Annotated in this window: 101 protein-coding genes and 19 pseudogenes (2 of these 120 cut by a window edge); 73 read left to right on the plus strand and 47 right to left on the minus strand. The window is 59.6% G+C overall.

All coding sequences use genetic code 11. The features are described 5' to 3' along the window. From L0Z65_RS01645 to L0Z65_RS01670, 6 genes and pseudogenes are all read right to left on the minus strand, one after another. Positions 1-555, minus strand: the start of a protein-coding gene (locus tag L0Z65_RS01645) for an ATP-binding protein (RefSeq protein WP_405110175.1). Its footprint begins 789 nt before the window's first position; only the first 555 of its 1344 coding nucleotides appear in the window; the start codon lies at positions 553-555; the stop codon falls past the left edge of the window. Then, a complete protein-coding gene (locus tag L0Z65_RS01650) occupies positions 536-1195 on the minus strand; it encodes a response regulator transcription factor (RefSeq protein ID WP_405110178.1) in 660 nt (219 codons plus the stop codon). The genes L0Z65_RS01645 and L0Z65_RS01650 overlap by 20 nt, the downstream gene beginning before the upstream one ends. 115 nt (positions 1196-1310) lie before the next feature. Further along, a complete protein-coding gene (locus tag L0Z65_RS01655; protein WP_405110181.1) occupies positions 1311-1883 on the minus strand; it encodes a DedA family protein in 573 nt (190 codons plus the stop codon). Further along, a complete protein-coding gene (locus tag L0Z65_RS01660; protein WP_405110184.1) occupies positions 1880-2284 on the minus strand; it encodes a hypothetical protein in 405 nt (134 codons plus the stop codon). The genes L0Z65_RS01655 and L0Z65_RS01660 overlap by 4 nt, the downstream gene beginning before the upstream one ends. After that, the gene (locus tag L0Z65_RS01665) at positions 2268-2567 is read right to left on the minus strand and encodes a hypothetical protein (RefSeq protein WP_405110187.1); all 300 of its coding nucleotides are present in this window, start codon (positions 2565-2567) and stop codon (positions 2268-2270) included. Before L0Z65_RS01665 ends, L0Z65_RS01660 begins: the two co-directional genes overlap by 17 nt. A 152-nt stretch (positions 2568-2719) precedes the next feature. Beyond that, positions 2720-3040, minus strand: a pseudogene (locus tag L0Z65_RS01670) (transposase); the annotation flags it as partial. 571 nt (positions 3041-3611) lie between these two features. On the opposite strand from L0Z65_RS01670, the pseudogene L0Z65_RS01675 reads away from it, so the two are divergent. The 10 genes and pseudogenes from L0Z65_RS01675 (at position 3612) to L0Z65_RS01720 (ending at position 13228) form a co-directional block, all read left to right on the plus strand. Continuing rightward, positions 3612-4777, plus strand: a pseudogene (locus L0Z65_RS01675) (IS3 family transposase). Between the two features lie 276 nt (positions 4778-5053). Next, positions 5054-6067: a TonB-dependent receptor plug domain-containing protein gene (locus L0Z65_RS01680; RefSeq protein WP_405110190.1), complete on the plus strand. Its 1014-nt coding sequence runs from the start codon at positions 5054-5056 to the stop codon at positions 6065-6067. Further along, positions 6030-7055: a TonB-dependent receptor domain-containing protein gene (locus tag L0Z65_RS01685; protein WP_405110193.1), complete on the plus strand. Its 1026-nt coding sequence runs from the start codon at positions 6030-6032 to the stop codon at positions 7053-7055. The genes L0Z65_RS01680 and L0Z65_RS01685 overlap by 38 nt, the downstream gene beginning before the upstream one ends. A gap of 149 nt (positions 7056-7204) precedes the next feature. Continuing rightward, complete coding sequence (locus L0Z65_RS01690) at positions 7205-8065, plus strand: ABC transporter substrate-binding protein (protein ID WP_405110196.1); 861 nt, start codon at positions 7205-7207, stop codon at positions 8063-8065. Continuing rightward, positions 8065-9120 carry a FecCD family ABC transporter permease gene (locus L0Z65_RS01695; RefSeq protein ID WP_405110199.1) on the plus strand — a complete coding sequence of 352 codons (1056 nt, stop codon included), beginning with the start codon at positions 8065-8067 and terminating at the stop codon, positions 9118-9120. The genes L0Z65_RS01690 and L0Z65_RS01695 overlap by 1 nt, the downstream gene beginning before the upstream one ends. A 6-nt stretch (positions 9121-9126) precedes the next feature. Continuing rightward, positions 9127-9879, plus strand: a complete 753-nt coding sequence (locus L0Z65_RS01700) for a heme ABC transporter ATP-binding protein (RefSeq protein WP_096871994.1) — start codon at positions 9127-9129, stop codon at positions 9877-9879. A gap of 121 nt (positions 9880-10000) precedes the next feature. Continuing rightward, positions 10001-10816, plus strand: a complete 816-nt coding sequence (locus tag L0Z65_RS01705; RefSeq protein ID WP_405110203.1) for a siderophore-interacting protein — start codon at positions 10001-10003, stop codon at positions 10814-10816. Beyond that, positions 10800-11060 carry an SIP domain-containing protein gene (locus tag L0Z65_RS01710; protein ID WP_405110206.1) on the plus strand — a complete coding sequence of 87 codons (261 nt, stop codon included), beginning with the start codon at positions 10800-10802 and terminating at the stop codon, positions 11058-11060. The genes L0Z65_RS01705 and L0Z65_RS01710 overlap by 17 nt, the downstream gene beginning before the upstream one ends. A 39-nt stretch (positions 11061-11099) precedes the next feature. Continuing rightward, complete coding sequence (locus L0Z65_RS01715) at positions 11100-11810, plus strand: O-methyltransferase (protein WP_202820930.1); 711 nt, start codon at positions 11100-11102, stop codon at positions 11808-11810. 283 nt (positions 11811-12093) lie between these two features. Beyond that, positions 12094-13228: pseudogene (locus tag L0Z65_RS01720) on the plus strand (IS3 family transposase). Between the two features lie 233 nt (positions 13229-13461). On the opposite strand, the gene L0Z65_RS01725 reads toward L0Z65_RS01720, so the two are convergent. Together L0Z65_RS01725 and L0Z65_RS01730 are read right to left on the minus strand one after the other, a co-directional pair. Continuing rightward, entirely contained in the window at positions 13462-16506 is a 3045-nt protein-coding gene (locus L0Z65_RS01725) for an efflux RND transporter permease subunit (protein WP_405110209.1), read from the minus strand. Then, complete coding sequence (locus L0Z65_RS01730; RefSeq protein WP_158524835.1) at positions 16503-17621, minus strand: efflux RND transporter periplasmic adaptor subunit; 1119 nt, start codon at positions 17619-17621, stop codon at positions 16503-16505. The genes L0Z65_RS01725 and L0Z65_RS01730 overlap by 4 nt, the downstream gene beginning before the upstream one ends. Before the next feature lie 32 nt (positions 17622-17653). On the opposite strand from L0Z65_RS01730, the gene L0Z65_RS01735 reads away from it, so the two are divergent. The 7 genes and pseudogenes from L0Z65_RS01735 (at position 17654) to L0Z65_RS01765 (ending at position 24859) form a co-directional block, all read left to right on the plus strand. Continuing rightward, positions 17654-18895, plus strand: coding sequence for a sensor histidine kinase (locus L0Z65_RS01735; RefSeq protein WP_405110213.1), 1242 nt, complete (start codon positions 17654-17656; stop codon positions 18893-18895). Then, positions 18892-19560 (plus strand): LytTR family DNA-binding domain-containing protein, encoded by a 669-nt coding sequence (locus L0Z65_RS01740; RefSeq protein ID WP_096871983.1) that lies wholly within the window; start codon positions 18892-18894, stop codon positions 19558-19560. The genes L0Z65_RS01735 and L0Z65_RS01740 overlap by 4 nt, the downstream gene beginning before the upstream one ends. Positions 19561-19625: 65 nt before the next feature. Then, a pseudogene (locus L0Z65_RS01745) lies at positions 19626-20403 on the plus strand (IS5 family transposase). Positions 20404-20868: 465 nt separating this feature from the next. Continuing rightward, positions 20869-21998 (plus strand): annotated as a pseudogene (locus L0Z65_RS01750) (IS3 family transposase). A 136-nt stretch (positions 21999-22134) separates the two neighbouring features. Then, entirely contained in the window at positions 22135-23211 is a 1077-nt protein-coding gene (locus L0Z65_RS01755; RefSeq protein ID WP_405110217.1) for a Hint domain-containing protein, read from the plus strand. 247 nt (positions 23212-23458) lie between these two features. Next, positions 23459-24079 (plus strand): 30S ribosomal protein S4, encoded by a 621-nt coding sequence (gene rpsD, locus L0Z65_RS01760; RefSeq protein ID WP_014875431.1) that lies wholly within the window; start codon positions 23459-23461, stop codon positions 24077-24079. A 207-nt stretch (positions 24080-24286) separates the two neighbouring features. Then, complete coding sequence (locus tag L0Z65_RS01765; RefSeq protein ID WP_082035080.1) at positions 24287-24859, plus strand: PA14 domain-containing protein; 573 nt, start codon at positions 24287-24289, stop codon at positions 24857-24859. Between the two features lie 42 nt (positions 24860-24901). Here L0Z65_RS01765 and L0Z65_RS01770 read toward each other — a convergent pair whose 3' ends face one another. Then, the gene (locus tag L0Z65_RS01770) at positions 24902-25363 is read right to left on the minus strand and encodes an Lrp/AsnC family transcriptional regulator (RefSeq protein ID WP_014875429.1); all 462 of its coding nucleotides are present in this window, start codon (positions 25361-25363) and stop codon (positions 24902-24904) included. A 156-nt stretch (positions 25364-25519) separates the two neighbouring features. Between L0Z65_RS01770 and hisC the strand changes: the two genes are divergently transcribed. Genes hisC through L0Z65_RS01785 form a run of 3 tightly spaced genes read left to right on the plus strand, consistent with a single transcriptional unit; the run spans position 25520 to position 28382 of the window. Further along, positions 25520-26605 carry a histidinol-phosphate transaminase gene (gene hisC, locus L0Z65_RS01775; RefSeq protein ID WP_405110223.1) on the plus strand — a complete coding sequence of 362 codons (1086 nt, stop codon included), beginning with the start codon at positions 25520-25522 and terminating at the stop codon, positions 26603-26605. After that, positions 26602-27522, plus strand: a complete 921-nt coding sequence (locus L0Z65_RS01780; protein WP_405110226.1) for a prephenate/arogenate dehydrogenase family protein — start codon at positions 26602-26604, stop codon at positions 27520-27522. The genes hisC and L0Z65_RS01780 overlap by 4 nt, the downstream gene beginning before the upstream one ends. After that, positions 27519-28382: an extensin family protein gene (locus L0Z65_RS01785; protein WP_096871974.1), complete on the plus strand. Its 864-nt coding sequence runs from the start codon at positions 27519-27521 to the stop codon at positions 28380-28382. The genes L0Z65_RS01780 and L0Z65_RS01785 overlap by 4 nt, the downstream gene beginning before the upstream one ends. Here the strand turns inward: L0Z65_RS01785 and L0Z65_RS01790 are convergent. Then, positions 28379-28507, minus strand: a complete 129-nt coding sequence (locus L0Z65_RS01790) for a DUF2125 domain-containing protein (protein ID WP_405110230.1) — start codon at positions 28505-28507, stop codon at positions 28379-28381. The genes L0Z65_RS01785 and L0Z65_RS01790 overlap by 4 nt on opposite strands. A gap of 4 nt (positions 28508-28511) precedes the next feature. Then, a complete protein-coding gene (locus L0Z65_RS01795) occupies positions 28512-29381 on the minus strand; it encodes a DUF2125 domain-containing protein (protein ID WP_405110233.1) in 870 nt (289 codons plus the stop codon). 67 nt (positions 29382-29448) lie between these two features. Between L0Z65_RS01795 and L0Z65_RS01800 the strand changes: the two genes are divergently transcribed. The 3 genes from L0Z65_RS01800 (at position 29449) to L0Z65_RS01810 (ending at position 33210) form a co-directional block, all read left to right on the plus strand. Beyond that, positions 29449-29979, plus strand: coding sequence for a gamma-glutamylcyclotransferase (locus tag L0Z65_RS01800; protein WP_024096351.1), 531 nt, complete (start codon positions 29449-29451; stop codon positions 29977-29979). Positions 29980-30057: 78 nt separating this feature from the next. Further along, entirely contained in the window at positions 30058-31239 is a 1182-nt protein-coding gene (locus tag L0Z65_RS01805) for a biopolymer transporter ExbB (protein WP_405110237.1), read from the plus strand. Positions 31240-31242: 3 nt separating this feature from the next. After that, on the plus strand, positions 31243-33210 hold the full coding sequence (locus L0Z65_RS01810; RefSeq protein ID WP_405110240.1) for a peptidoglycan -binding protein: 1968 nt from the start codon (positions 31243-31245) through the stop codon (positions 33208-33210). 10 nt (positions 33211-33220) lie between these two features. Here L0Z65_RS01810 and L0Z65_RS01815 read toward each other — a convergent pair whose 3' ends face one another. The 5 genes and pseudogenes from L0Z65_RS01815 to gloB form a co-directional block, all read right to left on the minus strand. Next, the gene (locus tag L0Z65_RS01815) at positions 33221-33391 is read right to left on the minus strand and encodes a hypothetical protein (protein WP_405110243.1); all 171 of its coding nucleotides are present in this window, start codon (positions 33389-33391) and stop codon (positions 33221-33223) included. After that, complete coding sequence (locus L0Z65_RS01820) at positions 33388-33804, minus strand: DUF2087 domain-containing protein (protein WP_405110246.1); 417 nt, start codon at positions 33802-33804, stop codon at positions 33388-33390. The genes L0Z65_RS01815 and L0Z65_RS01820 overlap by 4 nt, the downstream gene beginning before the upstream one ends. A 187-nt stretch (positions 33805-33991) precedes the next feature. Next, positions 33992-34958 (minus strand): annotated as a pseudogene (locus tag L0Z65_RS01825) (M23 family metallopeptidase). A 4-nt stretch (positions 34959-34962) separates the two neighbouring features. Then, positions 34963-37286, minus strand: a pseudogene (gene clpA, locus L0Z65_RS01830) (ATP-dependent Clp protease ATP-binding subunit ClpA). A gap of 182 nt (positions 37287-37468) precedes the next feature. Next, on the minus strand, positions 37469-38242 hold the full coding sequence (gloB, locus tag L0Z65_RS01835) for a hydroxyacylglutathione hydrolase (protein ID WP_405110249.1): 774 nt from the start codon (positions 38240-38242) through the stop codon (positions 37469-37471). Between the two features lie 65 nt (positions 38243-38307). Here gloB and L0Z65_RS01840 point away from each other — a divergent pair, with 65 nt between their 5' ends. From L0Z65_RS01840 to L0Z65_RS01870, 7 genes and pseudogenes are all read left to right on the plus strand, one after another. Continuing rightward, positions 38308-39054, plus strand: coding sequence for a class I SAM-dependent methyltransferase (locus L0Z65_RS01840; RefSeq protein ID WP_040180261.1), 747 nt, complete (start codon positions 38308-38310; stop codon positions 39052-39054). 553 nt (positions 39055-39607) lie between these two features. Beyond that, positions 39608-40168: a F0F1 ATP synthase subunit delta gene (locus tag L0Z65_RS01845; RefSeq protein ID WP_040173895.1), complete on the plus strand. Its 561-nt coding sequence runs from the start codon at positions 39608-39610 to the stop codon at positions 40166-40168. Then, the gene (atpA, locus tag L0Z65_RS01850; protein WP_096871960.1) at positions 40169-41707 is read left to right on the plus strand and encodes a F0F1 ATP synthase subunit alpha; all 1539 of its coding nucleotides are present in this window, start codon (positions 40169-40171) and stop codon (positions 41705-41707) included. A 14-nt stretch (positions 41708-41721) separates the two neighbouring features. Then, the gene (locus tag L0Z65_RS01855; protein WP_014875414.1) at positions 41722-42603 is read left to right on the plus strand and encodes a F0F1 ATP synthase subunit gamma; all 882 of its coding nucleotides are present in this window, start codon (positions 41722-41724) and stop codon (positions 42601-42603) included. A gap of 20 nt (positions 42604-42623) precedes the next feature. Then, positions 42624-44049 (plus strand): annotated as a pseudogene (gene atpD, locus L0Z65_RS01860) (F0F1 ATP synthase subunit beta). A gap of 11 nt (positions 44050-44060) precedes the next feature. Further along, positions 44061-44474 carry a F0F1 ATP synthase subunit epsilon gene (locus L0Z65_RS01865; protein ID WP_024096363.1) on the plus strand — a complete coding sequence of 138 codons (414 nt, stop codon included), beginning with the start codon at positions 44061-44063 and terminating at the stop codon, positions 44472-44474. Positions 44475-44605: 131 nt separating this feature from the next. Further along, a complete protein-coding gene (locus L0Z65_RS01870) occupies positions 44606-44956 on the plus strand; it encodes an H-type lectin domain-containing protein (RefSeq protein WP_040173901.1) in 351 nt (116 codons plus the stop codon). Positions 44957-44962: 6 nt separating this feature from the next. Here L0Z65_RS01870 and L0Z65_RS01875 read toward each other — a convergent pair whose 3' ends face one another. Then, positions 44963-45340 carry a GFA family protein gene (locus tag L0Z65_RS01875; protein ID WP_405110256.1) on the minus strand — a complete coding sequence of 126 codons (378 nt, stop codon included), beginning with the start codon at positions 45338-45340 and terminating at the stop codon, positions 44963-44965. Positions 45341-45479: 139 nt separating this feature from the next. Beyond that, positions 45480-46501, minus strand: a pseudogene (locus L0Z65_RS01880) (ribose-phosphate pyrophosphokinase). A gap of 215 nt (positions 46502-46716) precedes the next feature. Here L0Z65_RS01880 and L0Z65_RS01885 point away from each other — a divergent pair. After that, the gene (locus L0Z65_RS01885; RefSeq protein WP_405110259.1) at positions 46717-47580 is read left to right on the plus strand and encodes an alpha/beta fold hydrolase; all 864 of its coding nucleotides are present in this window, start codon (positions 46717-46719) and stop codon (positions 47578-47580) included. A gap of 105 nt (positions 47581-47685) precedes the next feature. Here the strand turns inward: L0Z65_RS01885 and L0Z65_RS01890 are convergent, their stop codons facing one another. Continuing rightward, on the minus strand, positions 47686-48120 hold the full coding sequence (locus tag L0Z65_RS01890; protein ID WP_040173905.1) for a hypothetical protein: 435 nt from the start codon (positions 48118-48120) through the stop codon (positions 47686-47688). 91 nt (positions 48121-48211) lie between these two features. On the opposite strand from L0Z65_RS01890, the gene L0Z65_RS01895 reads away from it, so the two are divergent. Next, positions 48212-49087, plus strand: a complete 876-nt coding sequence (locus tag L0Z65_RS01895; protein WP_405110263.1) for a LysR family transcriptional regulator — start codon at positions 48212-48214, stop codon at positions 49085-49087. A gap of 36 nt (positions 49088-49123) precedes the next feature. Here the strand turns inward: L0Z65_RS01895 and L0Z65_RS01900 are convergent, their stop codons facing one another. The 5 genes and pseudogenes from L0Z65_RS01900 to L0Z65_RS01920 form a co-directional block, all read right to left on the minus strand. Then, positions 49124-50104, minus strand: a complete 981-nt coding sequence (locus L0Z65_RS01900) for a threonine aldolase family protein (RefSeq protein WP_405110266.1) — start codon at positions 50102-50104, stop codon at positions 49124-49126. Beyond that, entirely contained in the window at positions 50105-50575 is a 471-nt protein-coding gene (locus tag L0Z65_RS01905) for a YcgN family cysteine cluster protein (RefSeq protein ID WP_040173908.1), read from the minus strand. Continuing rightward, complete coding sequence (locus L0Z65_RS01910; protein WP_040173909.1) at positions 50572-51504, minus strand: bifunctional riboflavin kinase/FAD synthetase; 933 nt, start codon at positions 51502-51504, stop codon at positions 50572-50574. Before L0Z65_RS01910 ends, L0Z65_RS01905 begins: the two co-directional genes overlap by 4 nt. A gap of 81 nt (positions 51505-51585) precedes the next feature. Then, entirely contained in the window at positions 51586-52029 is a 444-nt protein-coding gene (locus L0Z65_RS01915; RefSeq protein ID WP_405110271.1) for a MaoC family dehydratase, read from the minus strand. A gap of 143 nt (positions 52030-52172) precedes the next feature. Then, positions 52173-53051: pseudogene (locus L0Z65_RS01920) on the minus strand (TIGR01459 family HAD-type hydrolase). Between the two features lie 139 nt (positions 53052-53190). On the opposite strand from L0Z65_RS01920, the gene L0Z65_RS01925 reads away from it, so the two are divergent. Then, positions 53191-54801, plus strand: a complete 1611-nt coding sequence (locus tag L0Z65_RS01925) for a methyl-accepting chemotaxis protein (protein ID WP_405110274.1) — start codon at positions 53191-53193, stop codon at positions 54799-54801. A 22-nt stretch (positions 54802-54823) separates the two neighbouring features. Then, entirely contained in the window at positions 54824-55162 is a 339-nt protein-coding gene (locus L0Z65_RS01930; RefSeq protein ID WP_405110277.1) for a hypothetical protein, read from the plus strand. Positions 55163-55854: 692 nt separating this feature from the next. Here L0Z65_RS01930 and L0Z65_RS01935 read toward each other — a convergent pair. Then, positions 55855-56775 carry a manganese-dependent inorganic pyrophosphatase gene (locus L0Z65_RS01935; protein WP_102896554.1) on the minus strand — a complete coding sequence of 307 codons (921 nt, stop codon included), beginning with the start codon at positions 56773-56775 and terminating at the stop codon, positions 55855-55857. A gap of 200 nt (positions 56776-56975) precedes the next feature. Between L0Z65_RS01935 and L0Z65_RS01940 the strand changes: the two genes are divergently transcribed. From L0Z65_RS01940 to L0Z65_RS01970, 7 genes are all read left to right on the plus strand, one after another. After that, positions 56976-57686, plus strand: a complete 711-nt coding sequence (locus tag L0Z65_RS01940) for a DUF2161 domain-containing phosphodiesterase (RefSeq protein WP_405110280.1) — start codon at positions 56976-56978, stop codon at positions 57684-57686. Between the two features lie 169 nt (positions 57687-57855). Beyond that, on the plus strand, positions 57856-58143 hold the full coding sequence (locus L0Z65_RS01945; RefSeq protein ID WP_027234856.1) for a co-chaperone GroES: 288 nt from the start codon (positions 57856-57858) through the stop codon (positions 58141-58143). A 75-nt stretch (positions 58144-58218) separates the two neighbouring features. Continuing rightward, positions 58219-59871, plus strand: a complete 1653-nt coding sequence (gene groL / locus L0Z65_RS01950; RefSeq protein WP_096871939.1) for a chaperonin GroEL — start codon at positions 58219-58221, stop codon at positions 59869-59871. A 196-nt stretch (positions 59872-60067) separates the two neighbouring features. Beyond that, entirely contained in the window at positions 60068-61015 is a 948-nt protein-coding gene (locus tag L0Z65_RS01955; protein WP_405110285.1) for an HNH endonuclease, read from the plus strand. A gap of 94 nt (positions 61016-61109) precedes the next feature. Beyond that, entirely contained in the window at positions 61110-61991 is an 882-nt protein-coding gene (locus L0Z65_RS01960) for a DMT family transporter (RefSeq protein WP_405110288.1), read from the plus strand. Positions 61992-62093: 102 nt separating this feature from the next. Continuing rightward, positions 62094-62915, plus strand: coding sequence for an esterase/lipase family protein (locus L0Z65_RS01965; protein WP_405110291.1), 822 nt, complete (start codon positions 62094-62096; stop codon positions 62913-62915). Further along, entirely contained in the window at positions 62912-64060 is a 1149-nt protein-coding gene (locus L0Z65_RS01970; protein ID WP_102896560.1) for an alpha-D-ribose 1-methylphosphonate 5-triphosphate diphosphatase, read from the plus strand. The genes L0Z65_RS01965 and L0Z65_RS01970 overlap by 4 nt, the downstream gene beginning before the upstream one ends. 179 nt (positions 64061-64239) lie before the next feature. Here the strand turns inward: L0Z65_RS01970 and L0Z65_RS01975 are convergent, their stop codons facing one another. The 3 genes from L0Z65_RS01975 to L0Z65_RS01985 form a co-directional block, all read right to left on the minus strand. Next, complete coding sequence (locus tag L0Z65_RS01975) at positions 64240-65328, minus strand: 5-(carboxyamino)imidazole ribonucleotide synthase (protein WP_102896561.1); 1089 nt, start codon at positions 65326-65328, stop codon at positions 64240-64242. Then, a complete protein-coding gene (purE, locus tag L0Z65_RS01980) occupies positions 65321-65821 on the minus strand; it encodes a 5-(carboxyamino)imidazole ribonucleotide mutase (RefSeq protein ID WP_405110294.1) in 501 nt (166 codons plus the stop codon). Before purE ends, L0Z65_RS01975 begins: the two co-directional genes overlap by 8 nt. Before the next feature lie 129 nt (positions 65822-65950). After that, a complete protein-coding gene (locus L0Z65_RS01985; RefSeq protein ID WP_014875389.1) occupies positions 65951-66175 on the minus strand; it encodes a YdcH family protein in 225 nt (74 codons plus the stop codon). A 178-nt stretch (positions 66176-66353) separates the two neighbouring features. Here L0Z65_RS01985 and L0Z65_RS01990 point away from each other — a divergent pair, with 178 nt between their 5' ends. The 4 genes from L0Z65_RS01990 (at position 66354) to L0Z65_RS02005 (ending at position 69007) form a co-directional block, all read left to right on the plus strand. After that, on the plus strand, positions 66354-66767 hold the full coding sequence (locus tag L0Z65_RS01990) for an Hsp20 family protein (RefSeq protein WP_024096385.1): 414 nt from the start codon (positions 66354-66356) through the stop codon (positions 66765-66767). Positions 66768-66772: 5 nt separating this feature from the next. Further along, a complete protein-coding gene (locus tag L0Z65_RS01995; RefSeq protein WP_014875387.1) occupies positions 66773-66997 on the plus strand; it encodes a DUF1150 family protein in 225 nt (74 codons plus the stop codon). A gap of 249 nt (positions 66998-67246) precedes the next feature. Then, positions 67247-68128 carry a PhzF family phenazine biosynthesis protein gene (locus L0Z65_RS02000; RefSeq protein ID WP_405110299.1) on the plus strand — a complete coding sequence of 294 codons (882 nt, stop codon included), beginning with the start codon at positions 67247-67249 and terminating at the stop codon, positions 68126-68128. Between the two features lie 18 nt (positions 68129-68146). Beyond that, positions 68147-69007, plus strand: coding sequence for a hypothetical protein (locus L0Z65_RS02005; RefSeq protein WP_405110302.1), 861 nt, complete (start codon positions 68147-68149; stop codon positions 69005-69007). Between the two features lie 72 nt (positions 69008-69079). Here L0Z65_RS02005 and L0Z65_RS02010 read toward each other — a convergent pair. The 3 genes and pseudogenes from L0Z65_RS02010 to trxB form a co-directional block, all read right to left on the minus strand. Then, positions 69080-71156 (minus strand): annotated as a pseudogene (locus L0Z65_RS02010) (bifunctional sulfate adenylyltransferase/adenylylsulfate kinase). A 184-nt stretch (positions 71157-71340) separates the two neighbouring features. Next, positions 71341-71676, minus strand: coding sequence for a ribonuclease E inhibitor RraB (locus L0Z65_RS02015; protein WP_405110305.1), 336 nt, complete (start codon positions 71674-71676; stop codon positions 71341-71343). A 5-nt stretch (positions 71677-71681) separates the two neighbouring features. Further along, positions 71682-72623 carry a thioredoxin-disulfide reductase gene (gene trxB / locus L0Z65_RS02020; protein ID WP_405110308.1) on the minus strand — a complete coding sequence of 314 codons (942 nt, stop codon included), beginning with the start codon at positions 72621-72623 and terminating at the stop codon, positions 71682-71684. A gap of 242 nt (positions 72624-72865) precedes the next feature. On the opposite strand from trxB, the gene L0Z65_RS02025 reads away from it, so the two are divergent. Then, positions 72866-73366, plus strand: a complete 501-nt coding sequence (locus L0Z65_RS02025) for an Lrp/AsnC family transcriptional regulator (RefSeq protein WP_024096392.1) — start codon at positions 72866-72868, stop codon at positions 73364-73366. A 97-nt stretch (positions 73367-73463) separates the two neighbouring features. Here L0Z65_RS02025 and L0Z65_RS02030 read toward each other — a convergent pair whose 3' ends face one another. The 5 genes and pseudogenes from L0Z65_RS02030 to lgt all read right to left on the minus strand — a co-directional run bounded on the left by L0Z65_RS02030 (position 73464) and on the right by lgt (position 77581). Then, positions 73464-74240 carry a Hint domain-containing protein gene (locus L0Z65_RS02030; protein ID WP_405110311.1) on the minus strand — a complete coding sequence of 259 codons (777 nt, stop codon included), beginning with the start codon at positions 74238-74240 and terminating at the stop codon, positions 73464-73466. A 251-nt stretch (positions 74241-74491) separates the two neighbouring features. After that, positions 74492-74644 carry a hypothetical protein gene (locus L0Z65_RS02035; protein WP_405110314.1) on the minus strand — a complete coding sequence of 51 codons (153 nt, stop codon included), beginning with the start codon at positions 74642-74644 and terminating at the stop codon, positions 74492-74494. Positions 74645-74849: 205 nt separating this feature from the next. Next, entirely contained in the window at positions 74850-75617 is a 768-nt protein-coding gene (gene pgeF / locus L0Z65_RS02040) for a peptidoglycan editing factor PgeF (RefSeq protein ID WP_405110317.1), read from the minus strand. After that, positions 75614-76682 (minus strand): annotated as a pseudogene (locus tag L0Z65_RS02045) (class I SAM-dependent methyltransferase). The gene pgeF and the pseudogene L0Z65_RS02045 overlap by 4 nt, the downstream one beginning before the upstream one ends. Next, on the minus strand, positions 76679-77581 hold the full coding sequence (lgt, locus tag L0Z65_RS02050) for a prolipoprotein diacylglyceryl transferase (RefSeq protein ID WP_405110320.1): 903 nt from the start codon (positions 77579-77581) through the stop codon (positions 76679-76681). The pseudogene L0Z65_RS02045 and the gene lgt overlap by 4 nt, the downstream one beginning before the upstream one ends. Before the next feature lie 96 nt (positions 77582-77677). On the opposite strand from lgt, the gene L0Z65_RS02055 reads away from it, so the two are divergent. The 5 genes from L0Z65_RS02055 (at position 77678) to L0Z65_RS02075 (ending at position 80972) form a co-directional block, all read left to right on the plus strand. Beyond that, positions 77678-77926, plus strand: a complete 249-nt coding sequence (locus L0Z65_RS02055; protein ID WP_040180341.1) for an accessory factor UbiK family protein — start codon at positions 77678-77680, stop codon at positions 77924-77926. A 375-nt stretch (positions 77927-78301) separates the two neighbouring features. Beyond that, positions 78302-78802: a YbjN domain-containing protein gene (locus L0Z65_RS02060; protein WP_405110323.1), complete on the plus strand. Its 501-nt coding sequence runs from the start codon at positions 78302-78304 to the stop codon at positions 78800-78802. Between the two features lie 58 nt (positions 78803-78860). Beyond that, entirely contained in the window at positions 78861-79688 is an 828-nt protein-coding gene (gene proC / locus L0Z65_RS02065) for a pyrroline-5-carboxylate reductase (protein ID WP_405110326.1), read from the plus strand. After that, positions 79681-80019, plus strand: coding sequence for a tRNA-binding protein (locus tag L0Z65_RS02070; RefSeq protein WP_405110329.1), 339 nt, complete (start codon positions 79681-79683; stop codon positions 80017-80019). The genes proC and L0Z65_RS02070 overlap by 8 nt, the downstream gene beginning before the upstream one ends. A gap of 26 nt (positions 80020-80045) precedes the next feature. Next, positions 80046-80972 carry a 2-hydroxyacid dehydrogenase gene (locus L0Z65_RS02075; protein WP_405112429.1) on the plus strand — a complete coding sequence of 309 codons (927 nt, stop codon included), beginning with the start codon at positions 80046-80048 and terminating at the stop codon, positions 80970-80972. A gap of 61 nt (positions 80973-81033) precedes the next feature. On the opposite strand, the pseudogene L0Z65_RS02080 reads toward L0Z65_RS02075, so the two are convergent. Continuing rightward, positions 81034-81634, minus strand: a pseudogene (locus L0Z65_RS02080) (thymidine kinase). Positions 81635-82021: 387 nt separating this feature from the next. Between L0Z65_RS02080 and L0Z65_RS02085 the strand changes: the two are divergent. Both L0Z65_RS02085 and arsH read left to right on the plus strand, forming a co-directional pair. Further along, positions 82022-82483 carry a hypothetical protein gene (locus L0Z65_RS02085; protein WP_040173954.1) on the plus strand — a complete coding sequence of 154 codons (462 nt, stop codon included), beginning with the start codon at positions 82022-82024 and terminating at the stop codon, positions 82481-82483. A gap of 1 nt (position 82484) precedes the next feature. After that, on the plus strand, positions 82485-83234 hold the full coding sequence (arsH, locus tag L0Z65_RS02090; RefSeq protein WP_405110333.1) for an arsenical resistance protein ArsH: 750 nt from the start codon (positions 82485-82487) through the stop codon (positions 83232-83234). Between the two features lie 100 nt (positions 83235-83334). Here arsH and L0Z65_RS02095 read toward each other — a convergent pair whose 3' ends face one another. Further along, a complete protein-coding gene (locus tag L0Z65_RS02095) occupies positions 83335-84459 on the minus strand; it encodes a beta-ketoacyl-ACP synthase III (RefSeq protein WP_405110336.1) in 1125 nt (374 codons plus the stop codon). A gap of 211 nt (positions 84460-84670) precedes the next feature. On the opposite strand from L0Z65_RS02095, the gene L0Z65_RS02100 reads away from it, so the two are divergent. The 4 genes from L0Z65_RS02100 (at position 84671) to L0Z65_RS02115 (ending at position 90575) form a co-directional block, all read left to right on the plus strand. Continuing rightward, entirely contained in the window at positions 84671-85168 is a 498-nt protein-coding gene (locus L0Z65_RS02100; RefSeq protein WP_096873176.1) for a MarR family winged helix-turn-helix transcriptional regulator, read from the plus strand. Between the two features lie 3 nt (positions 85169-85171). Then, positions 85172-86215 carry an efflux RND transporter periplasmic adaptor subunit gene (locus L0Z65_RS02105; protein ID WP_096871904.1) on the plus strand — a complete coding sequence of 348 codons (1044 nt, stop codon included), beginning with the start codon at positions 85172-85174 and terminating at the stop codon, positions 86213-86215. 11 nt (positions 86216-86226) lie between these two features. Further along, positions 86227-89271 (plus strand): efflux RND transporter permease subunit, encoded by a 3045-nt coding sequence (locus L0Z65_RS02110; RefSeq protein ID WP_405110340.1) that lies wholly within the window; start codon positions 86227-86229, stop codon positions 89269-89271. Between the two features lie 590 nt (positions 89272-89861). Then, positions 89862-90575 carry a trypsin-like serine peptidase gene (locus L0Z65_RS02115; protein WP_405110343.1) on the plus strand — a complete coding sequence of 238 codons (714 nt, stop codon included), beginning with the start codon at positions 89862-89864 and terminating at the stop codon, positions 90573-90575. Between the two features lie 129 nt (positions 90576-90704). On the opposite strand, the pseudogene glyA reads toward L0Z65_RS02115, so the two are convergent. After that, positions 90705-92013, minus strand: a pseudogene (gene glyA, locus L0Z65_RS02120) (serine hydroxymethyltransferase). A 118-nt stretch (positions 92014-92131) separates the two neighbouring features. Here glyA and L0Z65_RS02125 point away from each other — a divergent pair. Then, positions 92132-93013, plus strand: coding sequence for a LysR family transcriptional regulator (locus L0Z65_RS02125; protein WP_405110346.1), 882 nt, complete (start codon positions 92132-92134; stop codon positions 93011-93013). Between the two features lie 81 nt (positions 93014-93094). Here L0Z65_RS02125 and carB read toward each other — a convergent pair. Next, a pseudogene (carB, locus tag L0Z65_RS02130) lies at positions 93095-96459 on the minus strand (carbamoyl-phosphate synthase large subunit). Positions 96460-96647: 188 nt separating this feature from the next. On the opposite strand from carB, the gene L0Z65_RS02135 reads away from it, so the two are divergent. From L0Z65_RS02135 to L0Z65_RS02155, 5 genes and pseudogenes are all read left to right on the plus strand, one after another. Then, positions 96648-97799, plus strand: coding sequence for an aminodeoxychorismate synthase component I (locus tag L0Z65_RS02135; protein ID WP_405110349.1), 1152 nt, complete (start codon positions 96648-96650; stop codon positions 97797-97799). Continuing rightward, complete coding sequence (locus tag L0Z65_RS02140) at positions 97742-98395, plus strand: aminotransferase class IV family protein (protein WP_405110352.1); 654 nt, start codon at positions 97742-97744, stop codon at positions 98393-98395. Before L0Z65_RS02135 ends, L0Z65_RS02140 begins: the two co-directional genes overlap by 58 nt. Before the next feature lie 168 nt (positions 98396-98563). Further along, positions 98564-100345 (plus strand): annotated as a pseudogene (gene aspS, locus L0Z65_RS02145) (aspartate--tRNA ligase). Between the two features lie 217 nt (positions 100346-100562). Further along, positions 100563-101960, plus strand: a complete 1398-nt coding sequence (locus L0Z65_RS02150; protein WP_405110355.1) for a DUF1800 domain-containing protein — start codon at positions 100563-100565, stop codon at positions 101958-101960. 13 nt (positions 101961-101973) lie between these two features. Further along, a pseudogene (locus tag L0Z65_RS02155) lies at positions 101974-103216 on the plus strand (DUF1501 domain-containing protein). 154 nt (positions 103217-103370) lie between these two features. Here L0Z65_RS02155 and L0Z65_RS02160 read toward each other — a convergent pair. Together L0Z65_RS02160 and L0Z65_RS02165 are read right to left on the minus strand one after the other, a co-directional pair. Beyond that, complete coding sequence (locus L0Z65_RS02160) at positions 103371-103511, minus strand: hypothetical protein (RefSeq protein WP_405110358.1); 141 nt, start codon at positions 103509-103511, stop codon at positions 103371-103373. A gap of 1 nt (position 103512) precedes the next feature. After that, positions 103513-104234, minus strand: a pseudogene (locus L0Z65_RS02165) (response regulator). A 222-nt stretch (positions 104235-104456) separates the two neighbouring features. Between L0Z65_RS02165 and mce the strand changes: the two are divergent. Both mce and L0Z65_RS02175 read left to right on the plus strand, forming a co-directional pair. After that, complete coding sequence (mce, locus tag L0Z65_RS02170) at positions 104457-104861, plus strand: methylmalonyl-CoA epimerase (RefSeq protein WP_014875354.1); 405 nt, start codon at positions 104457-104459, stop codon at positions 104859-104861. Between the two features lie 57 nt (positions 104862-104918). Further along, positions 104919-105194, plus strand: coding sequence for a DUF1467 family protein (locus tag L0Z65_RS02175; protein WP_014875353.1), 276 nt, complete (start codon positions 104919-104921; stop codon positions 105192-105194). Between the two features lie 91 nt (positions 105195-105285). Here the strand turns inward: L0Z65_RS02175 and L0Z65_RS02180 are convergent, their stop codons facing one another. Then, entirely contained in the window at positions 105286-105990 is a 705-nt protein-coding gene (locus L0Z65_RS02180) for an EI24 domain-containing protein (RefSeq protein WP_405110363.1), read from the minus strand. Beyond that, a pseudogene (locus L0Z65_RS02185) lies at positions 105987-106566 on the minus strand (nitroreductase family protein). The gene L0Z65_RS02180 and the pseudogene L0Z65_RS02185 overlap by 4 nt, the downstream one beginning before the upstream one ends. A 213-nt stretch (positions 106567-106779) precedes the next feature. On the opposite strand from L0Z65_RS02185, the gene L0Z65_RS02190 reads away from it, so the two are divergent. Further along, complete coding sequence (locus L0Z65_RS02190; protein WP_405110366.1) at positions 106780-107076, plus strand: DUF167 domain-containing protein; 297 nt, start codon at positions 106780-106782, stop codon at positions 107074-107076. A 64-nt stretch (positions 107077-107140) separates the two neighbouring features. Here the strand turns inward: L0Z65_RS02190 and L0Z65_RS02195 are convergent, their stop codons facing one another. Further along, a complete protein-coding gene (locus L0Z65_RS02195) occupies positions 107141-107389 on the minus strand; it encodes a hypothetical protein (RefSeq protein WP_040173979.1) in 249 nt (82 codons plus the stop codon). A gap of 167 nt (positions 107390-107556) precedes the next feature. Between L0Z65_RS02195 and L0Z65_RS02200 the strand changes: the two genes are divergently transcribed. The 4 genes from L0Z65_RS02200 (at position 107557) to L0Z65_RS02215 (ending at position 109472) form a co-directional block, all read left to right on the plus strand. Then, a complete protein-coding gene (locus L0Z65_RS02200; protein WP_096869186.1) occupies positions 107557-108282 on the plus strand; it encodes a M48 family metalloprotease in 726 nt (241 codons plus the stop codon). Positions 108283-108326: 44 nt separating this feature from the next. Continuing rightward, positions 108327-108665: a YigZ family protein gene (locus L0Z65_RS02205; protein ID WP_102898181.1), complete on the plus strand. Its 339-nt coding sequence runs from the start codon at positions 108327-108329 to the stop codon at positions 108663-108665. A gap of 162 nt (positions 108666-108827) precedes the next feature. Beyond that, positions 108828-109109, plus strand: coding sequence for a DUF6455 family protein (locus L0Z65_RS02210; RefSeq protein WP_052463921.1), 282 nt, complete (start codon positions 108828-108830; stop codon positions 109107-109109). Positions 109110-109205: 96 nt separating this feature from the next. Then, positions 109206-109472: a DUF6455 family protein gene (locus L0Z65_RS02215; protein ID WP_405110371.1), complete on the plus strand. Its 267-nt coding sequence runs from the start codon at positions 109206-109208 to the stop codon at positions 109470-109472. On the opposite strand, the gene L0Z65_RS02220 is transcribed toward L0Z65_RS02215, so the two are convergent. Further along, positions 109469-109858 (minus strand): thiol-disulfide oxidoreductase DCC family protein, encoded by a 390-nt coding sequence (locus L0Z65_RS02220; RefSeq protein ID WP_096871878.1) that lies wholly within the window; start codon positions 109856-109858, stop codon positions 109469-109471. The two genes, L0Z65_RS02215 and L0Z65_RS02220, sit on opposite strands and share 4 nt — an antisense overlap. Before the next feature lie 296 nt (positions 109859-110154). Between L0Z65_RS02220 and L0Z65_RS02225 the strand changes: the two genes are divergently transcribed. Together L0Z65_RS02225 and L0Z65_RS02230 are read left to right on the plus strand one after the other, a co-directional pair. After that, positions 110155-110970, plus strand: coding sequence for a hypothetical protein (locus L0Z65_RS02225; protein WP_405110374.1), 816 nt, complete (start codon positions 110155-110157; stop codon positions 110968-110970). A 1-nt stretch (position 110971) separates the two neighbouring features. Further along, on the plus strand, positions 110972-111508 hold the full coding sequence (locus L0Z65_RS02230; protein ID WP_405110377.1) for a hypothetical protein: 537 nt from the start codon (positions 110972-110974) through the stop codon (positions 111506-111508). A gap of 19 nt (positions 111509-111527) precedes the next feature. Here the strand turns inward: L0Z65_RS02230 and rimO are convergent, their stop codons facing one another. Then, complete coding sequence (gene rimO, locus L0Z65_RS02235; RefSeq protein ID WP_405110380.1) at positions 111528-112949, minus strand: 30S ribosomal protein S12 methylthiotransferase RimO; 1422 nt, start codon at positions 112947-112949, stop codon at positions 111528-111530. A gap of 411 nt (positions 112950-113360) precedes the next feature. Here rimO and L0Z65_RS02240 point away from each other — a divergent pair, with 411 nt between their 5' ends. Beyond that, positions 113361-113742, plus strand: partial view of an AsmA family protein gene (locus tag L0Z65_RS02240; RefSeq protein ID WP_405110383.1) — the beginning only. Its footprint extends 1571 nt past the window's final position; the window shows 382 of its 1953 coding nt (coding positions 1-382); it begins with the start codon at positions 113361-113363; its stop codon lies beyond the right edge, outside the window.

The raw sequence follows: 113742 nt of genomic DNA on the forward strand, positions 1-113742 counted from the left end.
TGACAAGGGCATCAACCCGATGCGCACTGCGTAAAGAACTGCAGCAACCGAGGCGGCGAAAACGAGAAGCAGCGGGATCAGGGCCGAAAGCACCACTTGCCAGACGATCTTGTCCGACTCCTCGCGCGGGCGGCCGATAACAAGTTCGCCCCCGGAGCTTAAATTGTAGCGCCGGACAAGCCAGATACCGCCGTGGCTGATAATCATGCTTTCGCCGATTTCCTGGCGCGAAAACGGTGGCAAATCCGGTTTGGAGTTAAACGTGGTCCTGCCTGCAGCATCACGAATGCGAATGACGAATTTGCCCTTATAGGCTTCGATGCTTTTGCGGATCATTTCTTCGGAACGTGGTCCGATCTGATCGCCTGCCATTGTGGTCGTTGCGATGGCCAGAATGTCGGTTTGTTCCTGCAGCAGATTCGAGACTTTGAGCCGGGCCGAAACGAACAAGGTTGTGGATGCCACAACAATCGCGATCGCCAGCAAAGGGATTACAAGCCACTGGATGCGCTGGCGAACGGACCGACCCCAAACTCTATTCCGCATCAACGACATAGCCAATTCCTCGGATGGTGCGGATCAGCCCAGGATCAATGCGCTTCCTGATCTGAGACACATAGACTTCGATGATATTGCTTTCCGGTCCTTCATCCCATCCGTAGAGTGTTTCTGCCAGTTCATCCTTTGAGATCACCCGGCCTGTGCGCTCCAGCAGGGCAACCAACACTTGGTAGGCTTGCGATGACAGTTCGACCGGTTCACCCTTATACCGCACGCTACGGGCGGCAGGGTCCACGCAAAGCTCCCCGTGGATCAAGTCCGGTTCAGACCTGCCGTGCGATCTGCGTATCCGCGCGCGAACCCTTGCATGAAGTTCCTCCATATCGAAGGGTTTGACCATGTAGTCGTCCGCGCCAAGGTCGAGCCCCTCTATCCTGTGCTTCACCGCGCTGCGGGCGGTCAGGATGATAACGGGTTCAGACCTGTGGTTCTTGCGCAGCCAGCGCAAAACGCTGATCCCGTCTTGCCCTGGCAACCCGAGGTCGAGAATGACAAGGTCAAATTCAGATGTGGCAAGCGCATCTTCAGCGTCCAGTCCATTTTTGACCCAATCGGCATGATATCCGCTGCCGTTCACCGAGGCATGTATCGCATCCCCGATCAAATCGTCGTCTTCAACCAAAAGGACACGCATGTCATTCTCAATTTTTTTGCAGATCTATGAGTTGCCTCTAAAGGCATGGGTTTGCATTTGGCACTAGGCGCGATTTGGGTCGCCTTTGCTGCCCTTCGCATGCTGGGCATAGCTATTATACAAAACAATAACGCCGACGACAGCCACCGTTCCGGCGACAATCATGCCAACTGATCCGGTGATCAGAGATGCGATTTGCGATATGTGCCCCGCAAATGTGAAACCCAATGTTGCGTAGCATATCGTCCAAACGACTCCGCTTAGCTAGTGCAGGCAGTGTGAAGTTCACCCATGAGTGCTTGAGCGCGCCGGAAAGACAACCGACATAGGGGCCAAGTGGACTAAGCGCCGTGCGGGTAAGGAAGATAGCAAACAGCCCCCGTCGATCAATCAGTGTCTGCGCACGTTCTATTACTTTGCTGGCCCTTTGTCTGCGCAACAGTTTTGCGATCAGCCGTGTCCCAAACCCACGTGATGCCCAATACAGAATTTGATCACCTACGGCAAATCCAACAAAGGCAAACCCGACGAGCTCTAGGAACAGGAAGTCACCGGCTGCGGCAAACCCTCCTGCGGTCATAACCATCAGCGAGGAGGGGATAGGGACTGCTAGGCAGGAGAGGGTAACCGACACGAATATGATCCAAGGGCCGTAGGTCGGGATGAGCGCAAGAAATGCATCAGTCACTGCCACATCCCTCCTCTCAGTTTCGCTTGTGTTTGTTCGATCAGAGCCTGGAACTCAGCGATTGTCAGCCCGCGCTCGCCCAAGTATTCGGACACCTTTCGCGGCAGCTCATCAATCGGTGTGTCGTCGGGATACCCAAGAGCTTCGATCATGTTTTCCTTCGGAACACCCCAGGACTGGGCAACGAGGCGCATCGACATCCAAGGTTCAACAGGCCGGTTCAGATTTCCGGGATCAGAAAAGAACATCAGCTCGCTGAAGAAGTTGAAGGCAAAGAGAGCAACCACAGCAACGGCGGCCGAAACGATGGCGCCCACGACCTTTTGCTCATTCCAGACAAATAGAATAAATTCACGTACTCCGGACATACCTGCTGCCCCGGATTTAAATTTGGCCATCATCGGGAAAATGCGCCTTAGCAATCCCTATGAAAGCATGCGACGCCGTGTCGTCGCTGTATTGATGAATGATTTTCGGAGGAAGGCTTGGCTCCTCTATTGTGCCGGTCAGGCAGGCCTTCACAGAAGGATCATCACAGGAAGACCATTGAAGGGTTTTCGACGTGCAGAATGCCGCTACCAATAACGAAAGCATTACCGCAAGAAATGCGAGAGGAAGTACCCGATTGGTCAGAATCCGAACAGTGAACTGTTTATCGCTGTCAGCTGAAGTAGATTTTGTCATTGTGCCGCCTCACAAACTGAACTCTTCAGGCGATAGACAACCCAGCTGAATCCAAGCTGAATCAGACTTCGTCTAGGGTGGGGCATCCTCACGGCATTGTTGCAGAACTCCTTCTTGAGGCCTGACTGTCCCTTTTCCCGCTGAGCTTACTGGATCTGGACGGCCGGTGCTTTCCGTCGGCGGCACAGCGTATCGAAATCAGCAACGGGCCAGTCCAGCCCGGCCAAGTGCAGAAGGCTGGCGACCATTCCGGCGGTCTGCCGGAGGGGAAGCTTGAACAGAACCTTGATCGACAGGTAGAACTGGATCGCCGCGTTCGAGAAGACCGGTGGGCGCCCAGGCTGTCCTTCGTGCGGCGCGAGCCAGGTCATCTCTTTATCCAGCCAGATCAGAAGCGAACCGCGCTTCCTGAGCGCATCGTTGTAGCCGGACCAATTCGTCGTGCGGTAGCGGGCAGGTGCGGGCTTACTCATCGGCCCTATCTAACTGCATGGAGTCGTGATGTGAATCCTTAGCAGTGAGAGTTCTGTAACAACGCCGCAGGGCTATCTCAACTTGACAGTCCGGATGCGGACAGGGATCAACCGGATTTGCCTGCGAAGCGGGAACTCCCTTTGCCACGGTCTCCGGCGCGAACGGCATCGGGCGGGAAGATCCAAGCTCACCGTTTCGATACTGCCGCCACCAGGTGGTCAAACGCGACGGGCAAATGCCATGCCGCCGCGTTGTGGCAGCCGCTTACAGGTGGTCGATAAAGCTCTCCTCCACGATGCGCAGTGTATCATCATCTGACCAACCCCGGCGGCGATCATCATCGGCAGTGGAAAGAATTTTGATTTAAGGGCGGTTATTGAAGTCGGACATAAGACCGGACTTACCATCGGATCAATCCCGGGGTCAGGCGGTCGCCGCCGGAGCCTTACGAGAAGAAAGCAAGTGGAAGCTCTCCGTCACCGACAATCTTCGTCAGTGTTAAAGACTTGGACCTGTCGCGGAATTGTGCCGCTCTTTTGAGCACGTATCGTGTCGCAAAGGAGAACAGACATGGCATCACGACCGAGCCCGGAGTTCCGCGCTGAAGCGGTTCGGGTCGCATTGACGAGCGGGCTTTCCCGCAAGCAAGTCGCCGCTGACTTCGGTGTTGGCTTTTCAACGCTGAGCCGGTGGATCCAGCAGGAACGCAAGAACCCCGAGAAGCCGGCAGTGCAATCCGACCTCGAGCGCGAGGCCGCAGAACTGCGCAGAGAGAACCGGCAGCTCCGGGAGGAGAGGGACGTTCTAAAAAAGGCAACGGTGTTCTTCGTGGAGAGATGCAAATGAGGTTTGCCTTCGTTGAAGAACACCGCACCGAAATCCCGGTGAACCGGCTCTGCGAGATTATGGATGTCAGCCCTCGAGGAAATCGAGCCTGGCGCAGTCGTCCGCTCAGCGACAGCTAGCGCAATGACATGGTGGTCCTGACCCACATTCGCGCGCAGTTCGCCCTGTCCCTGGGGAGCTATGGCCGTCCGCGGATGACCGAGGAGTTGAAGGAACTGGGCATCGATGTCGGCCATCGCCGTGTTGGCAGGCTGATGCGCGAGAACGGTATTTCCGTGAAGCGGAGCAAGAGGTTCAAGGCAACAACCGACAGCAGTCATAGCTTCAACATCGCGCCAAACCTGCTGGATCGTGACTTCTCGGCGGATCGCCCGAACCAGAAATGGGCGGGCGACATCAGCTATGTCTGGACACAGGAAGGCTGGCTCTATCTCGCACTCGCCATTGTCCTCGGACCAATGGCGGACAAAGGCTCGTTCCTTGACCTGCATTCCCGGCGTGTCGTCAGCTGGGCGGTGAGCAGCCGGATGAAGCGTGATCTGGCAATCCGGGCATTAAAGATGGCCATTGCTTTGCGGCAACCGCCCCAAGGATGCATCCATCACACGGATCGTGGAAGCCAGTATTGTTCTCACGTCTACCATAAGATCCTGCGTCAGCATGGCTTTGAGGTCTCGATGAGCGGGAAAGGCAACTGCTACGACAACGCAGCGGTCGAAACATTCTTCAAGACCATCAAGGCCGAGTTGATCTGGCGCCGTCCATGGCCGGCACGGGGGGCTGCGGAACTGGCAATCTTCGAATACATCAACGGCTTCTACAATCCGCGCCGTAAGCATTCAGCTCTCGGCTGGAAAAGTCCCTTGGCCTTCGAGGCGCAAGCTGCATAAGTGAGAAATCGGAGCGGTATCAAAGCGTGACAGGTCCAACTTGCGGTTTCCAACGAGTGGTCATTGGTCGACGTTTTTCGGCCGTTGGTCGATCCGACCTAGGAAACCTGACTAAAACACCTGATTTGGATCGAGCTCTGGGTGCGCGCCTCACGGCACCTCGAAAAGCTAGCCACCGTCACCACGTTTGCAAGCCAAAAAAAAGAAACTGAGTGTTAAGCCGTCGCAACCGCGGCTGCAGCATTCAATATACTGCTAGGCTGGCGGACAGACACAATGACTCTCTTTACTTCACGGCATGCGCTTATTCCACTTGCAAGCATCGTCTTGCATTTCCCCACACTGGTTTTCGCTGAGACTTCTGATGGCAACGCCAATGAGACCGGCTCCGGGGAAGTGTTTCAGCTCGATCCGATTCTCGTTACGGCGACTGGTTTTGAACAGCTGCTCTCTGATGCGCCTGCATCGGTTACAGTGATCGATCGTTCTGAAATTGAAAGCCGTCCAGGCGATTCCATCGTAGATTTGATCGGAGATTCCGTTGGTGTCTCCATTCAGCAGGAGGGCAAGCTGCTAGGTGGGGATATAACCATCCGGGGCTTGAGCGAAGATTACGTTGCTCTGCTGGTGGATGGTAAGCCCCTGGGCGCTTCTCAGAGTGCATACTATAACGGATGGGGCGCGGGTCAGCTGACCACGTTCTTGCCTCCCAATGCGATGATTGAACGAGTCGAAGTGATCCGCGGCCCCATGTCTTCTCTTTATGGGACCTCCGCAATGGGCGGCGTTGTGAATGTTATCACCAAGAAAACATCGGATGTGTGGACCGGTGAGGTGACACTTGGATACACGCTTCAGGAAAACAGCCAGAGCAGCGATGACAAGACACTGCAATACTATCTGACAGGGCCTTTGATTGCTGGGCGGCTGAATCTCTCCCTGTTCGGTGACACATCCGAGCGTGCCGAGGATCGCTATGTTGGCGGTTTCCCTGAGGGGAAACTGAACACTCATGGCGCAAGACTGAACTGGATTATGTCAGACCGCCAGGATCTGGCGTTCGAAATCGGCCGCTCGGATTTGGACTATGAGCTTACGTCTGTGACCAGCAGCCGCACGAACAGCTATGTGGATACAGAGCGGACGTATGGCGCGCTGACCCATACGTTTAAATGGGACAATGGGGCTGAAACGGTCAGCTATCTGTCCCACGAGCGCGTTGATATAGACAACGGCGCTTTGGATCCAGCTGTTGCTGCTTTGCAGCTCGGCGTATCTCTCCAGTTATGATGTGACGATCCTGAACAGCAAAACCACGGTCGGCTGGCAGGACCACAAGACAACATTCGGATTCGATTACAGGTATGAGGCGACCAGCCATGAGCGGGCCCGTTTCATTGGGTCGGTCAATACTGACCTGACGCGGTGGCAATTTGGTGTCTTTGCAGAAGATGATTGGGAAATCACTCCGGATCTGACACTCACGGCAGGATTGCGCTTTGATGAGAATGAGAATTACGGCAGCACGGTCACCCCGCGCCTCTATGCCGTGTATCGTCTTAATGACGCGGTAACGCTGCGAGGGGGATACAGCGCAGGCTTCCTGACCCCGGAGCTTAAGCAGGCAGATGGCAACATTGTTGAACAGTCTGGGCGCGGCGCTGCTTGGGATATCGGCAACACCAATCTGCAGCCGGAAGGAACAGACACTTTCGAAGTTGGGGTTGCCTATCAAAGTGCCGCAGGCTGGCAGGCGAGCGTAACTGCCTTCCACACAAAGTTTGACAACAAAATTGATCAGGAAGTTATCTGCGAAACACCTGTCGGTACTCCGGCTTCTTGCTCCTTTAATGGCCAAACAAGAGACTTTATTCGCCAATATGTGAATGTTGATAAAGCCGAGCTGCAGGGGATCGAGGCAACGCTTGATATCCCGTTGGGGAATTTTGATGTCCGTGCAAACTATACTTATTCGGATAGCGAATATCTGACGGGAGAAAATGCAGGCAATTCCTTTAATGAAGTGCCGGATCATCTCTTCAACCTGCGTCTTGGCTGGGCGCCAAACGAAAGAACAAATGTTTGGAGCAGCCTCACATATCGCAGTGAAGCAACATCGGAGTTGCTGGATTCGGCAGTAAGCCCGGCGCGCACCTTGGTTGATTTGGGTGTGAGCTACCAAGTGACAGATGCCGCGCGGTTGAATGCAACAGTTTACAATGTGTTTGATCGGGAAGTTCTGCAGTCCGTGGACGGAACGACCCTCGACGGGCGCTGAGCTGTTCGTCGGATTGACCACATCGTTCTGACAAAAACGCCTATATGACCAGCCACCGTTGAACGGTGGGTGGCTGGCGCCTGAGGACAAGATCATGAAAACCTGTATGAGAACGTTACTGACTTCTGTTTTGGTTGTTGCCGGGTCGATTGCAAATTCCGAAACGATTGATATCTCGGGCACACCGGCTTACCCGGATGTTTCGGCGGATACTGACCTGGCACAGAATACAGAAGCCAAGCGTGACATTGTCCTGCTGGATCTGGACTTGTTGGAAATCGCCGGCGCGCTGGGGGCATTCGACCGGATTATTGCCCGCCCACGGGCTCGGCGACCTGGAGGTGCCTGACACCATTCCTCATGTCTTTAAGGAACGCCCCGGTGTTGAGGGCATTATGGCCATGCGGCCAGCCGTCGTTATCGCCTCAAACCCCAGGTACAACCGGCTGCGGGAACAGTTAGAGCAATTGGGCGTCAAAACGCTGCTGATTGACCAAAGCAATCCTGCAAATGAGAAGGTGATGCACCTTGCCTCTGTATTGGACATGAAAGAGCAAGGCGAAAAGCTGAGCACGATGATCCTGTCGGATTATGAGGCGGTTGCAAGCAAACTGGAAGAAGGCGCGGTGCGCAAACTCATCCATGTTTCCCGCTATGGATCCGGTGGCAATTTCAGCGTCGGCGGTATGGAAACACCGGTAGACAATCTGATCAAGCGGGTGGGCGCAGAAAACCCTGCGGGTGCAATTGGGCTCAACCGCTATCGTCGCGCCACTCAGGAAGGCATTATTCAGATGCGCCCTGATGCGATTCTGTTTGCCTCGGTGGAAATTGATATTGTGGGCGACCTGAAAAATTTGTGGTCTGATTTTCCAGGTCTGACCTACACACCTGCAGGCAAGCACGAAAGGATTGTGCTGATGCGGAATATGCACGTACGGGCGGATGCTGCCTCGAGCGGCATTGCGACCACTGCGCTTTATGACGCTCTTCAGAAAATGTTTCCGTGATGGCAAAAGAACTTTCTCTGGATCTGTCGCGTAGGCGCACGTCATTCAAGGTTTCTGCAGCAGTGCTGGCGATTGCTGCACTGCTCCTTACCTTTCTTTTGTCGATTGGAATGGGGCCGTTGAACCTGTCCATGTCAGAAGTGCTCTCGGCTTTGGCGTCGCGTCTGACTGGTGCTGAACTGAATGAGATCGAAGAGCTGAACGCGGCAGTGGTTTGGGATCTGCGTCTGGCACGTGCCGTCACGGCGGTTATCATCGGCGCCTCTCTGGCTGCCTGCGGCGCTGCCATGCAGGGGCTTTTTGGTAACCCATTGGCAGATCCCGGCATTATCGGTGTCTCATCCGGCGCTTCGCTAGGGGCAATCCTGGTTATTGTGCTGGGGATTTCCTCATTAGGGGTCTGGACGCTGCCGTTTGGCGCCTTTGTCGCCGGGGTGATCACCACAATGGTGATCTATGCCTTTTCGCGGCCCGATGGCGACGGCGCGGACAGCTCCCGGCTTTTGCTGGTCGGGATCGCAATCAACTCGATCTGTGGGGCGATCAGCGGTCTGATGACGTACCTCGCCACAACGGACCAGCTGATGTCGATGACCTTTTGGTCAATGGGCTCGCTGTCCTCGGCGCGTTGGCTGACCGTGGGTATCACAATTGTGCCAGCTGTCGTTGGGCTCCTGTTCCTGCAGATCTGGGCAAAGCAGCTGGACCTTCTTGCACTGGGGGAACGTCAGGCCCGCCACCTGGGGGTGGATGTGATCACTCTTCGGCGCTGGCTGGTTGTGATCACTGCACTGCTGGTTGCATCGGCGGTTTCGTTCAGCGGCACCATTGGTTTCATTGGCTTGATTGTCCCGCATATTGTCCGGCTGACGATCGGCCCCATGCATCGCTATCTGCTGCCCTTGTCCGCATTGGGTGGAGCGCTGCTGCTGATGCTTGCAGACATTGCCGCCCGTACCCTGGATCCTCCTGGGGAAGTGCCAATCGGAGTTCTGATGGGGGCATTAGGTGGTCCTTTCTTCTTGTGGATGATCCAGCGCCGGAAAGGGCGATGAAAAGCAATGATTAAAATCGACTCTGTAAGCCTCGAAATCGGCGGGAAGACGCTGGTTGAGGATGTCAATCTGACCTGTCATCCTAGGACCGTGACAGCGCTTGTTGGTCCCAATGGCGCCGGGAAGTCCAGTTTGCTTTCCCTGATAGCGGGCGAGCGAAATGTGGAGCAGGGTGAAATCTGGCTGAATGGCAGGTCGATTGCGAAACTGTCCATTCGGGAGTTTGCCCAGGAACGTGCGATTTTCCCCCAAGGCTCCGAGATCCGTTTCAACTATCCGGTAAAGGAGATTGTCGCGATGTCTCGTGCTTTTCGCGACTTGCCCCCAGAAGAGGATGATGCCGTCATTTCCTGGGCGATGGATAAAACCGAGATTCAGCACCTGGCTGGCCGGAATGCACAAACCCTGTCCGGGGGCGAAAAAGCGCGCGCGACGTATTCCCGGGTCTTGGCGCAGGAAACAAAGGTGCTTCTGCTGGATGAGCCGATTTCGGCTTTGGATTTGCGTCACCAGGAGCGCGTTCTGCAGTCCGCGCGTGAACAGTCCTGCGCAGGAGCAACCGTTATCGCAGTTCTGCACGATCTGAATTTGGCGGCTGCCTATTCGGATCAGGTTGCCTTGATGCAGAACGGACGCCTTGTCTCGACTGGTGCCCCTTGGGATGTGCTGACGGAAGATAACATCTCGACCGTTTATCAGCAGGATGTCTGCGTTTTGAAACATCCTGTCCGTGAATGCCCCGTTGTACTGACCCGATGACGTACACAGGCCCCTGAATAAACCAACCGCAGCGGCAGAGATTTGGATCTGTGCCCGCATGAAAACCTAGCAAACCCGCACCTTCGTCTGATGACGGCGCTGAACAAAACATGAGATATCTATGACATATCAGGTCCCCCACGAACTCACCGACCATGCAACCATTTGCGGTTTGAATATGAATTTCCTGCGCGAAAGCTTTGAGGAACGGGCAAAAAAACCGCACCACAAAGTGACACACACGCCGGAGCATGGCCTCTCGGTGCGTATGAAAAGCGGTTACATGTATCTCAAGGAACAGAAGGACGCGATTGTCCTTACCGCAGCCTCTGACCGGCCCGACAAACTGTTCAAGCTGAAAGGCACGATCGGGAAGATCCTGAAAGAACTTCAGCCAGATACATTTCAGGAACTGCAATGGGCCAACGCCTCCGATGTTGGCGCAATGCCGCCCAATCTTCAGCTGACCAGAGTTCTGTCTGTGGAGCCTCTTGGCACTGCCTTTGTGCGGGTCCGGTTGCAGGTGCCAAATCTGTCTTTCATCGACGACACCAGCATTCATTTCGGCATTGCTTTGCCGCCGGAGACCGGCAATGCCCCTGAGTGGCCATATGTCAATGAAAACGGAAATGCAGTGTGGCCGAAAGGCGATAAGGCTTTTCACCGCCCGGTGTATACATCCCGGACGCTTTATCCTGAAGCCGGTGAAATGGATTTCGACGTCTTCCTGCATGAAAGCGGACGGATCTCAAAATGGATCAAGCAACTGCAACCCGGTGACCGTATGGCAATGATCGGACGCGGCAGCAACGGCGGCGGTCTGCTGGATAACAATAAGGTTTTGATGTTCGGGGATGAGACGGCCTTTCCGGCTATCGCCCATATCCTCGACAAACTCCCTGCTTGGCGCAGAGGGCACTGTGACTCTGGAAGCTGAAAACGGCGCGGACTGCGGTTATCCCATCGTGGCGCCAGAAGGCATTTCGATCAATTGGATCACACGCGGCAAAGACAAGCATCTTTCTGAATTCGCAAAAGAGCAATGCAGCGCAGCGCCTGATCACTTCCTGTGGTTTGCCGCCGAGCGCCAGGACGCGATGCGGATGAGAGAGTTCTTCCGGGCTCAGGGAAAGGATCCGCAAGACGCCTATGTGCGGGCCTATTGGAACCGGAACGGCTGAGGTCAGCGGGATTTCGGACCGGGTCACAGGCCAGCCAGTGTGCTGGTCTGTGACTGTGTTAATTGGACAGCGGAGATAGGAAAAACAATGGTCAAATTGAACGATGCAAAACTGTCAGCAGTGCTTGAACGGGAGCATGCGGCATCTTTGGAACAAAAGAAAAACCGGCGTGCAGCTTGGGAAGCAAGCGGACGTCCTGCGGGCATGAACCCGCAGAAAATGGACTTTCGCATATCTGACTTTCACCGGACGAACTATCTGTCCATCGGTCCCGCAGAAGGGCGGTTTATGTACGGGCAAATCCTGGCAAAAGGCGCCAAGGAGATTGTTGAGTTCGGAACCTCTTTCGGCATCTCCACTCTCTATCTTGCTGCTGCAGCTGCCGAAACGGGAGGTCGGGTGACCGGTTCAGAATTCCACCCCGAAAAAGCTGACCGTGCCCTGTCCAATTTGGTAGCGGCTGGCTTGGAAGCTGATATCAGGGTCGGGGATGCGCTGGAAACCCTGGCCGGTGAGGGACCAGAGATTGATTTCCTCTTTCTGGATGGCGCTGCAAATCTGTATGTGCCCGTTTTGGACCTGCTTGAGCCGCGTCTTCGTCCGGGTTCCGTGATTGTTGCCGACAATATCCCAGTTGCAAAAGACGAAGGGCATGTTCTGCTCGACGCTTTGCAAGATCGCCAGGAGGCCTATGTCACATCCATTGTCAGTTTCGGGCAGTCCGGGATGAGCTATTCCGTGCGCCTGTGACCACTGAGATGTGAAACTGCAAATCCGGTCCGAAATATCTTCCGGAAAACAGGTTTGGCGGCAAATGTGAATGGTCGCCAAACGACCGGAATTTCGGCTGATGACACTCTTACTCTGGTCGGGCAGACCTTTCTGCCAAGCTGACGTGCCTGCTCTGCCCCCCCCGCAAAATCCCTCACCATGAAATAGTGTCTGCCCTACCTGCTCTGCCCCCTGAAAACTCGATCGTTCGGAGATGGAGTTTTCCGCTAAGTTTCCCTGGCTGGGAGAGGAGCGGAATCGCATGAAAGCATCGAAGTTCACGGAGGCGCAGAAGGCCTTCATCCTGAAACGGGGCGAGCAAGGTACGCCGGTCGCGGAGATCTGCCGCAAGGCGGGGATCAGCCAGGCGACGTACTTCAACTGGAGGGGGTCTTCTGCCGGACGAGATGCGCCGGCTGAGAGCGCTGGAGGATGAGAACACCCGGCTGAAGAAGATCGTAGCCGATCTGACGCTGGACCGGGAAATGCTTCAGGATGTCATACGGCGAAAGCTCTGAAGCCTGACCGTTTGCGCGAGATCGTCACCGGGATGTGCGTCGACTGGGGCGTGTCGATCTGGAGGGCCTGTGGGGCCATCTGCTTCGACACCTCCACCTACCACTACAAGTCCCGGCGGACGGACCAGGCTGCCGTCGAGCGACGGATCAAGGAGATTGCAGAAACGCGTGTGCGCTATGGCTACAGGCGCGTCCACGTGCTTCTGAGACGGGAGGGATGGATCATCAATATCAAGAAGACCCGCAGTGTTTACAACGAGTTGGGCCTGCAGCTCAGGAACAAGCTCCCGAAGCGCAGGGTGAAGGCAAAGCTCAGAGAAGGCCGCCAGGAGGCCACTGGGCCGAACGATGTCTGGGCGATGCATTGCCCGAAAGGCGATTGCGCAGGCGCAATCTACCGGAAGGGACTTCGATCACGACCAGCTTGCCTTGGGTAAAAAACTCCGCATCCTGACCATCGTCGACACGCATTCGCGACTTTGCCCGGCGGCTGATCCGCGCTTCAGCTATCGAGGCGAATATGTCGTGCAAACGCTCGAGCAGGTCTGCGGGCGGATCGGCTATCCGAAAACGATCAGGGTCGATAACGGCAGCGAGTTCATTTCGCGGGATCTGGACCTTTGGGCTTACGCCAACCATGTCACGCTGGACTTCTCACGGCCCAGAAAACCCACGGACAACGGGTTCATCGAGGCATTTAACAGCAAGCTCCGCGCGGAATGCCTGAACGCCCATTGGTTCATGTGTCTTGCGGACGCCCGCGAAAAGCTGGAGGATTGGCGTAGACACTATAACGAGGACAGACCACACAGTGCGATCGGATACAACGTACCGATCGCCATGCACTATCCCGATGGCGTCACCAGCCCGTCATCGTGACAGAGCCGGAAAACTCCAGCTTCTGGCGGTCCAACGTTGGGGCTCAGAGCACCAACCCGCAGACTCTCGTCATGAGCGAGGGACCAGCGGGGGGCACGTCACCGCACCTGAGAGGCCTGAAACATGAGCGCACCCGATCACACGCTCACAAAGTCAGAAAATCCTTGCATCGAAGAGGGCATCCAATCATGCACGCCGATTCACAGCCTCCGGCAAACCCGGTGCGGTTCAGTTTAGTTGCGTTTAGGCTTTAGAAGCACATACAGGGATGGCGCAAGAAAAAGCGTGAAAAAGCTAGACAGGCCAAGGCCAACAAACACGGTCCACCCAATCGCGGCACGCGCTTCGGCGCCTGCGCCTGTTGACAGGATCAGAGGCAATGCTCCAAGCATCGTAGAGAGCAAAGTCATGACAATGGGTCTGAGCCGTGCAGCTGCTGCATTTTCGACTGACAGCCGCAGCTCTTTGCCCATTCGTTGTTCCTGATCAGCAAACTCAACCAGCAGAATGGCGTTTTTCGTCATTAGCCCAATCAGCAGGATGAGCCCGATTTGGGAGTAGATGTTCAGCGTCTGCCCCTGAACAATCATCGCACCCAAAGTGGCCGCCAATCCAAAGGGCACAGTCAGAAACACCACAAGCGGGCTCTTCAAGCTTTCGAATTGGGCTACGAGAACTAGGAAGACAATGACGCAGACGAAAGCATAAGACAGAAGAATATCACGGTTCGTTTCAATAAACCCCTGTGCTTCGCCGGTGAGTATATGGTCGATGTCCTGCGGCAGAACCTGCTCCGCAAGCTCTTGGAAGGCTACGATGGCATCGCTGAGCGGCAGATCCCCGATTTCAGCCTCGATTTCGATCGAGCGCCGCTGTCCTGCGCGATCCAGTTCTGACGCGACCCCCTGCTGTGTAATCCGCGTGACGCTGGATAGTGGAACCTGCGTGCCTGTCTCCGAAGAGATGTAGATGCCCTGCAGATCCATTGGATCTTGCAAAAACCCATTTGGGCCAGTCACGACAATTGGCACCGCCTGATCATCAATATTCAGATCAACCAGTTCTTCACCACCGACCAGAACGCGTAAGAGTATGCCCAGATCATCAAGAGACACGCCCAAATCTGCGGCGCTGGCTCGGTCGATTTCAAAGGAAATCTGCGGCTGTGTCGGATTATACGATATCTCCACATCTTCAAAGGGGCCTGCCTCCATTGCCTGGGCAAGTTCCAGTGAGGCTTGATGTATGAGGTCATAGCGCGGACCAGTCAGATACGCCTGAAATGCAGCTCTGCTGCCCCAGCCAAGTTCGAGACTGCCGCGGCTGAGCCCACGCGCTCTAAGGCTTTCTACGCTGCCCAGAGCAGGATTGAGTTCTGCCAGAATCTCCTGGTGGGATTGGCTTCTTTCTTGCCAAGGAACCAAGGTCACGGCAGAGGAAACGCGGTTTTTGTCGCGGCGGCCGACAATCGTGTAAACCGAAGCAATAACATCATTGTGCTTAGGATCCAGCAGGATATCTTCAATGCTATCAGCATGCTTCTGCATGTACTCAATGCCTACGCCATCAGGGCCGCGCGCCATGATTTCCAACTGCGAGCGATCCTCCGACGGTGCCAGCTCACTTTGGATTTGCGGAGAAATAAATCCGATAGCGCCCAGAAAGATCAGGCAGCCGCCGATCATCAGAATGGGGTGCGCCAGCGTTTTTCGCACCAAAACCATATAAGCCTGCTGTGCGGCGGCACCGGCACGATGAACCAGCCCTTTTTTCGGGTTCTGGACAGCCAGGTTCATGCGTGCAGCCATTGCGGGGACTAAGGTCAAAGCCACGAAGGATGAAATGCAGACCGAAACCGCGAGCACCAAGCCGAACTCGCGAAATAGACGGCCCGTGGAGGACGGTAAAAAGGAAATAGGAACAAAGACTGCGACCAAAACAGCGGTAGTGGCCAGAACTGCGAAAAATACCTGGCGTGTGCCAATGAGCGCTGACTGACGGCTGCTCTCGCCCAGAGCCTGGCGGCGCTGACAGTTTTCCAGCACAACAATCGCATCGTCTACTGTCAGGCCGGTGGCCAAGACAAGGGCTAGCAGGGTTATCAAATTGATCGAAAAACCGAAAAGCCAAAAGCTTGCGAGACTGCCGATCAAGGCTGCAGGAATGGCCAGGCTAGGGATGAGAGTTGGTCTCAGCTTGCCAAAGAAGAGCAGGATGGAGAGAACAACGATAAAAATCGTCAACAACAGGGTGATCACAACTTCAGATGTGGCACTATTGATGAAAACGGCCTGATCGGAAGTGATCGTGAATGTCAGGTCGGTGTAGCGATCATTGAGCGCCGCGACCAAATTATGAACGCCATCAGAAATCTCCACCGTGTTGGAATTGGCTTGACGCAAAATGCCCAGTCCGATTGCGGGTTCCCCATTCAGCCTCACGAAATTTTCCGCGGTTTCCGGTGAAAAATACGCTTGCGCCACATCGCCGACGCGCAACGCCTCGTTGATCTGGATCTGTTCAACCTGATCTTCGGTGATGGCAGACGCATCTGCGCGAACAAGCAGTTCTTGATCCTTTGAGAGATAGCTGCCCACAGGAATATCATAAGGCGCGTTGCGCAATGCATTCAGAACGTCAGATGCCGAAACTTGGAACCTGTTCAGCTGCAACGGATCAAGCTCGATTCGAAGCTGCCGGTTGCGAACTCCAAAAAGTTCGACACTTGCGATGCCGGGTATCGAGTAGAAGCGAGGCATGATGTCGTTTTCGATGCGGTCGCTGAGATCCATGACCGCAAACTGGTCGGCTACAACCGCAATCTGAACGATAGGTTCCGCGTCAGCATTTGTTTTGGTGATCGTCAGCTTCTCCACCCGCGAAGGCAGATTGGCTTCAACCTGACTGACCGCCTCGCGAACATCAGTAGCTGCCACATCCAGGTTCGTGCCGGGTTCGAACTCCAGCCAGACGCGGGTACTGCCTTCTTCACTGGAACCGCCGATCCGGCGGACACCGGAAACTCGGGCAACCGCGTCTTCCAGCGGGCTGGTTAACTCGGAATCAACCGTGCTGGGCGAGGCGCCGGGGTAATTGGCCCGCACCATCACAAAAGGCCGGTCGACATTTGGGAGTTCGCGGACGTCCAGCCCCATGAAGGCTGCAAAACCAGCCAAAACGATTAGAAGATTCATAACCATTGCAAGCAATGGCCGACGAATGGACAGTGCTGACAGGCCCCGATCGGAGTGCTGGCCTTGATCGGAATGCTGGGTCATTGTGTTGCCTCGCTTGTCGGCGCGGGCTGATCAGACTGGTTTTGCGGCACCGAAACCGGGTGGCCGTCCCGTACCTTATGCACACCGTCCGAGACAACGATGTCGCCGTCAGCCAGATCGCCATCTACCCAGACGTTCCCGTTGCGCCGCCGGATGACTGTTACTGCAGTCCGGCGCGCTTTGCCCTGCACAACTTTCAAGACATAGGCCTCTCTGCTGCCCCAGAGTATCGCAACCTCAGGAATGACGGGATAAACTTCGCCCTTAACGGTGAGTGTGACCATAAAACTCATGCCAGGTTTCATCCACGGCTTCGGATTTTCTATGGCTGCGCGGAGCCAATAGGTGCGGGCTTGCGGATCAATACCGGAGGAAATTGCAACAACCTTTGCTGTGTGGCTTGCATGGCTGGTCATTTGAGACATGGAAACGCTGCTTCCTGGTTGCAGCGATCCATCGGTATGCTCGGGCAGGGAGAAGTCCAACAACAACGAGGAAAGATCCTCTAGCTGCACGATATCCGTATCGGTTGTTACATGTGCTCCTGCACTCAGGTTCACAAGCCCAAGTGTGCCCGAAAATGGTGCCACCACGTAACGGCGCTCCAGCGCCAGCTCGGCCTCTTTCAGCGCAAAGCGTGCCTCGCTCAGCTGAAGAATTGCGTCATCATACTGAGCATCCGGTGCAACGCCCCGTGACTTCAGTTCGCCGATCCGTTCAAAAACCCGTTCGGCGACTTCGACATTTTCTCTAGCGGCCGCAAGTTTCAACTCTTCGCTCGCGGATTCGAGTTTTAGCAGCTGCTGCCCTTGCACGACAGTCTGGCCGGATGTCATGAAAACCTTTTCGACTCGCCCTTCTGAATCTGGTCTCAAGACGGCCGACCGGATGGCTCGGGTCACGGCAACTGCTTTATGTGTGGTGGTGTTTGGCGCCGAGGTCACGTTTTGCGTCGCAACTGGAACCTGTTGGTTCATACGGCTTGATTGTGCCGCTGCCGAATTGTGGATGTTGGCACTCAAGAAAATGAGGAACACCGCAGTCCAACGCCTTCCGCAGCCCAGACTTTTCCTGGGAGCTGCTTCCAGGTTTCCAGATTTCTTTGATATGCGCATTGTTTGTTTCCGGCTGAATGTAAGAGGGACACATGGAGGCGATGTCGATTGGTTCTCTACTTCTCCATCCCGGGAACACGCGCCAGACTTTTTCGGCGAAGGAACGCATCGTTGGACAAGTTTGCCTGCTTCGCTCATTCGTCGAGAGAAAGCCGCTGTTGGTCGGTTTTCTACGGCGTCAGCACCTGATACCGTTGTCAAATGACCTATTGGATGCATGGGTGGGCGGCCTGGACACGCGGGGCACTGGATTAGTGAAAAAAGTAACTTTCGGATTGCGATCGGATCTTGCAAGCTTCTTTGCTTTGGCCGCTGTTTTAGGGACACTTGCTGTCATTCCGAGCAATGCTGCCACAGACTCTCATGCATTTCTGACAGTAAATACGTTGTTGCGCGCCGTACTGGCAGCGTTTCTAATTTTTGTCATTCGACCCCGGTATCTGAAGACGGGAAGGTTGTGGCATTTTGTTTGGGCTACATTTTTTTCATTGCTCTTCTTTGCGATTGCTTCTGAACTCCTTGAGTTCATCTTCCTTCCGAATGAGGCAAAGAAATACGCGTTAAGTGTTGAGGGGCCATTCTGGACCTCTTTCAAAATTTGGATAATTGTTTTATCCATTTTTTCCGTCCTTGCATTTTCGGACAGTGCCGTGGAGCAAGGCCGAGTGGAAAAACTGAAACGGCTTGAAAAGACAGCTCAACTCACAGCATTGCGTCAACAAATAAATCCCCACACCCTACTCAATGGGCTAAACAATATTTACGCAATCTCCATCGCAAAAAGCCCATTGGCGGCGAAATCAATTTTGGACTTGTCTAACATTCTTCGATATTCGCTGTATGAAGCGGATGCAGATTGCATCTCCTTGGAGAGAGACATCGAAGTGCTGAAAATGTATATATCCTTTCAGGAGTTGGGGCTTGAGGACAGAATTGATGTGGATTTCGAAATCCTCGGGAGGGTGCAGGATTATAAAATTGCACCTCTCATATTGCTGCCAATTGTCGAAAACGCATTTAAGCATGGCGCCAACATTGACAACAGGGAAACGATCAAGCTTTTCTTTAAGCTGCGGGTAGAAGGTGGTTCGATTCTTTTTGAGAGTAGGAATCCGCGCGAAATTGTACAATGTGAACCTGTCTCTGGGGGAGTTGGAATGGACAACATTCGTTCTCGCTTGGAGCTTGCCTACAGAAATCGGTATGATTTGGAGATTGAACAAACCGACAGCGTCTATTGTCTTAGATTAGCCTTAGAAGGTGAGCCTCAATGACAATTAGTTGTATAATTTTGGAAGACCAGGCACCAGCAAGGCGCTTGCTTGAAGCGTTCTCTGAACGACATCCTGACCTTAATGTTGTTGGGGCCACTGCTCTACCATCGATTGGGCGGGAGATGCTCGAGGCCGAAAAAATAGACTTGATGTTTTTGGATTTGTCCCTACCACAGGCAGATGGATTTGAGTTCCTTTCTTCTCTGGCTTCTCCCCCCGTAACTATCGTTACAACAGCTTATCCTAGCCGCGCAGTGCAAGGGTTTGACTTGGGTGTAGCGGACTATTTGGTCAAGCCGATAACCTTTGACAGGTTTGGAATCGCGGTTTCCCGTGCGCAGGTATTTTTGAAAGAAAAGAAAGAGGAAAAATTAATTAAGATACCCTTGGGCGGTGGAAACTTTCAGAGGATTCGCGTTGGAAAAATTATTTTGCTTTGTGCAGACGGAGATTATGTCATTATTCGAACGGTTGGCGGAAAAACTCATGTGCCCGGCCCTCTTGGGGATTGGCAGAAGCTTCTTCCTGCAGAAAATTTCACGCGCGTCCATCGGAGCTTCATTGTTAATAAGCATTGGGTATCTAAGAAGATTGGACGAAAGCTGCTCGTTGATGGAGAAGAGGTTCCAATTGGTCGCACTTTCCTCAGGAGCATCGATTTCTGACCTAGGCCGTGTTGACAAAAGGGATTCACCGGCAGCGCTGAACGTGTTTCAAGCTGATGTCTGCGATGGAGACCAGCTTGGCACGAGACCTTATGTCGGACGAAGAATGGGTATTCTTTGAGCGTTTCATCCTTTCTGCCCGCGGCCCGAACGGACGCAAACCGGCCAACCACCGGCTTGTTCTTGATGGGATATTCTGGATTGCCCGGACCGGCGCGCCATGGCGCGATCTGCCGGAAGAGTTTGGCAAGTGGTCGAGCGTCTACCGCCAGTTCCGGCGCTGGACGCTGGCGGGGCTCTGGGAGGAGATCATGGACGCCCTGAACCGTGCCAGACGCCCTGCAAATGATCGACAGCACCGTGATCCGGGCCCATCATCAGGCAGCGGGTGCTAAAGGGGGGACTCCACGACAGGGTTTCGGGCTCTCTAGAGGTGGCTTCACGACCAAGGTCCACCTCCTCGTCAATGCGCATGGTCTGCCCATGAGGACAGAGGTCCCGCCGGGCCAGACATCCGACTATCTCGGTTTCGATCTGGTCATGGCCGACAACCTGCCCAGCCCCAGCGTGTTGCTGGCGGATCGTGGCTATGATGGCGACAGCATCAGGGCGAAGCTGAATGCGCGAAACGTCCTGCCCGTTATCCCAATGCGAGAACCCCGTAAGAAGCGTATCGGTGTCGACCGCTCGCTTTACCGCCTGCGCAACCTGGTCGAGCGCTGCTTCAACAAACTAAAGAATGCCCGCCCCGTGGCTACTCGCTACGACAAAACCATGGAAAGCTTTCTGGGCTTCATCGACATAACATCCGTCCGGCTTTGGCTCAGACAATTGTCAACATGACCTAGCGAGGCCGCAGAGAAAGTCCGCTGTGTTCCGCACCGCTGACGTTCGAAGGTGGTCGGCAGCTGCACCTGCGGCGAAGGTCAGCTCTTCTTATTGCGCCTGCGGCATGGATCGCCCGCAAAGTCGCAAGATCTGTCGACTTTGCAAAAGTCACTTCCCGCGCAAAGGTGCCGTTAGCTGTGCGCTATCATGGGTTTAGATGATTGCGGAGAGGGCAGGTAGGATACGGCGGTTGCTCGCTCCCGCAACCAATATTACCAAAACATAACAAATACTTACAGCCGCCTCCGGGCGGCTTCCTGCGTTTGGGACAAGCCGAGCTGAAAGCACTACGGATGTAAACAGAGCCAAGAGAGGCCCTATGCTGCACCAACACCAACCCGCAGCGCGTCCAGCTGAAGTGGTCCCAGCAAACTGGACAACGGGTTAAGGTATATCCCAAACCTTTGAAGGGATACGAGAATGGCGAAACGCCGGAAGTTTACGGACCAGTTCAAGGCGAAGGTGGCGCTGGAAGCGCTGCGTGGCGACAAGACGATCTAGGAGATCACGGCGCAGCATCAGGTACATCCGAACCAGGTCAGCACGTGGAAACGCCAAGCGGTCGAGGGGGTGGCTGATGTGTTTGCCCGTGGCGGTAAGCCAGAGGGGCCGACCGAGGCCGAGATCAAGGAACTCCATGCCAAGATCGGGAGGCTGGCCGTCGAGAACGATTTTTTGTCCGAAGGGCTAAAGCGGTGAGCCCGGAGAAGAAACGCGCGATGATCAAACGGGAACACCCTGAACTGAGCATCAGCCAGCAATGCAAGCTGGTCCGGCTCAGCCGGTCTGCGTTCTATAGCACGCCTGTCGGCATCGATGCTGACACTCTGGCGATGATGAAAGAGATCGATCGGGTGTTCACCGGATACCCGTTCTTCGGGTCGCGCCAGATCGCGGCCTATCTGCGAAGAGAAGGCACGGTCGTCGGGCGGCACCGCGTCAGGCGGCTGATGGCCAAGATGGGCCTGGAAGCGATCTACAAACGTCCCAGAACCAGCCAGCCGCATCCCCAGCATCCGGTCTATCCGTATCTGCTGAGAAAGATGCAGATCGACCGGCCGAACCAGGTCTGGTGCGCCGATATCACCTTTGTGCCACTGCGCAACGGCTTCCTGTATCTGGTGGCGATCATGGATTGGGCGTCGCGTAAGGTTCTGAGCTGGCGGCTCTCGAACATGATGCACGCCGACTTCTGCGTCGATGCCCTGAACGAGGCCATCGCCAAACACGGACCGCCCGAGATCATGAATACGGATCAAGGCAGTCAGGTCACCGGTTCGGCCTGGATCACGACGCTGGCCGAGGCGGGTGTGCGCATCTCGATGGACGGTCGAGGCCGCTATCTCGACAACATCTTCATCGAACGGTTGTGGCGGTCATTGAAGCAGGAGGCGATCTATCTCGAGGAGATCAGCGACGGCTTCCAGGCCAGACGTGCCGTTAAGAATTGGATGGCATTTTACAACGCCGAGCGACCCCATTCCGCGCTTGATCGGCAAACGCCCGACGACCCATATTGGTCCGGCTCGCAAGAGCAAAGAGCAGCGTGAAACCTAAAACCGATACACCTTAGCGAAGCTGCAAAACTGTCCGAAATACTGGGACCACTTCAATGCTTTTGCATCGGGCCCGGTTCTGTTAACGTTGGCTTAACAAAAAAAACGCCATAGGCAGGCAGTCGAGCATATGCACACAGGCTTTCGAGGCACCTACGTAATTTCGTGGGGGCAGACCGAGGTTGACGGTCTGCCGGGCGCGCCGGTATCCGCCGTCGCGACTGGGGCCAGTTGGCGGTGGGGCGGAGCGCCCTTGCGTGTTGACGGGCCGGGGAGCCTTCTGCAGTTGGAACCGAGCGATAGAGCGCGCGATTTGCGGCGCAGCGCGGCGCGCAGCGTGCGTCGATTGGTGGGGCTGGCGATAAATCCCAAGGCTGACGAAACGGGTTCGCAGGCTGCAGAGGCCGACGCCGGGACGGTGCTGCGGGACCGCCATTTTGTGGTCACGGACGGGCTGCGCAATTACACTGTCACCCTGATCGAGGTGGGGCGGGGGCAACGTCCGTTGTTGATGTTCGTGGATAGTCACCCTCCGCAGGATACTGATCTCTGGATTGTAGATGTGCGGCTTGAGGGCTGCGACCGGGCGAATGTGACGTCCCATACCGGGGTGATCTGTTTTACGCCCGGCACGATCTTGCGGACGCCCGCAGGCGGGGTGCCGGTCGAACATTTGCAGGAAGGGGATTGGATCCAGACCCGCGACAGTGGTGCCCAGCAAATCCAGTGGATCGGTGCGCGGCGGATGACGGGCGCGCGCCTGTTTGTGGCGCCTGAGCTGCGTCCGGTGCGGATCAGGGGCGGCGCGCTTGGCATGCAGCGGCCGGATGCGGATCTTCTGGTCTCCCCCAGCCACCGCATGTTGTTGCGCGGGCCGCATGTGCAAAGCCTGTTCAACACCTCCGAGGTGCTGGTTGCGGCGCGGGATCTGATCAACGGGCGCGATATTGCCGTTGATACCCAGTTGCGCGAGGTCACTTATATCCATCTGTTGCTGTCGGATCATCAGGTGCTTTGGGCAAATGGGGTGGAGACGGAGAGTTTCCATCCGGCCCAGGCCGCGCTGAGCGCGCTGCGCTGCGAAGACCGGGCGCGCCTGTTGCAGGTGCTGCCGGGTCTGGAGGTGGATCCGATGCGCTATGGCGATTTTGCGCGTCGCAATCTGAGCCAGCCGGAGGCGGCCATCCTGCGTCACGCTGCCGCCTGATCCATCGCGGATCTGAGGCGACGGATCCTTGGATATTGCCTCGTTTTTCGGCGCAGAGCATGGCGCCCGAAAAGCTGGTTGACTCTCTCCAGCCCTCGTCTATACACGCGGCTTCATTGGTGTTGGTGGCTCCCGCAAGGGAATGCCTGTCATGCCCGAAGCGCGCGAGTGCGTGCAACGCGGAGCAAGAGGACAACGCCCTTCGATGCAGCCATCTGGTTGCGATATACACTGAAGGAGATCAGCCGTGACCAAACGCACGTCTGCCAAGTACAAAATTGACCGCCGTATGGGCGAAAACATCTGGGGCCGTCCGAAGTCCCCGGTGAACCGTCGTGAATACGGCCCCGGCCAGCACGGTCAGCGCCGCAAGGGCAAGCTGTCCGATTTCGGTATCCAGCTGCGCGCCAAGCAGAAGCTGAAAGGCTACTACGGCGACCTGACCGAGAAGCAGTTCCGCCGCATCTACTCCGAAGCTGAGCGTGTAAAAGGCGACACCGGTGAGAACCTCATTGGTCTGCTGGAACGCCGCCTGGACGCGGTTGTTTACCGTGCCAAGTTTGTTGCAACCGTTTTTGCGGCTCGTCAGTTCGTGAACCACGGTCACGTGCTGGTCAACGGCAAGCGCGTGAACATCCCCTCCTACCGCGTAAAGGAAGGCGATGTGATCGAAGTTCGCGAGAAGTCCAAGCAAATGACCGCGCTGCTGGAAGCTGTTCAGCTGGCAGAGCGTGACGTGCCTGACTACGTTGAAGCCGACCACTCCAAAATGACCGCCACCTTCGTGCGCGCACCGGGCCTGTCCGACGTGCCGTACCCGGTTGTCATGGAACCGAACCTGGTCGTCGAATTCTACGCCAAGAACTAAGTCCTGTCCCAACCGGACAAGACAGAGAAGGGGCTGCCATCGGGCGGCCCCTTTTTTTCGTTTGAGGGCCATTGCTGCGGTTTCGGCTGTCCAACGGCCGCGCCGCCCGGCATGCACCGTTGGCATTAGCGATTGTCAGCGGCCCCCTCGCAGACCTATCCTGCCCCCAGAGGCCCGTTCAGAGGCCATGGAACAGGAAGGTAGACGATGAAGATGACCCGTATTCTGGGGTTGGCTGCGATGGCGGCTGTGACGGCAACATTGACATGGGCGGCCCCCCTGCGCCTGACACCGGCGGATCCGCAGCCCCGCGGGCTGAAGCCCGGCCTGTCGGTGCGCTATGCCTATCCCGATGATGTAAAAACGCTGCGCAGCGCCGCCAAGGCGCTGGAAGCCGGTGCAGAAGTTGGTCCACCGCTCAAAGGGCTGGACTATCGCGATACCAGCGTTGGGCAGAAGGCGCTGACCTCGAAACGCTCCGAGAATGTCGCGGCGGATATTCGCGGCTATGTGCGGTTTGATGCACCGGGCATCTATACCATTGATTTTCTGACCAATGACGGGATGCGCGCGGTGATCGGCGGCAAGGTTGTCGGCAAGTTTGATGGTCGCCAGACCTGTCAGGAGACCTTTGCCCAGAAGGTGGAAGTGCCCAAAGCGGGCTGGTATCCGCTGCAGGTGCTGTATTTCCAGCGGTTGAACACCTCTTGCCTGCATATGCGGATGGGGCCGGAAGGCAGCCGTGTCACCTGGATGCCGAACAAGGCCTTCGGCAGGTAACTGCGGGCGGCGATCATGATGCCGCGGGGGTGATGCCCGCCGCTACAATGGCAGCGGGCGTCCTTCAGCGATGGCTTCCATCGCGAAATATGAGGTGACGCTGTCCAGCTCGACCCCTTCGATCAGGCGCTGGTAGACTTTGTCGTAACTCGCCATATCTTCGGTCACCACCTTGAGCTGATAGTCGTAATCCCCGCCGATACGGTGGAAATCGACCACCTCGGGGATGGTCAGTACATGGCGGCGAAAGGTCTGCAGCCAGTCCGCGGAATGATGCCGTGTGCGCAGCATGACAAATACCACCAGATCCAGCCCCAGCTGTTTGCGGTCCAGCCGGGCGGTGGTGCCCTGCATCAGGCCGCTTTCCCCGAGGGTTTTCAGCCGCCGCCAGCAGGCGTTCTGAGACAGGCCGACTTGTTCCGCCAGATCGCGTTGAGAGAGGCTTGCGTCACGTTGCAGCGCGCGCAGTAGGGCAAGGTCGATGTGGTCCAGCTTATGCGTCATGGCGCCATCATAGGCAGGGGGCAAACGGGAGTTCAATCGCTCAGTGTTGCGGTGCTGCCCGGGAGCGGACACCTGCAACCGAAAGCGGGACGTCTTGCCGCTTTCCCATTGCGGTCAAGGTGGTTATTACGAAGCGGCATCTAAGGAGCATCTATCATGACCCACATCGCGCCGCAGCCTGGCATTCTGGATATCGCTCTCTATGAGGGTGGGGCTGCCCATGTGAAGGGGATGAGCAATGTGACCAAGCTCTCCTCCAATGAAAACCCGCTTGGGCCAAGCCCGAAAGCCATTGAGGCAATGCAGGCGGCGGTTTCCCAGATGCATCGATATCCAAGCTCGGATCACAGTGGCCTGCGGCAGGCCATCGGGGAGGTCTACGGCCTGCCGATGGAGCAGATCATCTGCGGCGCGGGCAGTGACGAGATCATCACCTTTCTCTGTCAGGCCTATGCGGGGCCGGGCGATGAGGTTTTGTTCACCGAGCATGGCTTCGCCATGTACCGCATCAGCGCGCTTGCTGCCGGGGCGACACCAGTTGAGGTGGCGGAGCGCGATCGTGTCACAGATGTTGACGCCTTGCTGGCAGGTTGCACGGAGCGCACGCGGCTGGTGTTCATCGCCAATCCGAACAACCCCACAGGCACTATGATCGGCACTGCTGATCTGGCGCGTCTGGCGGATGGTCTGCCCAAGGGTTCGATTCTGGTGCTTGATGGGGCCTATGCGGAATATGTCGAAGGGTATGACGCCGGTGCCGCGCTGGTGGCCAGCCGCGACAATGTTGTGATGACACGCACGTTCTCCAAGATCTACGGACTGGGCGGCGCGCGGGTTGGCTGGGGCTATGCGCCAAAGCCAATCATCGACGTGCTGAACCGGGTGCGGGGACCATTCAACCTCTCCTCTACGGCGCTGGCCGGGGCCGAAGCTGCGGTGCGCGATACCGACTATACGGAGCACTGCCGTAAGGAAAACGCCAAATGGCGGAGCTGGCTGGCGGAGGCGCTTGCGGAACTGGGCATCCCCTCTGATACTTCCTGCGCCAACTTCATTTTGGCGCGGTTTTCCAGCCCGGAAGAGGCCGACGCCTGTGACACATTCCTGCAGTCGCGCGGGCTGATCGTGCGCCGGGTTTCGGGGTATAAGCTGCCAGCAGCGCTGCGGATCACCGTTGGGGATGAGGCCGCCTGCAAAGCGCTGGTTAAGGCGATGAAAGCGTTCAAGGATGGCGCAGCATGAGCGCGCCGATCTACAGCCGCATCGCGCTGATCGGTCTTGGCCTGATCGCCTCCTCGATGGCGCATGCCATTCGCCGCGGCGGGCTGGCGGGCGAGATCACCGGCTATGCTCGCAGCGCCGAGACCCGCGAAACCGCACGTCGGATCAACCTGTGCGATCGTGTCTGCGATTCAGCTGCGGAGGCGGCGCAGGACGCTGATCTGGTTGTGCTCTGTGTGCCTGTTGGGGCGATGGATGCTGTGATGGCGGACATTGCGCCAGTGCTGAAACCCGGTGCCACGGTTTCCGACGTGGGGTCGGTCAAACGTCATGTGATTGACGTGGTGCAGCCGCATATCCCGGAGGGGGTGCATTTTGTGCCCGCGCACCCCTTGGCCGGGACGGAACATTCCGGGCCAGAGGCCGGGTTTGCCGAGCTTTATGACAATCGCTGGTGCCTGCTGGTGCCGGTGGAGGGCAGCGATCGTGCGCCGGTGGACCGCCTGCGGCAGCTTTGGGAGGGGATGGGCGCCAATGTTGATGAGATGGATGCCGATCACCATGATCTGGTTCTGGCTGTCACCTCCCACGCGCCGCATCTGATCGCCTATACGATGGTTGGGGTCGCCGACGATCTGCGCCGGGTGACCGACAGTGAGGTGATCAAATATTCGGCTGCGGGGTTCCGGGACTTTACCCGGATTGCGGCTTCCGATCCGACCATGTGGCGCGATGTCTTCCTGACCAACAAGGATGCGACGCTGGAAATATTGGGTCGCTTCACGGAGGAGTTATTTGCGCTGCAGCGGGCGATCCGCACCGGAGACGGCGAGCATCTGCACCAGTATTTCACCCGCACCCGCGCCATCCGCCGTGGCATTATTGAGGCGGGGCAGGATACTGCCGCACCAAACTTTGGCCGCGAGACCACATCATGAGACGCGGCTGGGCGGCGGGACTGCGGGCTCTCTCAATCGCAGCTGGGCTGACCGCCCTGATCGCTGCCAGCGCGGGGGCCACGGCAGCCAATGCACCGGAGCGTTCCCTACGGCCCACTGCGCGCCCCGATCTGGTGTCAGGCGCGACAGTGGCGGCTGCTGTGCTCCCTGTCACGGCAGAGCTGCGGCCTCAATCGCGCCCGCAGTCGGAGCAGGCTATCGCCCTGGCCGCGTTGAGCCTGCCGCTGATGCCCGCAGGGCCCGATGCCTCTCTGCGTCCGCATTTGCGCCCCGGTGATTTGGCGGAGAAGATCCTGTTTGGCAAACGCAAACGCCGCAAGACCTCTGTCTGCGGTGATATCGACATTCAGGGCAGTAAGGTTGGCACGGTGCCCGGTCGACTGAACGGTTGCGGGGCAAAGAATGCCGTGCGCGTGCGCTCGGTCGCGGGGGTGACGCTCAGCCAGCAGTCGGTGATGACGTGTGACACGGCACGCGCGCTCAAGAAATGGGTCGAGCGGGATGTGATCAAGGCCTTTGGCCGCCGTGACAAAGTGGTCTCCATGCGGGTGGCTGCGCATTATTCCTGCCGCACCCGCAACAACCGTCCGGGGGCCAAAATCTCCGAACACGGGCGCGGCAAGGCGATTGATATCTCAGGCTTTGTTCTGGAGAGCGGCAAGGTGATTACCGTGCTGAAAGGCTGGACCGCGCGTGCCACGCGCAAGGGGCTGCGCAAGATGTGGAAAGGCGCCTGTGGTCCATTTGGCACCGTGCTGGGGCCGCTGTCAGATCGCTACCATCTGGACCATTTTCATCTGGATGTGGCGCGCCATCGCGGCGGTCCTTACTGTCGTTAACGCAGGATCAGACGGGGCGCCGGGCCAATTGGCAGCGGCCCGAGGGCAACATAGCCGGATTTCAGCGTTAGCGGCAGATCAAGGTCCCGGTGATTTCCGCCAAGACCGGCGAAGACCTGCAGCACCTGTTCAATGCCCGCGCGAACGCCGGGCGGCAGGTTGCCGAGCGGTCTCTGCCATTTGCAGAATGTCTTGCCAGTTCTCGACCTGCAGCGCGAGGTTGCCCTCCGGCAGGCCGGTTTCATCAAGGCTGATATCCCCCGTGGCTTTGATCCGCATCGGTCCCCAGCGGGCTTCGGCGAGGTGGAGTGTGATATTGCGGGGTTGCGGGCGACGCAGTTCAATCGCGTTGCGGTCCCAGTGCGTGTCGAAGGTGACCGTCATCTCGGCAACGACCGTTTCCAGCCGTTCGGGCAGCCCCTCTGTGGAGGCCAGACGTTGGCGCAAGAGCGGAGGTGGCGTCAGGCCGATCCCTTCTGTGCGGATCTGGTAGCGGTTTGGCGTGTCGGTCTGAGCCATCTCCAGCACAAAGGCCTGCCCACCAAGGTCGGTGTTGTCCTCACTCCGTACCGTCCAGGGGCCAGCGGTGATGTGTAGTTGTTCCAGTTCTCGTGCGGATCCGGGGGCCAATTGCACATCTGCCTGCAGCCCGTCCGCCTGAAGGATCGCCGTCTTATCAAAATAGGACAGCCGCTGTGGTGTCTGCGGCAGATGCAGTGACAGGGTGCCGGGCCAGAGTGCCAGGCTGCGGATATCCAGCCAGTCGGCACGCCATGCGGTGCCGGTGCCGGGGTCGGCGAGGGTAGGGGTGGTGATCCGGTGATGATGATACAGCGGAAAGCCCGAGGTGCGCAGCGACCCGTAATCGGCCTGCCAGCCCTGACGCTGTTGTTCGGCAAACCAACCATCAAGCCCCTGACGCAGGCCCCAGCCCGCAACGGCCCAGTAAAGACTCCAGACGCAGGCGGCTATCAACAGCAGTTTTGTCCATCGGATCATCATTCGGCCTCTTTTCTGGACGTTGGATTTGATGTTTATAGACCGCGATCAAAAAAGGGCCAGCGTCATGACCATGTGGGTATTTGGATACGGATCTTTGTTGTGGAACCCGGGCTTTCCGGTGGCCCGCCGCGAAGTCGCGACGCTGCCGGGCTATGCCCGGTCATTCTGCATGAAATCCATCCATCATCGCGGCAGCGAGGAGAAGCCGGGGCTGGTTCTGGCATTGGACGCGATAGATGGCGCGGCCTGCACCGGGATCGCGCTGGCGGTTGAGGCGGGCCACGAGGAACAGACATTGCAGGAGCTGCGGGCGCGGGAGCTGATCTCCTCGGCCTATGTGGAGAAAGATCTGACCGTCCAGCTGGCCAGCGGGGGGGACGTGACCGCGGTCACCTATGTGATTGACCCGGACCACAATCAATATTGCGGCGGCATCAGTCTGGAAACTCAGGCGCGGATCATTGCGGAGGCGGTGGGCGGACGTGGCCCCAATACCGAATACCTCTTCAATACCGCGGAGCATCTGGCCGAGATCGGGTTGCGCGATGCCGATTTGGATTGGCTGTCGGCGCGTGTGCGGGATCTTGCATCATAAAGCCTTGGCTCTTTTGAGGTTTTGCCTATAGGCTCCGGTTCTGCAAGAGCACCAAAAAAGTGTCAGGAGCCACAGACCATGGCGCAGCCAGACCGCGAAAGCAGGCCGCAGTTTTCCCAACCGGTACGCCAGATCATCATGATGCTGATTGCCCTTGGGTTGTCAGGGTTCGGGGCCTTTGTGGCGCTGCCGCGGGTCCTGCCGGTGTTTGAGGCCAATCCCTGGCTCAACGGGTTTATCCTGCTGGTGTTTGTCTTTGGTGTGATGGCCTGTTTCTGGCAGGTGCTGCAGCTGATCGGTTCGGTGCGCTGGATCGAAGGGTTCGCCGCCGGTGTGACCAGTGACGATGATCGCCCGCCGTCGATGCTGGCGCCGCTGGCCTCTCTGCTGCGCTCACGCGGGGCGCGGATGCAGCTTAGGTCCTCGTCGACCCGCTCGATCCTGGATTCCGTTGCCACGCGGATCGATGAAGAGCGCGAAATTACGCGTTATATCGTGAACCTACTGATTTTCCTTGGCCTGTTGGGAACCTTCTACGGTCTGGCCACCACAGTGCCTGCGGTGGTTGACACCATCCGCAGCCTTGCCCCGCAGGAAGGGGAAGAGGGCATTGCGGTGTTCAATCGGCTGATGACCGGGCTTGAGGCGCAGCTGGGTGGCATGGGCGTTGCCTTTGCCTCATCATTGCTGGGGCTGGCAGGATCGCTGATTGTCGGCTTGCTGGAGCTGTTTGCAGGCCATGGTCAGAACCGGTTCTACCGCGAGCTTGAGGAATGGCTTTCCTCCTTCACGCGGGTCAGTTTCTCATCCGGCGAGGAGACAGGCGGTGGTGACAACAGCGCGCTTGCCGGGGTGCTGGACAGTATGACCGAGCAAATGGATGCGCTGCAGGCGATGTTTGTCCAATCCTCCGAAGGGCGCGCCGGGGTGGATCAGAAGCTGTCCGCGCTGGTTGATGCGATCACGGATATGAACCGGCGGCAGGATCAGTCCGAAGGCACCGCGCGCGCGCTTGAGCGGGTGGCTGTCGGGCAGGAGGCTTTAACCGAGCTGATGCGTGCTCAGGGGGATGTTGGGCTGGACGCCGAAAGCCGGATGCGGCTGCGCTCCATCGATGTGCAGATGCTGCGTATTCTTGAGGAAATCTCCGCCGGTCGTCAGGAAAGCCTGGCCGAGTTGCGCAAAGATATCGACCTCTTGGTCAAGGCCTTTGCCAGACCGCGTGGATTGGGCCGCAGCGCGCGCGGGTCCGAGGATTAAGCCATGGCCCTGTCACGTCGCACCGGACAGCGTTTTCAGGCCTCGATCTGGCCGGGATTCGTAGATGCGATGACCGGGTTGCTGCTGGTCCTGATGTTTCTCCTGACTATTTTCATGGTGGTCCAATTTGTCCTGCGGGAGACGATTTCCGGGCAGGAAAGCCAGCTGGATGAGCTGGCAGCGGAAGTCGGGGCGCTCGCTGATGCTCTCGGCCTCGAAGAGCGTGCGAACAGCCAATTGCAGGCGCGTCTTGGGGCGCTGTCGGCCACGCTTGGAACCACCCAGGGTGCGTTGGAAACTGCAGAAGCAGACCTTGCAGCTGCGCGAGGCGAGATCAGCGATTTTGAAGCGCAGGTCGCCCAGTTGCTGCTGCAACAGCAGGACGCCAACGCTACCATTCGTGATCTGACCGCAGAGCGCGCAGCGCTGCAGGCGGCACAGAGCGATCTGGAAGGGGAGCGGGATACGCTGGCGCAGGCTCTTGCGGCCAGTCGCGATGAAATTGATGCCCAGACAGAGGCTGCGCGTCTTGCCGCAGCCAAGCGGGAGGCGCTGGAAGCGCTTGTTGCCGACCTCGAAGGGCAGGCGTCTGAGGCAAGTGCAGCAGTCTCGCAATTGGAGACGGAGCTAACCGATGCCGAGGCGGCGCGTCTTGCCGAGGCGGCTGCCGCAGAGGCGCTGCGAAATCGCTTGAAGACGGCAGACGCAGAATTGACGGCGATGACACTGGCGCTGGAAGAACAGCGTCAGGCGGCTGAAGATACGCTGACATTGCTGGCGGCAGCGGAAACCGCCAAGGGGCAACTGGATGCGCAGCTGGCGGACGTCTTGGAGAAGCTAGACGTCGCGAAGGCCACTAACGCGGACCGTGACGCATTGGCCGAGCGCCTGACCCGCGTTCTGTCGCAGTTGGAAACCACGCAGACCAGTGCGGATGCACAGGTTGCCGCGCTGCAGGCAGAGCTGGAGCAGCTGCGCGAGAGCCGCGACGCGGCAACGTCTGAGCTGGAAAGCACGGCGACAGCACAGGCCGAGACGGAACAGCGTCTGCTGGAGGCCCTGTCTAAGCTGGAACAGGCCAATGCAGCAGCTGCTGACCGGGAGGTGCTGCAACAACGCCTGCTGGCGGCGCTGACTGAGGGCGAAGAGCGCGCCGCGGAAACCGCAGATCTGGCCAGCCTCGCCGAACAGCGCGCGGCCCTCTTGGCGCAGGCCCGCGAGAGCCTCAGCACGGAGCAGGCGGTTTCGGAGGAGGCGCAGCGACAGACGGCACTTCTCAACCAACAGGTTGCGGCGCTGCGAGAGCAGCTCGGCGGGTTGCAGGCGCTGTTGGATGACTACAAGGCCCGCGACGCCGCTCAATCGGTGCAGATGCAAAATCTCGGTCAGGATCTGAACGCCGCACTGGCGCGGGCCGCAGCGGAGGAACGTCGCCGCCGTCTGCTGGAAGAAAGTGAGCGCAAGCGACTGGAAGCCGAAGCAGAGCAGCTGAGCAGCAAGGCCCAGGATCTGGAGCAATACCGCTCGGAATTCTTTGGCCGCCTGCGGGATGTACTTGGCAATCAGGAGGGGGTGCGGATTGAGGGCGATCGCTTTGTCTTTGCCTCTGAGGTGTTGTTTGCGCCGGGGAGCGCGGATCTGTCACCGGCCGGGCGGGCCGAGATTGGCAAGGTCGCCGGTATCCTGCAGGCGGTTGCGGCCGCAATCCCGCCCGAGATTAACTGGATCATCCGTGTGGACGGTCACACGGATGATACGCCGCTTGGTATCCACCCGAAATTTGCCGACAACTGGGAGCTGAGCCAGGGCCGCGCCCTGTCGGTTGTACGCTATATGGTGCAGGCGCTGGGCATCCCGCCCGAGCGCCTGTCTGCCAATGGGTTTGGCGAGTATCAGCCGGTGAACCCTGCACAGACCGCAGCGGCCCGGGCGCAAAATCGCCGGATTGAGCTGAAGTTCACCGAACGCTGACGGGGCTATGTTATCGCCTTGGCGCTTTGCCCTCTGGTCCCGCAGTCGCGAGCGCTGAGCGTTGTTTTCGCCTCGCTGAAAGGCGGGATATCAGCGCCTTCGCCTCGGTCGGTGGTTCCTGCTCAATCCGCCTGTAGTTGCTGCCATCTCGCTGACGCGTCAGCAGACCGCAGGAAATCATGGTCCGGCGCAGGGTCGCGGGGTCCTGAACTCATGTTCTGCCAGCAGGATCCTGTTCACCTCCGTCTCGCTTAGCAACGTGTCAGGCGGGAACACCGCCCATAGACCAAAGAGCGCAAGCGTCTGTACCGCCCGGCGGGAAGGCCAGCGCAGCAGTCGTCCTGAAGCGTCAAATTGGGTGAGTGTGCGTTCAATCAGCCGGTGGTCGGCGGGGGCGGCCGTGTTGGCCTGCGCCAAACGTCCGGCAGCGGCCTGAACGGCGCGCTGGTGTTGCAGGTTCTGAAACCCGGCCGCGCGCGCCAGCATATTCATCAGCGTCAGGTGGGGCGGGCTGGCCTCCCCCAGTTGACGGGCCAGAGCGCGGGAGAAATGCGACAGGTCATCGACCTGTAAGGGAAGAGATTTGCGGGTCATATTGCATCCAATTGGCGCCCGTCCTGGTCGTTGGTCGCTGGCTTGACGACGCGGCGCCATGTGCAATGGAAACCGTTCGATTGGATGGCAGGTTTAGCTCTCCCATGCGGGAGCAGCGACGCCTCGGTGTCTGCCGACCGTGACCCTAGCCTAGCGGGTACGTCAGGCGAGGCCAAGAGGTTTTGGTCTAGTCCACCGTCATGTCCTGCTGGTGCTGATCAATGACCTCTCCGTCGCGCATCAGCGTCGCTGTGGCGATGTAGCGACCGGGGAACAGCCCGGCACCGCGGACCCTCTTGCCAGATGCGCGGAACAATTGCGCCTGGGTCTTCTCCAGCCGCTCTGTCTGCTCCAGGAAGGGGCCGCCAGGCCCGTCGATCCGCAGCATCAGCTGATCGCCACTGCGCGCCCCGAAGGCATAGGCCCAAAAGACCAACGCGCCTGATCCGGCGGGCAGGGGGGCCTGATCTGCGGTCCCGGCCTTGATCGCGGCGAACTTCGGGACATGATCGGCAAACCCACTGCCGAGAAACCCGCCAGCCTGATAGGTGATGTCGTCTGCCCAGAGCGGTTGACCGATATCAGATCCGCAACCCTGCTCCATGCGGGGGCCGAACGGATCAACCGTCTTGCCATCCTTGCGCACAGAGAGGTGCAGGTGCGGGAACTGGGTGTTGCCGGAAAGGCCGATCTCCCCCAGAGGGGTGCCTGCGGTCACCTTGTCGCCGGATTGCACAAGAATGGAGCCGCGTTTCATGTGGCAGTATTGGGTTTCCCAGCCGTCGCCATGGCGCAGCAGAACCCCGTTGCCGCATTCGCGCCCCTCTATGGCCGGATCGCCGGGGCCGGTGGAATAGCGGTCTTCCATCCCGTCGCGGCTGCCAACCACGGTGCCGTCTGCGGCAGCGAAAACGGTGACGCCAGCGTCCATGTCGCTGAGGTAGGGCAGGGCAATGTCAGTCCCTTTGTGCCCATCGTAGGTAAGCGGATTGCAGGTAAAATCCTGTGTCGCCTAGCCCCAAAGCGCGGTCGACATATTGCTGGATCTGGCAGCTGTCACCCAAGGTGCAGTCGACGGGCCAATCCAGAACAAGATCGCTCGCCGCGACGGGCGCGGCGAGCGATGAGATAAATGCCAAAGGCAGGAGCCGCATGGGGTTACTCAGCCGTCAGAAGGGGCGGCTTGTCTCCAGAGATGCGCGGTTTGGCTGGGCCTTCGATCCGGAGATCCAGTTTGCCATCCTTGATGCCGACCTTGACAAGACCACCTTTGGCGAGTTTGCCGAACAGCAGCTCCTCAGCCAGCGGCTTCTTGATGTGCTCCTGAATGACGCGGCCCAGGGGACGGGCACCCATCCGGTCATCATAGCCCTTGTCCGCCAACCATTCGGCGGCCTTGCGGGTCAGCTCGATCGAGACGTTACGATCCATCAGCTGGGCTTCCAACTGCAGAACGAATTTCTCGACAACCTGCAGGATCACATCCTTGGGCAGCGGTGCGAAGGAGATGACCGCGTCCAGACGGTTGCGGAATTCCGGCGTGAACGTCCGCTCAATCGCAGCGGTGTCCTCGCCCTCGCGCCGGTCACGGCCGAAGCCGATGGCAGCCTTCGCCTGCTCAGATGCGCTCGGCGTTGGAGGTCATGATCAGCACCACATTGCGGAAATTCACCGTGCGACCGTTGTGGTCGGTCAGCTGGCCATTGTCCATCACCTGCAACAGGATGTTGAAGACGTCCGGGTGGGCCTTCTCGATTTCATCAAGCAACAGTACACAATGGGGGTGCTGGTCGACGCCATCGGTCAACAGGCCACCCTGATCAAAGCCGACATAGCCCGGAGGCGCGCCGATCAAGCGGGAGACCGCGTGTTTCTCCATATATTCCGACATGTCGAACCGCAGCAGCTCCACACCAAGCGTATCTGCAAGCTGTTTGGCCACTTCTGTTTTGCCGACACCGGTGGGGCCCGCAAAGAGGTAGTTGCCAATGGGTTTTTCCGGCTCACGCAGGCCCGCCCGCGCCAGTTTGATGGCGCTGGACAGGGCATCAATTGCGGCGTCCTGACCAAACACCACCCGCTTCAGCGAGCGCTCCAGATCCTTCAGCACTTCGGCGTCGTCTTTGGAGACATTCTTCGGCGGGATGCGGGCGATCTTGGCGACAACGGCCTCGATCTCCTTGACGCCGATGGTCTTGCGGCGCTTGCTCTCCACCACCAGATGCTGGGCGGCGCTAGGCCTCATCAATGACATCGATGGCCTTGTCCGGCAGTTTGCGATCATTGATGTAGCGGGCCGACAGTTCGACCGCAGATTTGATCGCATCGCTGGTAAAGCGGATGCCGTGATGGTCCTCGAAATAGGGTTTCAGCCCCTTCAGGATCTCGATGGAATCTTCGACCGAAGGTTCATTCACGTCGATTTTCTGGAACCGGCGCGACAGGGCGCGGTCCTTCTCGAAATGCTGACGGAATTCCTTGTAGGTGGTGGATCCCATGGTGCGCAGCTTGCCGCCCTGAAGCGCGGGCTTCAGCAGGTTGGAGGCATCCATTGCCCCGCCGGAGGTCGCCCCGGCGCCGATCACAGTGTGAATCTCATCGATGAAAAGCACCGCGTCGGGGTGATCTTCCAGCTCGGTCACCACGGCTTTCAGGCGTTCCTCAAAGTCACCGCGATAGCGGGTGCCTGCCAGCAGCGCGCCCATGTCGAGCGAGTAGATGGTGGTTTCCGACAGGGCCTCAGGGGTTTCACCAGCGACAATCTTGCGCGCGAGACCTTCGGCGATGGCGGTTTTGCCAACGCCGGGATCGCCGACCAGAAGCGGATTGTTTTTGCGACGGCGGCACAGCACCTGAATACAGCGCTCAACCTCGTGGCTGCGCCCGATCAGAGGGTCAATGTCACCCTCGCGGGATTTTTCATTGAGATCGACGCAGTATTTCGCCAGCGCGCTCTCTTTCTTGTCGCCCTCGGTGGTGGGCTGGGGTTCATCCTCGACCTCCGGAGAGCCGGAGACTGGGCGGGATTCACCGAAGGCCGGATCCTTGGCCACGCCATGGGCGATGAAATTCACCGCATCATAGCGGGTCATGTCCTGATCCTGCAGGAAGTAGGCGGCGTCGCTCTCACGCTCGGCAAAGATGGCCACCAGAACATTGGCACCCGTGACCTCGGTCCGGCCGGAGCTTTGAACGTGGATGGCGGCGCGTTGGATCACGCGCTGAAAGGCAGCGGTTGGAACCGCTTCTGAGCCGTCGATATCAGTGACCAGATTGGCGAGATCCTCATCGACAAATTCGACAAGGGTCGCGCGCAACTCGGTGAGGTCCACGCTGCAGGCGCGCATGACGCGCGACGCCTCGGGCTCGTCCAGCAGGGCAAGCAGCAGGTGTTCCAGGGTTGCGAATTCGTGACGCCGTTCGTTTGCCAGCGCAAGCGCGGCGTGAATGGCCTGTTCCAAAGTGCTCGAGAATGAAGGCACGGGCGTGCTCCTCTTGGTCTTGGGTTGGCGGTGAGGCTGCGGGACGGATGCCTAGCCTTCCACAGTCCAACCATGTCCTGATAGTATTAGAGTTTGGTTGATACGTGCCCGGCTTCAAGTTCTTTCTTGCAATTTCTTGTCACATTTATCGTGACTGTGCCGTGAAAAGGCGCCTGGCGCGCTCAAAACTTGTCCTTTCGCGCCCGGATTTCCGCAAACACCTCGGCGGCTGAGGCTCCCGCCATGCCAATCGCCTGTTTGAGGCTGTCGAGATGCGCCCGCAGGAAAGGGTTGGTGTCCAGTTCGTCCTGCAACTGCGAGGGCACGGTTGGCAGATCGTCCGCGCGGGCGGCATCAATGGCTTTGCAGCGGCGTTGCAGCGCGGCGTTGTCCGGCTCGATTGTAAGTGCGAACCGGGCATTGGACTGGGTATACTCATGGCCGGAATAGACCGTTGTGTCTCCCGGTAGGGCTGCGAGTTTCTGCAGGCTCTGCCACATCTGTTCGGGGGAGCCCTCAAACAAGCGCCCAGATCCCAGCGCCATCAGGCTGTCTGCGGTGAACACCGCGGCGGCATTTGGGATGTGAAAGGCGATATGGCCGATCGTATGCCCGGAAACATCCAGCACGCGGACGTCCTCGCCAAGGCAGGTGAAGCTGTCGCCCTCTGCCACTGCCAGATCCAGATCGGGCAGACGGTGGGCGTCAGCCTTGGCACCGACGATTTGCGGATCATAGGCAGCTTGCAGCTCCGCAACGCCATCAATGTGATCCCAGTGGTGATGCGTGAGCAGGATCTGGTCCAGCCCCCATCCACGCCGGTCCAGTTCGGCGCGAATGGCTGCGGCTTCGGGCGCATCGACCAGTGCGGTGTGACCGGTTTCGGCATTGTGCAGCAAAAAGGCATAGTTGTCGGAGAGACAGGGCAGGGTAACGATGTCAAGGGGCATGGTCATTCGCTTCTCGATGGGTAAACTGACGGCGACTGGCCTCAGATTGGCCCAAGCAACGGACGCCCGCAATGCATCTTGATGTTCAGGATCTGAGGAATTTCTATTATCGCAGCACCCTGGGACGGGCGGCGCAGGCGTCAATCCGTGGGCGGCTGCTGGAGTTGTGGCCCGAAGCGGCGGGACAGACAGTTGCAGGCTTTGGCTTTGCCGCGCCGCTGCTGCGCCCTTATCTGGCCGAGGCGCGGCGGGTGATTGCACTGATGCCGGGACCGCAGGGGGTGATGCAGTGGCCTGCGGGACTGCCCAATGTCTCGGTGCTCTGCGAGGAGACCGCTTGGCCGATTGAAACCGGACATGTCGACCGGCTGGTATTGCTGCACGGGCTTGAGACCTCGGATCGGCCGTCGCATCTTCTGGAGGAATGCTGGCGGGTGCTTGGTCCCGGCGGGCGGGCCGTGTTTGTTGTGCCCAACCGTGCTGGCCTTTGGGCGCGGTCGGATGTGACACCGTTCGGGTTTGGGCGGCCCTATACGCTCAGTCAGGTGGAAAATCAGCTGCGCTTGCATCAGTTCACCGTCGAGCGGCATTCTGCGGCGCTCTACCTGCCGCCCAGCCAGCGCCGCTTCTGGCTGAAATCCGGCCCGTTGTTCGAGCGTATGGGGGACCGGTTACCGGCGATGCTGGGGGGCGGGGTGTTTTTGGTCGAAGTGAGCAAGCAGGTGCATTCCCAGCGTGGTGAGATGACCCGGCTGCGACCGCCCAGTCCGATCCGGGTGCTGGAAGGGTTGTCCAACCCGATGCCGGAACCGGCCTGAACCTGCGCGGTGTTTCAGACGTGAGCATCGAGGCGGGTTTCTGCTCCGTTTGACCAAGGGTCGCCAGCGCAGGACGCTGCGTCGCGAGCGCCCTGGGCTGGACAGGCGGCGCAAATTCGGGCGGTCTCAAATAGGCAGGTCTTAATCTTGGCACGGCGAAGGGCGTGACGTTACGGGAGCCGGCGCTGGGCAGTTGGCGGCTTGATTCCCCGCTGATGGTTCAAAATCGCGCTTTCAGCGCTCATTTTCGACGGTTTGGAGGTTTTTTCACCTGCAAGGCGCGTTTTTTACTGATTTGGAATCGCAAAATTGACCCCTAAAGTTGGTTTTTTTGACGCATGTTCTGTCGTTTCATCGGGTGTTATCGTCTAATCATTTGAAAACGCTTGGAACTTCCTTTTTCACCCTGCCGTCCAAGGCAGTTGATAGGTTGCCAACGCTCTGCTACATCCACGCTGATTTTGACGCCCCACCAAATTGTGGGGAGACCTCACGCCCCCGGACGCCGCCTGCACTAGGTCAGCCAACCGGGGCCAATATCGGAAGGGTGGACGTGTCCGAACCAGCTTCGATCTCCGCAGGCATTGCCGCGCGCTATGCCACCGCGATCTTTGAGATCGCCGAAGAGAGCAAGGCGCTTGATAGCCTTGAAACCAGCATCAATGACCTGTCTGCCGCTTTGGCGGATAGCGAAGATCTCCGCGACCTGATCACGTCACCCCTGGTGTCGCGTCAGGAGCAGGGGACAGCGATCACCGCGATTGCCAAGAAAATGGGCCTGGACCCGGTTCTGAGCAATGCGCTGACGCTGATGGCCGAAAAGCGGCGCCTGTTCGTGGTGCCTGCGCTGCTTGACGCTCTGCGCGCACGCCTGGCCGAAACCCGTGGTGAGATCACCGCCGATGTCACATCGGCCAAGGCGCTGACCAAGACCCAGAGCGAAAAACTGGCCAAGACTTTGGCCGAGCGCACTGGCAAAAAGGTCGTAATCAATGCAACCGTCGATGAAAGCATCATTGGCGGTCTTGTCGTTAAAGTGGGCTCGAAGATGATCGACAACTCGATCCGCTCCAAGCTCAACTCCCTACAGAACGCAATGAAAGAGGTCGGATAAATGGGTATCCAAGCAGCAGAGATTTCTGCGATCCTGAAAGACCAGATCAAGAATTTTGGTCAAGAAGCTGAGGTGGCAGAGATTGGCCGCGTGCTGTCCGTTGGTGACGGTATCGCCCGTGTGTACGGTCTCGACAATGTCCAGGCCGGCGAGATGGTCGAATTCCCCGGCGGCATCATGGGCATGGCGCTGAACCTCGAAGCCGACAACGTCGGTATCGTTATCTTCGGCTCCGACCGTGACATCAAAGAAGGTGACACCGTCAAGCGCACCAACTCCATCGTGGACGTTCCCGCTGGCCCCGAGCTGCTGGGTCGCGTTGTCGACGGTCTGGGCAACCCGCTGGACGGCAAGGGCCCGATCAACGCGGCAGAGCGCAAAGTTGCTGACGTAAAGGCGCCCGGCATTATCCCGCGTAAATCGGTCCACGAACCGATGGCAACCGGCCTCAAGTCCGTTGACGCGATGATCCCGATCGGCCGTGGCCAGCGAGAGCTGATCATTGGTGACCGTCAGACCGGTAAAACCGCCGTTGCTCTGGACGCGATCCTGAACCAGAAAGTCTACAACGACGCCGCTGGTGATGATGAATCCAAGAAACTGTACTGTGTTTATGTTGCTGTCGGCCAGAAGCGCTCGACCGTGGCCCAGCTGGTGAAGAAGCTGGAAGAAACCGGTGCGATGGAATATTCGATCGTGGTTGCTGCAACCGCGTCCGAACCGGCCCCGATGCAGTTCCTGGCCCCCTATGCCGCGACCGCAATGGCCGAATACTTCCGCGACAGCGGCAAGCACGCGCTGATCATCTATGATGACCTGTCCAAACAGGCTGTGGCCTATCGCCAGATGTCCCTGCTGCTGCGTCGCCCGCCGGGCCGTGAAGCTTATCCTGGTGACGTTTTCTACCTCCACTCCCGTCTGCTGGAACGTTCCGCGAAGCTGAACGAAGAATTCGGTGCAGGCTCGCTGACCGCGCTGCCCGTCATCGAAACCCAGGGCGGCGACGTGTCCGCGTTTATTCCGACCAACGTGATTTCCATCACCGACGGTCAGATCTTCCTGGAAACCGAACTGTTCTATCAGGGCATCCGTCCTGCTGTGAACACCGGTCTGTCTGTTTCGCGTGTGGGCTCCTCCGCTCAGACCAACGCGATGAAATCGGTTGCTGGTCCGGTGAAACTGGAACTGGCTCAGTACCGCGAAATGGCGGCCTTTGCGCAGTTTGGCTCCGATCTGGACGCCGCCACCCAGCAGCTGCTGAACCGTGGTGCGCGTCTGACCGAGCTGATGAAGCAGCCCCAGTATGCACCGCTGACCAACGCAGAGATCGTCTGTGTGATCTTCGCAGGCACCAACGGCTACCTCGACAAAGTCGACGTAAAAGAAGTTGGCCGCTACGAGGCTGGCCTGCTGGCGCATCTGCGCAGCAAGCATCAGGACCTGCTTGACTGGATCACCACCGAAGATCCGAAGATCAAGGGTGACGCAGCCGACAAGATCAAAGCAGCTCTGGACGCGTTCGCAGCTGACTTCGCTTAAGGGGGGATCAGGCGTTGCCTAACCTTAAAGACCTTAAAAACAGGATCGCGTCGGTCAAATCGACCCGCAAGATCACCAAGGCCATGCAGATGGTCGCGGCTGCAAAACTGCGCCGCGCCCAAGAGGCTGCCGAGGATGCGCGTCCCTATGCCGAACGGTTCAACGCCGTTATGGCCGGGCTGGCCGCATCTGTCGGTGGCAGCGATTCTGCACCCAAGCTGCTTGCCGGCACCGGTAGCGACCAGGTTCATCTCCTGGTCGTGCTGACCGCCGAACGCGGGCTTTGCGGGGGCTTCAATTCCAACATCGCCAAGCTGGCGCGGGCCAAGGCCCAGGCGCTGGTCGCGGCGGGCAAGACCGTCAAGATCCTGACGGTTGGCAAAAAAGGCCGGGACGCGATGAAACGCGACCTTGGTGACTATTTTGTCGGTCATGTGGATCTGAGCGAAGTCAAACGCCTTGGCTACGCCAATGCGCAGGACATCGCCAAGGATGTTCTGGCCCGCTTTGATGCCGGGGATTTCGACGTTGCCACGCTCTTCTACGCGAAGTTCGTGAACGTTGTGACCCAGGTGCCGACTGCCCAGCAGGTGATCCCGGCGTCCTTTGATGCCAAGGAAGACGACGCTGCGACCAGCTCTGCCGTCTACGACTACGAGCCCAGCGAAGAGGCCATTCTGGCCGACCTGCTGCCGCGCGGTGTCGCAACGCAGATCTTTGCAGCGCTGCTGGAAAATGGGGCCTCCGAACAGGGTGCCCGGATGAGCGCGATGGACAATGCCACCCGTAACGCGGGTGAGATGATCGACAAGCTGACCATTGAGTTCAACCGCTCGCGTCAGGCCGTGATCACCAACGAGCTGATTGAAATTATTTCGGGCGCTGAGGCGCTCTAAAAGAAAACCGGAGACGAAACATGGCAAATGCAAAAGGCAAGGTGACCCAGATCATCGGCGCCGTTGTGGACGTTCAATTCGACGACCACCTGCCGGCGATCTTGAACGCGCTGACCACCGACAACAACGGTAAGACGCTGGTTCTGGAAGTTGCTCAGCACCTGGGCGAAAACACCGTCCGTACCATCGCGATGGATGCGACCGAAGGTCTGGTTCGTGGTCAGGCCGTGGCTGACACCGACGCACCGATCTCGATCCCCGTCGGCAACGCAACCCTGGGCCGCATCCTGAACGTTGTGGGTGAGCCCGTTGACGAGCAGGGCCCCGTTGTGGCTGCGGAAACCCGCGCCATCCACCAGCCCGCGCCCGAGTTCAGCGACCAGTCCACCGAATCCGAAGTGCTGGTGACCGGCATCAAGGTGATCGACCTTCTGGCCCCCTACGCCAAGGGTGGTAAGATTGGTCTGTTCGGCGGCGCTGGCGTTGGCAAAACCGTTCTCATCATGGAACTGATCAACAACATCGCAAAAGTGCACTCGGGCTTCTCCGTGTTCGCGGGTGTTGGTGAACGGACCCGTGAAGGCAACGACCTCTACCACGAGATGATCGAATCCAACGTTATCAAACCTGATAACCTGGAAGAGTCGCAGGTTGCTCTGGTTTATGGCCAGATGAACGAGCCTCCGGGTGCGCGTGCCCGTGTTGCTCTGACCGGTCTGACCCTGGCGGAACAGTTCCGTGACCAGTCCGGCACCGACGTTCTGTTCTTCGTGGACAACATCTTCCGCTTTACTCAGGCGGGTTCCGAGGTGTCCGCTCTGCTCGGCCGTATTCCTTCGGCTGTGGGCTACCAGCCGACGCTGGCGACCGACATGGGTGCGATGCAGGAACGTATTACCTCCACCAAGAACGGCTCGATCACCTCGATCCAGGCTGTGTATGTTCCCGCGGATGACCTTACCGACCCGGCACCGGCAACCACCTTTGCCCACCTGGACGCGACCACCGTTCTTAACCGTTCGATCTCGGAACTGGGCATCTACCCGGCTGTTGACCCGCTCGACTCCACGTCGCGCCTGATGGATCCTTCGATCGTTGGCGAAGAGCATTATGCCGTGGCGTCCGACGTTCAGCAGATCCTTCAGCGCTACAAGTCGCTGCAGGACATCATCGCGATCCTCGGCATGGACGAACTGTCCGAAGAGGACAAGCTGACCGTGACCCGTGCACGTAAGATCCAGCGCTTCCTCTCGCAGCCGTTCGACGTTGCGAAGGTCTTCACCGGCGCAGACGGCAAGCAGGTTCCGCTTGAGGACACCATCAAGTCGTTCAAGGCCGTTGTGGCTGAGCGAATACGATCACCTGCCCGAAGGCGCCTTCTACATGGTTGGCGGCATCGACGAAGTGATCGCAAAAGCCGAGAAAATGGCTGCTGACGCGGCCTAAGGAGGGCCCTGATGGCTGATACGATGCAATTCGACCTCGTGAGCCCGGAGCGCCGCCTGGCGTCGCTCCCGGTGACCGCGGTAATGATCCCCGGCGCGGAAGGCGACATGACGGCTATGGCCAATCATGCGCCGACCATCACCACGCTGCGTCCGGGTGTCCTGCGGGTCGAAAGCCCGCAAGGCACATCGGAATATCTGGTCACCGGTGGCTTTGCTGAAATCGGCGCTGACGGTCTGTCTGTCCTTGCTGAGAAGGCAATCCCCATGGACCAGCTGACACGCGCGCAACTGGACGAGCTGATTGAAGAGGCCCGCACGACCTACAAGGCCGTGCAGGACACCGATCAACCGCATGGCCTCGTTGAAGATGCGGCGAAGCTGCTCGCCGATATGGAAGCCCTGGGCACCCATATGAGCCTCTGATCCGTCAGAGCCATGGCACACGAAATTAAACCGGCCCCTTGCGGGCCGGTTTTGTTTTTTGGCACTCTTGCCGCATAGATCAGACGCAGAGAAATACGGGCCGGGCGCAGCTCCGGGGGCAGGCACGCAGTATGAAACGGGTACACAGCCCCAGACTTGGGGTGGATCAGGGCGACATCGAGATTTTCTCGGAGTTTGAGAATGGCGGCACCATGTGGACCGGGGCGGGCCCCCGGGAGCGGCGGCGCAGCGTGCGGTTTTCTGAGCCCTTTGCCGAGCTGCCTGCGGTGCATCTTTCCAGTTCGCTGATGGATATTGATTCCGGCGCCGCGATCCGGGCTGAGCTGGTCGCCGATAGCATCACCACAGAGGGGTTTGATGTGGTCTTTCGCACCTGGAACGACAGCCGTATCGCGCGTATTCGCGCCTCCTGGCTGGCGATTGGCAGCTTGCCCTTTGCAGATGACTGGGACGTGCCTTAGGCGGCTCTAGTCGCCGTCTCTGTCCCTGTCGTGGCAGGCTGTGCCCGTGAACTGTGGCAACCAGTCCTCGCGGCGGCGGCACCAGACCTCATACTCAGGCGTCAGGCCGTTTGTGTCGTCCAGGCTGCCCAGATGCACCTCGATTTCATCCCCGGTTTGGGCAAAGACGGAGGACCCGCAGGTGCCGCAGAAATGGCGGCCTTTATAGTGGTGTGGCCTGCCTTCAATGTGGACCGCCTGCGTGGGAAAAATCGCGGCTGCGTAAAACAGTGCCCCGTGATGTCTGCGGCAGTCCCGGCAGTGGCAGATCCCAACCCTGAGCGGCGGACCGGATGTGGTGATCCTGACGGCCCCGCACAGGCACCCCCCCTGATAGTGTTCCATGCCGCTGCCTCCTGCATTGCGATGTGTCGCAGCATAGCAGTTTTAGGGGGGGCGGAGACAGGGGAGCCCGCGCCACGAAAAACCCCACGCGCCGGGTGCCGGGCGTGGGGGCTAATTCCTCAGGATTTGCGCGCGCGGCTTAGCCGTTGCGCGACAGCGATTCGTAGATCGGGACCAGCGTCTTATCCTCAAACAGCGAGGACACCGAGGTGCCGTGCCAAATATTGAGGATCGCCTGAGTGAACAGGGGCGCCGTCGGCAGGATGCGGATATTTGGCGCGCCGAGAACGGCTTCGGTGGGCTGAATGGTATCGGTCAGCACCAGCGATTTCATCACCGAGTTGCTGACGCGCTCCACTGCGGGGCCACTCATGACGCCGTGGGTGATATAGGCGTGAACTTCCTTGGCGCCATTGTCGAGCAGGACGCTGAGCGGCCTTGCAGAGGGTGCCGAGCGGTGTCGCACATATCGTCGATGATGAGACAGATCTTATCGGTCACATCGCCAATCACAGTCATCTCGGCCACTTCGCCTGCCTTTTCGCGGCGTTTGTCCACGATCGACAGCGGTGCATTGATCCGCTTGGCCAGCTCACGCGCGCGTGCCACGCCGCCGACGTCGGGCGAGACCACCATGATTTCGTCCATGCTGTCCTTGAACTGGTTTTTCACATCCAGCGCAAAGATCGGCGAGGCATAGAGATTGTCGACCGGGATATCAAAGAAGCCCTGAATCTGGGCGGCGTGCAGATCCATGGTCAGCACCCGTTCGATGCCCGCGCCGGTCAGCATATTGGCAACCAGTTTGGCCGAAATCGGGGTGCGCGCCTTGGTGCGGCGATCCTGACGGGCGTAGCCGAAATACGGGATCACTGCGGTGATACGCTGGGCCGAAGACCGGCGCAGTGCATCAGCGATGATCAACAGCTCCATCAGGTTGTCATTGGCCGGGTTTGAGGTCGGCTGAATGATGAACATGTCCTCGCCGCGGACGTTCTCATAGACTTCGACGAAGATCTCGCCGTCGTTGAACCGCTCGACCCGGGCATCAACGAGGCCCTGATCGACACCGCGGTGCATCGACATGCGGCGGGTAATGGTTTCGGCAAGCGGAAGATTGGCGTTCCCAGCAATCAGCTTGGGTTCGTTCAAGGTCGGCATTGGCTGTTATCCCCAGGCAGCAATGGCAGTGTGACAGATTCGTGATGTTGAACCCCGCTTAGCATGGGCGTACCCTCGCGCCTAGATTTAATGCGGGAGAACAGGCCCATGGTGGCGAACGACAGAGCAGGAGAAACCTGCTGGGGTTGCAGGAAAGAGTGGAAGACAGTGGCACTGGTTGAAGGTGGCCGAACCGCCACAACCGGGTGGCAATGATGGGGGCGATGTCTACCGGGCTGGCGCAGCCTGTTGCCAGCCATGTTTTTGGATGTGGTCCCAGAAAGGTGATGGCCGTTCACTGCTCGCTTGCTCATTCCGGTGCCTGGCGCGGGTTGGCTACCATTCTGGAAGAACAAGTGATGGTCTCCAGTTTTGACATGTTGTCCCACGGCCGAAGCCCGGACTGGGATGGCGAAGGGCTGCTGCAACTGCGCAACGCCGAGGCGGGGCTGGCTCTGATTGAGGCTGAAAATCTCGCCAAAGACGGTCCGATTGATCTGATCGGCCATTCTTTTGGTGCCACGGTCGTTCTGGCAATGGCCCAGATGCGCCCGGATCTGGTGCGCTCGCTGGTGATGGTTGAGCCGGTTTTCTTCTCGCTGGCGAGCGCAGCGGAGACCACCGACCCCGAGGCGCTGGAGGCGCTGCGCAGGGATCACATGACGGTGCGCGAAACATATCTGAACGGCGACGTTGAACATGCGACACGGCTGTTCAACCGGGCATGGGGGGCGGGCCACCCAAAGTGGAACGATCTGCCCGAAAGCGCCCGGGACGCTATGGTGCGCAGTTTTCCAGCCGTGATGGCCTGCGATACACAAGTCTATGAGGACATGCTGGGGGTGCTGACACCGGAGAAGCTGGCGCGCGTGACGATGCCCTGTCTGCTGATTGATGGCGGTAAGAGCCAGCCCATTATGCATGAGGTCATTCGTGCGTTGGCTGCACGGCTGCCGGATGTGACCTGCCGCCGAATTGACAGCGCCGGGCATATGCTGCCGATCACCCATCCTGCTGAAACCGCCGCGCTGCTGCAGGGGTTCTGGCCGGAGGTCATACCGGCACCAGCTGAGGTTTAAGCTATCCATCATGTCCCTTGCCGGGGCTGTCTGACCAGAGAAAGCCGAGGCTGCACTGCGCCTCGGCTTTGCGTTTTTGAGGGTCACTGGGGTGAGAGGGTGGGGTCAGATATCGTTCACCGTGGTGACGGTTTCGCGAAAATAGTCAATTTTGCCATCCGCCTGATGCGACAGGATGAAGGTGACGCTTTCCACCATGCGGCCACGCACAGCGTAGTGATAGCGTTGATGAAAGCGGGTGTTGTACCAGCCATCGCCCAGATCCTGTGAGCTGAGTCCGACAATTTTGGTTCCCTGGGGAAACACCTCCGGCCCAAGCCGGGACAGGATCACGCCGAAGCCTTCAATATCCGTGGCCTGTTGCCAGCTGACGTCGACACCGTCGCTGTCGCGGTAGTGGTCAATGCGGAAATCAATGTCCGGCGCGATAAAGCCCATCAGAGCCGGATCGCCTGCTTCAAACAGCCGGAGCAATTGCTCGATGGCAGGTTGCGATGTGGTGTCGGTACCGGGGGCGGTGGCCAGATTGGTTGCGGACATGGTGTTCTCCTGTTGGGTGTGAAGTCAGGATCGCAAAGAAATCTGACATAGGGAATTGCTCTGCCGTCTATCCTGAGTATAGTTTTGAACTATGGATGATCTCACACCGCTTCGGTACTTTCGCGCCGCCTATGAATTAGGAACCTTCAGCGCTGCAGCTCGCGCTTGCGATGTACGCCAGCCTTCGGTCTCTGCCGCGATTGCCCGGCTTGAAGATCGCTATGACGGGCCATTGTTTCACCGCAGTAGGGATGGGCTGACGCCAACCGCGCTCGGCCATGAGCTGTATAGCCAGGCCGGGGGTGTTCTGGCACAGGTGAGCCAGCTTGAGGCACGGCTGAAAGGTCATGTGGCGCGTATGGTACGTGTGTATTGCGCGCCGGATGTGATGATGGCGCCGTTTGAGACCGGGTTGGCCCGGATCCGCCGTGCGGTGCCGCGGGCGCAGTTTCAATTCACCGATGATGCGCTGCAGGCCGATCTGCAGTTTGTCGCCGAAAGCTGCCTGCCGCGTGGCTGCGGGTATCACCCGCTCTGGCAGGAGCGTTACGGCCTTGCGCTTCACTGCGCGCATCCGCTGTTGGCGAAGGCAAAGCTGACCCTCGCCGATATGGCCGGGGAGGCGCTGATTGCGCGCCCTTATTGTCCCAGCGCCGATCGCTTTCAGACTTCGCTGGCGCAGGGGGAGGCGGCATTGGCGGGGCTGCGGGTGGCGGCCAGCGCGATCCATGATGCCCAGCTGATGGATCTGGTGGCCGCCGGATTGGGGGTGGCGCTAATGCCGATGTCCCATGGTGAGGCCCATCATGGCATTGTGTTGCGTGACATTTCGGACATCGACCCGGTGACGCGGGTGGTGGGTGTCGGTTACCGCAAGACCGGGTTTGCGGGCGACATGGCCCGGCATTTTCTCAACCGTGAGAGCGTCGTTGGTACCATGTCTTTGGCCTCGGTGGCGGCAGTCTGAAAGCAGCCGTTGGAACCGCCGCGCTCAGGATATGATCTACAGCAGCGCCAGAAACGCGTCGATCTGATCGTCGCCGATCGACCAGTCACAGACAAAGCGCGCTGTGAGTTCTTCCTCTGCTGCGCCGTCCAGGGTTCCGTCCCAGAGATGATAGACAGCGCCCGCATCGAACAGCCGCTGATGGGTCGCGCGGGGCAGCGCGGCAAAGATCATATTGGCCTGCGGTTCATGACTGAAATGGGCGCCCGCATTGCGCAACCCTGTCGCCAGACGCGCGGCTTTTGCATTGGCGGCGCGGGCGTTTCTCAGCCACAGATCGTCGGTCAGATAGACCAGCATCTGCGCCGACAGATAACGGTGTTTGGAGAACAGATGCGCGCCGCGTTTGCGGCGATATTCGAACTCCTGGGCCTTTGCCGGATCGAAGAAGATCACCGCCTCGACGCCCATGCAGCCGTTCTTGGTGCCGCCAAAAGAGACCAGCGCGTTGGTAAAACGCGCCCCGTCCAGATGCATTGGCAGGCCGTAGGATGTGGCCACATCGCCAAGGGCCGCCAGCTCATCCACTGTGTAGACCGTGCCGAATTCGGTCACCTGGGTGATCGAGACCGGTCCGCGTTGCGGCCCGTGTACGCCACGGGTTTCCTCGCCCTCGATTGCGGCGCGCAGATTGGCAGGCGTCATCTTGTCGGCTGCAGTGACCAGCGTCAGCTTGGCGCCGCCGGTGTAGAACTCCGGCGCATTGCATTCGTCCATATTGATATGGGCGGGGGCGCTGCAAAACAGCGTCTGCCACGGCTGCGACAGAGTTGACAGCGCCAGCACATTGGCCGCCGTGCCGGTTGCCACCAGATAGATGGCAGCCTCCGGTGCTTCAAAGATCTCGCGAATGCGGGCCGTGACCTTGGCCATCTCCTCATCAGCGCCATAGCCCATGGCGTAGCCGGTGTTCGCGGCATTCAGCGCTGTGAGGATTTCGGGATTGGCCGGGCCGGAATTGTCAGAGGCGAAATGCATTTAGAGCGGCTCCTCGATAATATGCTCTTCCCAGTCTTCTTCGGGGGTGTCGAATTCGGAAACGGTCCAGCCGCGCACCGAGACACCCGCCTCATGCACGCTGGCCGGATCACCGGTGATCAACGGATGCCAGTCGGGCAGGGGGTTGCCCTCCCACAGCAGGCGATAGGCGCAGGTCTGCGGCATCCAATAGGCGTGGGTGTCCAGATTGTCCGGTTTCAGCACGATACACTCTGGAACAAACTGGTGGCGGTTCTCATAATGGGCACAGCGGCAGGTGGCATCATCCAGCAAGCGGCAGGCAACACGGGTCAGCGCGACCTCGCCGCTGTCTTCGTCCTCCAGCTTGTTGAGGCAGCACTTGCCACAGCCGTCACAAAGCGCCTCCCACTCACGGTTGTTCAGCTTCGCCAGTGGTTTCTTTTCCCAGAACCGTTTGGCCAGTCCGTTGCGATCAATACCGTCGCTCATAGGGCCGCCAAAAGGCTGCGCGCCTGTGTGCAATCCGCGTCCATCTGTGCCAGCAACCCGTCGAGCCCGTCAAAGGTCATTTCCGGGCGCAGGTATTCTACCAGACCGACAGACAGCGTCGCACCATAGAGGTTGCCGGTGAAGTCAAACAGGAAGGTTTCGATGTTGGGGTGGCTGCCGTCAAACATCGGACGCACACCAACGGAGGCCGCCCCGTGATAGCTGCCCTGATGCGGCCCATCCAGCACATCAACCAGCACCGCATAGACGCCGAAGGCAGGCTGATGCAGCCCGTCGATGGACATATTCGCGGTGGGATAGCCCAGTTCGCGGCCGCGCTGTTCGCCGCCGATCACTTCGCCCTCAATCCGGTGCCAATGGCCCAGCATGTTGGCGGCATCCCGCGGGCGTCCGTCACTCAATGCGCGGCGAATGGCGGTGGAGGACACTGTGTCCTCGGAGTATTCCATCAGCGGGGCGATAGTCACGCCAAACCCCATATCCTCACCAAAGCGTTTGAGATCCTCGGCGGTGCCCGCACGCCCCTTGCCGAAACAGAAGTCGGAGCCGACAACCACATGCCGCAGCCCCAACCCGTCAGCGATGACCTTGCGTGCAAAAGCTTCGGGCGTGAGGCCAGACAGCGCCGCGTTGAAGTTCAGCTGATAGAGGCGCTCGACTCCCAGCTTTTCCAGCCGCGACGCGCGCGCCTCGGCTGACATCAGCCGGAACGGTGGGGCCTCCGGGGCAAAGAACTCACGTGGGTGCGGCTCAAATGTCATCACCCCCAGCGGCGCTTGCGGCTCTGCCTCGCGGGCCAGGTCGATGACCGATTGATGACCGCGATGAACACCATCGAAATTGCCGATGGCGGCGACGGCTCCACGATCCTTTGGATCTACGAATTGAAAGTCACGGATAATGCGCATGGCCACTGCCTAGCCGCGCCGACGCGCGCTTGCAAGAGCCATGCCGCGGGTTGGTGCCGGTTGCTGCGGGGCCGCCTTGGCTCAGTCAAACTTGCGGGACGGCGCCATCACCATGGCCTCACCGACCAACACCTTCTTGCCGTCGACCATGCAGCGGCAATCCAGCTTGACCCGCCGCTTGTCGATTTCGATGCCAGTGACTTCGACCTCGGCCAGAACCAGATCGCCGGGGCGCACAGGGGCGAGGAACTTCAGCGACTGGCTCATGTAGATGGTGCCATGGCCGGGCAGCTGCTCGCCGATCACCGCAGAGATCAGCCCGGCTGTCAGCATCCCATGAGCAATGCGCCCCTGAAACATGGTGTCCTGAGCGTAATCCTCATCCAGGTGCACAGGATTATGATCGGTCGAGACTTCGGCGAACATCTCGATGTCCTTATCTGTCACCGCTTTGCGCAGATAGCGGACCATCCCCATTTCGATATCTTCAATGCAGATGGTCCCGCGTGGAAAATTGTCCAACATGTGCCTCTCCCGGTTGCCGTAGATTTGCAGTCGATTGTTTATTGGCGGTCCGTCTGGTGTGGGTCGGAAACAATCGGGCAAATATTAACTAGTTACGGCAACTTTATTACTTCGCAACCGCAGAAAAGCAAGCGTTTTCTGGTTTAGCGCAGTTTGCCGATGGAATAGGTCGGCGCGGAATTTTCCTTTTCCAGATATTGGGTTAGCGCGGTTTCATCCGGTTGGTGATCGGTTTGGGTCTCTTTTGCGGCAAGTCCACCTGTGATGAACAGTGAGTCCAGACCCTCCCCCATGGCGCTGCAGCGACATCCGTATGCGGCCCATCGCCGATCGCCAGAATGTCGCGGTCGGCGATGTCCTGACCCAGTTCCGCCAGACGCCGCCGCGCCAGATCGTAGATCGGGGGATGGGGTTTGCCGAAGTAGAGGCTCTCGCCGCCCATTTCGGTATAAAGCCGCGCCAGCGCGCCAGGCGCACCATTCGCGGGTTTCGCCACGATCGACCACGATATCGGGGTTCGCGCAAAGCAGCTTCAAGCCCATCTGTTTGGCATAGAGAAAGTCGGGCCGGTTCACCTCAGGGTCTGCTTGGGTGTCAAAGGGACCGCAGCAGACAATGCCTTCGGCTTCTTTGAGCGGCACCCGGACAACGTCGAGCGGATCGTCGAGCATTTTCAGCGGTTCGAAGAACCCGGCGTCGCGCTCCCATTCGCCCATGAAATAGACTTTGCTTCCGACCGCGCCATTGAACATCGCGGCCCGTGCGGAGTCGCCGGAGGTGGCAATGGTGTCATAGGCATCATCCGGCACACCAAAGTCACCCAGCTGGGCCGCAACCCCGGCGCGGGGTTTGGGGGAGTTGGTCAGCAGCACAACGATGCCGCCGTCCTTGCGATAGGCCTGCAGCGCTGCGACTGCTTCTGGATAGGCGGTGATTCCGTTGTGAACACAGCCCCACAGATCGACGAACAGGGCTTTGTACTGGGTTGAGACCTCTGCGAGCGAGGAAATGATCTGAGACATGGGCTGATCTTTCGCGTGGAATTCCGGTTGCCCAAGCTATGGCAGAGCAGGCGGTATTTGACCAGATCGGCCCTATTTCCAGTTTTTTAATAACCGAGGCGTAGAACGGTCGTGAGTTTCAACCCTGAGGTGTGCTGTAATGTTTCGAACGATTTCCACGAAAACCCGATTTATGATTTCGGGAGCTGTATCGGTTTTTACGATCCTGGTGCTTGCTCTCATATCTGTTTACAGCCTCTGGCAGAGCGAACTGGAGTTGGAACGTCAGATTGATGTGACCAAAACGGTCCGGCATGAGTTGAAAATTGACCTGCTGCATGAAGAACTGCATGCCGAGGTGATCTATCTGGTGTTTGCGGGTGACCACGCCACAGCTGCTGAGCGAGAGGAGTTGCGTGCAAGGGTTGTGGAGGCCGGTGAAGAAATACGCACCAACGTCGAATTGCTGAAACGAGACACGTTGCCACCGAAAGCTCTTGCTCAGGTTGAGGGCATGGCGCCCGAAGTGGACGCGTTTTTGACACAAGGGGTTGCTCTGGCTGAGTTGGCAACGACGGATAGGGCTGCAGCTGAAGCGGACCTCGATGCGTTCGAGGAGAGCTACAAGGCGCTGAACACAAAGCTACATCCTCTCAGCGATTGGATTGAGCAGGCAGCAATTGAAACAGCCGATGCCGCGCGAGCACATGATATGGCGCTCCTCTATACACTGTTGGGCACATCCGTCCTGCTCGTCCTGATCACCATCTACAACGCCCGCAAAATGACCCTGAATATCGTGCGTCCAATTGGCCGTATGCGCGAGGCCCTGCGCGAAGTCGCCGAAGGCGACTTTGGCCTGAAGGTCGAAGCCCGCATGCGCGGCGATGATTTCGGGCAGATTGCCCATGACATTGACCGTGTGTCGGGCCGTGTCATCGACGAGTTGGAAAAACAGAACGCGCTGCGCGATGAAAGCGAAAAGGTCATCGACCGTTTGCGTCAGGGCTTGCAGCGGCTTGCGGCGGGCGACTTCAGCGATCAGATCAACGACAGCTTTGGTTCCGACTATGATCCGCTGCGGATCAACTACAACGAAACCGTCGACAAACTGAACGAGGTTATGGCGCAGGTGGTCAAGGCGAGTGCAGCGATTCAGACCCAGTCCGATGAAATCCGGAGCGGTTCCGAGGATATGTCTGCCCGTACCGAAAGCCAGGCGGCCACTCTGGAAGAAACCGCAGCTGCGTTGGAAGAGATGACCGTCAGCGTCAGCAATTCCGCGAAGAACGCCAAAGCGGTAGAAGGTGCGGTAGATTCCGCCCGCAAGGATGTTGAGAACAGTGGCCGGGTTGTCGAAGGTGCAATCGAGGCGATGAACGAGATCGAGCGTTCCTCAGGTCAGATATCCCAAATCATCGGCGTCATTGACGATATCGCCTTCCAGACCAATCTGCTCGCCCTGAATGCAGGTGTTGAAGCCGCCCGAGCGGGCGAGGTCGGTCGTGGTTTCGCTGTGGTGGCCTCCGAGGTGCGTGCATTGGCGCAACGGTCATCGGATGCGGCCAATGAAATCAAAACGCTGATCACAGCCAGCACCAGAACTGTCGAGGAAGGCGTCGAAAAGGTCGATAGCGCTAGGCAAGGCCCTCTCGCAGGTTGTCGGAGAAGTGGTCAATATCGCGACTTTGGTTTCCGGAATCTCTTCGGAGTCCGGGGAACAGGCGCAGGGGCTGAACGAGATCAATATCGGGGTTGCTCAGCTGGATAATGTCACACAGCAGAATGCCGCAATGGTTGAGGAATCCGGTGCGGCCATTCTGAAGATGAACAGTGAGACCTACGGTCTTAATCAGATTGTCAGCCAGTTTATCCTGCTGTCATCCGATGGGGTCGAAGGCGGATCCGTCTCTGCGGCCACGCGCGCAGCGGAAGTGGTAGAGGCGGGCCATCCCGATGAGGAACGCTGGGAAGACTACAATGAGGTCTCCGCACATGGACCGGTTTCAGGGGACGGCATTGATGATTGGGACAATCACAGCCCGTCATCGCAGAAACCCGCTGCGTCGGCAGCCGATAGCGGGAACCGTGACGGCTGGGCGGATGACGATGCGGTGGCCAATTTCGCATAACACGGATCGGACCAGGGCGCGCGGCTGACATGGCGTGCCTTGGTTGTGAACTTCCGCGATACAATGCTTCAGATACAGGCGCTCCACATGATGCGGATATCAAGGTGTGCAGCATCGGGGTAGCAAGGATGAGGCCAGTCTATATGAGGCCTGGGGATGGCGGTTTACGGCAATCCGGAGGGCGTGTCTGATCCTCTTGACCGCGCGATGTACTCTGCAGACAGATTCTGCGCGGTTCTATCGGGCCGTATAACCTGCCAAGCCACGGCGGGCTGGTCAGCAGCGTGATAGTCATGGCAGGTTTTGCGCGTCGCTGTAGGCAGGCTAGGCGCGGCCGCAGTTGGCATATGAGGCAAAGCCGTGCAGCGCAAAAGAAGAGCCAGCCCGTTTCAAACTTGCTTGCACGATTGCATATCAGGTTCACGGCGCGCTGGCCCTGTCGCCGGAAAGGGGCATGTGAGGTTGCAGACCTCAGGCGCAGGCTGCCAACCCGATGCAGCATGGGAACCCCGGGCACAGGCGTTCGCCGCTGCAAGGACAACTGGCAGAGCGCTGCTGACAGTGACCCCTCTGCGGGGATCGTTCGGAAATCAAAAAAATGCGGGGCTCGGTATAAGCCCCGCATTTCAACAATCAGATTGCGGCAGCAATAGAAAGCCGCCTCAACCTTAGCGCATTGAGATCCAGCGACCTCAGATCGCCAGATTGGGGATGATCTGCTTCTTACGGCTCATCACGCCGGGCAGAACGACGGTATCGCCCTCGGCTGTGGCATCAAAGCTCTTGGAGGCGAGGCTGCGGACCAGATCATTGGGGACCAGCAATGTGGCCTCTTCCTTCAGGATGTCCACGACGAACAGCAGAACCTGATCGACACCGTCTTCTTTGGCCACCGATGTCATAGTTTCCATCAAGGACGCCTTGCGATCCAGAACCACGCCGGGAGCGGTGGTTTCCAGAACGGAGACGCGGAACTTGGTGCCGTCGACCGCATATTCCTTTGAATCCATCCGCAGAAGTTCCGCGTCGGAAAAGGCCGACACGTCGGATTTTGCGGCAAACATATCGGCAGCATAAGCGGCGATATCCACGCCCAGATCTTCTGCCAGGCTATAAGCCACGGCCTTGTCTTCCTGGGTTGTGGTGGGGGAGCGGAATTCCAGCGTGTCGCTCAGGATGCAGGTCAGCATCGCGCCTTTGATGTCGCGCGGGGCCTGGGCCAGATCTGCGCCGATCATCTTCCACATGATGGTCGCGGTGCAGGCGACCGGCTCGATGCGGATGTTGATCGGGCCTTTTGTTTCCAGGCCGCCAACCAGTTTGTGGTGGTCAATGATTGCTTGAATATCGGCGCCATTGATATTGGCGGGCAATTCGGCGGGATTGTTGGTGTCGACGATCACGACAGGCTGATCATCGGCGACGTCTGCGATGATCTCCGGCTTGTCCAGGCCCCAGTGCTGCAGCATGAAGGCCGCCTCGGTGTTGGGCTCGCCCAGCAGCTTCGGCGCGGCGTCGACACCTTTGATCTGGTTCAGGTACCAGGACCAGATGATCGCGGAGCCGGTGGAGTCGGTGTCGGGGGATTTATGGCCGAAGACGAAGGTGGTCATGACGTGTGTCCTATGCAGGTGCCGGAATTTTGCGCGTCTTATAGGCATGGGGCAAAGACTTGTCACCCCGGACCGGTGTCTGATCAAGGCGGCTATGTCGTTTGTGCAAATCTACGCTGACCGGCACAGGTCTAAGGCACCAGGCAGGCGATCGTGGCGAACTGCTTTTCCTTCGGCGCGGTCGCAGCTACCATCGCGCCATGGACCGCGAAGATCAGCTCTACCCGCCTGTTAAGGCCCTGTTCGAAAGCCAGGGCTACACCGTTAAGGGTGAGGTCGGTGCCGCTGACGTGGTGGCCTGTCGCGGCGACGAGCAGCCGGTCATTGTGGAACTGAAACTGCGGTTTTCACTCTCCCTGTTTCATCAGGCGATCACACGGCTCGCGCTGAGTGATCTTGTCTATATCGCGGTGCCCAAACCATCGGGCCGTCAGGCGCGACGCATGCTCAAGGACAATCTGTCGATGTGCCGACGTCTGGGATTGGGGCTGATCACGGTACTGCCGGACGGGCGGGTTGAGGTGCAATGTGATCCGGGGCCATATGCGCCGCGAAAGTCGGTGAAGAAACAGACGCGTCTGCTGCGCGAGTTTCAGCGCCTTCAGGGCGATCCCAACGCAGGCGGCGCCACACGGCACGGCATTGTCACAGCCTATCGTCAGGATGCGCTGCGCTGTGCCGCCCATCTGGCTGAATACGGGCCGAGCAAAGGCGCGGTCGTGGCCAGGATGGCCAACGTTCCCCAGGCAACGCGGATCATGGCAAGCAATCACTACGGCTGGTTCATGCGGGTGCAAACCGGTGTCTATCAACTGACAGAGGCGGGCCAGGCAGGGCTGGTCCATTGGGCGCATAGCTGGGAGCCGACAGAGCCGATTGATGCGACGCATTCCGACGCGGGTCAGGGCTGACGTCCGGGGCAGAAAATTGCCACAAAATTTCCCAACCAAGCTGTTGACAGGGGCGCGCACCCTGCCTAGCTATTCCACTGTTAGCACTCAGATACGTTGAGTGCTAACACCTCCTGCGGGGAGCAGGGGGGCGAGACAACAACCTTTGAGCCTTTAAGGAGCTACAAAGATGGCATTGAAACCGCTTCATGACCGCGTGCTGGTCCGTCGCACCGAGAGCGAAGAAAAAACCGCCGGTGGTCTGATCATTCCTGATTCCGCCAAGGAAAAGCCGAGCGAAGGCGTTGTCGTCGCAACCGGCGAAGGCGCACGCAAGGACAGCGGCGAGCTGATCGCGATGGCTGTGTCTGCTGGCGACAAGATCCTGTTCGGCAAATGGTCCGGCACCGAGGTCAGCGTCGACGGCGAAGAGCTGCTGATGATGAAAGAAAGCGACATCATGGGCATCATCGAGTAAGACGCCGGGATTTTCCCGACATCTTCTCTGATCCCATTCGCTGACAATTACAGATTTTCTCTAGGAGAGTGAACAATGGCTGCTAAGGACGTCAAATTCGACACCGATGCCCGCAACCGTATGCTGAACGGCGTCAACATTCTGGCTGATGCCGTGAAAGTGACCCTGGGCCCCAAAGGCCGCAACGTGGTTCTGGACAAATCCTTCGGCGCACCGCGCATCACCAAGGACGGTGTGTCGGTTGCCAAAGAAATCGAACTGGAAGACAAGTTCGAAAACATGGGCGCCCAGATGGTGAAGGAAGTTGCTTCCCGCACCAACGACGAAGCCGGTGACGGTACCACCACCGCAACCGTGCTGGCGCAAGCTATCGTCAAAGAAGGCCTGAAGCAGGTTGCAGCGGGCCTGAACCCGATGGATCTGAAGCGCGGCATCGACCTCGCGACCTCCAAGGTCGTCGAAGCGATCAAAGCATCGGCCCGTGACGTGAAAGACAGCGACGAAGTTGCGCAGGTTGGCACCATCTCCGCCAACGGCGAAGCTGAAATCGGCCGTCAGATCGCAGACGCGATGCAGAAAGTCGGGAACGAAGGCGTCATCACCGTCGAAGAAAACAAAGGTCTGGAAACCGAGACCACCGTTGTCGAAGGTATGCAGTTCGACCGTGGCTACCTGTCGCCTTACTTCGTCACCAACCCTGACAAGATGATTGCAGAGCTCGACGACTGCATGATCCTGCTGCACGAGAAGAAACTCTCCTCGCTGCAAGCCATGGTTCCGCTGCTGGAGCAGGTGATCCAGTCGCAGAAGCCGCTGCTGATCATCGCGGAAGACGTTGAAGGCGAAGCGCTGGCAACTCTGGTTGTCAACAAACTGCGCGGCGGCCTGAAAATTGCTGCTGTCAAGGCACCGGGCTTCGGCGATCGCCGCAAAGCCATGCTGCAGGACATCGCAATTCTGACCGGTGGTCAGGTGATCTCCGAAGATCTGGGCATGAAGCTTGAGTCCGTCACCATGGACATGCTGGGCACCGCCAAGAAAATCGAAATCACCAAAGACGAAACCACCATCGTCGATGGTTCTGGCGAGAAGGCCGAGATCGAAGCACGTGTTGCACAGATCCGCACCCAGATCGAAGAAACCACGTCCGACTATGACCGTGAGAAGCTGCAAGAGCGCGTTGCCAAACTGGCAGGCGGTGTTGCTGTTATCCGCGTCGGTGGCATGACCGAAGTGGAAGTGAAAGAGCGTAAAGACCGTGTCGACGATGCCCTGAACGCAACCCGCGCAGCTGTGCAGGAAGGCGTCATCGTTGGTGGTGGTGTTGCTCTGGTTCAGGCCGGTAAGGCACTGGACGGTGTCGAGGGTGCAAACTCTGACCAGAACGCCGGTATCACCATCGTACGCAAAGCCATCGAAGCGCCGCTGCGCCAGATTGCTGAAAACGCAGGTGTCGACGGTGCCGTGGTTGCAGGCAAGATCCGTGAATCCGCGGACAACAGCTTCGGCTACAACGCCCAGACCGATGAATATGGCGACATGTTCTCCTTCGGCGTGATTGACCCGGCCAAAGTGACCCGCACCGCTCTGGAAGATGCGGCATCGGTTGCTGGCCTTCTGATCACCACCGAAGCCATGGTTGCTGACAAGCCCGCCAAAGAAGGCGCGGCGGCAGGCGGCGGCATGCCCGACATGGGCGGCATGGGCGGCATGGGCGGCATGATGTAATCACAAATCCCGTTGGGATTTGGGATGCGACAAAAGGCGATTGGCCGCATAGGCCAATCTGCCAGACGTCCGCCGCTTATGATATTAGGAATTTGGGCTGCCTCCGGGCGGCCCTTTTTCATTTTGGACAGCCTAGGACCGCCTTGCGGACCTGCCTGCGGCGCGAGTATTTTTAGAAAGGTGACTGCCGGGAGGTTTGCTTGTCATTGCTCTCTTTTCGTTTTTGAAACGACGGCCTAAAGTCATCCTCATGGTCAAAGCCGTCTTTATTCAATCTTCGCATTCAGGTTATGACGATCAGCCGGGCAAAGCGTATCACTTTCCGAAAAAGCACTATTTGAGTCGGGTAGAACAAACCGTTGGTGATTGGGTGATTTTCTACGAAGGACGACGCGGAGGTGGAAGAGGCTACCATGCTGTTCAGCGCGTGCTTCAGGTTCAGAATGACCCTAACGACCCGGAAATGGCATACGCGCTGCTGGACGTCGGCAGTGAGTTGTCTTTCGAAAATCTCGTTCCAAGATGGGTAGATGGTCAGGGTCCGTTTGAAACTGGGCTGCCTAAATCGCGCGGCAGCAATACGAGCGCAGTTCGATTGATTTCGGATGGAGATTTTGCGCGGATAATCAACGCAGGGCTGGAGGCACGTAAAGAGCCGAATGCCCTTCCAAGAACCGGAGATTTTGTTGCTGAGCCTGGTTTTGGAGAGGCGCCGACCCCCTTCGAACCCCAGATCCAACCGCGCGAGATGCTGCTGTCTCAGCGGGCCTTCCGAGACCGTAGCTTTGCGAGGCAGGTCAAACATGCTTATGGCGGACGCTGCTCAATGTCAGGGCTGGAACTGCGCAATGGCGGCGGACGGCCCGAGGTGGAAGCAGCGCACATCGTGCCGATTTCGGAACGTGGTCCCGATACAGTACGCAATGGCTTGGCTCTGTCGGGCACAGTACATTGGATGTTTGACAGGGGGCTGTTGTCGATCAGCGATAACAATGAAGTGCTTGTTGCCAAAAACGCGGCGGATAAGGCGGCGCTGGACCGTTTGCTGCTGCCCGAAAGGCGTCTGATTGAGCCTGCGGACGAGGCATATAGACCACATAAATCCTATCTTCGATGGCATCGGGAAAATGTGTTTAAAGGCTAATGCCGTTCGCTATGGGAACGGTCGGGCTCTGGATCTGTGCCCAGACACAAAAATAACAGTGGTCCCGGGCATCCCGGCAGGGTAGCCCTAGCGCATGCGTCTGGTTTTTCTCGTCTCTCTCACTATGGTGGCCTTTGCTGCGAATTCCATTCTGGGCCGGTTGGCCATTGGTGGGGGCTATATGGAAGCCACCAGCTTTGGTCTGTTGAGACTATTTTCCGGGGCGGTGACGCTGATTGCGCTTTGTATACTTCGCGGGCTGTCGGTGCGGCGCGATCTGCGGCAGACGCTTTGGGGCGCGGCGGCGCTTTCGATCTATATAGTCGGGTTTTCCGTGGCCTATCAGGATCTTGATGCGGGGCTTGGCGCCCTGATCCTGTTTGGTGTTGTGCAGGTGTCGATGTTTCTCTGGGGAAGTTTCAGTGGCAGCCCGGTGTCTTGGGGGCAAATCGGCGGGGCAGGGATTGCGTTGGCCGGGCTTGCGTTTGTGGTCTGGCCCAGCGATGGCGCATCCGCCGCGCCGCTGGGGGCGTCGCTGTTGATGGCTTTGGGAGGGCTTGGTTGGGCGGCGTATAGTCTGCTGGGGCGCGGGGCGCGGGCGCCGCTCGCGGCAACGGCAGTGAATTTCGCTGTGGCAACCCTGATGATGGTGCCGGGGGTCGTGCTGCTTGGTGGCGATATCGTGGTCACGCGAACAGGGGGGCTTCTGTCGGTCCTGTCAGGGGCAGTGACTTCCGGACTTGGCTATGCGCTTTGGTATCATGTGCTCCCCAAATTGTCGCCTGCGGTGGCGGCAACGGTGCAATTGTCCGTGCCGGTGATTGCAATCCTCGCAGGCGCTGCACTGCTGGGAGAGGCGATCACTGTTGCATTGGTGATCGGGTCGACAGCTGTTTTGGGCGGGATCGCCGTTGTTGTCTTGTCTGTTCCCGGTCGCAGGACGGCCGCGCGCAGCAAGACAGTGGCGGAGCGCTGACACGTCGCGTCACAACAGACCCATTTGCGGTCCACCCTTCCCGTTGCAGGGCTTTGGCCCTATGTGCAGTGTTCCATGATCCCAGTGAGGTCGCGAAACACCATGATCCGTTCCCTTATCCCCTCTGCGCTGGCGGGCGCGGTTTTGTGTTTCTCCGCAGCCATGGCGCGCGCGGATTGCGCCATCCTGCTGCATGGACTGGCCCGCAGTGAAATTTCGCTGGCGGTGATGGGGCAGGTGCTTGAGGCGCGCGGTGTCCACGTCGTTATCCCCGGCTACCCCTCGACCGACAAAGCGGTGGCGGATCTTGCGGCGGAGACGCTGCCCGATGCAGTTGAGCACTGCACAGCCCTCATCTCAGAGGGTGAGCGTATCCATTTTGTCACCCATTCCATGGGAGCCATCCTGCTGCGTCACTGGCTTCAGAGCCACCGACCGGACGCGTTGGGTCGCACGGTCATGCTGGCTCCGCCCAACCACGGCAGTGAGCTGGTGGATGAGTTGGGCGATTGGGAGGTGTTTGGCCTTCTGAACGGCCCCGCTGGCCTGCAGCTGGGGACGGATGCGGACAGCCTGCCCAGCCAGTTGCCACCGGCCAGTTTCCCCGTTGGTGTGATTGCCGGTGATCTGTCGCTCAATCCGATTTTCTCGGCGATCATACCGGGGGCAGATGATGGCAAAGTCTCCGTGAAGAGTACCTATCTGGAGGGGATGGCAGATCACATCGTGCTGCCCGTCACCCATACGTTTATGATGAACAACCCTCAGGTTATCGCGCAGGCGCTGCATTTCCTCGATGCCGGGCGCTTTGATCCGGATATCACGTGGCTCGACTCGATCACGGGACAGATTGAGGAGGCCTGCGCGCAAGGCCGGTGCAGTGATGATAGTAGGAACCAGCCGCAAGGGGAGGCACAGCCATGAGCGCGCTCGAACTGACATTGACCGGGGCAGATGTGCTGCGCCCGGACGGCGTGGAACGCGGTGGGGAGTTGACCTTCGCAGGAGGTGAGATCCAGACAGCGCGCGCCGGGCGGGCGATTGATCTGACAGGCTACCGTATATTGCCCGGCATCGTGGATTTGCACGGCGACGGATTTGAACGTCATCTGGCGCCGCGTCGTGGCGCGATGAAGCAGATGACCGAGGGCGTGATTGCCGCCGAGGCGGAACTGGCCGCCAATGGCATCACCACGGCTGTGCTGGCGCAGTTTTATTCCTGGGAAGGTGGGCTGCGTGGCCCGGACTTTGCGGGCCAGGTGTTTGAGGGGATCAAAGCGGCTCGGTCCCGGGTGGTGACAGACTTGGTTCCACAACTGCGGTTCGAAATCCATCTGCTGGATGCCTATGATGAGCTGCCCTCTCAGATCGCACAGTGGCAGGTGCCTTACGTGGTGTTCAACGACCATCTGCCGCATGACCGGCTGGCACAGGGGAAAAAACCGCCGCGTCTGACTGGGCAGGCGCTGAAAGCGGGGCGCAATCCGGACGTCCATTGGCAGATGCTGAAGGATATGCATGCCCGCAGACCGGAAGTGCCCGCAGCACTCGATAAGCTGGCTGCGACGCTGGGCGCTGCTGGGGTCCGCCTTGGCAGCCATGATGACCATAGCGCCGGGGACCGCATCACGTGGCGCAATCGCGGTGCGCGGATTTCGGAATTCCCGGAAACGATGGAGGCCGCAGAGACGGCCAAAGCCGCAGGCGATGCTGTTATCCTCGGCTCGCCCAATGTGGTGCGGGGCGGCTCGCATAAGGGCAATGCCTCAGCGCTGGACCTTATTACCATGGGGCTGTGCGATGCGCTTGCGTCGGATTACCACTATCCCAGCCCGCGCCGGGCCGCGTTGATGCTGGAGCGTTCCGGCCTGCTGGATCTCGCAGGCGCCTGGCGGCTGGTGTCGGAGGGGCCAGCGCAGATCCTCGGGCTTGAGGATCGGGGGCGCCTGGCGGCAGGGCTGCGCGCTGATCTGGTGATCCTTGACGCTGACGATCAGATCGCAGCGACTTTTTCAGGCGGTCGGGTCAGCTATATGAGCGGCGATGTGGCCGCCCGTTTTCTCACCTGACTGCAGCAGCACTACAGCAGGCAGGGGCGCGGCGCTGCCCATCAGGCCGGATGGCCCTCTGCGCAGCGCGTAAAACCGGCGGGGCCGCTTTTACTGCCCCGGTCGCCGCTACCGGGACATCTTCTGACTGAAAATATCCCTGGGGTTGGGGCAGCGCCCCAAGATCTCAGCCCCGCATCTCAGGTCTGCGGTTTTTGCACCCGGTTCACATGGCCCATCTTGCGGCCCGGCTTTGCCTCGGTCTTGCCGTAGAGGTGGAGAGCGCAGTCGGCCTCTTTTGCCAGCTCGGGCACCCGGTCCATATCGGCGCCAATCAAATTTTCCATCACAACATCGCTATGCCGCTGCCCGTCGCCAAGACTCCAGCCCGCAACCGCACGGATATGCTGCTCAAATTGATCAATGGCGCAGCCGTTCTGGGTCCAATGCCCGGAGTTATGGACGCGCGGGGCGATCTCGTTCACGATCAACCCCTGGGGTGTGACGAACAACTCAACCCCAAGAACACCGACATATTCCAGTGCATTCAGGATCTTACCTGCCATCAGCACCGCATCCATGCGCTGCCCTGCACTGAGGCGGGCAGGAACGGTTGTGGTATGCAGGATACCGTCGCGGTGGATGTTCTCACCGGGATCAAAACAGGCGATTTCACCGCTGACGCCCCGAGCTGCGATGACTGAGACCTCATGGCTGAAATTCACGAAGCCTTCAAGGATCGAGGGCGCGCCTGCCATGGCAGCCAAGGCTTCGGCCGCGTCTTCAGGTGTTTTGATACGGGCCTGCCCCTTACCGTCATAACCAAAACGGCGGGTCTTCAGGATCGACGGGGCGCCGATCTGTGTCAGCGCCGCGTCGAGGCTGGGCTGATCGGAGATATCGGCAAAAGCGGCAGTTTGCAGGCCCAGATCCTGCAGAAAGGTCTTCTCGGTCAGGCGATCCTGACTGATGCGCAGTGCCTCGCGGCCAGGGCGGATCGGCTTCAGTGTTTCCAGCAGATCAAGGGCCGAGGTCGGGATGTTTTCAAACTCATAGGTGATCACATCGACGGAGGCGGCGAAGGCGGCCAGTGCTTCGGCGTCTTCGTAGCTGGCGGTTGTGACCTGGTCGGCAACATGGGCTGCGGGCGGTGTGGCGCTGGGCTCAAAGATATGTGTTCTGAACCCGAGGCGCGAGGCCGCAACCGAGAGCATCCGCCCCAGCTGACCCCCACCGAGGATGCCGATAATAGCGCCGGGTTTCAGAGCGTTTTCAGACAGGTCAGTCATCGACAGGTTCCTCTGGGATGGAGGCAGAGAGGGCCGCGCGCCAGTCGTCGAGGCGTTGGGCGAGATCTGCGTCCTGCAGTGCCAGAATACCAGCAGCCATCAGGCCTGCATTGGCCGCCCCGGCGGCACCGATGGCCATGGTGGCCACGGGAAATCCCTTGGGCATCTGCACGATGGAATAGAGCGAATCGACACCGGAGAGGGCGCGTGTCTGGACCGGCACGCCAACCACGGGCACGCGGGTTTTTGAGGCGACCATTCCAGGCAGGTGGGCGGCACCACCGGCGCCAGCGATAATCACCTGCAAGCCGCGTTCGGCAGCGGATTTGCCGTAGCTCCACAGCCGGTCGGGCGTCCGGTGAGCTGAGACGATCTTTGCCTCATAGGGAATGCCCAGTTCATCCAGGAGGGTGGCGGCCTCTTTCATAGTGGGCCAATCCGATTGGCTGCCCATGATGATGCCCACTTTGATGTCGGCGGTGTGCTCTGGCATAGGCTCAGATCCTGTCATGCCGCGGGCCTGCGAACCCGCTGGGTTGGAGGAAGCGCGCACTATAGAGAACCCTGTGCATCACGCAATGCGGCAATGAACCCTTTGGGGCGCAGTGTTTGGAGGTCGGGATCAGGCGATGATATCCGGTGTTAGCCGGTCTTCGATCAGCGCGATCTTGTCCTTCAGGATCAGCTTCTGCTTCTTCAGCCGCTGAATGGTCAGCTGATCGCTGGTGCCACGGTCCTGCAGGGCGGTGATTGCCTCATCCAGATCGCGGTGTTGCCTGCGAAACACCTCCAGCTCCACCTGTAAAACATCGTCGGTTTTCATGGAGATATCGGTTGGTGCGTTCATTGGCGACTCGGCTGCTGGCGGGTTAAGACTTGGCGAATATTACGCTTTTAGGGGCTTTTGCGCCAGCGCTGCTGTGCCTTGGGCTTGTGAAAACGCATAAAACACCCATATTCTTAGGAAAGCGGTCGCCATAATGGGGCCGCCACCATACGTCGCTTTAGAATCAAGGACGAAACCTGTGTCTAAACTCACACTCGGCTCGTATCCGCATATGTTGGGATTTGAGCAATTGGAACGCCTTCTGGAACGCTCGGCCAAATCCGGGAATGAAGGCTACCCCCCTTACAATATTGAACAAACCTCGGATCATTCCTATCGCATCACGCTGGCCGTGGCCGGTTTCGGCGAGGCAGATCTGGCGATCACCGTGGAGGACCGGCAATTGGTCATCCGGGGTCGGCAGAGTGATGACAGCGATGGCCGTGTGTTTTTGCACCGGGGTATTGCCGCGCGCCAATTTCAGCGCATGTTTGTATTGGCGGATGGTGTCGAAGTTGGCGAGGCGGTCATGGAAAACGGACTGCTGCACGTCGATCTGACCCGGGCGCGACCGGAAACTGTTGTTCAGACAATCAACATCAAGAAGGGGTAAGACAAATGCACACAGCCTACCAGTTCAACGATGCGGACAGCCGTATTGTCTACGTGAAGGCCGTTGATGTGGCCGATCTCCCTGCTGAGGTTCAGGCCGGTGCCGACGGGCGCACACAGCTTTATGCAGTGCATGATGCGGCGGGGGAGCAGTTGGCCTTAGTCAGTGACCGCAAGATGGCCTTTGTGCTGGCGCGGCAACATGATTATGCACCGGTGCCCGTGCACTGACATCATCGCCGAGGGGCAGGGTGCGAGAGCGGTATCGCTGTTGCCAACCTTGTCGCAGCTCATCGGTCGGGCGCCCTCGGGGCGCCCTTTTTCATGCCCGTAAAGGCACTCGGGCCTGATGATAGTGCCAGAAATCAAGACGTTCTCATCAGCGGCGCTATATCGGAAGCTCCAAGCAAATGCCCCTTGCGATACGGCCATCACCGTGGTCTTGCTTGGAGGTGACGGGATTGATTGCGGGAGGGATCGATGCGCTACGATTTCGATTGGGTTGATGCGTTTTCCGCGCGGGCCTTTGGCGGCAACGGCTGTGCGGTCGTGCACGGTGGTGCGGAGCTGAGTGATGAGACCTGCATGGCCTATGTGCGGGAAACCTCTCTGGTGGAATGCACGTTCACCGGGCCATCTGAAGTGGCCGATGTGCGGGTGCGCTATTTTCTGGCCAGCCGGGAGATCCCCTTTGCGGGCCATCCGACCATCGCGACTGTTGCAGCGCTGCGAGACCGCGGGCTGATGACCGGGGATGCGATCACATTGGACACAGGTGCCGGGCTGGTTCGGGTCACCATTGTCGATGATCTCATCGAAATGACGCAGGTCGCGCCTGAGTTCGGCGCCTTTGCCGATCCGGAACTGGTGGCGGCGGCGGTCTCTTTGCCGGTGGATGCGATTGTCGGGCAACCACAACGAGTATCCACCGGATTGCCCTTCTGTATCACAGTGCTGCGGGACCGGGCCTCTCTGGAGGCGGCGCAGCTGGATATTCCGGGGCTTACCCGGTTGGGGGAGGCGATGGGTGCTGAGGGCATCGACATGATGGAGCCGTTTCTGGTGACCCTTGAGGGCGCCACGGCGGAGGGTGATACGTTTTCACGTCTGCTGATGGCTCCGCCCAGCCCGCCAGAGGATCCGTTCACCGGTTCGGCAACTGGGGCGATGGCAGCCTACCTGTGGCGTCACGGGCTGATGGAGCCTGATCACTTCATCGCGGAGCAGGGGCATGGGCTGGGGCGGCCGGGGCAGGCCGTCGTAACCCGGGTGGGTCCGGCAGAGGCGCCCAGCGGTATCCGGGTTGCGGGACGGGGCTATGTGCTGATGCGCGGCACTGTCGATTTGCCTGACGCCAGCTGACAGAAAGGCCGGAACCTGATGCGGGAACCTGCTATTGCTGTTGTGCCCTACGGGGCCAGACTGAGCCGCAACTTTGCCAGCCGTGAGCTCTCCACTTTGCATTGGCCGCTCGGCTGCCCTGACGCGCTGCTCGGCGGTTGTGTTGCAGACCTTGCAGCGCGGGACCACCTGATCGTCTGGGCCAAAACGGCCATGCATTTCCAGCCGCGCTGGCCCTGTGCTGCGCAGATTTCCATGATGGTTCTGGAGCCAAAGATCATGTCGGCGCTGCATCATCGGTTGTTGCCGTGGACCGGGCGGCGATTTTTCCGGGTGCTCAGCTATGACGAGGATTTGTTGCACCGGATCGGCAACGGCGTGTTTCTCCCCTTTGGGACCACCTGGGTGCCGGAGTGGCGGGATCTGACCGTGGAGAAATTCGCGGATCTTTCGGTTATCGCCTCTGCCAAACGCGATCATCCAGGACATAAGCTGCGCCATGAGGTAGTCGCGCATCTGCAAAGCACAAAGCCCGCAACCGCCATCCTGGGGCGCGGATACCAGCCCTTTGAGGCAAAGTCCGACGGGCTGGCGCCTTATCGCTACAGCGTGGTGATCGAGAATGTACGTGAGCGGAATTACTTCTCCGAAAAACTCATCGATGCGATCCTGTGCGAAACGGTGCCGATCTATTGGGGGTGCCCGAATATCAGCGATTTCCTTGATCCGACCGGCATGATGGTCTGCGCCTCGGCGGAGGAGCTGCGCGCTGCCATCGCGATGATTTCAGAAGGGGACTATGCCGCGCGGCTGCCAGCGCTTCGGGCGATCAAGTCCGAGGCCGCGCGCTATGGAGAGATCGAGCGGCGCGCGGCGGAGGCGCTGCTAACAAACCTCTGAGACAGCTTTAGCGCAAAAGAGAAAGGCCGCCCGGAAAGGCGGCCTCTGTCGTGTTTTGCTCGGGGCGGGCGATCAGCCTGCAATCAGCCCCATGTTTTCCAGCTTCAGTAGCACCTGATGGGCGCAGTTGTCGACGTCGACATTCTCGGTCTCGACGCGCAGCTCGGGATCTGTCGGCACATCATAGGGGTCGGAGATCCCGGTGAATTCCTTGATTTTGCCTTCGCGCGCCAGCTTGTAGAGACCTTTGCGGTCGCGGCGCTCACATTCCTCGATCGATGTGGCAACATGCACCTCAAGGAAGGCGCCGAACTGTTCCACATCCTCGCGCACGGCTCGGCGGGTGGTGGCATAAGGCGCAATCGGCGCGCAGATGGCGATGCCACCGTTCTTGGTGATCTCGGACGCCACATAGCCGATACGACGGATGTTGAGGTCGCGGTGCTCTTTGGAGAAGCCCAGCTCGGAAGACAGGTTTTTCCGCACGATATCGCCATCCAGAAGGGTGACCGGGCGGCCGCCCATTTCCATCAGCTTGACCATCAGCGCGTTGGCAATGGTGGATTTTCCGGAGCCGGAGAAGCCGGTGAAGAACACGGTGAACCCCTGCTTGGAGCGCGGCGGCTTGGTCTTGCGCAGCTCATTCACCACCTCAGGGAAGGAGAACCACTCAGGGATTTCCAGTCCTTCGGCCAGACGGCGGCGCAGTTCTGTGCCAGAGATATTCAGGATGGTGACATTGTCGCGATCTTCGATCTCGTCATTCGGCTCATACTGGGCGCGCTCCTGCACATAGACCATATGCTTGAAGTCGACCATTTCGATGCCGATTTCTTCCTGATGCTCACGGAACAGGTCCTGCGCGTCATAGGCGCCGTAGAAATCCTCACCGGCGGAGTTCTTGCCGGGGCCTGCGTGATCACGACCAACGATGAAATGGGTGCAGCCGTGGTTTTTGCGGATCAACCCGTGCCAGACCGCCTCGCGCGGGCCCGCCATGCGCATTGCCAGATTGAGCAGCGACATGGAGGTGGTGGCCGCCGGGTATTTGTCCAGCACCGCCTCATAGCAGCGCACGCGGGTGAAGTGATCAACATCGCCGGGTTTGGTCATGCCAACAACGGGGTGGATCAGCAGGTTGGCCTGAGCCTCACGCGCAGCGCGGAAGGTCAGTTCCTGATGCGCACGGTGCAGCGGGTTGCGGGTCTGGAAGGCCACGATACGGCGCCAGCCCAGCTTGCGGAAATAGGCGCGCAGTTCGTTCGGGGTGTCGCGACGGCCGCGGAAATCATAGTGGACAGGCTGCTGGATGCCGGTCACGGGACCACCGAGATAGATCTTACCTGCGGTGTTGTGCAGATAGTTCACCGCCGGATGGGCGTCGTCATCGGCGCCAAAAACCTTCTCGGCTTCGTGCGATTTATTCGGCTCCCAGCGGTCGGTCACAGTCATGGTGCCGAGGATCACACCTTCCTGATCGCGCAATGCGATATCCTCGCCAATCTCCAGCGAGGCGGCGAAGTCTTCAGAGACATCCAGCGTGATCGGCATCGGCCAGAGGGTACCATCGGCCAGCCGCATGGTGTCGACGACGCTGTTGTAGTCTTCTTCGTTCAGAAAACCCTTCAGCGGGTTGAAACCACCGTTCATCAGCAGTTCCAGATCACAGATCTGGCGCGGGCTCAGGTCGTGGCTTTTCAGCTCTGCAGCTTCGACCTTCAGCTTTTGTGCGGAGTCATAGGAGACGTAAAGCTCCGGGATGGGGGCAAGGTTATTTTGCATCAACTTGGTCCTGTACTTAAATGGGACGAGGCCACTGGTGGTTCCGGTGAGTTCCGCATGCAGCGCGTCATATTCGGCGAACTTGCGGGTGAGAAATTGATCGGTGAGCCGGATCTTCTCGGCGGCACCGCGGGTGGTGAGGGCATAGGCAAAGCGTTGGCGTTTATCAGGGCTAAGCCCGTTCGCTGACCTTGACAAGCCCTGCCTCAGCAGCTGCACGCAGCTGCGCATTGAGCCGACCCAGAGAGATGCCCACAGCCGCCGCCGTTGCCCGCTGCGAGGCGTCAGGCGCCTTGTCGAGCTGGCTGAGGATGCGAAAGAGCAGGTCTTCCTCCTCATGGCTGAGAGATGCTGATACGGGTGGCATTGTCCGACTCAAAGTGTGTTCACGCGTGAACACATCTCATGGTTTGCAGTCGCAGCAAAGCCCAAACCACTGCGCTTTTAGTGAAAAAGACCGCCGTTCCCAAATTGCAACGCAAGTGGAACGGACGGTCCTGTGAAATCCCTGCTCGGGAACAGGGATTTGAACGTCTAGGGCGGCGGGGGAGTTAACCCTCTGCAAACCCCCAGCCATCGGGCTGAAAGCCGTGGTCGATCGCAACGCGGGTTGCCACCTCTTCGACCATCCAGATCGCGGAGGCTGACAGGATCTGATCCGGCATTGTCGCAATGAGCGTTGCAGGTTCGTCGCCTTCTGCCTCGGCCCATTGGGTATGGAACCCCAGATCGGCCAGCGCTTCGGCCAGCGGCATCCACTCTTTATCGCCTGCGCCAGCCACAAAGAACAGGTCCAGATCGGCCTCAAACGGCAGATCACCTTCCGCTTGCAGATCTGAGAAGGCCGAAAATGTCTCGGCCTTCTGGCTGTTGAAATCATGCGCCACGGCGCTCACTCCTGTTCTGCCAGAAAGCGTTCGGCATCCAGCGCGGCCATGCAGCCCATACCAGCGGAAGTGACTGCCTGACGATATTTGTGGTCGGTCAGGTCACCAGCGGCAAAAATACCGGGAATAGATGTTTCGGTGGTGCCGGGAGTCACCTTCACATAGCCGCCATTATGGGTTTCCAGCACATCCTTCACCAGCTCGGTCGCCGGGGCGTGACCAATCGCGATAAAGACGCCCTTGCAAGGGATCTCGGTGATCTCGTCGGTTTTGACGTTCTTCACCCGTACCGCTTCAACGCCCAGCGGGTTCTCGGTGCCGACCACTTCTTCCAACTGATGGAACCACAGCGGCTCGATCTTCGGGTTTTTCATCAGGCGGTCTTGCAGGATCTTTTCCGCGCGCAGCTCATCCCGGCGGTGAATCAGCGTCACCTTGGAGGCGAAATTTGTCAGGAACAGCGCCTCTTCCACGGCAGTGTTGCCGCCACCGATCACGACGATTTCCTGGCCGCGATAGAAGAAGCCATCGCAGGTGGCGCAGGCGGAGACGCCAAAGCCCTTAAATTTCTCCTCAGACGGCAGGCCCAGCCATTTTGCGCGCGCGCCAGTCGCGAGGATCACCGCATCCGCTGTATAGGAGGTGCCGCTGTCACCCTTGGCCACGAACGGGCGCGAGGTGGTGTCGAGGTCGGTGATGATGTCCCCGATGATCTGACAGCCCATCGCCTTGGCGTGGTCTTGCATCCGCACCATCAGATCTGGGCCCTGAACCTCGGTATCGCCGGGCCAGTTCTCGACCTCGGTGGTGGTGGTCAGCTGGCCACCCGGCTCGATGCCCTGAACCAGGATCGGTTCCAGCATCGCGCGGCTGGCATAGACACCGGCAGTGTAGCCTGCCGGGCCGGACCCTATGATCAGAACCTTGGTGTGGCGCGTGTCGCTCATCTCATTTCCCCAATAGATGAATAGGGCGGTCTTGCCGCCGTCAGGCAATGCATATAACTGCACCCGGCGGCGTCTTAAAGCCCTGGCTTGGGCGAAGATGGGCGGTCCTGACCTCAGCGGTTTTACTAAGATGCTGAGGTTTCATCTTATCATTGGCAAATATTGTTGCGCGCAACTGAAATAATATTGCGTGCGCTTTGGATGCTGGTATAACAAACGGAAATTTCAACAGGAGCTTCCAGATGGTCACAACACGCCTTGATCCGATTGATCGCAAGATTTTGTCGGAATTGCAGGCCGACGGTCGCATGACCAATGTTGAGCTGGCCAAGCGTGTCGGTATTTCCGCACCACCCTGCCTGCGCCGTGTGCGCTCGCTTGAGGAGGCGGGGTTGATCCGGGGCTATCACGCTGAAGTCAACGCCCGCGAACTGGGGTTCGAGGTGCAGGTTTTTGCCATGGTGGGGCTGGAGAGTCAGGCCGAGGCCGAGTTGAGCGCGTTTGAAGCAAAATGCCGGGAATGGCCGCTGGTGCGGGAGTGTCACATGCTGAACGGTGAGGTGGATTTCATCCTGAAATGCGTCTCTCCCGATCTCAGCACCTTCCAGAGCTTTCTGACCAGCGATTTGCTGACCACTCCAAACGTGGCAAGCGTCAAGACATCGCTGGTCATCCGTGGTGCCAAGGATGAGCCGGGCGTGCCATTTGACGTTCTTGAGCAGCGCCTTGCACGTGAGGCCTGATCAAGCCCGATAACCTTAGCTGCGACCGTAAAAAGGCGCTCCGCGAGTGGGCGCCTTTTGCGTAAGTTGAGCCATCCTTGCCGCGCAAAAATGGATCTCAGATTATATCCGGGTCGGAGAGGGCAACACGCGGATAGGCCAGTGGACCAAAGCCCGCGATAGACTCAACATGGGAAAACAGGTTGAGATAGAGTGTGCGGATCGCGTGGCTCACCAATTTCAACGCCTCGGGACCCGGATGATAGGTCTCAAACGGCAGACCGCCGACATTGATCACCGCATGCCGGGGCAGGCAGATATGGTAGAGATCTACTGCCGTCGGGGGCGCGGTTTCCACAATGCTCATACCGTCATGATACTGCTGTACCGGGACCAGTAAGGCACCGTTTTCCAGCTGAAGACCTGGCAGGGGGGCGCGCTGCAGCAGCCGCGCAGCCGGGCCCGTGACAACTGTTGACATTGGTTTCGCCTCGCCCAGGCTGTCGGCAGTGAAGCTGGTCAGCCGATGGCTGCGTCCGTTCTGGCCGCTGCGGGCGGGAATCAGGCTGGTACAGCCTTTCCACACCAGCGGCTGGGTCTCTCCGTCAAAGGTCATCAGCTCATCACCCGGCAGCAGATCCTCGATGGCGATGGGGCCTTGGGAGGTCTCGATCAACGAGCCGCGGCAAAAGGCGGTAAAGGCCTCCTCAAATAGCGGCAGCGAAGGCGCCACATGGCGGGTTTCGGCGATGGATCCATTGGGTAACAGGCTGCAGACGTCATAACGGCGCAGCTGGGGCCGCGCGCCGCCGCGCTGGGCAGCTGGATCTTTCAACAGGGCGTTCGCTTCGACCGCATTGGCAGCTGCGCGTCGCAGCGACTGAGGTATGGTCATGGCTAACTTGCCTCTCTCATGACTGTACAGACGTCGACTTTGGCGGCGCGATGAGCAGAAAGCGCGCCAAAGCCGTTTGATCCCTGCCGGGTGTCCCATCCGCAATACGCACGGTTCGGGGTATGCGCCCAGCAGGGCAGGTAATCGCGGCGAGTCCCGCTTGGGCAGAGGCTGCCGCCTGGCCTGAACATTGGTGGACGATGTCAGGCCGGTATTCATGGTTCCCGGCTTGTTGTGAGCCGGGGTGCAGTTCAGGCGCTTTTGACAGCTGCCTGCTGCGACGGGGTTTGATGACGGCGCTCAATCGTGGTTTGCCGGGTGGCGCCACGGGTCCAGGGCAGGCGGACCTCTTCGGTCTTGGCGGCGGCCACAATGGATTTGATGAAGCGCGATTTCGGTTTCATGAGGCGTCTCCTGTCGGGGCGGGGCAACCTCCTGTCGCCCGCGCGCTGTAGTCCCGACCTTTGTCGCCTGCCAATGCGCCAGCAATGTGGCCGATCTGTGGAATTCACCGGAACTTCGCCAGATCTGCGCGCGCTATCACACCATATCCCGGCGCTGTTTTGCACGGGAATTCAATGTTGTGTCACATGATGATGGCCGCGGTGATTACAGGCGGATACAGGAAATCAGGCGACCATAGTCTGCCTCTTTCTGGTGGGTCGCACGGCGGTAGGAGTAGAACCGTTCCGGGTCGGAATAGGTGCAATGACCGGTCCAGGCCGCCTCTGTCACGCCTGCGCTGCGGAGTTTTTGCAGGCCCAGCGATGGCAGGTCAAAGAGATACCGGTCGCCCTCGCCATTGGCAAAAAACCGGGCATTGTCCGCATCCTGCATCATGAAGTCATCAAAGAACTCCGGGCCGACCTCATAGGCGCGCTGCGAGATCGAGGGGCCGATAACCGCGCGGGTGTTTTGACGGCTCGCCCCCAGCTGTTCCATGGCATCCAAGGTGGCTTCCAGAACGCCGTCCAGCGTGCCGCGCCAGCCCGCATGGGCGGCGCCGACCACCTTTGCCTCGGCGTCGTGGAACAGCACCGGCTGGCAATCAGCGGTCAGGATGGACAGCACCACACCGGGCACATTCGTGACCATCGCGTCGGCCTGAATGTCGCCCTGAATATTGTCTTGTCGCACATCGGAGATGGTCAGGACATTGGCCGAATGCACCTGATTGACCCGGCCGAGCGCCTCCGGCGGTGCGTCCATCGCGGCGGCAGCTCGGGTCCGGTTGATCTGCACGGCTTCCCGCTGATCGGACGAACCAAGCCCGCAGTTCAGCCCCGCAAAGATCCCTGAAGACGCGCCACCGCGACGGGTGAAAAACCCGTGTTTGGTGCCATTCAACAAATCGGAGATGAGAATTTCCAGCGTCATGCGTTCAATCCCGGTGGAGGTGAGGCCTGCATGGGGAAAATCCCCAGCACTTTGAACAGGTTTCCCATTTCCTCAGGGTGCGTCAACCGCCGATGTGCAGCAATCAAAGATTGCAGGGCGTTCCCCCTCCAGCCGCGCGGCCAGCGTCTGCGCGCGATCGGTGATGCCCAGACGCTCCAGAAACACGCCCTGTGGGGTCAGCCGACTATGGCTGCAACCGGCGGCCTTCGCGGTCAGCGCCAGTGCCTCAAAATCAACATGGGTGGTCAGATCGGCGCTGCCGGGGGCGTCCAGCGGGTCGCTTGGTGCATGGGCGCGCAAGGCCTGCAGCGTATCCCCCAGGGAGCGCCAGTCGCCATAGTCCACGATCAGCGCCGCACCGCCGTGACTTGCAATCCGGGCGGCGATGGTCTGCACCATGGGCTGCGCTGCTTCGCAGAGTTCCACCAGATCATTATCGCGGGTGTCCTCAAGACGATGCGCCAGCGCCGGTTGCGGTGTCACCGCGCCAAGGCCAAAGCTCAGCATGCCGTCCTGCAGCCCGACGGATTTTTCGCGCCAGCCGTTGCCATCTCGCAGAAATTGACGCACCGGCAGCGCATCGAAGAATTCATTTGCGATCAGAAACAGCGGCTGCTCCGGCAGCGCTGTGATGGTGTCGTGCCAAAGAGGAGCGTAACCGCTCAAGGTCTCCGCCTGCCGTGCGCGCAGGGTGGGGGAGGCCTCGAGGAGCGCGATTTGCATGGCGTCGTGGAACCCCGGCACCTGTTTGGTGGCGCGCAGCAGATCCGCCATCAATGTGCCGCGACCGGGGCCAAGCTCGGCCAGAATAAACGGGTTAGGGCTGCCCTGATCCTGCCAGCATTGCGCCAATGCCAGCCCGATCAGCTCTCCGAACATCTGGCTGATCTCCGGCGCGGTGATGAAATCGCCCGCGCGGCCCAGCGGGTCGCGGGCTGTGTAATAGCCATAGGTCGGGTGCAGCAGCGCCTCCGCCATGTAGTCCGCAACCGAAATCGGTCCCTCGGCGCGGATGCGGGTCGCGATGTGGTCGCTCAGGCTCATGCGGGGACCTCGGTGGTGGAGCGGCGGCGCAGTACCAAAAAGACACCGATGGCAATCATCGGCAAGGACAACAGCTGCCCCATGGTCAGCCCATATCCGCTGATCTCCCAGGCGAGGCCAAGCGGGTTCTCGGCTGTTACGAATTGCGCATCCGGTTGGCGTACAAATTCGACCGCAAATCGCGCCGCACCATAGCCTGCAAGAAACACGCCGGTGATCCAGCCGGGCTGGCGCAGCGCAGCGCGCCGGTAGACCAGCCACAGGAGAACCGCGCCGAGGATCAACCCTTCCAGCAGCGCCTCATAAAGTTGCGAGGGGTGGCGCGCGCAGATCTCCCCCAGCGCCTGACCGCAGGACTGCGCTGCACGCCCCGGAAAGGCCACGCCCCACGGCAGATCAGTTGCCCGGCCCCAAAGTTCGGCATTGTTGAAATTTGCAAGCCGCCCCAGCAGCAGCCCCGGCGGCACCGTATGGGCCACCAGATCGGCAATCTGCAGGCGCGGGATATTGTGGCGCAGCGCGTAAAGCCAAGTCGCCAGAATCACGCCGATCAGGCCGCCATGAAACGCCATGCCCCCCTGCCAGATTCGCAGAATTTCTGTCGGGTTCGCAAGGTAATAGCCCGGCTGATAAAACAGCACATAGCCCAGCCGCCCGCCCAGGATGACGCCGAGGATGATCCAGGTCAGCAAATCCTCAACCTGTGCCGCTTTCATTGGCGGCTGCACGCCGGGCCAAAGGGCGGGGCGTCGCAGCGCCGCCACCGCCAGCCGCCAGGCAATGACAATGCCAACGATGTAGGCCAGCGCATACCAGCGCAGAGCGAATTGGCTGCCAAACAGCTCAATTGTGAAAATTTCCGGGGTCAGATCGGGGAACTGGAGGAAGAATGCGTGCATATGCCGTCAATGCCTTTGCAGGGGCTGCAGTGTCAACGGCTTGCCGCCGCCGGTGTTGATGCCCATATAGGGGGCAAGGCAGACATGGAGAAGACAATGCAGACGCGCAACAAGATCATGGATGATATTTCTCAGCTGATGACCAATGCCATGGGCGTGGCCCATGGCGCGCGGGAAGAGGCAGAGACGGCGATGAAGGGGTTGATCGACCGTTGGCTGGCGGATCGCGATTTCGTGACCCGTGAGGAGTTCGACGCGGTGCGCGCCATGGCGCAGAAAGCCCGCGAGGAGAATGAGGCACTGAAAGCGCGGCTTGATGCGCTGGAAGCGGGCAAATCCGGCTGACGCTCTCCCGGTGCTGTTCCTGGGGGACACACCCAGGTAATGGCTGAAAATATCCGATCTGCAACATTCATTGGCGCACGGCCCCGTCTGGGCTGTGCGCCATTCTTCTGCCGGTATGTGGGGCGCAGTGCGCGATCTTGATGCCTGCAACCGCGTCCGATCTCAAACTCACGGCGCTGTCACGATATTTTGAGGCTATGGGCGGTTCGTCCACAACTTATTGCAGTTATCCCCAAATAAAGGGTTGCCAGACTCTCTCGCGGCCTCCACCATATCTAGTAGGAGAAGAGGAAAGTCTCCTCTCCTTATTGAGCAGGCCGCTAGCAATTGGGGGTGCCCCGCATCTCTTTTGCTAGAGATCAGAGAGGTGGCAACATGGCTCTTTCCGAACATTTTCTGGAAGACGAAATTCACCCTATCGACATCGTCGAACATCTGGCCTCGGACCATGATTGGGATTTCGACCGCATCGGCGACGATCAGATTGCGATGGCGGTGGAAGGTCAGTGGCGAACCTATTCGCTGACACTGGCGTGGTCCGGCTATGAAGAAACCCTGCGGATGGTGTGCAGCTTTGAGATGGAACCGCCAAAGGACCAGCTGCCAAGGCTCTATGAGCTGATCAACGAGATGAATGATCAGTGCTGGGCTGACGGTTTCACCTTCTGGGCCGACCATAAGCTGATGCTTTATCGTTATGGGTTGGTGCTGACCGGGGGGCAGGTGGCCAGCCCGGAGCAGATCGACACGATGATCAACTCCGCTGTCGCCAATTGCGAACGCTACTATCCGGCCATCCAGCTGATGGTCTGGGGCGGGCAGTCGCCGCGCGACGCGCTTCAGGTCGCCATTGCAGAGGCTTACGGGCGCGCGTAAACCTTTCCCCGAACCGGGTCCCGCATGGGGCCGGAGATCCGATCAGGGGAGGGGAAAGATGCAGGTATCAGAGATCGCAGCGCGCGGCATCGCGCTTTTGGGCTGCGGCAAGATGGGCTCGGCTATGTTGGCGGGCTGGCTTGACCGGGGGGTATCCCCGGAGGCTGTCTGGGTGATCGACCCCAACCCGTCCGATTGGTTGCGTCAGACTGGTGTTCACATCAATGCGCCGCTGCCTGAGGCTGGTGCAGATGTGCCGGGGATCGTGTTGATCGCGGTCAAGCCACAGATGATGGGCGAGGCTCTGCCGCAGCTACAACAGCTCGGCAATGGTGAGACGCTGTTTATTTCCGTGGCTGCCGGGACTTCAATCGCCACCTACGAAAGCCTGCTTGGCGCCAAAACGCCGGTTGTGCGGGCGATGCCGAACACACCGGCTGCGGTTGGGCGCGGCATCACCGCGATCGTCGGTAACGCCTGCGCCTCTGCGGAGGACGTGATCCGCGCGGAGACGTTGCTGCAGGCAATTGGTCAGACTGTCCGGCTGGAAACTGAGGCACAGATGGACGCTGTCACCGGGGTCAGCGGCTCCGGTCCGGCTTATGTCTTTCACCTGATTGAAACCCTTGCGGCAGCAGGCGAGGCCGAGGGGCTTCCGGCGGATCTTGCCATGCAGCTGGCCAAGGCCACGGTGGCGGGCGCAGGCGCGCTGGCGGAAGCAGCAGAGGAAACCCCAGCAGAGCTGCGCGTCAATGTGACCAGCCCCAATGGCACCACACAGGCCGCATTGGAGGTGCTGATGGACGCGGACAACGGCTTCCCACCCTTGCTGCGGCGGGCGGTTGCGGCGGCCTCCCACCGGTCAAAGGAGCTGTCGCGTGGATAACATCAGTTTCGACGATTTTCTGAAGGTTGATATCCGCGTCGGCGAGGTTGTGCGCGCTGAGGACTACCCCGAGGCCCGCAAACCCGCGATCAAGATGTGGGTGGATTTCGGCGACGAGATCGGCGTCAAGAAAACCTCGGCGCAGGTCACCGCACATTACACCCCGGAAAAACTCTTGGGCAGACAGGTGATGGCGGTGGTCAATTTTCCGCCCCGGCAGATCGGCAAATTCATATCAGAAGTGCTGGTTCTGGGGCTGCCGGATGAGGCGGGCGAAATCATGTTGATCGGCCCGGATGGGGCTGTACCACTTGGGGGGCGGATGCATTGAGCGGGAAACTCTGGATTACCCGCCCGATGACCGCGGCTGTTGAGGCGCGTGCCCGCTCGGAATTCGATGTTGAGATCCGGCAGGAGACAACACCACTGAGTGCCGAGGAGCGCCAGCGGGCGCTGCGTGAGTTTGATATCGTGATGCCCACCCTTGGCGATCAGTTCGACGCGGCGAGTTTTGCCGACACCCCTGCGCCTCGGTGCAGGCTGCTGGCCAATTTTGGCGTCGGCTACAATCACATTGACGTCGACGCCGCGAAAACTGCGGGCGTTGCGGTCAGCAACACACCGGGCGCGGTCACCGATGCCACCGCTGATACCGCGCTGACGCTGATGCTGATGACCGCGCGTCGGGCGGGCGAGGGGGAGCGACTGGTCCGCTCCGGTCAATGGCAAGGCTGGCATCCAACCCAGATGCTGGGGCTGCATCTGACCGGCAAACATGTGGGTATCGTCGGCTTCGGTCGCATTGGTGAGGCCATCGCGCGGCGCTGTCACTTCGGTTTTGGCATGTCGGTCAGCTATCTGGCGCGCAGTGAAAAATCACCGGGCTTTCCGGCGACCCGGGCCGACAGCCTGACTGCCTTGGCGGCAAGTGTCGATGTGCTGGTGCTGGCAGTACCGGGCGGTGCCGAGACCCGGCATCTGATCAATGCGGAGGTTCTGGCGGCGATGCGGCCTGAGGCGCTGTTGATCAATATCGCCCGTGGCGAGGTCATGGATGAGGCGGCGCTGATTTCGGCCCTTCAGACGGGGCAGATCGCCGGGGCCGGGCTGGATGTCTATGAGTTCGAACCAGAGGTGCCATTGGCGCTGCGGCAGATGGAGCAGGTCACGCTCCTGCCGCATCTGGGCACAGCCACGGAAGAGGTGCGCAGCGATATGGGACATCTGGCGCTGGACAATGTGGCGGCCTTCCTCGCTGGGAAGCCGCTGATTTCGCCGGTTTGATAAAGCGCAAAGGTCAGGGCGCGGAGAGTATGCGCCCCGCCATAGTTTTGGTCTGAGTGCGTCAGTCAGACGTCTCCGCAGGCAGGTCGCCCGTGGCCTGTCGCCAGTGGCGACGGCAGAGCGACACATATGTTTCATTGCCGCCGATCTGCACCTGGGCCCCTTCGGTGATGGTCCGCCCCTGATCATCCTGCCGGATCACCATGGTTGCTTTCTTGCCGCAGTGACAGATGGTGCGCACCTCGCGCATTTCATCAGCCAGCGCCAGCAGCGTCGCCGATCCCGGAAACAGCTTGCCCTGAAAATCGACCCTGAGCCCGTAGCACAGGACCGGCACCCGCAGATCATCCACCACCCGTGCCAGATCCCAGACCTGATCCGGCGACAGAAACTGCGCCTCATCGACAAAGATACTGGCGACCGGGCCCGTCGACAGACGGTTGGCCACCTTGTCAAACAGGTTCTCGCCAGGGCGAAACATATCCGCCTCGGCGCCGATCCCGATGCGGGAGGCAATCCGCCCCTGACCGGCGCGGTCATCCAACGCCGCAGTCAGCAGATAGGTGTCCATATTGTTCTCGCGGTAGTTATGCGAGGCTTGCAAGAGCACCGTCGATTTGCCTAGCATTCATGGTGGAGTAATGAAAGTAAAGCTTGGCCATGGGGCTGATTTAGCCGCAGTGCCCCCTGGAGGAAACGGTTTTCTTCACCAGATGCGGCCAGATGTGGAATGGTAGGGCGGGCTTGGGTGAGCCATCCATGAAGCACCCTGCACGCAGATGTCGGTCCGAGGCGAAACAACCCGAGAAACGAACCACACGACACCCGCGGCAGGGCGCAAACTGGACGGAAATTGCCCACCAGCGAAAGCCCACGAAACACGCCTCCGCCCCCAACACATTTCCCTGTCGTAAGACCTGGATCAGCGCTGTAAGTCCCTTAAAACCTTAGGGATAGAAATAGGTTCGCATTTCCTTTAAGTGTCGTGAATGGGAAATTAACGCGTTTCTTCCCCAATGGGGAAGCGGTCATATGCAGGTAGAATTTATATGGCAGACATAGGTACTTATCTAAAAAAACACACCGAGGCGCTGGTCAAGGATGTGGGGATCGAGGCGGCCTGCCAGATCACAGGGAAATCCAAGGCGACGCTTGGCCGGTATTACTCGGATAATGCCGAACACGCCGATCGCTTCATGCCGGTTGATGCGGTGGCCAAGCTTGAGGCGGCGGCCTCCTTTCCGCATGTGACCTCTGGTCTGGCGGATCTGAAGAACATCACCCTGTCGTATTGTGAGGCAAGCGCGGCGTCAGAGGCCCGCAGCGGTGGCGTCAATGCCGATGTGATTGCACTGAGCCAGCGTTTCGCCACCTTGATGAGTGAGTATCAGGAGGCGATGGCCGATGGAATTATCACCATCAACGAGGCCAAGCGACTGCTGCGCGAAACGGTGATGTTGCAGCAGGTGCTGCTGGATATGAAACTGCATCTGGAAGAAGAGAGTGGCTGAGATGTCAACGGGGAAGGCCGCGACGCCTGAAACACGAGCGGCCGAGGATCTGCCTGCGCTCGTTGACGCTGCATTGCCGCAGATTGATGTTGCTGGTCTGGCAGCGGCGGACGATCCGCAGCATCCACCGCGCATTCTGCTCCTTTACGGGTCGTTGCGGTCTGTAAGCTATTCACGAAAAGTCGCCGAGGAGGCTGCGCGGATCCTGCGCGCGCTGGGTTGTGAGACGCGGATCTTTGATCCGAGCGGATTGCCCCTGCCGGATGACGAAGGATCCGAGGGACATCCCAAGGTCACCGAACTGCGTGATCTGGCGGTCTGGAGCGATGGCATGGTCTGGTCCAGCCCCGAACGCCATGGCGCAATGACCGGCATTATGAAGACACAGATCGACTGGCTGCCGCTGTCGCTGAAGGGCGGCATCCGCACCACGCAGGGCAAGACGCTGGCGGTGATGCAGGTCTCTGGTGGGTCGCAATCCTTCAATGCGGTCAATCAGATGCGCATTCTGGGCCGCTGGATGCGGATGATCACCATCCCCAACCAGTCCTCCATTCCCCGGGCCTGGCTGGAATTTGGCGAGGGGGAGCGACTGCCTGACGGTCCGTTTTATCGCCGGGTTGTCGATGTGATGGAAGAGTTGGTGAAATTCACCTGGCTGACCCGTGGCCGCAAGGATTACCTGGTCGACCGCTATTCCGAGCGGGTTGAAGATGTCGAAGCCGTGCATCAGCGGGTGTCGCAGAAATAACCCGGATCGTCAGGTGCTCCGTTACAAAACAGGGCCTGCCACACTCGGCAGGCCCTTTTTCTATGGCTCATGTCGTCTACCAGGGCGAGCCTGCGAAGGCTCAGGCAACGCGGCGCAGGATCACGGAACCCACGGAATAGCCTGCCCCAAACGAACAGATCAGCCCAAGATCCCCCGCGGCCAGATCGTCTGAGTATTTCGAGAAAGCGATGATCGACCCCGCTGAGGATGTATTGGCGTAATCCTGCAGGATATTGGGCTGTTCACCGGCCTCCGGCGTGCGGCCGAGGACTTTCTTGCCGATGAAATCATTCATCGTCTTATTCGCTTGATGCAGCCAGAGCCGTTTCAGGTCGGTGTTTGCAACCCCTTCAGCCTCCATGTGCTCGGCGATGTGCTGGCTGACCATCGGCAGCACTTCCTTAAACACCTTACGCCCGTTCTGCATGAACTGCATGTCGCGGCGATCCTCGACGCCGTCCGGGCGGGAGCGGCGCAGGTAGCCGTTGTTGTTGCGGATGTTGTTGGAGAAACTGGTGGCACAGCGGGTCGACAGGATCTCGAAATAGGCTCCCGTTGCGTCTTCGCTGCGCTCGATCAGGGTCGCTGTCGCCACATCGCCGAAGATGAAGTGACAATCGCGGTCGCGCCATTCCAGATGGCCGGAGCAGATCTCCGGGTTCACCACCAATGCCGCGCGGATTGACCCCGACCGCACCATATCTGCGGCGGCCTGAATGCCAAAGGTGGCCGAGGAACAGGCGACATTCATGTCAAAGGCAAAGCCCTCAATGCCCAACAGATCCTGAATTTCGATTGCCAACGCAGGGTAGGCGCGTTCCATATTGGAGGCCGCGCAGATTACCGCATCAACATCGGCAGCGGTCTTGCCTGCCTGCGCCAGCGCCTTTTTGGCGGCATCCAGCGCCATCTCTGCCATGATGGACGGCTCATCATCGCTGCGTTGACGCAACAGCGGGTGCATCACCTCGGGATCCAGAACGCCGCTTTTGTCCATCACATAGCGCTGCTCGATGCCGGAAGCCTTGAGGATGAACTCCTCCGAGGAATGCGCCAACGGCTCTATCTCGCCAGCGGCAATCGCCTCGGCATTTTCGGCATTGGTCTTGTCTGCGTAGGCATTGAATGCCGCGACCAGCTCGGCGTTGGTGATCGTCTGTGACGGGGTGAAGACGCCCGTGCCGGTGATGGCGGGTGTGAACATGCGCTGGACCTTCGGGTGGTTTTCAAAAAGTGCTGCATATCTGGGCATCTTCCCCCTGTCAGGTCAAGTCTGGCGCCATTGCTCATGGTAATAGCTGCTCCTACGTCAACGCCACAGGCAGGGGGCCGCAGCCGGTTTGAGGCCCTCAGGAAACTTCCCTCCTTGAATAGTTCGAATTTTGAAGTATATGCCCCCTGAAGGCGGTGGCGGAATGATTCGAGACTCCGACAAGATTTTTGACGATGACACAGCCCAGCATGCACGTGAGACCCGTCCGGAGGTCAGCGCGATGTTGGGTGTTTTTGCGCTTTATTGGCGCATTGAGGCCTGCATCGAAGACAGCGTTGACATGCCCGAATTGAGCCGGATGGAATGTCACATCCTGGTGCGTCTTGGGACCCCATCCCGCATGGGGGAGCTGGCGCGAATGCTGCAGACCGTTCCCTCTTCGGTGACCGCGGCAGCAGACCGTCTGGAACGGCAAGGGCTGATCCGGCGCAGCCGCGATCCTCAGGACCGGCGCGCCTGGCTTTTGTCACTAACGCCAGATGGCCTGATCAAGCGAGATCGCCTGGTGGCGGCGATGTCTGAGCTGTTTCAGCGCATTTCTGGGCTTGATCGGGACGAAATCCAACAATTTGCGGCCCTTTCGGCCAAAATCCATGACACTGTTGTAGCGGCGGACGCGAATCCGCTTCGGAAGGAGTAACTTATGCAGCTGAGTTCGAGAGTCATCGCCGGTATCGCCGCGCTGATGTTGGCGGGGGGACCGGCACTTGCCGCGGATGTCCTGAAACCGGTCAAACTGATGGAAACACAGTCCGGTGCAATGCCAATCCACCGCGAGTTCTATGGTCAGGTCGCCGCCAAGGAAACGGTTGATCTGGCGTTCCAGGTTGGCGGTCAGGTGGTGAAGTTTCCGGTGACCGAAGGTGCCTTTGTGCCGAAGGGGGCGCTGGTTGCTGAACTGGACCTCGAACCGTTTGAGCTGAAACTTGGTCAGGCGCAGCTGCAGAAGGAACAGGCAGATCGCACGGTCACACGTCTGGAAAAACTGACTGGCACCGTCAGCCAGGTCTCCATCGACGATGCCGAGACCCAGGCGGGTCTGGCGCGGATTGCCCTGCGGGATGCGGATTACGCGCTGGAACATGCAACTCTGAACGCCCCTTTTGATGCGCTGGTTTCCAGCCGTGAAGTAGCATTGTTCAGCACTGTCAGCGCGGGCGCGCCGGTTGTGCGCCTGCACGACATGTCGGAACTGCATATTGAGGTCGACGTGCCTGAAGTGCTGTTCCAGCAGGGGGAAGACAATGATGCCCTGACAATCACCGCAACCTTTCCAAACAGCGATACCGCATATCCGCTGGAAATTCTGGAATTCGATGCCGAGGCCAGCAGTGTTGGCCAGACCTATCGCGTGACCTTCCGCCTGGACCCGCCAAAGGACCGTCAGGTCTTCCCCGGGGCGTCCACGACCGTACGGGTCACTGTGGATACCGGGTTATCAGCCATTGTGGTTCCACCGACCGCAATTGTGCCCGCCGCCAATGGTGAGCCTGGCGTGATGCTGTTTTCGCCCAAAGGTGGGGATGAGGGCACCGTGACCTGGACCAGGGTTGAAACCTCCGCCACCGATGGTGGCCAGATTGAGATCACCTCCGGTCTGCAGGGCGGTGAAGAAATCGTGCTGACCGGTGGCGGCGCGCTCGCCGATGGTGAGGCTGTGCGCCGCTTCACCGGCTTCACCAACTGAGGGCGGATCTCATGGACATTGCACGCGGGTCGATCAATCGGCCGCTTTATACATGGCTCATCATGCTTGCCGCGCTGTTTGGCGGGATCTGGGGGTTCCTGAACCTCGGACGGCTCGAAGACCCGGCCTTCACCATCAAACAGGCGGTGGTCATCACCCAATATCCCGGTGCCAGCGCTGAGCAGGTGGCACTAGAAGTCTCCGAACCGCTGGAATCGGCGATCCAGAAGATGGGAGAGGTGAAACAGATCACCTCAATGAACCAGCCGGGGCTTTCGCGCATCGACGTTGAGATGCAGGACACCTTTGACGGAAGCGAGCTTCCGGCTCTCTGGACCAAGCTGCGCAGTGAGGTCGAAGACGCGGCACGCGAACTGCCTGAGGGGGTCAGCGCGCCGTTCGTCAATGACGGGTTCGGGGATGTGTTCGGCGTCTTCTATGCGGTGACAGCCGAGGGGTACACTGATGCGGAGCGCCACGAACTGGCGACCTTCCTGCGCCGTGAACTGCTGGCGGTGGATGGCGTGGCCGATGTCGAAATCGCGGGCCTGCCGGAAGAGGCGATCTTTGTCGAACCGAAGATGGCGATCACCGTAAACCAGAACATTCCGATCAATGCAGTGTCGAACGCTCTGGCCACGGCCAATTCGGTGCGTTCTGCGGGCCAAGTCGATAACGGGCCGGTGCAGACGCGCGTCAGCGCTCCGGAAGGCTCCGACTCCGTGACGGAAATTGCGGGTCTTACTGTGGGGTCTCAGGGCGAGGTCATCAATATTATCGACATGGCCGATGTCCATCGTGGCCGGGTGGATGATCCGTCCCAGATCATCCGCTTTGACGGTGTTGAGGCCTTTACCATCGGGGTTGCAGGTCTGGCGACAGAAAATATCGTTGAGGTGGGCCAGCGGGTGGACGCGCGTCTGGCTGAGCTGGACAGTCAGATCCCTTACGGTGTTGAGCTGAAGCCGATTTACCAGCAGCATGTCGTCGTAGATCAGGCGTCCAATGACTTTCTGGTGAATCTTGCGATGTCGGTCGGCATCGTGGTGATCGTGCTGGCGGTCTTCATGGGCTGGCGGGCCGCCATCGTTGTGGGCACCACGCTGTTGCTCACGGTTGTCGGAACGCTGATGTTCATGAATTTCTTCTCCATTGAAATGGAGCGGATTTCCCTTGGCGCGTTGATCATTGCGATGGGGATGCTGGTGGATAACGCCATCGTTGTGGCGGAAGGTATGCAGATCTCCATGGCGCGCGGGCGGAATTCTCGCGAGGCCGCGCATGAGGCGGCATCGAAAACCCAGATCCCACTGCTGGGGGCAACCGTCATTGGCATCATGGCCTTTGCCGGTATCGGCCTCAGCCCGGATTCAACCGGTGAGTTCATGTTCTCGCTGTTTGCGGTGATTGGTATTTCGCTGCTGCTCAGCTGGCTTCTGGCGCTGACGGCCACGCCGCTTCTGGCTCACTACTTCTTTAAACAGGGGAGCGGTGACGATCATGATGCCTATTCCGGGATCCTGTTCCGCACCTACAGCAAGATTCTGCGGCTGTCGCTGACACTGCGCTGGTTTGTGGTGCCGGGGCTCATCGCGATCACAGTGTTGTGCTTTATTGGCTTTGGCCAGGTGAAGCAGCAGTTCTTCCCCAATTCCAACACGCCGTTGTTCTTTGTGCACTACAAGCTGCCGCAGGGCACGTCGATCACGACCACCTCACAGCATATGCGTGTGTTTGAGGAATGGCTGGCAGAGCGGGACGATGTGGAAACGACGAGCACATTTGTCGGGCAGGGGGCCACGCGCTTCATGCTGACCTATGATTCCGAAGATCCAACCCCCAGCTATGGGCACCTCATCATCCGGGCCACCAGCCTTGAGGCGATCCCCGCGCTGCAGGCGGATCTGGAGGCCTTTGGTCAGGGGCGTTTCCCTGAGGGAGAATTCCGCACCAAGCGGCTGGTCTTTGGTCCCGGTGGTGGCGCCCCGATTGAGGTGCGGTTCGCCGGGCCTGACCCCCGGGTGCTGCGGCAGCTGGGTGAGGAGGCAATGCAGCGTCTGAAACAGGCGACACCAGATATTCTGAGTGTGCGTCAGGACTGGCGCGAGCAGGAAATCACGTTGAAGCCGATTTATGCCACGGACCGGGCGCAGACCGCCGGTGTCACGCGGGAGGCTATCGCGGATGCGCTGCAATTCTCCACCGATGGTCTGCGGGCGGGTGTGTTCCGCGAGCGGGATCGCTTGATCCCAATCGTTCTGCGCCGTGCCGAGGTTGGTGAATATAATCTGATGGATCAGCTGGTGTTCTCTGAGGCGGCAGGCAAATTTGTGCCGCTTGAGCAGATGGTCGACGGGATTGACGTGGTGGTTGAAAATACCCTTGTCCATCGCCGTGATCGTGTGCCCACGCTGACCGTTGGTGCAGACATTCCGGCAGACCTGACCGCAGCCAGTGTTTTCTCGCAGGTCAAGGATACCATTGAGGAGATCCAGCTGCCTGCGGGCTACACAATGGAGTGGGGTGGGGAGCATGAGAACTCTGCCGACGCCAATGCCAGCCTTGGCAAGCAGCTGCCGGTCACGATCCTGATTATGGTGCTGATTTCGGTGCTGCTGTTCAATGCGATCCGCCAACCGATCATCATCTGGCTGTTGGTGCCGATGTCGGTGAACGGGGTGGTGATTGGCCTCCTTGGAACTGGTATGCCCTTCACCTTTACCGCGCTTCTCGGTCTGCTCAGCCTCTCTGGCATGCTGATCAAGAACGGTATTGTCTTGGTTGAGGAAATCGATCTGGTCCGGGCGGAAGGAAAACCGCTGCGCGAGGCCATTGTCGAGGCGTCCGTGTCGCGTCTGCGCCCGGTCATGTTGGCGGCGGTTACCACCATCCTTGGCATGGCACCGCTGCTGACCGATGCCTTCTTTGTGTCGATGGCAATCACCATCATGGGGGGGCTGGCTTTTGCCACTGTCCTGACCCTGGTGGCCGCGCCTGTGTTCTATCTGATCTTCTTCGGGCGGGATGAAAAACGCGAGCAGGCCGCAGCAGCCTGATCACGGCGCCTGATATTTCAAGAGAAAGCCCCGGTTGCAGAACCGGGGCTTTTTTGTTGTGCAGATCACCTTCTGATTGCGGGGTTGGCTCCGCTGGATAGGTGTTGGACCGGCATAGGCTATGCGGCAAGGTCCCTGTCCAAGGCGGATCCCGGTGTGGCGGTTGGTATTTCGACCCCAAAACCCGGCGATGACCCGAGCGCGATCTCTTAAGACTTATGCGGTGGCAAAGCACCGACAGGATTCGCCTCAATTGCCAGCTTGGCGGGCCAAATTCCGCCTTAATCCCCGCGATTCCTTTCCAGATCTCAGCGCCAGGCCTGTATCCACAGGGAAAATCGCACTGAAACCCTTGCTGGAAAAATGACATTTTTTCCGATGTTTGAGCGAAATTTCCCTAAAAATGTTCAGAGAGGTTAAGGAAAATATAGTGCTGTGGCAGTCCTATGACCGCAGTCGCTGTGCGCGTTAACTGATTGTTAAACATGTCACATTCTGCGCGCCTTTCTGACAGCTCTCCACAACTCCAAGCCGCATTCCAGCCTCAGCCGACCCCGAAGATGGCGATGTGGGAAAAATAGGAGTGGACCATGAAACGCATTATCGGGCTTATCGCCGCCGCTATTATTTCAAGTACAACCTTTAGCCTTTCTGCCGAGGCGCAGTCCTCAGGGGTCAGGGCCGTGCAGGGGTGGGAAGCCGTCGGGCGGCTCAACATCGCTGGGCGCAATATGTGTACCGGCAGTCTGATCGCGCCCAATCTGGTGCTGACAGCTGCGCATTGTCTCTATAATCCGCAAACCGGGCAGGCCGTGAATCCCCGAAACATCAAATTCGAGGCTGGCCTCAATGGTCGCCGGGCCAAGGCATCGCGCCGTGTTGTCAAAGCCGTCGTCCATCCGGGGTATCGCCACAATTGGTCCAGCCGCAGCGAAGCGGGCAGCGATATCGCGGTCTTGCGTCTGGATCGTCCGATTGCAGGCAGCCAGATCCGACCCTTCGTATTGGCCGCAGCCCCAATACCGGGCGACAGTGTTGATGTGCTCTCCTACACTGTCAATCAGGCCACCCGCCCAGCCCGCGAACAAGGATGCCGGATCCTGTCGACCAGAAGCGAAACTCTGGTGACCTCCTGTCGGGTAGAATACGGCGCCTCCGGCTCGCCTGTGCTGCAGATGCGCAAAGGCGGCGCGCCGCTGCTGGTTTCGGTGATCTCGGCCAAGGCTCAGATCGGCCGCAAGCGGGTGTCGCTGGCCACCACCTTTGATGGATCACTGCGTCGGCTAATGCGCCGCGCAGGCTGAGCTGGGCCTGACCAGCCTCCGCTCCGTTTCCCACAAAAGCGTCTGTGGGAGGTGGGCAGCGTCCAGTCAGACAAACCCCCCGGAGCATCTGCTTCGGGGGGGGGTGCGTTTTGGAGATCGGGAGCCACGTCAGTGAATGAAATGAAGCTGATCAAATTGCCGCCGCCAAGCCGAAACCTGATCCAGCACCGCCTCCCCGCGTAAAGCGGCCGCGACCAGCGCAGCCAGTGCAGCGGAATCCTCGCTCGTCATGCCCCAGCGCACCAGTTCTGGCGTGCCGATCCGCAGACCGTTCATGTCGCCCTTAACCGCAGGCAGGGGCAGGCCGATACCGCAGGCCAAAAATCCGCTCTTTCTCAGTAGCTTCGATGCAGCCTGCCCGCCGCCATAGGTCTCGGCGCGCAGCGCAAACTGATGGGACATGGTGATGCCGTCGGCTGTTTTGAACAGCGGCAGGCCTTCTGCCTCCAGCGCCATCGCAAGGCTCTTTGCCATCGCAATCATTTCGGACGCATAGGCCCGGCCGTGATCGCGCCAGTCCAGCAGGGTCACCGCGAGGGCTGCGGATTTTGCCACATCAAAGTTCGCCGTCATGCCGGGAAAGGCGATGCTGTCCAGCGCCTTGGCGATTTCGGCATCGTTGCTGACGATCAGCCCACCGGCAGGACCACCAAGGCTCTTGTAGGTGCTCATGGTCATGAAGTGGGCGCCTTCGGCCAGCGGATCGGCCCAGGCCTTCCCGGCAATGATCCCACATTGATGGGCCGCGTCAAACATGACTTTGGCGCCAATCTGATCCGCGATCGCACGCACGCCTGCAACGGGATGTTCAAACAGGTTGAGACTGCCGCCGATGGTGATCAGCTTGGGGCGTTCCCGCTCTGCGAGCTGCTGAAGGGCCTCCAGATCGACGGTATAGCCATCTTCGAGCACCGGCGCCTCAATACTGCGTAGCCCATAAAGCCCGGCACAGCTCAGCCGCGTGATGGGTCACATGTCCACCGATGCTGGCAGGCGGTGCGATGATGGTGTCGCCGGGGCGGCAGGTCGCCATAAAGCCGTAGAGATTGGCGAGCGCGCCGGATGGCACCCGGATTTCTGAAAACTCCGCATCAAAGACCTCGCAGGCAAGACGCGCTGCAATGACCTCGATTTCCTCAATGGCCTCTAACCCCATCTCATATTTATCGCCGGGGTGCCCCAGCGACGGCCGCGATCCCAGACCCGAGGCCAGCAAGCCTTCCGCCTTTGGGTTCATCACATTGGTGGCAGGGTTGAGGTTGAAGCAGTCTTTCTCGTGGATCACACGGTTTTCTTCGACCAGGGTCGCGATACGATCCAGCAATTGATCGGACGCTGCACCGGCCATGGCGCGGGTGATGTCCTCGATCCGGGTGATACTCGCTTCGGGAAGCCAGCTGTTGGGCGCTTGGGGCATCTGATCCTCCATCTATGGATAGCTCTGTCTGTGCTCACCTTGCGCCCGATGGGCGTGACCGGGCAAACCAGATTTGCTATTTGTTGGCGTAGAAAAACTAAGCCTGAAGCGAGTTGCCATGTCTGTTTCTCCTCCACGCCCGAAGGGTCCACCTCTGAACGCGATGCGGGCGTTTGAGGCTGCCGCGCGCCTCAACGGTTTCGTCGCTGCGGCACAGGAACTGGGGGTGACACCCGGCGCGGTGTCCCAGCAGGTAAAGGCGCTGGAGGACTGGACGGGCACGCCGTTGTTTCAGCGCAACCCGCAGGGGGTGTTGCTGACCGCGGCGGGGCAGGCGCTGTTGCCAAGCTTCGTGGACGCGTTTGATGCGCTGGGTGCCGCGACGCAGGCCTTACGATCGCTACGACCGGTGCAGGAGTTGCATATCGCCGCCCTGCCTTCCATTGCGCAACTGTGGTTGCCGCAGCGGCTCGACCGTTTGCGCAGGGCGCTGCCAGATCTGAAAATCTCCGTCACGGCGATGGAGGAACCTCCAAATCTCAACCGTGAACTCTTTGATTTTGCGATTTTCTACGCCTCACCTGAGGAGCGCCCGGAGGCAGCGCTGGTCTTGCAGGGAGACCGGATCTTTCCGGTTTGCGCTCCGGCGGTTGCTGCGGGGCTGAACCATCCGGAAGACCTGTCACAGGTCGCCCTGTTGCAGGATCAGACCTGGGCCGGGGATTGGACGCAGTGGCGCAAGAGCACCGGACTGGTTCTGCCAAATGCCGATAGCGGCCCAGCCTATTCGCTCTACAGCCTGGCCCTGCAGCAGGCGATTGCCGGAGCCGGTGTGCTGATGGGGCATCAGGCATTGGTTGCTGATGCGCTGGATCAGGGCAGCCTGATGTGTCCGTTCAAGGATCTTATCGCGGACAGCGGGCGCCAGCTTATCCTTGTCCAGCCACCGCGCGCCAGAAGAGGCCCGGCGCATGAGACCATATTGGGGCTACTGAAATAGAGCGGCAGTTGCGATAGCAAAAAGGCCCCGACACGTTGTCGGGGCCTTTTGAATGGTTCGTTTTCTGCCAATGTCGGCTGATCAGCCCTGCAGGCTCTTCACCTCAACATCGCCCTCAGCCTGCGCCTTGATCGCGCGGGCGGCGGCATTGGCGCTGCAGCGGCGGTGGTGAAATAGGGGATCTTGTCATAGAGCGCGACGGACCGCATGTCCTTGCTGTCCTGCACGGCCTGCGCGCCTTCTGTGGTGTTCATTAGCAGCTGAACGTTGCCGTCCTTCAGCATATCGACCACATGGGGGCGGCCCTCATAGACCTTGTTGACCAGCTCGCAGGGCACGCCATGGCCGTCCAGCCAGCTTTGGGTGCCGCGTGTTGCCACCAGGGTAAAGCCCTGTTCCACCAGAATTTTTGCCGCATCCAGCATCAACGTGCCCTTGTCGGCATCCTTGATCGAAATGAACGCGCGCCCTTCGGAGGGCAGCACCATACCGGCCCCCATCTGCGCCTTGAGGAAGGCGCGGGCAAAGCTGCGGTCCCAGCCCATGACCTCACCGGTGGAACGCATCTCCGGCCCCAGCAGCGTATCAACGCCGGGGAAGCGGGCAAAGGGCAGCACGGCTTCTTTCACCGAGAACCAGGGCATGTCGGGATCCGCCAACGTCATTGGGTCGGCCATCGGCACGTTGACGTCATAGCCGCAGCATCCGGCTCATACGGCGCACGCTTGGGGAAATTCGACAGCGGTTCACCGGCCATCACGCGGGCGGCGATGGAGGCGATGGCGCTATCGGTGGATTTCGCCACAAACGGCACGGTGCGCGAGGCACGCGGGTTCACCTCAATCAGGTAGATCACCTCATTGCCATCGGCATCGGGTTTCACCGCGAACTGAATGTTCATCAGGCCGACCACATTCAGCGCCTTGGCCAGCGCATTGGTCTGGGTCTTGACCTCTGCAATCACCTCTTTCGACAGCGAGTAGGGCGGCAGAGAGCAAGCACTGTCGCCGGAGTGAACGCCTGCTTCCTCGATATGCTGCATGATGCTCAGCCACATGCACATCCGTGCCGTCGCAGATTGCATCAACGTCCAGTTCCACCGCACCGGAGAGATAGCTGTCGAGCAGAACCGGGCTGTCCCCGGAGACCACAACCGCCTCCGCGATGTAGCGCTTCAACTGGTCCATATCGCGCACGATCTCCATCGCGCGGCCCCCCAGAACATAGGACGGGCGGATCACCAGCGGAAAGCCGATTTCTTCTGCGATCTCAATCGCCTGTGCGTCGGTGGAGGCAATGCCGTTACGCGGCTGCTTCAGACCCAGCTGGTTGACCAGCGCCTGGAACCGCTCGCGGTCTTCGGCCAGGTCAATGGCGTCGGGCGAGGTGCCGAGGATCGGGATGCCTTCCTCTTCCAGCGCATTGGCCAGCTTAAGCGGTGTCTGGCCGCCGAACTGCACAATGACGCCATGCAGGGTGCCGTTTTCCTGCTCCTTGGTGAGGATTTCCATCACATGTTCGAACGTCAGCGGTTCAAAATACAGCCGGTCGGAGGTGTCATAGTCGGTCGACACGGTTTCCGGGTTGCAGTTGATCATGATGGTCTCATAGCCTGCATCAGTCAGCGCAAAACAGGCGTGGCAGCAGCAATAGTCAAACTCAATCCCCTGACCGATCCGGTTGGGGCCACCGCCGAGGATGACGACTTTTTTCTTCTCCGAGGGGCGCGCCTCGCATTCCACATCGCCAAAGGCCGGAGCCTCATAGGTGGAATACATGTAGGGGGTTTGCGCCTCGAATTCGGCGGCACAGGTGTCGATCCGCTTGAATACTGCGGTGACGCCAGCGTTGCGGCGGGCGCGGCGCACGTCACTCTCACTCTGGTCGGTCAGCTTGGCCAGACGCGCGTCGGTGAAGCCCAGCATCTTGATTGCGCGCAGACCGTGTTCGTCCTGTGGCAGACCTTCGGCGCGGATCTTGGCTTCGGCGTCAACGATTTCGCGGATACGGGCCAGGAACCAGGGGTCGAATTTGGTGACTGCGTGGATGTCATCATCAGACAAGCCGTGGCGCATCGCCTGGGCGATGGTGCGCATCCGGTCCGGGGTCTGCTGGCTGATCGCTTTGATCACCGCAGCCTTGCCGTCGGTCTCATCCTCGGCGCCGGGGATGGCCACCTCATCAAAACCTGTAAGCCCTGTTTCCATCGAGGCCAGCGCCTTTTGCAGGCTCTCATGGATGGTACGGCCAATGGCCATGGTCTCGCCTACGGATTTCATTGCGGTGGTCAGATAGGGCTCTGAGCCTGCAAATTTCTCAAACGCAAAGCGCGGGATCTTGGTGACGACATAGTCGATGGTCGGCTCAAACGATGCCGGGGTCACGCCGGTGATGTCATTGTCCAGCTCATCCAGCGTGAAGCCAACCGCCAGCTTGGCGGCGATCTTGGCAATCGGGAAGCCGGTCGCCTTGGAGGCCAGTGCCGAGGAGCGCGACACGCGCGGGTTCATCTCGATCACCACCATGCGGCCATCAGCAGGGTTCACCGCCCACTGCACGTTGGAACCGCCGGTTTCCACGCCAATCTCGCGCAGCACCGCAATCGAGGCTGAGCGCATCATCTGGTATTCTTTGTCGGTCAGCGTCAGCGCCGGGGCCACGGTGATCGAATCACCTGTGTGGACGCCCATCGGGTCGATATTCTCGATCGAGCAGACGATAATCGCGTTGTCGGCGGTGTCGCGCACCACCTCCATTTCGTATTCTTTCCAACCCAGCAGGCTCTCATCAACAAGGATCTGATTGACCGGTGAGGCGTCCATGCCGGAGCGGCAGAAATGGATGTAATCTTCGCGATTATAAGCGACCCCACCGCCGGTCCCGCCAAGGGTGAAGGCCGGGCGGATGATTGCGGGCAGGCCGATGTCTTCCAGCTCATCCAGAGCCATCTGAACACCGGCGTCCAGATCGGCACTGCCGTTGTCTTTCTTCGGCGCAGTGATGATTGTGGCGCGGGGGTTTTCCAGCCCAAGCCGATCCATCGCCTCGCGGAACAGCTTGCGGTCTTCTGCCATTTCAATGGCTTCGCGCTTGGCGCCGATCATCTCAACGTCGAATTTCGCCAGCACGCCCATCTCTTCCAGCGCCAGCGCGGTGTTCAGACCGGTCTGCCCACCCATCGTCGGCAGCAGTGCGTCGGGGCGTTCTTTTTCAATGATTTTGGCAACCACTTCGGGCGTAATCGGCTCGATGTAGGTGGCATCCGCCAGACCCGGATCAGTCATGATCGTCGCCGGGTTCGAATTCACCAGAATGACCCGGTAGCCCTCTTCGCGAAGTGCCTTGCAGGCCTGCGCGCCTGAGTAGTCAAACTCACAGGCTTGGCCAATGATGATCGGCCCCGCACCAATGATCATGATCGATTGGATATCGGTTCTTTTCGGCATGGCCTGAATCCCTCTGATTTGCGCGAGTCATGGGCACCCCCGTGCGCCCAAATTGTCCTGCGTTATAGGGACCGCGCCGAAAGGTTCAAGGGGGATCGGAAACCGAATTGGAAATGCCGCATCCATGCCTTTTGTTCGCATAGCGAACGGATATATGTGGAGAGGCAAGATAGACGGAGCAGGCAGACGTGCGGATTCGCTTTGATCAGGGGCCAAAGGGGGCCGCCACATGTTTTGACACCCCGCTGCGCATCATTCGCGCGGACGGGCCGGACGACGTGCCCGCGGCCTTGGCGGCGCTGGATACGGCGCGCGATGCCGGGCACTGGCTGGCGGGCTACGCGTCGTATGAGCTGGGCTATGCGCTTGAGCCGAAACTGGCGAGCCGGATGCCAAAGGCGCGGCGGCTGCCGCTGATCTGCTTCGGGGTCTATGATGAACCCTCTGGTGAAACGGATCGGGCATTGCCGGGCCTACCCGCTGGCGATGCGGGTTTGGAGGGCATCACCCCCCGATGGACCTATGACCGCTATGCCCAGGCCTTCGCCGAGGTGAACCGCAATATCGGCAAGGGCGATATCTATCAGGCCAACCTGACCTTTCCGATTGATGCGGATGCCTATGGTCCTGCCGAGGATCTTTATGCAGCGTTGAAAGCCAGACAGGCTGTCGGCTACGGCGCCCTGATCGAACAGGACGACCTGCCGGATCTGTTGTCCCGCTCGCCGGAGCTGTTTTTCCGCACCGATGCGGAGGGCGTGATTGAGACTCGCCCGATGAAGGGCACCCAGCCGCGCAGCGTTGATCCGGTGGAGGATGCCCGCCGCCGCGACTTCCTGCGTCAGGACGAGAAAAACCGCGCTGAAAATCTGATGATTGTTGACCTCTTGCGCAACGACATTTCTCGCGTGGCTGAGACCGGTTCGGTTCATGTGCCCGAATTGTTTGCCGTCGAGAGCTATGCGACGGTGCATCAGATGGTTTCCATGGTGCGCGCCAAATTGCGCCCCGACGCCGGGTTGGCAGAGATCTTCGCGGCGCTGTTTCCCTGCGGGTCCATTACCGGCGCACCGAAAATTCGGTCGATGGAGATACTGGCCGATCTGGAACCCTGGGCGCGCGATATCTACTGCGGCACAATCGGTTGGGCGGCACCGGATGGGTCGTCAGAATTCAACGTGGCCATCCGCACGCTGATGCTGGAAGAGGGCCGCGCGACGCTCAACGTGGGCGGCGGCGTGGTCTGGGACAGCACCGCAGAATCCGAATATGAGGAAGCGCTATGGAAAGCCCGGTTCGCCCGCGTGACGCCATCCAGAACGATCCCGCTTTCCGCCTGATCGAGACGCTGGGCTGGCTTCCGGGGCAGGGGTTCCGGCATCTGTCGCAGCATCTGGCCCGACTGGCGCGCAGCGCGGCGGCCTTTGACCTTGCCTTTGATCCTGAGGAGGCGGCGCGCGTATTGGCTGAGGTGACCGGCACAGCACCGCTGCGCTGTCGGCTCACGCTGGGCGTGGATGGGCAACTGGCGCTGGTTACGGCGCCGCTTGGCCAGACACCGGCGCAATGGCGTCTGGGCATCGCGGAGACTCAGCTGGACGCGAGGGATATCTGGCTGCAGCACAAAACCACCCGCCGCGCGCTCTATGACGCCGCGCGTGCCGCGCTGCCGGAGGGGGTGGATGAGCTGCTGTTTCTGAACGCGCGCGGTGAGCTTTGCGAGGGCACGATCACCAATCTCTTTGTCACTCGCCCGGATGGGCAGATGGTTACTCCGCCGCTGTCTTGCGGCCTGCTGCCGGGTGTCCTACGGCAGGTGCTGCTGGAGCAGGGGAGGTGCGAGGAGGCTGTGCTGCGGCTTCAGGATCTGAAGCAGGCAAAAGCCATCCATATGGGCAACTCTCTGCGGGGGCTGATCCCGGCACGGCTGGTATAGCAGGGAACTGGGGGTTTCAGGCGTCAGACCACGTGGAAATCACCCAGTTTGCTTGACAACGCCGCCGCAACCTAGTGTACCACCCCGGACGAATTCCGCGCCGTTCTGGCGTATCTCCCGATTGACGGCCCGCCCGGTCATGTGACCGGTATAACGAAAGGTCACCCCATGCACGACTATCGCAGCCATACCTGCGCCGAACTCAACAAATCCAACGTCGGTGAGACCGTCCGCCTGTCGGGCTGGGTCCATCGCGTGCGTGATCACGGCGGCCTCCTGTTCATTGACCTGCGCGACCACTACGGCGTCACGCAGGTTATGGCCGACCCGGACAGCCCGGTCTTTGCCGACATCGAGAAGGTCCGCTCTGAATGGTGTATCCGCATCGATGGCAACGTGAAGGCACGCGACGAGAGTCTGGTGAACGACAAGATCCCTACCGGTGAGATCGAAGTCTTCATCCGCGACATCGAAGTGCTCGGCAAATCCGAAGAACTGCCGCTGATGGTGTTTGGCGAACAGGAATACCCGGAAGAAACCCGCCTGCGCTATCGCTATCTCGACCTGCGTCGTGAGAAGATGCAGAAGAACATGCTGCTGCGCTCCAACATGATCCAGTCGATCCGTCGCCGCATGTGGGACAAGGGCTTCAACGAGTATCAGACGCCGATCATCACCGCCTCCAGCCCCGAAGGCGCGCGTGACTTCCTGGTGCCGTCGCGCCTGCACCCGGGCAAATTCTATGCGCTGCCGCAGGCGCCGCAGCAGTTCAAGCAGCTGATGATGGTGTCGGGTTTTGACAAATACTTCCAGATCGCGCCCTGTTTCCGCGATGAAGACCCGCGCGCTGACCGTTCGCCGACCGATTTCTACCAGCTCGATCTGGAGATGTCCTTTGTCACCCAGCAGGATGTGTTCGACACCATCCAGCCGGTGATGCAGGGCGTGTTCGAGGAGTTCGGGAAGGGCCGTAAGGTCGACAGCGAGTGGCCGCAGATCTCCTACAAGGATGCCGCCAAATGGTACGGCACCGACAAGCCGGACCTGCGCAACCCGATCAAGATGCAGGACTGCTCCGAGCATTTCCGCGGATCTGGTTTTGCGATTTTCGCGAACCTTCTGGAAAACGAAGGCACCGAAATCCGTGCCATCCCGGCCCCCACGGGTGGCTCCCGCAAATTCTGCGACCGGATGAACAAGTTTGCCCAGAGCGAAGGCCTGCCGGGCATGGGTTATATCTTCTGGCGTGATCAGGGCGAAGGAATGGAAGCCGCCTAGCCCGCTGGCCAAGAACATCGGCCCCGAGCGGACCGAAGCCATTCGCCAGCAGCTGGGTCTGGGTGTTGGCGATGCGGCCTTCTTCCTCGGTGGTAAGCCAAAGACCTTCGAAAGCGTTGCAGGCCGCGCCCGCACCGTGATCGGCGAGGAGCTGGGTCTGACCGACAAAGACCGCTTTGCCTTCTGCTGGATCGTGGATTTCCCGATCTACGAGAAGGATGAAGAAACCGGCAAGATCGATTTTGAGCACAACCCGTTCTCCATGCCTCAGGGTGGCATGGACGCGCTGCTGGACGATCCGCTGGCGGTCAAAGGCTATCAGTACGATCTGGCCTGCAACGGCTACGAACTGGTCTCGGGCGCGATCCGGAACCACAAGCCGGAGATCATGTTCAAGGCGTTTGAAATTGCCGACTACGGCAAAGAAGAAGTTGAGAAGCGTTTCGGCGGCATGGTCAACGCGTTCCAGTACGGCGCCCCGCCGCACGGGGGCTGCGCGGCCTAGGCATCGACCGTATGGTGATGCTCTTGGCTGATGAGGCCAACATCCGCGAGGTCATCATGTTCCCGATGAACCAGCGTGCCGAAGATCTGATGATGGCGGCGCCCTCCGAGCCGATGAGCGAACAATTGATGGAGCTGGGCCTGCGGGTGATCCCCCAGGATCAGTAATCCGATCAAAATATGATACGAACAGGCCCGGGCAATTGTCCGGGCCTGTTTGCTTTTGGAAGGGGGCAGCGGCCTCCTCAGCGGAGAAGGTGGAAAAACGCGCCTGCAGTGCATAGGTTTGCAGGGCGCCGCACGTCGCCCAGAAATTGACCTGTGGGCCATTGCAGCATTGCACGACCGTCTGAAGGCGATATCAGTTGAGAAAGGCCCGAACACGATGCGCTTTGATCCTGAACTGGCAGAGATCCGCTTTGGCTGCGGTCTGTCGCCACGCCACGTGCCACCGAAGGGGCCAGACGAAATGCTCACAGCCCTGCGCGCCCCGGATCGCGCTGCTCAGGACTGGCCGATACCGGGGTTCGATGGTGCCTTAGCCGATGCGCGTGCCTATTCCGCCGCCCGCCGTGCCCGCAAGGCCGCCATCGGCAGCCCGCTGTTCGATGTGCGGGACAAGGATCTGAAGCGCCAACGTGCCCGGATGCGGGATCATCAGGCGGCATGGTTCACCCAGCGGCTCCTGCGGTGTATCACAACATCAAGCGGGTTTCGCGAACGCCTCACGCTGTTCTGGGCCGATCACTTTACCGCGCAGGGCAAGATTGCCGCCCTGCGCTACGGCGCAACGCCCTATGTCGAGAGTGCGATCCGCCCCAATATCGCGGCCCGGTTTGAGGATCTGCTGATTGCGGCGGTGACCAGTCCGCTGATGCTGCATTATCTGGACCAGCACCGCTCCACCGGTCCCAATAGTCGCCGCGCGGGGCGCGTGGCACGGCGGCAGGGGCGCGTGGTTGGCCTCAATGAAAACCTGGCGCGCGAAGTGCTGGAGCTGCATACACTGGGGGTTGGCGGGCCATACGGGCAACAGGATGTGCGCCAGCTGGCAGAGCTGTTCACCGGGATGATCTACAACATTGAGGACGGGTTCAAATTCGCGCCGGGTTGGGCAGAACCCGGTGCAGAGGTTGTGCTGGGGCAGCGCTATGATGCGGAGATCACCGGGCTCGCGGCGATCAAACAGGCGTTGCGGGATCTGGCCCGGCATCCGGCGACGGCAGATCATCTGGCGCGGAAGCTGGCGGTGCATTTCACCCGCGATGCGCCGGACCCGGCCTTGGTCGCGCATCTGGCAGACCGCTACCGGGCGACCTCCGGCGATCTGATGCAGGTCTATGCGGCGCTGCTGGAGCACCCTGCTGCATGGGAGACGGATCTGGGCAACGTGAAACCGCCTTTTGCCTATCTCGCCTCCGCCTGTCGGGCGCTGGCGATGCCACCTGAGGCCCTGACCAAACTCAGCCGCCCTCAGGTGAACCGGTTCTTTCTGCGACCGATGCAGCGCATGGGCCAACGTTGGGAATTTTCCAACGGTCCTGATGGCTGGTCCGAGGCGGATGGCGACTGGATCACACCGCAGGGATTGGCGGAGCGGTTGCGCTGGTGCATGTCGGTGCCGGTGCAGCTGATGGAAACGCTGCCTGCGCCGTTGGAGGCCCTGCAAGATGCGCTTGGCAATCGCGCCACCGCGCAGCTGCGCTTTGTTGCCTCCGCAGCCGAGACCGAGCGGGAGGCGGTGGGGCTGATCCTGGCCGCGCCCGCCTTCCAGCGCCGGTGAAAGGGAAAGCCCGATGACAAATATACCGCCGACCCCCTCTGCTAGCCCGCCTGCCAGCCTGTCCCGACGCAGCTTTCTGGCGCGCTCGGGCCTGATCGGCTGTTCGCTGGCGGCCAGTCCGTTGCTGACACCGGTCAGCTTTGCCGCTGCCCCCTGGGACACAAGGCTGGTGGTGATCATTCTGCGCGGCGGCATGGATGCCATTGATGTGGTACAGCCCTATGGCGATCCGACCTATGCCGGGCTGCGGCAAACCCTGCTGGGCGGGCCGCAGAATGGGGCGGCGGACCTTGATGGTTTCTTTGCGCTGCATCCGGCGCTGGCGCCGTTGATGCCGCTGTGGCGGGCCGAACAGCTGGGGTTTGTGCAGGCGGTCTCCACCCCGTATCGCAACAAGCGCAGCCATTTTGATGGTCAGGATCTGTTGGAGGCGGGTACGCCGGGGCTGCATCAACGCCGCGACGGCTGGCTCAATCGGCTGCTGCAGGTGACCCCGGGGGTGGAGGCGCGCACCGCCTTTGCCATCGGACAGGGGGAGATGAAACTGTTGCAGGGGGCGGCGCCGGTCTCCGATTGGTCGCCGGATGCCGAGATCGCGCTCAGTCCGCAGGCGGAACGTCTGGCGGGGCTGATGATGGAAGGGGATCCGCTGTTTCACGCTGCGTTGGCCGAAGCGCTGGATCTGGCTGACAGCGCAAAGGCGGACGCAGCCACTGGGCGCGCCGGAACCACAGGGCAGGGTCCGCGTCGTGCACCGCCCCACCAGCGGATCGCCAGCTACGCGGCGCAGCAGCTGCGTGGGGAGAGCCGGATTGCCGCCTTTTCGATCAACGGATGGGACACGCATAATCGCCAGAAAGGCGCGCTGACGCGGGCGCTGCGCCGTCTGTCCGAGACGATTCTGACACTGCATGGCGATCTGGGGCCTAGCCATCTGGGACAAGACGGCGGTGGTGGCGATGACAGAGTTTGGGCGCACCGTGCGCGAGAATGGCACCGGCGGAACAGATCACGGGACGGGTGGTGCCATGGTACTGGCGGGGGGCGCGATCAGGGGCGGTCGGGTCCACGGGCACTGGCCCGGTTTGACCGAGGCCGCGCTGTTTGATCGCCGCGATCTGATGCCCACCGGGGATGTCCGCGCGCAGATGGGCTGGATCATCCGGGGCATGATCGGCACCGATTATCAGGCGATTTCGGATGTGATTTTCCCCGGCGTCGAGATGGGATCGGATCCGGGTTTGGTGCGGCGCTAGGGAGATCTCGCAGAACCGCCGACTGAGATCAGGCAAGTTCGAGCTGTTGCACGGTATTGTACCGTCTCGGATATGAGGCGTTTGCCAGGGAAATCACTAACAGGCCACGCTGTAATGACTTCGGGCGCGGAGACGCTGTGTCAGCGCAGACGGATCAGCGGTCGCTGCGTTCGAGGATGACCAGAGATCCCAGGCTGCGATTACGGTTGCGGCGGATTTCTCGGGCGGAGAACCGCGCCTGCAGATATAAAACGATGCCCAGTGTGGCGGATGCAATGAGGATGATTTCGATCATCTCAGATGGCGACCTTCTGCTTCAGGCGTTCCTGTACCAGCCCGGCAACACGGGCGGCAACAGCGGCGACAGGGCGCCCGGTATTGCGGGCATCTGCCAGTTCCGCAGCCGCGCCTAGGCAAGATGAGAATCTCCAACGCTGCGGGCGACCCCTCCAAGGAACTGCGCCACATAGTCCAGTGTCTGTCCCTCCTCAGCTTCGTTCAGCACCTCAGCGGCGTGGGACATATCATCCTGAAAGGCTAGCAGATCAGGCTCAATCACCTCATCGGTCAGCTCATTTGGGCCAGACAGCTGGCGCTCGGCGGGCAGGCGCGACAGGATCGCGGATTGAAAGGCCGCAAGCGAGGTGATCGGCTTGGCCAGAAACCCATCGGCCCCGGACGCCATCGCCATCGCCTCTCCTGCCTCATCACCGGACATGCCAAGGATCACGCCAACCCGCGGGCTGGCCTCCGCCATGGCGCGTATCAGATCGGCACCGGAGCCATCCGGCAGGCCAAGATCGGCAATTACCACGGAGGGACGATAAACCTTCAGGTGCCGATGGGCAGATTTCAGACAGTCAGCGCGCCGGATCCGGGCGCCACTGCGCAGGCACAGCAGGCGCATCGCCTCGCAGGCGTATCGGCTGTCTTCCACCACAAGAATTGTCAGCCCCAGCAACGGTCGTTTCGTCGTGGGCAGGCGGTGGGCAGCAGCAAACAGTTCCGAATCGTCCATGGCTAAGGCTCCTGACTGGATACGACACAACGCTAGGGAAACGGGGCTAACAGCTGGTTAACATTGCAGGCGCGCCTTTAGGTTGAATCGAATCCACTGGGGTAAATCGATGCAACGGGGCGTTATTGCAGTGAATTTTCTGCCGCGCGGATTGGCGCACTTGCCCACAGGCAGCAGCTCTTTGATAAGTCTGGGCAGACAGATCACTCAGGAGACCGCAAAATGATTGGCCGCCTCAACCACGTCGCAATCGCCGTGCCCGACCTCGACGCCGCTTCGGCGCAGTACCGCAACACCTTGGGCGCCAAGGTGGGCGCGCCGCAGGATGAGCCGGATCACGGTGTCACCGTGGTGTTCATCGAACTGCCCAACACCAAGATTGAGCTGCTCTACCCGCTGGGCGAGGCCTCGCCCATCGCGGGGTTTCTGGAGAAGAACCCGGCGGGCGGCATTCATCACATCTGCTATGAGGTGGACGACATCCTTGCCGCGCGTGACCGGCTGAAGGCGGAAGGCGCGCGGGTGCTTGGCTCCGGGGAGCCCAAGATTGGCGCCCATGGCAAACCGGTTCTTTTCCTGCATCCGAAGGATTTCAACGGCTGCCTGGTGGAATTGGAACAGGTTTGACGCTATCTGCCCCTTAACCCCTCGCAGTGGGGCGGGGGTATCAGAAGGACAGTTTTCATGGGTGTGACATCCGGTTTGGTTCTTTATGCGGTGATCTGGTTCATGACCTTTCTGATCGTGATCCCGATCCGCATTGAGACGCAGGGCGACCGTGGCGAGATTGTGCCGGGCACGCATGCCGGGGCGCCGGAGCATCATTATCTGAAGCAGAAGGCAGTGATCACCACGATCGCCGCGGCCGTTCTCTGGGCGATCATCGCGACGATCATCCTCAGTGGTTGGATCACGGTGAATGACTTCGACTGGTTTGACCGGCTGCCTGATCCGCAATAGGCGCGCGCCTTAGACAATGACAATAGCGAAACAGGCGGGCATGGGCCCGCCTGTATTCATCTATGACTGTTGCGATAGTCGGTGACAGGGATCAGCGCGCAGCCACCTCCTGCTGGGCCAATCGGTGGAACAGATGAGTGAATGTCGCCGCTCCGATGATCGGTATTAGCAGGTTCACCAGCGGGATCGACAGCGGCATTGCCATCAACACGCCTGCCATCCACACGGTGCCCAGATGTTTGCGCCGCAACCGCTTTGCCTCTGGCAGACCCAGGCGGCGGGCCGCCGCCAGCGTGAAATATTCACGTCCCAGCAAAAACCCGTTCAGCCCCCAGAAGATAAACAGCGCAAAGGGGGCAAACATGAAATACAGCACCAGCGCCAGCACGTTGGCCACCACCAGAAAGCCGAGGAAATTTATGGTGTCGCGCACCCCGTCCCAGAACGGCGTCTTGATTGCGGGGGGCAGGCCCGGATAGTGGCGATCCTCCACCGCCTGCGCGACCTCATCCAGAAACATCGAGGTGATGGCCGAGGCCACAGGCACCATCAGGAACACCGACAGGAGCAGCATCAGCACCAGAGAGGTGATCGACAGCAGGTCGTCGATCCAGGTGACTGGGCCAATCAATGGCAGGGTGGCATCGGGACCGACCAGCCATTGGATCAGCGCCAGAAACGCAGCATAGGTCACTACCAGCAGCGCCACGGTCAGACCGACGCCCAGAAACAGGACCTTGCGAAAACGGGGATCGCCGAGCTGGCTCAGCGCTTTGGTGAAATCGGTCAGTATCATTGATCCATCCAGGTTGTCAGCGCGTCCAGATCCGGGCGGGGCCGTTCCGGCGGGGCCGAGGCCTCTGTCGCAATATGGATCAGGCTCGGCGATCCGCTCATGCGGATGCAGGCCAAAGGCCTCGGCGCAGAAGTCTGGGTCATGGCTGGCCCAGCCTGACAGCCAGTTCGCGCCCCAACCGGCTGCCAGGGCAGCATTCAGCAGCGCCAGACAAACAGCTCCGGCAGAGTAGGTCTGTTCGATGGCGGGGATCTTAGGGCTGGCTTTCTGCACCTCGACCACAGCGACTGCCAAATGGCCCAGCTCAAACTGGCTGCGGGCTTTTGCGATGTCCTCCGCCGATTTGCCAAGTCGCGCACCGGCCTTGCTGGTCAGATCTGCCAGCCGGGCCATTGCAGGTTTCTCGATCACGACAAAACGCCAGGGCTCCAGCTTGCCATGATCCGGAGTGCGCGCGGCGGCGCGCAGCAGCGGCATCAGCGCGGCGCGGTCTGGCGCCGGGGCGACCAGTGTTTTGGCCGGGCGGGAGCGGCGCGACAGAAGAAACGTCAGGGCAGCATCATTGCGAGGGGGCATATGTGAAACCTTTTTACATCTACCGCCCATGTCGGCAGGGCGGCGCGGGTTTTCAAGGGGCGATCCGGGGGGGCAGCGGAATTTGCCTGAGAGGCGCGGGCATGAGGGCTGGCGGCATCTGCGGTCCGAATGCGGGGTCTGTGGCAGGAAATATCCCGGACGCCCGTGCAAAGTCTATGGAATCCGCCACCAATTCGCGTCATCACTGCGAATATGGGCAAGCCAAAGCAGAGAGACCTCCCCGATCTGAGTCATCTGGCCGTCGCTGGCGGCGAGATTGCCGTACGCGTCACTCCGAAGGCCGCGCGCAATGCGGTGCTTCCAGCTGCGCAGGCTGAAAGCGGGCAGGGGGCATCACTCAAGATCACGGTGACGGCGGCGCCGGAAAACGGCAAGGCGACCGCTGCGGTTCAGGCGCTTCTGGCGCGCGCCATGCGGATTGCGCCCTCGGACCTGGAACTGCTGCGTGGCGCGACCTCTCGCGACAAGGTGTTTGCCTACCGTCCCTGACGGCGGCGTCCCTCATAAGGTATCACGACCTCAACGCAGGCTGACGGAGCACTTCTGCAGAGCGCTAGCTCTCCTCCTCATCCTCGCGGGTAAATCGGTAGACCCCTTCGGGCAGGTCCAGCGCCGCAGCCAGATCCCGGACCTGACTGTGAGAGAGGGTGATTTTCTGCACCCGGTCGGTGCGCGGGTCCAACTGCTCGACCGTGACACATTCGGTGAAAATATTGATGGAAACATCCTCCATCAGCTGGGCGGTCTCGTCATCGACGAGGGTCACGACTGTGGCGTCGAATTCATGCTCAATGGTAAACATATGACCAGCTTGCCATCGGGCCGCCCCCGCTGACAAGGCTTTGTCGCATCACGTATTCTTGCGGCACATTGCAGCCGCCGGGGCTTCGTGCGATTGATCCTATGTCCGCTGTCGCGATAAGGTGGTACTGGCAACGCAATGGGCACTGGCAAAGCAAAGGAGATGTCATGCGTCGAGTCTTGCTGATGATGGGATGTGCGCTCACCATGGGGCTGGCAGCCTGCGATACCGTGGTCGACACCGGGACCGCGCCCGCCGCGCGGCCCTCCGGCCCACCGGCGCAGGGCATGTCCCCGGCTGAAGGGCGCAGCGCCTTTGCGGCGGTCACCCGCGTGGTGGAGCCGGTTTCAGAACGTGAATGCCGTGCCCGGACGCAAGGCCTCAACTGCGACTTTCTGATCCGGATTGATCCCAACCCCAAGGCACCGCCAAATGCCTATCAGAGCCAGGACCGGTCGGGGCGCCCTGTGATCACCTTCACCCAGCGGATGCTGGGGCAGATTGCCAATCGCGACGAACTGGCCTTTGTGATGTCGCACGAGGCCGCACACCATATCCGTGGTCATCTGGCACGCAAACGCCAAAGCGCGGTTGCAGGCTCGATCCTGCTGGCCGGGCTTGCGAGCGTTTCCGGTGCCAGTGCCGCTGATGTGGCCCGCGCGCAGGATCTTGGCGCCGCTGTGGGCGCGCGAACCTATTCCAAGAATTTTGAACTGGAGGCGGATGAGCTGGGCACCATCATCACCCACAAGGCCGGGTATCGTCCCAGCGTCGGGGTGAAATTCTTCTACCGTCTGCCCGATCCCGGTGATCGTTTCCTCGGCAGCCACCCCGCCAACCCGGACCGGGTGCGCGTGGTCAATCAGACGATCCAGAAATACAACCTGAATTGACCGATCTGGCGCAGTCCGTCGCCTCCCTGAGGCAGCTCGGCGTGGTGCTGAGCGACCGCGGATCAAAATACGCGGTCAGCGGCGCGCAGGTCACCAGCCGGGCGCAGATCGACGCGGTGCTGGTAGAGCTGAAATCCGACCGCAGCTATGCCAAGGCGACCCACAACACCTGGGCGGCGCAACTGCCCAGCGGTGGTCTCAAGGCCGATGATGGCGAGAGCGGCGCCGGTATGGTGATCCTGCGCATGATGGAGCGGGAGGGGCTGCGTGACCATGTCATCATCGTCACCCGCTGGTATGGCGGCAAGAAGCTGGGCGGCGACCGGTTTCGTCGGGTTCAGGATGCGGTGCGCGCCTATTTCGATCAGGTGACCGCCAGCTGAACCGAGATCCCATATGCCGGGCTGTTTGGCCCAGTGTTTTGTGTGTCAGGTGTTTTGGGCGCCCGGCGTTTCTGTTTATCGGCTGTTTGACCTGCATCAAGTCGCCCCGCTCTGACTGAGGTTAAGTTGCCCGCAGGATGAATGATTTCCGGGGACAGCGCGATGACCAGCCAAACCAATGAGACCAGCAGGCGAGATCTGAAAACCCACGCCGCCCTGTTTGACCGCATGGCAGAGACCGTGGGCCTTGATCTTCAGGAGGAAGCGATCTCCGGGCGGCTGAGATTTGATGAGATCAGCGAGGCGGTGCTGCGCTGCACCCGCTGCGGCGGCGTCGGCGCCTGCCACAAATGGCTCGACAAGGGGCTGCGCCCGGGGGCCGAGGCGCCCGACTTCTGCCGCAACCGCGACCTCTTGGCCTATCTGAATGAGGATGAGGTCTAAAGGCTGATCACAGGCGTGCATCGGGCGAGGCCCCTCAATCGGGCCGCCAGCCCGATATTCCGCCCCTCTTATCCGATCCTCACAGGAGATCCTGACATGCACCCCTTGGGCCACCCGCTGCATCACCTACGTCTGATCAAACGGATGGGGCAGGCCTGCGGCGTTGATCTAACTGCCAGTTTTGCGGCGGGGCAGATCACACAGACAGATTGGGCCAATATGGTGACCCGCTGCCGTGGCTGTCACGAGGTCGCCCGTTGCGAGGCGTTTCTGGATCAGATCGACCGCGCCGCAGACACCGCCCCCAAGGCACCACTGCAGGGCTGCCGCAATGGCGATGCGCTGCTCCGGCTGCGGGACTAAGCGTGGCTGCTGCGCTGCTGACGCAGCCGATGCCAGCGATAGAGCACCGGCGCCAGTACATAATCATAGAGGGCGGAGGCCAGCTGGCGCAGCCCCGGCAGCCCAACCACACGCGCCACCCAGCGATACCCCGGCATCCGCGCCCAAAGCACCAGAAACGCCGGGATGCCACTCAGCACCTTGCCCTGATGGCGTACATGCAGCCGCCGTGCGGCCTGATCCGCATCAACACCCCAGCGCGCCAGATCTTTTGAGTTGAGGTCATCAAAACGCAGCGGCAGCTCCCGCCGCTCCGCCAGATTGGCGTAATGGCGGATCTCGATACTGCACACCGGGCAATCTCCGTTGTAGAGGATCTCGGTGGTGTCGTCCTGAGGGGTCGGCATGGTTGGATGCCTCCTAGTTGAATCATTACCTAAGAAATGTAACGTCGACCGGGCGCATGGCGAGAGGCAGATGGTCACACCTGCGCTTGGCGTGGACCAGGCCATACTCTCTCACTCCGTGCTGGACCGGCGGGGCGCGCGCTGCAGTCAGGCGGGTGCTGCCTGTGCTGAGACGTCTAGGATGGTGACACTTTCTATCACAACCTTTGCAATGCCTCATAAGTTGTGCAAAATCAGCGTATGATTGTATGACCTATGAGTTTTTATCGTATTGGCAAGAGGGGCTTTGACGCATCATGGAGAGACCAGAATATCTGAAACAAGGAGAGCCTGCGCGTCTTTTCCCGGTTTTGTCCAATAACTCTAAAGAGGGGCGAACAACTTCAATTCTCTTGGCGTGCCTTTCCAAAGTTGAGGAACTGGCATCAGAGTTACTGGCGTCGTTGGGGCAACGGACTGGCAAACGCACCACGGTAGAGACGTTCACTGAAGTGGTTTTTGATGGTCAAAAAGAGGCGTGCAAAGATCGTCCTGACGGGTTGATCATCGTTAAAAACGGTTCTCGAGAATGGCGGGCCATGGTGGAGGCAAAGATTGGCAATAACCCTCTGACCGCAGAGCAAATTGAAAAATACCGCAGCTTGTCAAAGGACAACGGGATTGACTGCGTCATTACGATTTCCAACCAGTTTGCGACTTTGCCCGCGAGCCATCCACTGGAAGATGTCCGTAAAAGCCGGTCAAAGATTCCTGTTTTCCACTGGTCATGGATGTTTGTCCTAACGGCCGTGGATTTGTTGATCAGCAACGATGGTGTGGCCGACGATGATCAACGTGTGTTGCTGAATGAACTGAGACGCTTTTTGACTCATGAAAGTGCAGGCATTCGTGGGTTCGATCGCATGCCGCCAGAATGGAGTGAGCTAAACAAACTTGTCTCTGCTGGTGGTAAGATACTTGCGAAATCACCAGAGGCTATTTGTGTATTGGACGCTTGGCATCAGGAAACCAAGCGACCTCTCTTTGATTTTAAGCAGGCAGACGGAAGCAAGTGTCAGAGAGCGCTTGAACAGGAAGCACGCAAAGAATCCTGCAGATCGTCACAAAGATGAATTGAACCAGCTAAGAGAAGCTCATCAGCTGCAGGTCAGCTTTGATATACCCAATGCTGCTGCCCCTTTGGAGGTTGTCGCGGATCTCAATCGTCGAACGATCGAAGCTGGAATGACACTCCGGGCACCTGAGGACAAGAAATCATCAAAAGCGCGATTGAATTGGCTGCTCCGTCAATTGAAGAGCGAAGCTAGCAGTGATCTGTTTGTTCGTATGACTTGGCCCGGGCGCAGTGAAGATACCCATTTCCCCTTGGTGGAGTTGGTGACGGATCCGGATCTTTGCGAAAAGGATAAAAACGGACTTCAAGTCGTTAGTTTTCATATCTATGTCGCAAAGCGTTTGGGCGGAAAGTTCACCCAGCAAACAAACTTCATCGCTGAGCTTGAGACGATTGTCCCGGACTTCTACCGCGAGGTTGGCCAAGATCTAACGTCATGGCGAAAACCTGCACCAAGAATTCGAGAGTCTCAGACAGACGCCAGTGTTCAATCGATTGAAGACGAAGCGGAAGTGGTGGCGTTGCGGGCGCAGTGAGTATCGAGGCTTCAGCGGCCTAGCCAGCCCTGACGCCCCACAAATCATACTCCCCCGCCTCATCAACTTCAACGGTGACCAACTCGCCGACCTGCAACCCTTCGGTGCCCTCGTCAATAAACAGGTTGCCGTCGATCTCCGGCGCGTCGGCCTTGGTGCGGCAGGTGGCGATGCCGTCCTCGTCGATGTCATCCACGATCACCTGCATCGTCTGGCCGACCTTGGCCGCCAGCTTTGCCTCGGAAATCGCCTGCGCCTTCTCCATGAACCGGTCCCAGCGCTCCTGCTTTACCTCTTCCGGAACGTGGTCCGGCAGGTCGTTTGACCGCGCGCCATCGACGTTTTCGTATTTGAAACAGCCCACACGATCCAGCTGTGCCTCATCCATCCAGTCGAGGAGATGCTGGAACTCCGCCTCCGTCTCGCCGGGGTAGCCAACGATGAAAGTGGAGCGCAGGGTGATATCCGGGCAGGTTGCGCGCCAGGCCTTGATCTCATCCAGCGTTTTGGCCGCAGCCGCCGGGCGCGCCATGCGGCGCAGAACATCCGGGTGGGCGTGCTGGAACGGGATATCCAGATAGGGCAGCAGCGCGTTGTCCGGATCCGCCATCAGCGGGATCAGCTCTCGCACATGCGGGTAGGGGTAGACATAGTGCAGCCGCACCCACAGCTCATCCGCGGGGGCCAGTTTGCCCAGCTCCCGGCTCAGATCTTGAATATGGCTGCGCAGCTCGCCGTCTTTCCACGGGTTCACATCATATTTGCGATCCAGCCCATAGGCGGAGGTATCCTGCGAGATCACCAACAACTCGCGCACACCAGCATCAACCAGTTTTTCCGCCTCGCGCAGGACCGCATGGGCTGGGCGGGACGCCAGTTTGCCGCGCATGTCGGGGATGATGCAGAATTTGCACTTGTGATTGCAGCCCTCTGAAATCTTCAGATAGCTGAAGTGGCGCGGCGTCAGCTTCACACCCGCTGCGGGCAGCAGATCCACGTAAGGGTTGGGTGAGGGCGGCACAGCGGCATGGACCGCATCCAGCACCTGCTCATATTGATGCGGGCCGGTCACCGCCAGAATGCGCGGATGATGCGCGCGGATGTAATCCGGCTCTGCGCCCAGACAGCCGGTGACAATCACCTTGCCGTTTTCCTTCAGCGCCTCACCGATGGCCTCAAGGCTTTCGGCCTTGGCACTGTCGAGAAAGCCGCAGGTGTTCACGATCACCGCATCCGCCCCTGAGTAATCCGGCGACACGCCGTAGCCCTCAGCCCGCAGCCGCGTCAGGATCCGCTCACTGTCAACCAGCGCCTTGGGGCAGCCCAGGGACACCATGCCAAGGGTCGGCTGCCCCTCACGGGGCGCCTCGCCAAGCCGGGGCTTGGGCGCAAGATCGGGGCGAAGGCTGGGCGGATTGGCGGAACCGGGTGTCTGTGTCATGGCCGGGCATATATCAGGACTGGGGCAGGAGGCAAGGAAAACGGAGGGGTTGGCTGTGCACCCGCTGTACGCCCCCTGTGCCTCCCTCGTTCGTCAGTGGCTGCATTTCCCGCGTACCCGGACGATAGGCCGAGCAGCACCTGACTTTCTCCCTGGGAAGGCGCTTTGCACCTCATCTAGGTACGACGCTGCCCTCGGAGGCCGAATAAGACCACCGACCATGGATAGCCCTAGGAATGGCGCATGATCTCTCTGAGAGGAACGGTCAGCGGCACCGGCTGCGCGGACCAACAGTCGCAAACACGCAATGCTTTGATACCGGGCGAGGGCTTCGCGCATTGCACCCGCCCGCCCACGCGGTAAGCTGCGCAAAACCCTGCGGGAACAGGGGCCAAGGCAAGAGGTGCGGTGATGAAGCTGATAATCCGGGTTGTAATAGCGCTGGTGGTGGCCGTGGTGCTGCTGTTGGGCGCGCTGCTGGTGCTGCCGGGCGAGAAATTGGCCCAGCTGGCCGCGAGCCAGATCGAGAAGCAAACCGGGCGCACGGTGACCTTTGGTGGGCGTGTTGGCTACACGCTCTGGCCGACGTTGGGGGTGAAGGCAGACCGGGTGACGCTGTCCAATGCCGATTGGGCTGGTCCTGAGCCGATGCTGACGGCAGAGCGGCTGACCATCGGTATTGCCGCAGCGGATCTGATCGGGGGTAAGGTTCGGGTGACCGAACTCTCGGCGGTGTTACCACAACTCAATCTCAGCACCCGCGCGGATGGCACCGGCAACTGGGTGCTGGATC

Origin of the sequence: Phaeobacter sp. BS52, from assembly GCF_045040595.1 — a bacterium.
GTDB classification, from domain to species: Bacteria; Pseudomonadota; Alphaproteobacteria; order Rhodobacterales; family Rhodobacteraceae; genus Phaeobacter; species Phaeobacter piscinae.

What these genes read in the sequence shown, in the direction of transcription:
- groL (WP_096871939.1), top strand. Translation starts at nt 58,219, where the DNA reads ATGGCTGCTAAGGACGTCAAATTCGACACCGATGCCCGCAACCGTATG.
- proC (WP_405110326.1), top strand. Translation starts at nt 78,861, where the DNA reads ATGCAGGTATCAGAGATCGCAGCGCGCGGCATCGCGCTTTTGGGCTGC.
- L0Z65_RS01925 (WP_405110274.1), top strand. Translation starts at nt 53,191, where the DNA reads ATGTTTCGAACGATTTCCACGAAAACCCGATTTATGATTTCGGGAGCT.
- L0Z65_RS01680 (WP_405110190.1), top strand. Translation starts at nt 5,054, where the DNA reads ATGACTCTCTTTACTTCACGGCATGCGCTTATTCCACTTGCAAGCATC.
- L0Z65_RS01870 (WP_040173901.1), top strand. Translation starts at nt 44,606, where the DNA reads ATGAAACGGGTACACAGCCCCAGACTTGGGGTGGATCAGGGCGACATC.
- L0Z65_RS01900 (WP_405110266.1), bottom strand. Translation starts at nt 50,104, where the DNA reads ATGCATTTCGCCTCTGACAATTCCGGCCCGGCCAATCCCGAAATCCTC.
- L0Z65_RS02150 (WP_405110355.1), top strand. Translation starts at nt 100,563, where the DNA reads ATGCGCTTTGATCCTGAACTGGCAGAGATCCGCTTTGGCTGCGGTCTG.
- rimO (WP_405110380.1), bottom strand. Translation starts at nt 112,949, where the DNA reads ATGACACAGACACCCGGTTCCGCCAATCCGCCCAGCCTTCGCCCCGAT.
- L0Z65_RS02030 (WP_405110311.1), bottom strand. Translation starts at nt 74,240, where the DNA reads ATGACCATACCTCAGTCGCTGCGACGCGCAGCTGCCAATGCGGTCGAA.
- L0Z65_RS01890 (WP_040173905.1), bottom strand. Translation starts at nt 48,120, where the DNA reads ATGTCCGCAACCAATCTGGCCACCGCCCCCGGTACCGACACCACATCG.
- L0Z65_RS01905 (WP_040173908.1), bottom strand. Translation starts at nt 50,575, where the DNA reads ATGAGCGACGGTATTGATCGCAACGGACTGGCCAAACGGTTCTGGGAA.
- lgt (WP_405110320.1), bottom strand. Translation starts at nt 77,581, where the DNA reads ATGCACGCATTCTTCCTCCAGTTCCCCGATCTGACCCCGGAAATTTTC.
- L0Z65_RS02005 (WP_405110302.1), top strand. Translation starts at nt 68,147, where the DNA reads ATGCGGGAACCTGCTATTGCTGTTGTGCCCTACGGGGCCAGACTGAGC.
- L0Z65_RS02180 (WP_405110363.1), bottom strand. Translation starts at nt 105,990, where the DNA reads ATGATACTGACCGATTTCACCAAAGCGCTGAGCCAGCTCGGCGATCCC.
- L0Z65_RS01865 (WP_024096363.1), top strand. Translation starts at nt 44,061, where the DNA reads ATGGCTGATACGATGCAATTCGACCTCGTGAGCCCGGAGCGCCGCCTG.
- L0Z65_RS01965 (WP_405110291.1), top strand. Translation starts at nt 62,094, where the DNA reads ATGATCCGTTCCCTTATCCCCTCTGCGCTGGCGGGCGCGGTTTTGTGT.
- L0Z65_RS01795 (WP_405110233.1), bottom strand. Translation starts at nt 29,381, where the DNA reads ATGATCCGATGGACAAAACTGCTGTTGATAGCCGCCTGCGTCTGGAGT.
- trxB (WP_405110308.1), bottom strand. Translation starts at nt 72,623, where the DNA reads ATGAGCGACACGCGCCACACCAAGGTTCTGATCATAGGGTCCGGCCCG.
- L0Z65_RS02190 (WP_405110366.1), top strand. Translation starts at nt 106,780, where the DNA reads ATGGGCAAGCCAAAGCAGAGAGACCTCCCCGATCTGAGTCATCTGGCC.
- L0Z65_RS01970 (WP_102896560.1), top strand. Translation starts at nt 62,912, where the DNA reads ATGAGCGCGCTCGAACTGACATTGACCGGGGCAGATGTGCTGCGCCCG.
- L0Z65_RS01995 (WP_014875387.1), top strand. Translation starts at nt 66,773, where the DNA reads ATGCACACAGCCTACCAGTTCAACGATGCGGACAGCCGTATTGTCTAC.
- L0Z65_RS01705 (WP_405110203.1), top strand. Translation starts at nt 10,001, where the DNA reads ATGACATATCAGGTCCCCCACGAACTCACCGACCATGCAACCATTTGC.
- L0Z65_RS01940 (WP_405110280.1), top strand. Translation starts at nt 56,976, where the DNA reads ATGGACCGCGAAGATCAGCTCTACCCGCCTGTTAAGGCCCTGTTCGAA.
- L0Z65_RS02125 (WP_405110346.1), top strand. Translation starts at nt 92,132, where the DNA reads ATGTCTGTTTCTCCTCCACGCCCGAAGGGTCCACCTCTGAACGCGATG.
- L0Z65_RS01805 (WP_405110237.1), top strand. Translation starts at nt 30,058, where the DNA reads ATGGCGCAGCCAGACCGCGAAAGCAGGCCGCAGTTTTCCCAACCGGTA.
- L0Z65_RS02000 (WP_405110299.1), top strand. Translation starts at nt 67,247, where the DNA reads ATGCGCTACGATTTCGATTGGGTTGATGCGTTTTCCGCGCGGGCCTTT.
- L0Z65_RS01785 (WP_096871974.1), top strand. Translation starts at nt 27,519, where the DNA reads ATGAGACGCGGCTGGGCGGCGGGACTGCGGGCTCTCTCAATCGCAGCT.
- L0Z65_RS01840 (WP_040180261.1), top strand. Translation starts at nt 38,308, where the DNA reads ATGCATCTTGATGTTCAGGATCTGAGGAATTTCTATTATCGCAGCACC.
- L0Z65_RS02055 (WP_040180341.1), top strand. Translation starts at nt 77,678, where the DNA reads ATGCAGACGCGCAACAAGATCATGGATGATATTTCTCAGCTGATGACC.
- L0Z65_RS01895 (WP_405110263.1), top strand. Translation starts at nt 48,212, where the DNA reads ATGGATGATCTCACACCGCTTCGGTACTTTCGCGCCGCCTATGAATTA.
- L0Z65_RS01810 (WP_405110240.1), top strand. Translation starts at nt 31,243, where the DNA reads ATGGCCCTGTCACGTCGCACCGGACAGCGTTTTCAGGCCTCGATCTGG.
- L0Z65_RS01930 (WP_405110277.1), top strand. Translation starts at nt 54,824, where the DNA reads ATGGTTGAGGAATCCGGTGCGGCCATTCTGAAGATGAACAGTGAGACC.
- L0Z65_RS02200 (WP_096869186.1), top strand. Translation starts at nt 107,557, where the DNA reads ATGCGTCGAGTCTTGCTGATGATGGGATGTGCGCTCACCATGGGGCTG.
- L0Z65_RS02140 (WP_405110352.1), top strand. Translation starts at nt 97,742, where the DNA reads ATGGAAAGCCCGGTTCGCCCGCGTGACGCCATCCAGAACGATCCCGCT.
- hisC (WP_405110223.1), top strand. Translation starts at nt 25,520, where the DNA reads ATGACCCACATCGCGCCGCAGCCTGGCATTCTGGATATCGCTCTCTAT.
- L0Z65_RS02210 (WP_052463921.1), top strand. Translation starts at nt 108,828, where the DNA reads ATGACCAGCCAAACCAATGAGACCAGCAGGCGAGATCTGAAAACCCAC.
- L0Z65_RS01650 (WP_405110178.1), bottom strand. Translation starts at nt 1,195, where the DNA reads ATGCGTGTCCTTTTGGTTGAAGACGACGATTTGATCGGGGATGCGATA.
- L0Z65_RS02100 (WP_096873176.1), top strand. Translation starts at nt 84,671, where the DNA reads ATGATTCGAGACTCCGACAAGATTTTTGACGATGACACAGCCCAGCAT.
- L0Z65_RS01910 (WP_040173909.1), bottom strand. Translation starts at nt 51,504, where the DNA reads ATGCGCATTATCCGTGACTTTCAATTCGTAGATCCAAAGGATCGTGGA.
- L0Z65_RS01780 (WP_405110226.1), top strand. Translation starts at nt 26,602, where the DNA reads ATGAGCGCGCCGATCTACAGCCGCATCGCGCTGATCGGTCTTGGCCTG.
- L0Z65_RS01740 (WP_096871983.1), top strand. Translation starts at nt 18,892, where the DNA reads ATGACAATTAGTTGTATAATTTTGGAAGACCAGGCACCAGCAAGGCGC.
- L0Z65_RS01770 (WP_014875429.1), bottom strand. Translation starts at nt 25,363, where the DNA reads ATGACGCATAAGCTGGACCACATCGACCTTGCCCTACTGCGCGCGCTG.
- L0Z65_RS01915 (WP_405110271.1), bottom strand. Translation starts at nt 52,029, where the DNA reads ATGTTGGACAATTTTCCACGCGGGACCATCTGCATTGAAGATATCGAA.
- L0Z65_RS02095 (WP_405110336.1), bottom strand. Translation starts at nt 84,459, where the DNA reads ATGTTCACACCCGCCATCACCGGCACGGGCGTCTTCACCCCGTCACAG.
- L0Z65_RS01985 (WP_014875389.1), bottom strand. Translation starts at nt 66,175, where the DNA reads ATGAACGCACCAACCGATATCTCCATGAAAACCGACGATGTTTTACAG.
- L0Z65_RS02115 (WP_405110343.1), top strand. Translation starts at nt 89,862, where the DNA reads ATGAAACGCATTATCGGGCTTATCGCCGCCGCTATTATTTCAAGTACA.
- L0Z65_RS02220 (WP_096871878.1), bottom strand. Translation starts at nt 109,858, where the DNA reads ATGCCGACCCCTCAGGACGACACCACCGAGATCCTCTACAACGGAGAT.
- L0Z65_RS02215 (WP_405110371.1), top strand. Translation starts at nt 109,206, where the DNA reads ATGCACCCCTTGGGCCACCCGCTGCATCACCTACGTCTGATCAAACGG.
- L0Z65_RS01755 (WP_405110217.1), top strand. Translation starts at nt 22,135, where the DNA reads ATGCACACAGGCTTTCGAGGCACCTACGTAATTTCGTGGGGGCAGACC.
- pgeF (WP_405110317.1), bottom strand. Translation starts at nt 75,617, where the DNA reads ATGACGCTGGAAATTCTCATCTCCGATTTGTTGAATGGCACCAAACAC.
- L0Z65_RS01875 (WP_405110256.1), bottom strand. Translation starts at nt 45,340, where the DNA reads ATGGAACACTATCAGGGGGGGTGCCTGTGCGGGGCCGTCAGGATCACC.
- L0Z65_RS01975 (WP_102896561.1), bottom strand. Translation starts at nt 65,328, where the DNA reads ATGACTGACCTGTCTGAAAACGCTCTGAAACCCGGCGCTATTATCGGC.
- L0Z65_RS01735 (WP_405110213.1), top strand. Translation starts at nt 17,654, where the DNA reads ATGGAGGCGATGTCGATTGGTTCTCTACTTCTCCATCCCGGGAACACG.
- L0Z65_RS02110 (WP_405110340.1), top strand. Translation starts at nt 86,227, where the DNA reads ATGGACATTGCACGCGGGTCGATCAATCGGCCGCTTTATACATGGCTC.
- L0Z65_RS02105 (WP_096871904.1), top strand. Translation starts at nt 85,172, where the DNA reads ATGCAGCTGAGTTCGAGAGTCATCGCCGGTATCGCCGCGCTGATGTTG.
- L0Z65_RS01945 (WP_027234856.1), top strand. Translation starts at nt 57,856, where the DNA reads ATGGCATTGAAACCGCTTCATGACCGCGTGCTGGTCCGTCGCACCGAG.
- L0Z65_RS02175 (WP_014875353.1), top strand. Translation starts at nt 104,919, where the DNA reads ATGGGTGTGACATCCGGTTTGGTTCTTTATGCGGTGATCTGGTTCATG.
- L0Z65_RS01700 (WP_096871994.1), top strand. Translation starts at nt 9,127, where the DNA reads ATGATTAAAATCGACTCTGTAAGCCTCGAAATCGGCGGGAAGACGCTG.
- L0Z65_RS01730 (WP_158524835.1), bottom strand. Translation starts at nt 17,621, where the DNA reads ATGCGCATATCAAAGAAATCTGGAAACCTGGAAGCAGCTCCCAGGAAA.
- L0Z65_RS02195 (WP_040173979.1), bottom strand. Translation starts at nt 107,389, where the DNA reads ATGTTTACCATTGAGCATGAATTCGACGCCACAGTCGTGACCCTCGTC.
- L0Z65_RS02060 (WP_405110323.1), top strand. Translation starts at nt 78,302, where the DNA reads ATGGCTCTTTCCGAACATTTTCTGGAAGACGAAATTCACCCTATCGAC.
- gloB (WP_405110249.1), bottom strand. Translation starts at nt 38,242, where the DNA reads ATGACCATGCCCCTTGACATCGTTACCCTGCCCTGTCTCTCCGACAAC.
- L0Z65_RS01815 (WP_405110243.1), bottom strand. Translation starts at nt 33,391, where the DNA reads ATGATTTCCTGCGGTCTGCTGACGCGTCAGCGAGATGGCAGCAACTAC.
- L0Z65_RS01665 (WP_405110187.1), bottom strand. Translation starts at nt 2,567, where the DNA reads ATGACAAAATCTACTTCAGCTGACAGCGATAAACAGTTCACTGTTCGG.
- arsH (WP_405110333.1), top strand. Translation starts at nt 82,485, where the DNA reads ATGTCAACGGGGAAGGCCGCGACGCCTGAAACACGAGCGGCCGAGGAT.
- L0Z65_RS02085 (WP_040173954.1), top strand. Translation starts at nt 82,022, where the DNA reads ATGGCAGACATAGGTACTTATCTAAAAAAACACACCGAGGCGCTGGTC.
- atpA (WP_096871960.1), top strand. Translation starts at nt 40,169, where the DNA reads ATGGGTATCCAAGCAGCAGAGATTTCTGCGATCCTGAAAGACCAGATC.
- L0Z65_RS01800 (WP_024096351.1), top strand. Translation starts at nt 29,449, where the DNA reads ATGACCATGTGGGTATTTGGATACGGATCTTTGTTGTGGAACCCGGGC.
- L0Z65_RS01935 (WP_102896554.1), bottom strand. Translation starts at nt 56,775, where the DNA reads ATGACCACCTTCGTCTTCGGCCATAAATCCCCCGACACCGACTCCACC.
- L0Z65_RS02225 (WP_405110374.1), top strand. Translation starts at nt 110,155, where the DNA reads ATGGAGAGACCAGAATATCTGAAACAAGGAGAGCCTGCGCGTCTTTTC.
- L0Z65_RS01820 (WP_405110246.1), bottom strand. Translation starts at nt 33,804, where the DNA reads ATGACCCGCAAATCTCTTCCCTTACAGGTCGATGACCTGTCGCATTTC.
- L0Z65_RS01960 (WP_405110288.1), top strand. Translation starts at nt 61,110, where the DNA reads ATGCGTCTGGTTTTTCTCGTCTCTCTCACTATGGTGGCCTTTGCTGCG.
- mce (WP_014875354.1), top strand. Translation starts at nt 104,457, where the DNA reads ATGATTGGCCGCCTCAACCACGTCGCAATCGCCGTGCCCGACCTCGAC.
- L0Z65_RS01695 (WP_405110199.1), top strand. Translation starts at nt 8,065, where the DNA reads ATGGCAAAAGAACTTTCTCTGGATCTGTCGCGTAGGCGCACGTCATTC.
- purE (WP_405110294.1), bottom strand. Translation starts at nt 65,821, where the DNA reads ATGCCAGAGCACACCGCCGACATCAAAGTGGGCATCATCATGGGCAGC.
- L0Z65_RS01885 (WP_405110259.1), top strand. Translation starts at nt 46,717, where the DNA reads ATGGGGGCGATGTCTACCGGGCTGGCGCAGCCTGTTGCCAGCCATGTT.
- L0Z65_RS02025 (WP_024096392.1), top strand. Translation starts at nt 72,866, where the DNA reads ATGGTCACAACACGCCTTGATCCGATTGATCGCAAGATTTTGTCGGAA.
- L0Z65_RS02160 (WP_405110358.1), bottom strand. Translation starts at nt 103,511, where the DNA reads ATGATCGAAATCATCCTCATTGCATCCGCCACACTGGGCATCGTTTTA.
- L0Z65_RS02075 (WP_405112429.1), top strand. Translation starts at nt 80,046, where the DNA reads ATGACCGCGGCTGTTGAGGCGCGTGCCCGCTCGGAATTCGATGTTGAG.
- L0Z65_RS01660 (WP_405110184.1), bottom strand. Translation starts at nt 2,284, where the DNA reads ATGATGGCCAAATTTAAATCCGGGGCAGCAGGTATGTCCGGAGTACGT.
- L0Z65_RS01765 (WP_082035080.1), top strand. Translation starts at nt 24,287, where the DNA reads ATGAAGATGACCCGTATTCTGGGGTTGGCTGCGATGGCGGCTGTGACG.
- L0Z65_RS01725 (WP_405110209.1), bottom strand. Translation starts at nt 16,506, where the DNA reads ATGACCCAGCATTCCGATCAAGGCCAGCACTCCGATCGGGGCCTGTCA.
- L0Z65_RS02035 (WP_405110314.1), bottom strand. Translation starts at nt 74,644, where the DNA reads ATGAAACCGAAATCGCGCTTCATCAAATCCATTGTGGCCGCCGCCAAG.